The following is a 109,182-nucleotide window of genomic DNA, read 5'->3' as shown; positions in this document are numbered from 1 at the left end:
ATAGCAACTGATCGCAGAGTTCGCGATGGAAGCAAGGGTACGCAAGTGATCGCGCATGAATTCCGGCCCAGTCGCACAGTTTAATCCGATCGAGATTGGCTTCAAATGCTCTAGGGAGATGTAGAATGATTCAATATTTTGACCAGCAAGCGTTGTCCCCATCGGCTCGATCGTCCCCGATATCATGAGCGGAAGCGTGATGCCCGTAGACTCGAATGCCCGTTGAATCGCGATCGAACCCGCCTTAACGTTCAACGTATCCTGTGAAGTCTCCAATAGGAGCGCATGAACGCCTGTTTCAATAAGCGCGACTGCCTGTTCATAATAGCTGTCAATTAGCTCATCAAATGTTACCCCGCCGGTAACCGATAAAGTCTTCGTCGTCGGCCCCATAGCACCGGCAACGAAACGCGGCCATTCTGGTGTGCTGTATTTTGCAGCTGCCTCGACAGCAAGCTTCGCCGCGGCAACGTTCAACTCACGTGCTTGATCAGCAATATCATAATCGGCAAGCACGATACTGGTAGCCCCGAACGTATTCGTCTCTAATATGTCTGCGCCCGCTTCTAAATATTGTTCGTGTATTCTAGAAATGACATCTGGACGTGTCAGGACTAACATCTCATTGCACCCATCCAATTGTTCGCCTCCAAAGTCCAGTGGCGTTAAATCGGCTTGCTGGATCATCGTGCCCATTGCACCGTCTAAAATGAGAATGCGTTCTTGTAGTTGTTCCTGTATCGTTCTTGTTTTCATCGCTCTGCCCACCCTCTGTCTTAAACGTTAAACCCTAGTTTAGCAGATGTGATCCGATTAGAAAAGACTCATGAATGAGTCATCGTAAAATGTTTCTTGCCCAAACATTTCCTCTGTAATATAATTAAATAAATAAATCGCATTGGGAAACGGGGGATTTTGCAAATGGCACAGGTACGTATCCGAAACACGAACGAAATCATAATTGGCGAAGAAAATGTTCGTTCTTTCCTATCAGCGCAAGGAGTGCTGTATGAACACTGGGATCCGAACAAACTTGCCCCATCTTTGCGTGATAAGTACGTACTATCCGATGAAGAGAAGCAAGCCATTTTAGACACGTATGAAGGAGAAATCCGTGATTTGGCTGAAAGACGGGGCTATCGTACGTGGGATTTGATTTCTTTATCAGACGCTACTCCCAATATCGAAGAGCTGCTAAAGAAATTTGAACAGGTTCACACGCACACAGAAGACGAAGTAAGAGCTATTACGGCCGGAAATGGTATTTTCATAATTAAGGGAAGCGACGACATCGGTTATATGGATGTTGAATTGGAGGCTGGGGATGTAATTTCCGTCCCTGAAGAAAAGCCGCACTACTTCACTCTGATGGATAATCGTCAAATTGTTGCAGTTCGACTGTTCATTGAAACAGAAGGATGGATCGCGCATCCGTATTCGGATCCTACTTTCCAACAGGCGTAATTCGGAATCATAATCGATAAAAACCTCCCATTACTGATAATAAGAGGGGCAGCCTAAGAAGATCGTGATTCGGATCTTCTTAGACTGCCCCTTCTTCGCATAAATTCTTGTTATGTATTCAGATTCTTATTTTACAATAAATTGCTTCTTCGGCATCGAGTGCATGTCACGAGCAGTCACATGAGAAATGACCGTGTAGGTACCAGTCTTATCAAACGTTTTCTCAATCTGATACGTGCCATCTTTCGTGAGCTTTCCCTCAATCTTCTCGTGGTCAGCCCCATCCAGCCACAACTCGAACTCTACTTTATCTGCATCATCTACCGCTTTCTCCTCTTGTGTGACCTGTGCAGAGATGGTGATAGCTTCATTGATTTTGACTTCTTCCGGCACTTGCAAGTTTACCTTAATCATTGCTGCCATCTCATTTTTACTGTCCTGTTTATCACTGGAGCCATGACCTGCATGTCCTTCATGACCGCCACCTGCTGACGAGCTATTTCCACAACCGGCTAATAGCATTGCTCCTATTGCCATTGTTAGTACGATTAATTTACTCTTATTGTTGAACATAATCGTCGTTCACTCCTCAACTGTATCCTAGATTTATCGTATCACATTATAGACAGCATTCTCCAATTCCTCATGACTCCATTGGGCTATAATGAGCATCATTGTGTGACGATCCTATGACATTTGTCACATTTACCCTTGTAGTTTCATGTGGAGGGTAATCAAATTAAGGTACTCACACTAATCTTGCCGACACCTCGCGAAGATTACCGTATATCAAAGAGGCCTGTGTTCCCACAGGCCTCTTTGTCATACACGCGGAGTAAGTAATTACATCCCCGCCGATTTATGATTCCTTCGAATTTATCTCATCAATAATTTGCTCAATTTCACGCAAGCTTGCAATCGTATATTCAGGGTGAATATTGCCAGACAATTCAACGCCTTTGCGGTTCAGCCACGCATGATGCATGCCAACATTCTGCGCGCCTAGAATATCCGTCGTTAATTTGTCGCCAATCATGATCCCTTCATGCGGTTCGATGCCGAGCAATGACATCGTGTGCTTGAACAGCTCTGGATCAGGCTTCCCTTGTGGATGATCTCCAGAGATAACGATATGATCGAAATAGGATAGAAGCTCACGCTCTCCATTCAGCTTCTCCTGCTGCAAATCAGGCGATCCGTTCGTTAACAACAATAGTGGATATTGCGCAATCAATTGTCGCAGCACCTCATAAGTCTCATCGTACACATACGAGCGAGAACGACGTTCACTCATAAATCGCTCCGCCAGCTCGGCACCTAATGCATCATTAGGTTGACCAGCGGCTTGAAGACCTTGTGTCCATGCAGATTGTCGATACATCGGCGCAAGCTGTTCCAACAATCGAAATTCAGGATGTTCTCCCTCTGCGAATCTCCCCCACAGCGCTTCAAAGGGATTAATCCCAATATTCTGTGTGAAAGGATAAGTCTCATAAGAGGCAAACAATTCACGAGCAGCTTGGCGAACGAATGCTTCCAATTGTTCTACATTGACCCCAGTCTTATCTTGCGCGTATTTACAAGTTGCAGCAAAAGCTTCCTCAACACAACGCTCATCCCATAACAAAGTATCATCCAGGTCGAACAGTACAGCACGAATAGCCAAGTTTCATCTCTCCCATCACAGCGACAATGATAACGAATCCTCTATATCGGATTTCTCTATTTTTTCGAGTCTTTCTTCGATGTATCTTCGAATTCAATCTTATGTTGATTTGCGAAGGAACGAAGACGTTCCCCCATTGCATTCGTATCATAACGATTCAGCACTCGCGAGAAAATCCAATTCGCACCTTTCCCCGTGTGTTCAATAACAACATAACCAGGTTGGATCGCAATTTTCTTCATATCCTTTGCAGAGAGAGTACGGAGACGATTCCAGCGAATCGTAGATACCTCACCTGCTCCAACACGAAGAAATGGTCTTCTCAGGAATAATATAATCCCCAATCCGACGTAACACACGATTGTGATCCAATATAGAGTTGGATATTGATTGTCCGTAATGATACCGCCCAACAATCCATACATAATGGCGAAGGCGATTAAAGCGATTGGCATAATGAAGCTGCGTCCTTTAAACTCTTCGTGCGCAGGCTTGCCAGCAGCGAACGTCGGCTTGCCTTGCTTCATTCGCTGTTTGTTTAACTTTTCACTATTTTGACGGACTTTACGTTCCCAACTGCGAGACATGAATTCGCAACCCCCTGTATAGTAAACGAATAATGTGAATCCATCGTTATCGATGAAGGTTCATTTAATGAACGATCCCGTTCGATCCAGAGTTATCTGTTCCTTCTTCATCTTCTACATAGCGAATAGTGTCTAATTGATTGCGTACCTGCTTGCGGAATAGAACCAAATATTCCTCGCGCAGTTTCGCGCGTTCTTCCATTTCCTCATCGCTCAGCCCAACTGTCTTATGTTTGCGGGCCAATTCATTAATTCGTGCAATAAGCTTGTCGATATTCATCAGGTACCTCCATGTGTGTAAGCATATGTTCTACTTTGACATGGAGGTAACAGCTTGTCAAGCAAGCAGCAAGAAAGCTTTTATATCGCAAAAAAGAGGCCTCTTCGGGCCTCCAACCTTCTGCTCTTATGTATCGGAATGCAAAGCTTCTCAACCGTAAATTCGACAATGACCCCGACTCATCGGATCGGAACGAGCAATACTTCTCCTGCCGGTAAGATATCACCTTTCAATTGATTCATCTCAACGATTTCATATATAAACTGACGCGTATCCGTATGTTCTGGCTTATAAGAGGATGCAATCCCCCAGAGTGTATCTCCAGGCTGAACAAGTACGCGCTCCACAGCAGCTCCATTTACAATTTCCGTTTGGCTATCATCCATGCCAAGCGCTTGAACAATGCTTCCACAAGTAATGAACAACAATACAATCAGGCTCATGATGAATCGAACACGTAAAGGAAACAAACGCTTCTTCTGAATAGGTTGTGAAGCTGTTGTCGACACCTTATAGATTGAACGATATGTTGTATACATCATAAATGACTCATCTCCCAAACACTTGTTCTGTTATCTTGTATAATGTAATCTAACACGAACACACGTTTGAGTCAATGTTTTTTTAGAACGTTCGTTCCCCTTTTTATATTATCGAAAAATAAGCATTTAGCCTCATTTAACTTTCTCTTGTTTCTCTCTCGTAATTTACGAACTTCTCACAATCTTTTTCTGCAGAATCTTTAGAACTTATGTTTGTACGAACGGAGGTTCTGTGGTATAATTTTGTCAAAAGAGTATTCATTGGAGTTGATACCCTTGTCTAAAATATCAAGTCGTCAACAAGCTATCCTTGATTTTATACGTGATGAAGTTCGAGCTAAAGGTTATCCGCCTTCTGTTCGTGAAATAGGCGAAGCCGTTGGTCTAGCATCCAGTTCCACTGTTCACGGTCATCTTGATCGACTCGAGAAGAAGGGATTCATTCGCCGTGACCCTACGAAGCCTCGTGCTATTGAACTGCTTAGCCATGATCAATCTGAACGTTCAACAGACTTCTCTCGCTCCTTCGCACGCGTGCCGGTCGTTGGGAAAGTAACTGCAGGCGAGCCAATTACCGCAACAGAGAATATTGAAGATTACTTCCCTCTTCCTATGCATATGGTGGGAGATGACGAGAATGTATTCATGTTGTCGGTCATGGGTAACAGCATGATTGAGGCTGGTATACATAATGGCGACTTTGTCATCGTGCGTCAGCAGCAGACAGCGAACAACGGTGATATCGTTGTAGCCATGACTGAAGAAGATGAAGCAACGGTTAAGACATTCTATCGTGAGAAGGATCATATCCGCTTGCAGCCTGAAAATCCAACCTATGAACCGATTCGCTTACAGCATGTAACGATTCTGGGCAAAGTTATTGGTTTGTTCCGTGATTTTCATTAAGACATTACATTGATGCCTCGTTCTCTTCTTTTTAAGAAGGGAGCGAGGCATTTTTGCTTTCTCATTATTTCATATCATTTGCTGAACAGTACCTGAACAATCTCATCTAGAAAAGAAGCAGTACCTTTCATTTGCAGGAGTGGCCTTATGAACAAGACCGGGTATAACGAAAACCCAATACGGAACACTTCTGTTTGCATCCATATTTGGCCTATTAAGTTGGAAGTTAAAATTAACGCTCTTTTCTATTCATAAAATTCGACTTTCTCTCCTTATCTTCACTGAAACAACCTCACCACTGTTCACTCTTATGAACCCTAATCGTTCGAGAGATTTATACCACATCGAATATATACACACATCAACTTTAGCAATAAATATTTATTGTATAACAATAATTTTTTATTGACTAAAAGCATGTATTTGAATAGGATAATACCTAATGATACACCTCGTATAACTGTTCAAAATTCATTTTTCACGAACACAAGGTAGGAGATAACTATGAATAACTTTTTCAAACTAAAATCATTCCTCAATTTTGGCTGGCACCAGGCAATGTCCTGCTTGTTCCCCGCTTATATTTTCGCGATGTTGGCACTCACGAAGGTCATTGACATTCCATTCATGCATCGCTATGATTTCCTATTGCTTGTTTGTATCTTGGCGCAGGTTCTAATGATCCGGTTTGGGATAGAAACAATGGATGAATGTAAAGTAATCTGTATGTTCCATTTCATCGGTCTTGCACTTGAAATATTTAAAATCCATATGGGATCATGGGGCTATCCGGAAGACGGCTGGTCTAAAATACTGGGTGTTCCTCTATATAGCGGATTTATGTACGCAAGTGTGGCAAGTTACTTATGTCAAGCGTGGCGGCGACTGCAGGTCAAGGTAAATCGATACCCTTCTGCTTGGTTAACGATTCCGCTAGGTGCGGTGATTTACTTCAACTTCATGACTCATCACTTCATTTACGATTTGCGTTGGGTTTTGATGATTTTGCTATTCGTCATCTTCTTTAGAACCTACGTGGAATATACCGTATTAGGCGTGACACGAAGAATGCCGATTGTTCTGTCGTTCGTCTTAATCGGATTTTTTATATGGGTGGCTGAAAACATCGGGACTTTCTTGGGCGCATGGTATTATCCACATCAGACGAACGGCTGGAATCTCGTAAAGTGGGGAAAATTCAGCTCATGGTTTTTGCTTGTCATCGTTTCCTTCATGATCGTCGCCCATCTGAAGCATGTAAAAGGAGGACACTTCAAGAGAAATAGTCATACTCGCTTCAATGAATCGACATTTCAGAAGTAAAACACAACCTTTTAAATACAAAAGCAAAAAACCTAGAGCCCTAACAGCTCTAGGTTTTGTTACAGTATTCCTTGAATTGCTACTATAAACTCATATAAGAAATACCCCGCGAACCCAAATAAAATCAGTCCTGCGATAATAGACATCCGCTTAATCATAGTTCGGCTCATTACTCTTCTCGTGACAGCCACAATGGCAAGCAACCCAACATCATGGAGGAGGATACCAGCTAATATTCCTGCACCTACGATTAGAAATTTTGCCGGTTGTGTCGTATCATACGAATCAGATAGCACCGCACCAAAAACGGAAATCCAAAACACAAGATTACCTGGCGATATAGCGACGAGCAGTCCATTTCGGTAGGAACTGAAAAATGATGCATTCGGTTTATCGCCAGCCAATGTAATGCCTTGATCCGAGTTTTTGATGGAATCATAGCCTAAATAAATTAAAAAGCATGCTCCGATAACCCACATAGGGATTTGAATAACAGGGATGGCAAGCACGGAAGCCAAGCCCATATATAAGGCAACGATTAATAAAAAATCAATGGTCATCCCACCTAATCCAACAGCCCAGCCATGCATAAATCCCTTTTTCATCCCTTGCTTCGTCATTTCAACGGTCATGGCACCTACAGGCATTGCAACGGCAAGCCCCGCTAGTAAATACGTGAAGAAAAGATTCAATTTCCAACACTACTTTCTATATGTAATAGTTGCTAGTCAATATACACTATACTATATAAATACATAACATTATATATTTATGCATGACAAACTTGAAAATTTTAGGAAAGTTGACACATACTAAAAATGAACCCCTATTGATATGTATGTAAGAGGACGTAAATACTTCATCATATTTTACTACTCAAAAGCTCTATTTGAACGCATTTCTTCATCCGATAAATTCTGAGATAAATTCGTTACAATCGTTCCTGGGTGATCAGATAATGCACGTACATTAAATTCCTCACCTCGTTTATCCAACTCAACTGCAAATAATGTCATGTATTTATTCGTTCCCATCGGTGAACTTGCGTTCTATTTAAGTACACTATTTCATTCGAGTGATATAACTGAGCAAACAGCCAATTTCCTAACATGTAGGAATTTGGCTGTTTATCTTCTACACAATATCTAAGCGTAGGATTGAATGTATAAAGTAAGTTAATACTCTATTGGGTACAACAAACAATCAGCTTAGAAATAGTTCATACTCATTGCATCACGTATTTCTAACATCGTTTCTTTTGCTACAAGGCATGCTTTTTCTGTACCCGACATAAGAATTTCATCGACCTTTTTGGAATCGTTTTGATACATTCTTCTCCGTTCTCTCATTGGTTCAAGTAAATGGTTGATACTTTGCGATATCTTTCGTTTGCATTCCATACATCCAATCTGCCCCTTTTTACAACTTTCATAAATCTCATCGGAGCCTTCTTTACGAAATGCTTGATGATAAGCGTAGACTGGGCAAATTTCAGGATGTCCGATATCCGTTTTATGGATCCGAGCAGGATCAGTTGTCGCTTTCTTTAGCTTCTCACTAACCTCTTCCTGAGTGGAGTCCAAATTGATCGTGTTACCTAGACTTTTGCTCATTTTATTATTTCCATCTAATCCGACCAGTCGTGGAACATCACCTACAAGTGGTTTTGGTTCCACTAACACAGGTTTATAAAGTTGGTTAAACCGCCGGACAATTTTCCTTGTTTGTTCGATATGAGGAACTTGGTCTTCTCCTACTGGAACCAAAGTCGCCTTACAAAAGGTAATATCAGCCGCCTGGCTTACGGGGTAGCCCAGGAATCCGTAATACATATCATGGAATCCACGTTCTGTGGCTTCCGCCTTTATAGTAGGATTGTGACGTAACGAATTGACCGTAACAAACATGGAAAAATAAGTGGTTAATTCAGCAATCTCTGGGATCAAACTCTGAATAAATATTGTTGCGCTATCAGGGTTAATACCTGCTGATAAATAGTCCAATGCCACATTGCGCAAGTTTTGTTTAATTGATTCAGGTTTTTCAAAATGAGTAGTCAGGGCTTGAACATCTGCAAGTATTAAAAAAGTTTCGTATTTGTTTTGCAACTCCACACGATTTTTTAAACTGCCAACGTAATGGCCAAGGTGCAGTTTTCCTGTAATCCGATCGCCTGTCAAAATCCGTTCTTTCACTTATGTTCCTCCTCATAATGTTATTTCTGAAATGCAATCTTGTGATCCACCAACCATCATCCATGGCCATCACCCCTTTCAAGTAATATAAAAAAACCTCGCCCAATAAAGGACGAGGTTTTCGTGGTACCACCTTTTTAATCGCTATTAGCGATTCACTCTAAAGTACGGCAAGATGGTTTAACCATCAATACGATACTCCTCTCATGATAACGGAGAGAGAATCCCGGCAACGCCTACTCATTTCAGCGGAGCGATTCAGAAGTCCATTCGGCATCAGGTGAGGATCGGTTCACAGCATCCACCGACTCTCTGAACCTCATTATCTGATACGTACTTGCTCTTCATCAACATCGTTGATCCGTTCATATATAATTGAAAGTACTATAACAGATAACAATCAGTAAATCAAATTAAATTGCATCTTTCGCAGCTCGTTGCGAATCATTTGATTGAATCGATCCAAATACTGTTGTATTTACGAAGGACCCCGCTATGGATGAATTTTGGGGATAATGGAAAATTACATCTAGGAAAAAGAAATAAGAGCCGGGGGATGCCCATACGGCTCTTATTTGCTTACCGGTGTGCCGGCACAACACCAGTATTTCAAACAGATTTGCAGTGTACAGATACAGAGCTATGAAATCAATCTACTTAGATGCTAAAAAATAAATGAACGGGAAATGATAACCAACAAAATGAACAAGACCAAGATTACACCAATCGAAGTGAAACCTCCAAATCCACATGAGAAACCTCCAACAACTTCACCCATATGCGTTAACCTCCTCTCGTTTGGCACATTTACATCGTATAAATGTTACCTTCATTCTGACTCGGCTATTTCCTATACTGAATTAATTAGGCGGTGTTGCCCCTTCAAGGGTAGAATTCCACGACTCCGTCCATTGAATCGGCTCTTATTCGAACTGGCCTTTATGCCCCCTCGACAACAGGATATTCAAGTTATCAATACTGAAGATGCGTCATTAGTAAATTTGATCCTCGTGAAATGCCTATGGGGGAATTGTGTGAGCTCAGATCCTTTTATCAAATTAACAAAAGCTGCCACAGAGTACGATGACCAACAAAATAAACAGAACCAATATTATGGCTGTAGAAGTAAAGCGATGATGATGACCAATTTCACTCATTTGAGATGCCCTCCTCTCGCTAGATACAATACATATAGTATTAAGGTAGTTATGTGCGTGTCTCGGCTATACCCTATTCATTGTAAAAAATACTAAGATCCACAGACTTCCGTTCCCGCAGTGCTTTATTAAGCCTGTTTCATATTCCGCTATAAACCATGCTCATTGTTTTTGGATAGACACCGTATTCAACTCCCCATTCCAAGCTATCATCAGATAGCCTGCAGCTTCTATGCACTGACACATAGGTAAAACGGCCTAACAAGTGCGCTTATACAGCTCATTCTCTACTTCAACATCTGCTACCTACTTGCCTCATTTTATGGACTGTAGAAAGTGCCGATTACTTCTTGACCCATTCTCAAAAGGTCGATTAATCCCTCACTATCAAAACCAACGAAGCAACCGTAACATTCATCCAAGCTTGTTCATAATACACAGGCTGCGCATCCATACTAAGAAAAAGGCAAGGAGCTGGCGCCAAAATGAGTATATTCCCGGAAGTTGCCAAAGGAAATCAATTGCAGGAAGGAATCGAAACTCAAAAGGTTGCGGATGTGATTATCAACCAACTGAAATTATGGGGCGTTAAGCGGATTTACGGGGTGATCGGGGATGCCATTTTTGGATTGATGGAGGGTCTCTCACGCCAGAATGATTTGGAATGGATTGGGGTAAAACATGAGTCTGTCGCTGCCATGATGGCGTCTGCCGAAGCCAAATTAACCGGTCGAATCGGAGTATGCGCCGCGCAAATGGGACCTGGTTTGACTAATTTAATGACTGGCCTAGGAGATGCATACTTAGATCGCGTTCCAGTCTTGGCTATATCAGGTCAAGCGCCTACCCCCAAGATCGGAACAGCGTATAAGCAGTATATTGATCAGCAGGGACTAGTTCAGGCGATTACCGGGTTCAGCCGAATTGTCGTTCATCCTAATGCAGTCGTTGACACCTTAACACAGGCCATGTTTACGGCAATGGAACAGGCAATTCCCGTTCATCTTTCCATCCCTTCCGATCTATGGACACTTCCCTGCGGGACACAACCGCGCGAACCTATTCGAATAATAAATCAAATAGCTGGACAGAGCCAACTCCAACAAGCGGCGAATCTTATGCTTAAGGCGAAACGCCCCTTGATCCTTGCTGGCAATCGAGCAAATCATGCCTGTGATGCGATCCGGAAACTGGCTGATCGCTGGGGATGCGGAATTGTCGTGAGTTACGGAGCGAAAGGAATAATTCCGGATTCTCACCCTTACCTGCTCGGCGGTTTGGGCGAAGGCGGGAATCCTTTTGCAAGCGACTTATGCAAACAAGCGGATGTCGTCCTTGCCATCGGTACCTCTTGGTGGCCGGAATATCATGTCCCTAAAAATGCGCAAGTGATCCATATCGAAGAACGGATATCAGCTATCGGCGAGGTCATTCCGTCACAAGTCGGGATCGTCGGTAATATCGCAGAGATAATCCAAGCACTTACAGAAGGCATGACAGACTACCGTTCAAATCCAGCGGCAAACTAAAAAATAAAGTGGCCATCATTACCGGAGGAGACAGCGGCCAAGGACGAGCCATAGCGGTAGCCTTCGCCAAAGAAGGCGCAGATGTCGTCATTGTGTATCTTAACGAACATACGGGTGCTGAAGAAACCAAACAGGTTGTCGAGCAAAAAGGGGGTAAATGTCTGTGTATTGCCGGGGATCTTGGCCAAGAAGATTTTTGCAAACAAATCGTGGAACAAACTGTCACACAATTCGGCAAACTGGATATTCTCGTGAATAACGCGGCTGAGCAGCATGTTCAGAACAATTTAGAAAGTATTACATCCGAACAGATGGAAAGAACGTTTCGAACCAATTTTTTTTCTCAGTATTTTATTTAACGAAGGCTGCCCTTCCCCACATGAAAAAGGGAAGCAGCGTTATCAATGCCGCCTCGCTCACTGCCTATGAGGGGAATGAACAGCTCATCGATTATTCAGCCACCAAGGGCGCCATCGTTGCTTTTACCCGGTCGCTCTCGAAATCGTTGCACAGCAGAGGCATTCGAGTAAACGGCGTTGTCCCTGGAAGCATATGGACGCCTCTTATTCCCGCATCCTTTCCTGCCGCTCAAGTCGCGAAGTGGGGGGAAAAAAATCCGATGGGCCGTGCCGGCCAACCTTGCGAGGTCGCACCCGCGTATGTATTTCTGGCATCGGAAGACGCATCGTATATTTCGGGTCAATTCATTCATGCTACAGGTGGTGTTATTGTTAACAGCTGAGGAGATCCAGCTTCGTGTAGATTCGAAAATCGTGACGGTCATACAACTAGATTTAGGACAGCAAAGTAAACTAAAAGAGCCGCGGGATTCCCTACGGCTCATACTCGTGTTATATCTATTATACAACTCTCTTAAACTTCAGAGTGTAATCTTTACCGTAATCATTAAACCCATGTGAGGATACTCTGATGTATGCCTTATGCCCATTATAAAGCGAATGCCAAATATTTTTCTCAATTGTGTTGTCGTTGTAGTCGGTTACTTTAATAATTCTCCCGTTTGAATCTGTTTCGATAAGCTGAAGATCGTAAATAGCTCCTGGCTGAGGCTTCATACTAATATGGAAACCCATTGCACTCTGATCACCATTTGTATAATCGATCACATAGTAATCATAGTCATTGATATTATCAATTGGTAAAGTGAATTGGTCTTCATATGAGTACCCCCATCTATAAAGCATCACAGCTTCTTGTAGGGTATCACCGAAACCCGTGTATGCAAAAACAGAAGGCGAAGTCACTACCATTACTACTGCCATTAAAAACGCAACAAACATTTTTTTTGCTTTCATAGTCTCACTTCCCTCTCATTGATATAATAGGGGTTTTTGTCCCTATATCAATATATTAACTCAGTAGGGTTAAATTGTAAATATAACAAAGGAATTGTCTATTAAACTAATTATCTACTTTTTATTATTCATCCTTAACCCTTCTATCCCTAGCGGGGACTTTTATGTTAGCTGTCTCAACTACTTCATGTACTGGCGAAATGATCCTCTACTTCAATACTTTTATCTACTGGATCAGTAGTTTGATCTTTGAACTCTCCATGAAAAAAGCCACTGATTGTTCAGTGGCTAATTAGGGCTTTCTTTGCTTAAAGGTAGTATATGCGATATGGGGCATCCCTTCCAAAGTCTCTAACTGTATGACCCTTAATTTCTAAGTAAATAACCTCTCCTGGCTGGAGTTCTACATCGTAAATAATGTCCTTGTTGCCAGCACCTTGATCTTTTGCCGTAAGGATATCGCCATTAGGAAAATACCCTCTGATATCATAGTTAATAAAACTTACTTGCGGCTCAACAACAAAGTTCAGCACAATCGTTCTTCCAGTATTATTTGTGTACTTGTAAAAGTCGCTGTCCTGATAATCCAAGAACGAACCAGCTTGAGATAATCCGTTTAATTCCACCGCAGTTTCCTTAGTGTCAGCATAGCCTTTTGACGCGAAAGCGCTAGTTGATAAAACAAACATTAATGCGAATACCAGAAGCGTTGATACAAACTTTTTCATAGTATCCCACCTTCATATGTAGTAGAGTTATTTTCCAACTCCCTCCTATATAATACCATTATTTAACTTAAGCTGTATCACTTTTTCTATTAATCTTAATAAAAGTACCGCCCCCCTAAGGAGCGGCTATGGAGGTTGACAAAAACATAAAAATTAAAAGAGCATCCATAGAAGGATACTCTTATCTGTTCATTAAAACATACGTAATTCACCGATAGCAGTGTATAACTCTAGGCCATTGTTTTTAGTAATATTGATTCGATAGTAACGATAACTATTTTTGTTCTTTGTTAAAAAGCTTCTTGCTTCACCGAATTCCCATGATTTTTGGTCTACCTGTGTATCCAATTCAGTCCAATTGATTTTATCGTTACTACCCTCGAATGTCCATGTCTTTGGTGCTGATCCGGTTCCATCTATATCTTTAGTTCTTGCAGTAATCTCATATTCTTGCACTAAGGTAGGTTCGCCGAAATCTACTGCTAGCCACCCTACCGTTGTATAATCCTTTGTTGCCCAACTTGTATAAATATCTCCATCAAATGCCTTACATGGTAAGAAGTTTTGACTGTAACTACTTGATGCAAAGGCCAAAATAGCCTTTTCGGGATCATTACAATCTAATGGTTTAACTAAATTCGTATCAGATGGCGGCGTCGTTTCCTCCTTGACTACCAGTTATCGGCAATCCAGAATTAATAATAATTGGTGTATTCCCGTTAGTAGCACTTATCCATCCACTTGCAATTACTTTACTGCTCGAATCTTTCACTTGCAATGTACCGTAATATGGCATTTCTTCACAAGAAAAGTAGTTTTGCCCTAAACTAACTTGGTAGAATACCGTCTTTTTAGGTGCGATATTAGTTGAATCTCCAAGTGTAATATTAGATTTTATTCCGTTGTGAGAGTCACCTTTTATAGAGATCGGAGCTCCTTCTTCGTTATACAACTGTAAAGTAATATCAGCAGCATTGCCACCGATGTTAGTTATGTTCAATGACAATTGAACCTTATGTGATGCATCACAAAACGAATTTGCAGGAATAGAAAAAGCCACTTCGTTTTTTCCCTCTTGCGCAGATATTAAACCTGCAATAAGAGAGAACATCAATACTGCACACAATAGAAACTTTATAATTTTCAAAAATGCCATTCCTTTTTTTCTTATTGACTAAACTTATATCGGCACTCATCTGAAAAATATTTATATCTGCAAAGTCAACAAATTACCTCTCCCGAAGGAGCGGCATTGAGTTTATTTAGTTGTATACTCGTTCACTTCAAACGTTAGGATCTTATCAAAGATAACGTAGTCTTTACGTGCGCTGAATGACCCTTTGTTATTGTTGTGCTTGTTGATTGCATAAGAAGCAGTTCCCGATCCAGCCTGCTTATTTTCGTACCATGTGATGAAGGCGCATTTACTTCTTCCATGCTAAGGTCGAATTCTTTCTCCAAACCTGTTGTCATGGTAACTACTAATAATGCTCTGTTTCCTTTGGTCGGCTCTGGATTTGTTGGTTTTTCTGGATCAGGTACTTCATTTAATTCGTAGCCAAACGTAGTTTCGCCAATGCCCAAAGGTACGACGGTAGTAGATAGTAATAACTTTGATAATCAATTAGCTAAGTATGTGTTTGATGGTGATTTAACCACTCAATGGGGCCCCACATCCGACTTCTTTTCTGGAAGTTTAGAAATCACGTTTCCTCAAACACTACATTTGAGTTTTGTACAAATCGTAGGAGCAGCGGGCCCAACAGATGATGTGAAATATCAGATATTTGCCTATAAAAATGAAACATGGGAAGCAATAAGCAAGAAAGAAGTAAGACGGGTAGATTTAAGTAACGAACCATCTGATCCTATCAGCGTAACCCCAGGCAATTATGAGAAAATAAAAATTACTGTTGACGGTTATAGTTCTTGCTTTTCCTGAAAATTGGTGGGTCAAAAACAAAGGTGTATACCTGGAAGTCCTTGACGTATTCACGCATGTACCTATCTTCTATCGTATCAGGGATCCTCACAAACTTCTTTCTAACCGAACATGATTGCGACAGCAAATTACCTTATCACAACTGTACTGGTTAATCTTCACAAGTTAGTGCCATATAACTTCCTCGCCCCTCCTGTTTATGTTGTCAAGCACCACAAGGTTCAGAGATAATCTCGTTTATCTTTCCAAACTTTTCAATATCTACATTCAGGTTGCCCTTATTCATTCTGTTCATTCCGCTCGTGTAACTATATTCAATTGATTGTGTACTTATTTTTTTCCTTACAGTTCTTTATGATATAGCCATCCCCTAGAAAGTCGTTGCCCCCATACAGTTATTTTAGTTTGCCTATCCGCGCTTCTAACTTTTCTTGAACTCCGAGCACTAGCATATGAATTCAGCACATTTCTGTCGTATCCTTTGAAACTTCGCGCATAATTTTTAGGGAATCGCACATGTTCTACACTCTCCCCTTGGGCTTTGCCCCTATGTAATAAGTTGTTCACTCTATACCCTCCCTAATAAGCCCCAATTGAAATAAATGCAAGCATTAATTTAGAAAATACCAAAGAACTTATCTTTTGTTATGTTACCGCACTTACTGGGGGATCGAGATTGAACGTGTAAACTTTCGAAACTCACAAGCTGTCTTGCTTCATTTATCATTCCTGAATGATTTTTTCTCAACTGGATCCGATCCAGATGCAATGTCATCTATCGTGTGTTGTTTGCTTTATTACGAATCTAAAAAGACATTCACCACATCCCCCTGCCCCCAAAGTAAAAACCCTAGAAGCCTTACGGCTCTAGGGTTTAGATGAATTAGTATAATGTCATGTATTGATCGCGTTCCCATTGGTGAACTTGCGTGCGATACATATCCCACTCAATTTCTTTCAATTCCAAGAAGTGCTGCAATGCATGATCACCCAGTGCATCGCAAATCGTCTCGTCGCGCAGAAGCTCTTCCAATGCTTCCTTCAAGCTCGATGGCAAGCTTGGGATGCCTTCAGCCAGACGTTCTTCTTCTGTCATGACGTAAATGTTACGATCCGTAGGAGCTGGAAGGTCTGACTTCTTCTTGATGCCTTCCAATCCTGCTTTTAAAATTACCGCTAGAGCCAAGTACGGGTTCGCCGCTGGATCCGGGTTGCGGACTTCAACACGCGTGCTCAAACCACGGGACGCTGGGATACGAACCATTGGACTGCGGTTGCTTGCAGACCATGCCACATAACATGGTGCTTCATAGCCAGGAACTAAGCGCTTATAGGAGTTGACCGTTGGGTTCGTGATTGCCGCAAATCCGCGAGCATGCTTCAATACCCCCGCCATAAATTGACGTGCTGCCGGACTCAAGCCAAGCTTATCCCTTTCATCGTAGAACGCATTCTCCTTACCGTTGAACAAGGAGATGTTACAGTGCATACCTGAACCGTTCACACCGAACAGCGGCTTCGCCATGAATGTAGCGTGCAAGCCATGCTGACGAGCAATCGTCTTCACGACGAGCTTGAAGGTTTGAATTTGGTCTGCTGCCTTAATCGCATCTGCATATTTGAAATCGATCTCATGCTGACCAGGAGCCACCTCATGGTGGGAAGCTTCAATTTCGAAGCCCATCTCTTCCAGCTTCAATACGATTTCGCGGCGGCAGTTCTCACCAAGATCCGTCGGTGCCAAGTCGAAGTAACCGCCTTGGTCGTTCAATTCCATCGTAGGATTGCCCTTGTCATCCGTCTTGAACAAGAAGAATTCTGGTTCTGGACCTACGTTCATGGACGTGAAGCCAAGTGCTTCTGCTTCCTTCAGGGCTTTCTTCAAAATTCCACGCGGGCATCCTGCAAACGGCGTTCCATCCGTTGTGTATACGTCGCAGATCAATCTAGCGACACGATCTTCCGTTACCCATGGGAAGACAACCCAAGTATCCAAATCTGGGACAAGATACATATCGGATTCTTCAATACGCACATAACCTTCAATCGAAGAACCGTCAAACATCATTTTGTTATCCAGTGCCTTAGGCAATTGGCTTACCGGAATTTCGACATTCTTAATCGTACCGAGCAAATCCGTAAATTGCAGACGGATAAATCGTACATTTTGTTCCTTGGCAATGCGTTCAATGTCTTCTCTGGTATAACCCACAGGGTAACATCTCCTTCTCCATAAGCGTGATTAGATTCATATCTATTTTGTAAAGAAACGAGACAGTTCGCCTTGGATCAGCGATACTTGCCCCGGTCTATTACCGGCTATAAGCTGCTGCTTCAACATGCGGTGCAATTGGAGATCGGACAATTCCTTGCGTTTGCTCTCCGAAGCTTCACTAAGCACAGTTGCCTCTTCCGATTCCTTCGTTACCGGATTCAGTACCTGCTTAATGCCTGCTATGTTGACTCCCTTTTCAATAAGTGTCTTGATTTCAAGCAATCGCTCTACGTCATTGAAGGAAAAGAGACGCTGGTTTCCAGAAGTACGAGCAGGCATAATTAATTCATGCTGTTCGTAGTAACGAATTTGACGAGCCGTCAAATCCGTCAGCTTCATCACGATGCCGATTGGAAACAACGCCATATTTCTGCGAATTTCATCTCCCACTGCTTATCAACCTTCCTAGTTTGTCATAAAAGAAAGTTTACGTGCTGTGTGCGCTAACTGACATCCTAGTCTAACAACGCCTGTTACGCGCGGTCGCTCATCAGTGAATTTACTCCGATCAGAGTATGTGCTATGCCTTTCTTGTTCTCATTTTATCCCCTGGAAGCAAACGTGTCAATGGATGTCAGGAAATCTAACAAAATAATTTTATAGCTCTAGCAAGCCTCGATCAACCATGGTTTGCAGTGCTGTCAGCGCTCCAAGCTTCGCATGCGCATACGTAAGCCCACCCTGCATGTATGCTGTATATGGCTCACGAATCGGCGCATCGGCAGACAACTCCAAGCTTCCCCCTTGAATGAAGGTACCTGCCGCCATAATGACTGGATGCTCATAACCAGGCATGTCCCATGGTTCAGGCACGACGTGCGCATCAACGGCCGAGGCTTTCTGAATCCCCTGAACAAACGCGATTAGATGATCGGCTGTATGGAATCGCAAGGCTTGAATCAAATCAGTACGAGGCGCCTTCCAATGCGGCGAGGTCTCAAACCCAAGCTCCTCGAACAAGGCTGCTGCAAACACACTGCCTCGCACTGCTTGTCCAACGATGCTTGGCGCTAAGAAGAGACCTTGATACATCGAACGTGTCAACCCTAACATAGCTCCAACTTCTCCACCAATTCCCGGTGCAGTTAAGCGAGAGGCCGCTGCTTCCACATACATGCGCTTACCTACAATGTAACCGCCTGTTTCAGCAATACCGCCTCCTGGGTTCTTAATAAGCGAGCCAGCCATTACATCAACACCTAGCTCCGTCGGCTCCTGCAGTTCTGTAAATTCCCCGTAGCAATTATCCACGAACACAACAACATCCGGCTTAATCGCTTTTACTTGCCGTACCATCTCACCGATCTGTTCAACCGTGAAGGATGCTCTCCATCCATAACCGCGTGAACGTTGAATGCCTATGACTTTCGTACGCTCGGTTATGCTTTCACGCACTTGCTCCCAATCTACATCTCCTGCCTCAGTCAGCGGCACCTCATTATAGGATACTCCCCAATCACGCAGAGAGCCTGTCCCATCATTCTCTTTGCCAATCACCTTATGCAGCGTGTCGTACGGTGTACCCGTAATGTATAACAATTCATCGCCAGGGCGAAGTACGGCGAATAGAGCCGTCCCAATCGTATGTGTGCCTGATACAAAATGAGGTCGCACCAATCCCGCTTCCGCACCGAACACTTCAGCATATACCTCATCAAGCACCTCGCGTCCACGGTCATTGTAGCCATACCCCGTCGATCCCGCAAAGTGAAAATCACTCACATGATGCTTCTGAAACGCCTGTATAACCTTCCATTGATTCCGCTCTGCAATTCGCTCGATTCCACGTACCTGCCCTGCAATCTTCTCTTCGATTTGCTGCTCCAATTGCTCCAGTCTTGCTGTAAATTGCATCTTATCCATTCCCCTTGATCCATTCCCATGAAGGAAAGCTTATTTATTGATGTAATCATTCAACTTATATCCATGCTGCTCAGCGGCTAGCCGATCCAACCGAACCTTAAGCAGCAGATCATTCTCGTCGATCTCCTGCTCCAGAACCTCTCCCAATCGATAGATCAAGGCAATCAAATCCCCACGATCCGCGGATATTCGGTAGGTAACCGTTTGGCCGGACAATTGATCTTGCACTGCCTGCCGAATACGCTCCAGATCCCCTTCATCATAAGCGCTTATAATAAAGTGATCTTTATCATGCGGCAGCATCTGTCGTTGTTCTGGGGTGCATAGATCCTTCTTATTATAGAGAACAATTTGCGGCTTAGCTCCCGCTCCTAATTGCTGCAAAATATCCTCTACGACCCGCATATGATCCTCTCGCATCTGCGAAGATGCGTCCATCACATGCAAAATGAGATCGGCCTCATTCACTTCCTCTAATGTCGCACGAAAAGCCGCTACAAGATCATGAGGCAAATTTTGAATAAAGCCAACCGTATCCGTTAAGACCACTTCCTTGCCGCTAGGAAGCTCCCACTGGCGAGAAGTCGGATCCAGCGTCGCAAACAATTGGTTCTCCACATACACATCCGCCTGAGTCAGTTGTCGCAGCAGCGTTGACTTCCCCGCATTCGTATAGCCGACAAGCGCAACCTGGTACGCTCCTGTCTTCTTGCGGCGCTCTCGATGCAGATTGCGGTTGCGAACGACTTCATGCAGGTGACGCTTCAAGTCAGTTATACGTCCTCGAATATGGCGGCGATCCGTTTCCAATTGGGATTCCCCGGGCCCTCTTGTGCCGATACCACCGCCTTGACGCGACAGGTTCTTCCCGTGTCCGGATAGACGAGGGAGCAGATATGACAATTGTGCCAGCTCCACCTGAATGATACCTTCTCTTGTTTTTGCTCGTTGTGCGAAAATATCGAGAATGAGCTGAGTACGGTCTACAATCTTCACATCCAACGCTTGTTCCAGGTTGCGGACTTGAGCGCCAGACAGCTCTTGATCAAAAATAGCGGTCGTTGCACCCATCTCATCAATGACCGCCTTGAGTTCTTGTACCTTGCCTTTCCCTATGAACCATCTAGGATCACGGAATTCACGCTGCTGTGTCATCGTGGTCAACACCTCAACGCCAGCCGTTTCCGCCAGCTGCACCAGCTCGTCAAGCGAATATTGAGGATCAACCCCGCTCCGCTTGACATCATCTGTTATTAAAGTCACGAGCACCGCTCGATCGGGTATATTTTGATTCGTTTGGTGAGGCTCTTTTCGCATTCGCGTACATTCTCCTTATCGGTTCATCATCCATATTTCCATCGAACTATGATCATTGACCATATACGTTGTACAGTATACCTCATTTTCGCTCCCATTTTAAATCCTCTGGCTTCAATGTCATTAATTCCAGCTTGCCCGGAGATTGCTGCGGATATAGCTGAAGGAGGCGAACCGCTTGATTACGCATCGCCTTTTCCATTACATTTCGAACAAAGCGCGCATTACTGAACAGATTAGGGGCAAGAATTTTCTCATCCAAAATCACCTGTTTTAACTGCGCCTGTGTAGTTGGCATTAGTACATAATCATGATCCTTTGCCATAGATTCTGCGATATGCAGAAGTTCATCTACCGAATAATCAGGGAATTCCACTTGTATTGGGAATCGCGAAGGCAGCCCAGAGTTCGTCTGCATTAACCAATCCATCTCATCCGAATACCCTGCCAATATGAGGATAAATTGATTTTTATGATCCTCCATGGCTTTGGCTAGTGCTTTGGTTTCTATGTTTATTTACAGAAGAAATTGCACCAATTGAGTCTGAAACCTTAAGCACTACGTCTATAGTCATGTTGTCGTTTAGGGTTACGCTATGAATAAGTGCTTTGACCAACTTTCGCTTCATTTCAAAAGGTACGTTTTCTGGATCAATTATCTTTGAATAATGTTCTAGCATCGTTTTCATTTGATCAATTTCATTATTTTTGTTTTCATATAATTTTTTTTCTTCATTTAATATCGAAATTTGAGAGCTCATATCTTTGATCTTTTCTTCAATAGGTTTTGTCTTCTTTTCTAGGTCTTCTTTGCTCTTGATCATGCCACATGCATATAAGTCGATGTAGCGTTCCTTTGCAAACTCCTGTTCCTTCATTGCTTTTTCTAACTTTTTCAATCTTTTGTTTATTACCTCATTATTGCTGATGTTCGTTTTTTTCTTAATAATTGTCTCTATATAAGGAACTGGGTCATATATTAAACTCAGTATATACTCCCACACAAAATTGTCGATATGGTCGACTCGCCAATTACGCCCCCTACATTTCTTCCTTACTCTTCCCGTTCCCACTTCAAACTCTTTCTTACTTTTGTTATTGCATGTGTAATACTTTAGTATTCCTCTTTTAGTAACTGAAGTTATACCACTTGATGCAGCAGCTCCACATCTTCCACATCTGCTTAGCCCCTTAAGCAAATAAGATTGTGTTGGCCTTCCACTTTTTACTTTACTTAGGCTATCAATTTTCTTTTGAATATCGAGATAAGTTTCATTCGTTATGTAAGCAGGAACAGCAACTGGTATCCAATCTTCTTGCTTTCTTTTGACCTGCTTCTTCTTACCTTGAGTTTGAATTACTTCAGTTTTTCCATAATATGATATGCCAGTATACAACTCATTCCTAAGTATTCTTGTTACTGTGGATTGATACCAGTAGTTTCCGCTTGGTGCAGCTACATTATCCTCTGCTAGTTGTCTCGCAATGTCTGAGCAAGAACAATCCTCTTCTAATAGCATTGACACCATTCTCAAGTATATCTCTTTTTCAAATTCATTCACGCTCAGATTACTTGTTTCTTTATCGTATATATAACCGTAAAATCGTTTCCCTCCATTTAACTTTCCCTTCTTGGCTTTTTGCCTTTTACCTCGTTTACTGTTTGCCAATATTTTAGCTTTATTGTACTGAGAGATAGAGCCCTGAATATTGTACATAAGCATTGATTCAGGATTATCTTTATCCAAATCAAACTCAACAAATTGTAGATCGCATCCTGCGTTCCAGATTCTCATCGATACATTAGTTTGCAGATGAAGAAATCTACTTAATCTGTCTGGGTGAAGAACATATACGACTCTCCCCATACCTTCTTCTACAAGATACAATAAATAGTTCAATGCAGGTCTGTCTGGATTATCTCCAGATTCCCCTTCTTCCACGATAACCAAGATTTCATCATCGTCGGCATTGTATTTCTGTTTTTGGTGCTCAGCACACCGTTCTATTTGTGACTCCAATGAATAACCGTGTTTTGCTTGGTCATCAGTTGATACGCGCACATAAATAATAACCTTGACCAAATCGATCAAGGCTAAAAACATTTCTTTATTTAATTTTTCACTTCCTCTTAGAGTAACCACATTAAATCACCTGTTTTTATATATTTTATATATTTTGTATTATAGCATTTCTTACTTTGTATTTATAGCATCATTTTCCTTTAACATTACTATATTTATCATTTCATCTATCCAACCGGTTATTTTATCATTACAAACAGTGTCTGGTACAAAGTCATCATCTTCTTGCGTTAAAAACGACACTTTACCGAGAGTATAATCATTTATTGATACTGCCATAGGATCTCCTTCATATTAAACATGAATTAATAACTCCTCAATTTGCTGATGTGTTCTAGTAAGAAACTCTTCGCTTATATAACCTGCTTTAACATACTTTATTAGGGCTTCATTTATAAACTCATCAACATGATATTTATAGTTTACCTTTTTAAGTGTTGCGCCGATATACAATCCAATCTCTCTGCAACCTTCTCGACTTATACTTGATCTCCCTGATTCAATAGCAAACTTCATAAAGTCATTGATATGTATAAAGTACGTTTCATGTGGATGATGAATTGTCTTCATTTTCTTCTCACGAAAGTTAATAATGAAGCCAGATATTATCCCTTCAGTTTCGATTGCTTTCATAAGCGCCTTAACTTGATGTGGCTTCAACATCAATTGTGATTTATTATTCTCTGGTTTCTCATCTGGCTTATTGGGATTAAAACTCATACTAGTACCAGATGTACTTTTAAGTTCAAGAAGAAACAAGAATGGAGATTTAAATTGTAGTGCATCAAATGGATTGGATGGAGTGAAGGAAGAATCTCCACCCCTAGTCCATTTAACAGCATCTACAAGTCTTAGATAGTAGATTGGTAATTTAGCATAACTTTCTGCCCAATTCTTTTCAAAGACCTTCCCTTCGTTCGTTTTACTTTTGCTCAATTATTTATCTCTCCTGCTGTTTTTCGGATAAGACCGTACTTTCTCATCACAATTTCTAAATCATCTATGATTGCTTCGCCTTCAGGTGTTTCTATGTATGTATTACCTTCATAAATTTCATAGCCAGATTCTGAACACTTAAGCAACACCTTTGCTTCATTGATATCAGGAACACCGAACTCAAATCTATCCAATTAGTTCACCTCTAATTAAGTGTATATGTAAGGGCGCTTTTGATCGCACTAACGCTGCAATCAATTGCTGATTTTTGAGACATTGGACTTTTAAATTGAATCCTTTCTAGTTTCAATAATTTATTTAATTGCTCAAATTCTTCTTTCGCTTTACTGTTACGGAATGAAAGGGTAATTTCATTGTCGTTTGGTTCGAGATAAGTTACAAACATTTTGGTGTCTTTGTTGGGCTTCTTATTTTTTTTTTGTTTTATACATATGATAATCACACCTCTTATATTTTTGTTCTTTCTTGTTTTACTTGAATTGTTCCATCATCACCTACATCGGTAATGAGCATTGTCGTATGTGGGAATTGAAACGTGTCAAAATATCTATATGGTTTAAACTGTGATCCTCTTCTGTATCCGCAGATAAATAACTTATTTCCTCTAGTGAACCAACTCTTCTCAAGTATTTGCTTTTTCCCATTAGGTAATGGCTTTGAGATCTGCTTATTGTAATGAGCAAATGCACCATCATAATACTTTACTGTTATTACTCCATCTGGTGTAAGTAAAGTAACTGTATGCTTGTTCTTGTCTCGATCTAATACCGTTCCAACGATAGCATCAATCTTGAACTTTGGTCTTTCTCGACCCTTCGATACATAAGTGCCTACTATTACAGGTTCTTCACTCATCTTACTAAACTCACTAATCGAATACTTCTCTTTATCAATATCAGAGAGTTCGTGCGAATTGTAATAGAACGATAAAGAATCCATTTCCCATTTGCTGATATTCCCGTATGCAATCTCGTTCCATTCATTTATATATAAACTCTTATTAACCATGTTTAAGGTGGAATGGTCACTTAGCCAATCCCTGATACCATTCATTTTCTTGTCATACTCTTTTTTAAACTCTTTCTCAGAGATTAATGGTCTACCTTTTATGTAATCTACCACTGAGGCATCACTGAAATACTCATCGAAAAACTTGGTTGATATGTCATCAAGCAAATAAAACTTATCTTTCCCCTCAGTTCTATGTACGTTTTTCGTGACATATTTTCTGAACTTAAAAGTTGTTGCGTAATATTTGTATTCTTCAGGAATCAAGTTCATTTCTACTAGCATATTGAAATTTTGCATATTTAATTTTTCTTTTGGTGTAAATAATCTATCTATGTGTTTCTTCATGATACTTTCTCTGTCTTCGAATGAATCAAAGCATCCTGCTTTTATAAGTTGTGTTAGCTGCGATTTAGTTATTTTTGAAGTGTCAAACATTCGTTCAACAAAATCTTCAAATGAATTATATGGTCTATTTGAAATGATCTCTTGTACAGCATCATCTCCGATACCAACCAAACCCTTTATTCCATAGATGATTTGATTATTCTCTAAATCTGGCTTAAAACCAAAGTTTGCTTTATTTATATCTGGTAAGCCAATCTTTACTCCATGTTGTTTCATCATCCCGATTGCAGATGCAACTTTGCCATAGTTCGTTGACTTATTATCTTTCTTTTCCTCACTATCAGAATCATCTGAATCGTCATAACTTGCTGAGTTTACTGTTAACACGGCAGTGTTCCAGTACAATGGGTTGTATCGAAAATAGATATTCAGTTCTTGTAGAGCAATAAGACTATAGGCCAAGGTGTGCAACAACGAGAACGAATATCCAAGCTGCCTCTTTATTTGAACATCCCATATATAATGAAGGATTTTTTGAGATGTTCCTATTGCTTCACCCATTCGAAAGAAAATTTCTTTAACTTCTTTCATAGCTTCTTCCGATTTTTTTGCAATAGCTTTTCTTAATTTATTGGAGAGTTTAACATCAAAAGCAGCCACTCTCTCGTCCATAACCATCTGCATTACAACTTCTTGTGTGTCAGCTACTCCATAGATGTCTTTTAGGTACTTCTCCATCACTTGAACTTCTTCAGGTGATAAATCATACTCATCCATTTCGTCATACCAAAGGGATATATCATTCTTAAACTTTACATATTGATCTACTGGCTGCTCACTTCCACCATCGCTCATCAGACGCATAAGAGAGTTTGCAACAGCAGTTTCAAGTAGATTCTCTGGCTTTACTTTTTTAGCTGTCTCAATGCCTATTTGCGTATTGAATTGGAATAGATCGATTACTTCACCTTGACCAAGTTTCTTCCACATTTCTGGGTTGTTGAATTCAAGTTTATCTGGATGAAAGTACTTGTTATAAGTGCCTCGTAAGCTTCCCTGCCACTCGATTTCTCCGTATTCAATTAATAGATTCATAGTTTCACGTATCTTATCGAGTGCTTCAATTGTGAGCAGGTCATATTTCACATTGCCCATGTATTCACTATCGCCCATTGAGAATTGCGTAATCCATTGACCATTTGGGGCTTTCATCATAGCATTTGACTTCACAAAATCATCATTGAATATGTATATCCCACCAGCATGAATACTTCTCTTATTTTCAATCCCCTCGATTTTAAGCGCGACTTCCTTAAGATCTTCATACTTTTCAATTTCATTAATAAACTCGGTCACAGGTTTTCGTTGTTTTTCTTCATTACCGAACAAGCAATCGCATAATGTCCAGTTACTTCCTCGTTCAAAGGGAATTAATGATGCAATATGTTGTCCAATATCATTATCAATTCCTAAGCCTCGACAAGCTGTTAGAATAGCACTCTTAGATCCCTCAGTACCAAACGTTGCAATATTTAATACTCTTCTCTCACCAAATCGCTCTTTAAATGCTCGTAGAATTGTTTTACGTTTTGAACCTTCCGTATCTATGTCGATATCTGGTAAATCCGGTCTACTAGCATGGATGTGTCTCCAGTGAGGTAAATTATAGTCCATTGGATTGAACTGTGTAATACCTAATAGATAATTAATAATAAATCCAGCAGCAGAACCCCGTGCAACACCAACTAAGCTATTTCCCCCGCAGTCGTCCCAAATGATATTAATCAACTCACGGACGGTTACATAGTAACTACTCATTGCCTGTTGCATCGATTCTGTAATGTTCCATAACTCTCCTAGTTCAATATTGATACGAGCTAGGATCTGATGAAGATACTCTTTTGTTAGAACATTTCTTGGGAACTTCTCATTGAATCCATCTTCAATTAATTTAATTAGATACCTATCTTGGTCTTCTTCAGAATGAGCCATTTTTTCTATGTATTCATACTTGTCATATGCTGGTTTAAATAAATGACGAACACTAAACTCAGGTAGTTCAATCTTAGGAATCGTCGGTGTATGAAACAAATCATACTCCTCAACCATAGAGCCAATTAAAAGTGTGTTAGACATAGCCTCATTAATTTGTTCAAGAGTTAAATTGTCTTCAACACCAAGTCGTTCGATAATCTCATCCTTTGATTGAACGAAACATGAAGCATAAAAACTTTCTGTTTCTCTGTCTCCATCCTTGGAGTTTAGGAACGCCTTATGTATTTTTAAATCTTCAGGTCTTAGGAAGTGAGCATCTGTAGCCACAATTGTTTTCAGGTCATAGAACTTTGCAATTGTTACAGCACGTTTATTGAATTGAATCTGTTCTTGAGAAAGTGCAGGTTGTAACTCGATAAAAAACCTGTCTCTTCCAAAAACGTCAATACACCATTTAATAAACTCATCTATTTTGGTTTTGTAGGATATAATCTGTTCTTTGTTGCCCACTTTCTCAGCTTCAATAAGATTTAGAGTGTTAATTGCGAGTTCAGAGCCAAGACAAGCACTAGTTGCTATCAAGTGTCCCTTGTTCTTATTAATAATCTCAGCAAGTACATGTTTCTCAGTAGGACATCTTTCCATTAGACCAGTTACAAAACTTTGACTCCAAGCAATCGACGATAACTCTCTTAATTGTTCATGACCGATAGTATCACAAGCTAGTAAAATAAAGTGAGGAAACTTAGTTATTCCACTTTTGTAGTTATCACGTACTTCTTCTATGGAATCAACAAGATAAATCTCATTCCCTAGAATCAGCTTGAAATCTTCATTCATTTTACCATTTGATTTTAATTCTTTAATTATTTGAATTGCTTCTACGTGAGCTGATAAACATTCATGGTCAGTAATCGCCATTCCTTTATAACCAAGATCAACTGCTGTTTTGATTAGATCTTTAGTTTTATTGATACTATCTACTAATCTGATGTTACTTCCTCTACTGGTGTGACAATGGCAACCTATGTATTCTTGATTAATTGGTTTCACCTACTTCATATGTTATTCCACATACTCAGCCAAGATAGCTGCAATAATTTGTTCTGTAATCTCCTCTCCTTTACTAAAGTACCTAAAACCATATTCCTGTTTATCATCAACCCAAGTCTCTAATCGACAAGTGTAAAAATCGTAAGACATTTCTTTGGCTACCATAATACTAAAGTCAATGTCACTACTTTGCATAATGAGTTTTTCATCATCACCAGATGAGTAACGATACAATTTATATTCAGTCATATACTCATTCCTTTTATGTATATTTCAATAATTAATACCTATGAAATTGTCCTTTTATTCCCCCTTAAATCCAATCATCGTCTTCTTTACCCAATAAGGAAGCATACTCCTCTTTGGGAACTTCACGAACTACATGACACTTTTTAAATTTAATCGTATCACCATCAACATCAACAAGCTCTTCACTGTCAACAGTAACTTCAAGCAGAGCTTTTTCTTGTTCGCTAGAATAAGTCGACTTATTAATATCTCGTAACTCATTAAAATACAGTGCAGGAGTATGATAGTATCCATTTTCCTTAGCAATGGCTATAACTCCAATAATGTACTCGAAATTTGAATCATAAAAACTAAAGTATTTACCCTCTTTATTCTTTTTGACGAATTTATAATATTTTTTGTTTTTGAAGTATTCAACTGGATCTAATTCTTTTCCGATCTTTGGCTTACTCTCTGAATGGTGTAGCTTACCATTATAAATTCGATATATTTCTTCATCTTCACTATTTTTGTTTATGACAATGTATTCAACTTCTGACTTAATTAAATCGTCTAGAAAATCCTGCATATTTCCAAACTCACGTTTTAAATTAGATGGAGTTTCAAAGTATTTATCTTCCATAGATAATTCAGATATGTATTCAATCACTTCATTCATGTCTAACTCTTTTTCGTTGCCTTCTTCATCTTTAAGTAACTTATCAAAATTATTGCCGTACATACCACCAAGCTGCTCTTTTAACTCAGTTAGCGAGGTGATGTTAAGTTGCATACATGTCAGAATAATTCGAATCATCTCTGCCTTTGATATCTTATATTGTTTCTCTTTATATTTCCATGTTCGCATGAGAGAAATGATTGGGTATGCAGTTTTAGGGTTGAACTTTAGCAGCCGCTGTGAATTATGTTTAAAGAAGTCTTCATGTAGGATAAATTCTTCTGTCTTAAAGTCAAAGCATCCCATACAAACTGTAAAATCAAATGTTTCAAAAATCTCTTCTGGGTTACTAAAATACTTGAAGTAAATTAATTGGGTATCAATTGTTTTTTGATACTTGATTAATAGAGCCTTATCGGTTTGTGAAATAACCCAACCGTCACCCCATACTTCTTCAACAAAGCCGATTAATGATTTTTCATCTCTAAAATAAATATCGATGTCATTAATCTCTCGATTACACATAAGACTTGTAATAGTTCCACCAGCAATGTAGCACTCGTACTTCGTCAATAATTGAACTAAGGATAAACCTAAGTGAGCATAGAGTTTTTTCTTTTCAAACTGATATTGATTTGTATTCTGCTTTTTATTGTACGATTTAATGACTTCTTCAATTCCTTTAACTAATTCTTGTTTCATTTAATATCTCCTTTGTTATATATATTTTAGAATTATACTTCTTAGATAAGCATATTTATATATTTCTCGCTTTGAATACTTAATCCAATCTGATTTTTAATCTGTTTTCAATTGTTAAATCAAAATAATTATTACTGAGTACGCCTCTGTTGATCAACTCTAATACTATTGTTCTATATGTTGGGGCATTATTTAAGAATCTAACACCTTTATAACCTTCTCTTCGTTCACAAACATGAAGTACATTCATTAGATGTCTATTAGACATATCTCTAGGTTCATGAACTACCCCATCACTTGTTGTCCATACAACTTTTTGAGGTTTGCATCTCCTTGGTTCGTTAAATATTAATTTGTCTATATAATATTCGGATATTTCCCCCATAATCACTTATTCTCCCTTATCTGTGATATGATCCTATAAAAATCACATTTCACAATCAATCACGTAGATCAAAGTACGTAACACTGCATGATACAGTATTTTTTGCTAAGAATATGTTCTCATTTTTCCGAGCGAACATTAAATCAGCACAATCACTTTCATTCAGATCAGCAGCATATAAGTACCATTCATCATTTAAACCTAACTCTAATCTACCACGTTGCTCAAGTCTGTCCCACATATTGATACTTATCCTCTCCTTTAGAATGAAATGTAGCTTTTATTGTGGCCTACAAGTCTCCAGTCTCAATAAACACATTTAAAGCACTAACTAATTCTTTCGCCTGTTCTCTATTTAGATGCATTCTTGTTGTTAAAAGTACATCTTCTGGAATTTCGTAGGGAACCCATCCAGTTCCACCTTGAGGTGTCTTACTCGCCAATATCTTCGGATCAACATAGTCAACCCCTAACCAAACCGCATCTTCTGTTGCTAATGATGATTTCTGAAGAGAGCATTTTACATCGTATAAATCGGTAAAATTAATGACAGTGAACCCTCTGTTAGTCCTACCTTTTTCCATTGAATTGATCACATCCCCCTAGTTATTGATCTGCTTGAAATAATCAAGGTTGTTAATAAAGCTTATTTGACCGTCTTCGATCTTTACAAATTCAGCTATTAACTTATCCCAATCTTTTAAAGATTTTTCTTTATACTCTTCCGTCTCCTCATCATATTGTTCAAACCAATACTCAACTCCATCATCCACACTTGTATTTTTAAAGACGAAGTACGGAGATTTTTTCTCATCGATATCTGATATGTTGTCAGCAATTTGATTAAATCTTTCAGCAATATGCTCATATTCTAAACAAGAAACTCCATCGTCGTTTAAATGATACTCTTTATTATTCACGAGGAAATCTTTAATCCCTCGTACAACGATATCCTTGTCTTTAGTAAAGAATATTTGTTGCATCGAAATCTCCCAACAGATTCGATCAGAAATATTATTACAATTATTTATAATTTCATTTAATTGACGCTGTAGCTTATCTCCATCAAGTCCAATTAAGCTTTTCTTATAGCCATAAGGTGTTAGAATCTCATTGTGCAAATATTTATCAAGGAGCACATCCCATATAATAGGACTAAACCACCAAGAATTAGTATATTCTTCACTTACTATCCCATTATAATTTTGATCGATCTCGAACAGACTACTTCTACTCGTAAAATATTTACCCTCTTTCTTATTTTTATATTATAAAATACATCTTTTATAGCATAGCCAAAACAGTAGCCTTACAAATTGCTTCTGGAGCTTCTTCTTTTGTTACTTCGATTGATTTCCCATTAACCACATTTAACAAGACGCATCTATAATTTATAGTTCTCATATCATTAGATTCTTCGTGGTTTAATTTATACAGCATCCAATCGGTTTCTTTCAGTTTGTTAACCAATTCCCAAGCTGAACTAATATCTGTTGACGGAGAAAACGTTCTGACATCCATACTAAATGGTTCATATCTGGCTACGCCAAATTCCATATCATCTACAATATCGAAATCAACCCCACTCTTCCATGACATTACTTTCTCTGCTGCTATAGCATCCAGTTCCCTACCAGTCTTAATAGATAAAATATTTTCTATCAACATTTTCTTACACCCCTCATTTTTCCACTATAAAAGTGTTATTTTAATAATATGTATCATCAATAAATGCTGTAAGTTCATCTGAGTTGCTTATCCATCTTACATGGGATGTATTATAGAGCACTTCTACTTTTTCATTAGAAAACTTGAATGACCATCCATCCTTAGTCAATTGTTCTAACTTCTCCATTGCATCTACAAATCTATACCAACCCATGAATTCACCTCTACTCATAAAAATTAGATAAGGTGAGCTGACTGATAAAACAGAACTATGAAGTTTAGTGTGATATGTATAAGTATGCTAGTGTACAATGTCTCTGTTTTATAGTAGTAAAAACAAAGAACCAGCCCAACAAAGAAATAACCAAAAAACAAACTTAAGCTCATATGTCCTGCCGCAAATAGTATTGAGCTACTAATGGCTGCTATGAAGGAAAACTTTTTCGAACGTTTTTGTATGTATCCAAATATGATATATCTAAATATTACTTCTTCCACTACCGGAGCAAATAATATCGTGTACAAAGGTATTACAGGTAGTGTTGTTAAAACTGATGCTTCAGTTGTAATACCAAGTATGCTAAATGATATCGTATTTAATATACCTTGACCTGCAATTGATAAGAGCATTCCTATATATGCTTTTTCATATATCGCCTTATTGAAGACTAATTTATTGAAGTTTATTACTCGTAACTCATTTTTGAATGCTAATACTGTTATAGTTATCATCAGAGGTGCAGAGACAAGATTCATGTATGGTGATTGTGTAGCAATTGATAGTATGAATAATAAAATAAATACCGTAATTACTATGTATCGTTTATATACTTTATTTATACTTTCCACCTGCTAATCATATATGTATTCTTTATAATTATCATTATTGTAAAAATATTTGAACTCTTTTGATTCTAATTTTTGTTTAGCGTTGTTTAGCTCTTGAATCAATGTGTTTACTTGTATCAGTTCAAATTTTACTTTTCTTCGTTTTCTTGTTAAGTCTTGCAGTTCTTTAACAAATGAAACAGATGATTGTGTGTCATACTCTTCTAGTTCCACTCTATGATATGCTTCAGAAAGCCCTTTATCATATTGAGATATCCATTTTGTTAGCTCTTCCTTTTTCACTTTCAATTCATAAATACTGTCAGTCACATACTGTAATGAATAATACAAGTCCTTCTCCCTCCTCTTTAAAATAAAAATTGGATTATCCTATTTCCTAAGATAACCCAATCATAGCACCACACTCTCATATCGTCAATATACTTTTTTTATTATTTTACACAAATCTCTTCACTGCTTACAGGAAAATGTTCTTTAATGAATTCTAGAACAGCGTTAGCATATTCCTGAATTTCTTTTTGGGCATCATGCTCCAATCGTTGGTTTAGAAAATGGCAAACTGATTGCAATGAAGTAGACCAGTACCAACGTACATACATACCATACGCAGGGAGGAAAAGTCTGGCCTGTTCAGCACATACTCCAGCTTCCAATGCTTGATTATAAAGAATCTCACCTTGTTCAATGTAATTGTTAAGGAAATAGGTGAATTTCTCTCCTTTTGAAGTGGCTATTGGCTCACCACTCCCCTGTTTTGAATTCATAGGTGCTGCTCTCCATTGCTCTGCTGATGGAATATAAAAAGCCGGATCTTCAGTAATATACCGTCTACTGGACTCATTCCAAGCGTCCATTGTGTGGTCAGAACCTACGATATATTTCCACCACTGTCTAGCAACCATAAGTGGTGCATAGATCTCAAATTGTATAAACGCATGACGAAACGGTGACGTGTGGCCTTCACGAGCAAGGAATTTGATTAGTTTTCTGTCTCGATCTGTTAACTCCTTCGACTCTTTGTCATAAGACACTCTAGCAGCATTTACGACAGAAAGATCACTCCCCATTACATCAACAAGACGTACATATCCCTTATCTAAAACATGTTTGATATTTTCCATTTTTATTAGTCTCCTTTACGTATGAAAGAAATAAAGGGAGGATTGATCCCTCCCCTCTGAACCAATTGCTATTGTGCAGCAGCTTTAATTTGACGCTCAATTTCCTGTTCTAGAACCCCATCTGGCGCAACCCAATGTGGGGGCTTAATAACCTTACCGACATCATTGTATTTAGGCTTCCCGTCTTCCCACAGTTTAGCCATATTAGCTTTATGGACGATATCGAATAGAGGATTAGGATCTACACCAGCCTCAACCATCCCCCCGTTAGCGAAATAGAGGATATCGATAAATCCATCGCAAATTCCCATCAGTTTGTTTTTTGAACGAGTTTTTTCTGTTTTCTGACGCATAAATGTATCAAACATTTTATCCATCAAATAATCATAAAAACGTTCAAATTCAGCATCATTGTTTGAGTGCTCAAATAATATTTCTACAATCTCTTCACCGATCCACGATGTTCTATTAAGAACCTGATCTTCACTAAGCAATGTTGGTTGATCTGGCGCAGGGCAATTAAATGCCTTTTGAAACTCTCTAACCTTATCAAATTGGGTCATAATATTCAATATTAATCACTCCATATGCAGTATTTTAGTTATTAAAAATAGAAATCTTCATCTTTAATTGGTTCAATTGTCGCTTTCTGATACGAGTTCCCCTTCATACTAAAGAAATCAAAAGATTTTGTTTTTGTATTTAACCCATTTAGTACAACTGGATTAATTTCTTCTTCCTCAAAGTATGTTTCTAAACCTAAATTCTGAAGAGCCTTATTTGCATTGTATCGCACAAACTTCTTAACATCATGATCTAACCCAACCTGTCCATAAACCTCTGCTGTATAATCAATTTCATTTTCATACAGTCTAACAAGAAGATTATATGTCCACTTTTTAAGTTCTTCTTTTTTCTCTTCATCTTGTTTATTCAATAGTTCTTGCGCTAGGAGACCAATGTAAACACCATGAATGGCTTCATCTCGAATGATTAAATTTATAATTTCTCCACTTTGCATCATTCTTCCCTGACCATAGCACAGTAATGGATAATAAAAACCGCTATAGAAAAGAAAACTCTCAAGAAAGACTGAGCCAACCATTGCTTTATATAGAGAAATATCATCATTAATATTCTTATATAAGTCTACGATTATATTTGCTTTTTTCTGTAGATGTTTATTTTCTTTAACCCATTCAAACAAATCACGAATTTCTTCTTGTGAGGCAAGTGTAATAAAAATGTTTGAGTAAGATTTAGCATGAACTGCGTTCTCCATCATACCCATGAAGCTTAGTACGGCCTTGCGTTGATGACCTTTTACAAAGTTCATTATTTGCGGCATTCCAGTATTCCCTTGTTCAGTATCGAGCAAGGTAAGTCCTGCTAGGGCTTTTTTGTATGTATCTTTCTCATCTTGGGACATTGATTTCCAAGTTAGCAAATCACCATTGAGACTTATTTCTTCCGGTAACCAGAACTGTTTAACGTTCTGATCGTAAAACATCTGTGTGAAATCATCATCGGCTGTTGACCAATTGGCTGCATCGTAAATCACTGTATTCCTCCTAATCTATACTGTACAGGACAAACATTCGTCTTGCTTAGTTCTCTTTGTTCTTGCGTAATAGATTGTTTTAATCCCTTTATGATGTGCATATAGATCAATTTTTGTTAGATCCCGTGTTGTCATCGTATCTTTCAAAAACAATGTAAATGAGATACCCTGATCGACATGCTTTTGAATGCTAGATATCATATCAACAACATCAAACATATTCATGTCATAAGCTTCAGTATAGTAGAACCAGTTACTTTCGTTTAGAAATGGCATTGGATAATATGTTTTTGAGTTTCCATATGTGCGCTCTTCAATGCGTTCCGTGATTGGCATAACTCCAGCAGTGCTTGACTGAACATACGAAATACTTCCTGTTGGTGCAATTGCCAAGCGATATGCATGATATAATCCATGTTTCATAACCTGTTCTTTCAACCAATTCCAATCGTTAATTGTAGGAATATATATACCATCGAATAGTTGTTCTACTTTATCGGTGGTTGGTGAAAAATCTGTTTCTAGATACTGTTCAAAGTATTCACCTGTTGCGTATTTAGATTTATCAAATCCATTGAACGTTTCGCCACGTTCTTTTGCTATTTCCATAGAACGCACAAGTGAATAGTAATTCACCATCATGAAAAATGTATTAGCAAAATCTCGTGCAATTTCACTTTGGTATTGAATTCTGTTTTTTGCTAAGAAACCGTGCAAATTCATTGCTCCAAGACCAACAGAATGCATTAATTCATTTGCCTTCCTTACGGCAGGAGCATTTTTAATATCAGTTGAATCAGACACAAAAGTTAAGGCATCGATAGCCAATTTAACTGCTTTTTCTATCGATTTATTATCCATTACATTAGCTATGTTTATTGAACCTAAGTTACATGAAATATCTTGACCTATGAAATCTTCATGACCGTAGTCAGCATAGGTAGAGACTTCTGACTTTTGAAGAATCTCAGAACAGTTTCCAGTAACTATCCCGTTAAATATCAATGAATGATAATCTTCTTGTGTTGTATCATATACGTCTTCTATACCATAGAAATCAATTGATGTGACTGTAGCTTGATAGTTATGCTTTGGTTGTCGTGAGACTGGTTGCAGTGTAGCTGTAAAGTCAACAAGCTTTTGTTTGTCGTTTGGTTTTAAATCAATAATTTCATTAAACAATTCTCTCGATGTTCTATCTTGTACACTGATTTTATATGTTTGTTTACAGTAATATTCTTTAGTTCCTCCATTTCCATCAGGCATAATACGGTTACCTTCTTTATGGGCAGAATAGATTGTGCTGTAAATTCCCATGTTGAGTAACATCATTTGAATTTCTTGTAGGAATTTTTCATTTGTTTGAACAAGTTCAATTGTTCCTGCTTTATATTTAGCATTACAGTTAACCGTGCCATCCATTTGGTAAATACCACTAAGATATGCTGCTTGTGTTTCTTTATCGCCATAAAAAACGAAATCTGGAATTTTCGTTTTTGTTTCAGAACGTATACCATACTCTTTCATTATTTTCAGCAACAGGCCGCTGTGTAACGTCTTTCTATTCTGTTCAAGATTAACATTAAATGTTGGTGCATAATCAGCATTATGCTTGTATTCAATACTTCTATCTAAAGATTTATCGATTATGTATTTTACTTTATCTTCAACTATTTTTGAAAGACTTCCTTTTTCTCCATATAGATAAATAATAGCTTGATTTTCTGTCAAACATCCATCACCTGCAATTAATCCAGCAACATAAGCGAGCTCAGGATAGTGAATTTTCCCGAAAGAACCTGCCCCAGATTGAACAAGTATTTTATCTCCTTCCTTTACGTCTTTCAAAGGAATCTTGATGATTTCTCCTTCTCTTTGTACATACATCTTGTGCCACTTGGTGGCCTTGAGCTCAAATCCTTCTTTAGTTTCAAGTTTAAACACTTCTGCATTTTTGGCTGTTAATTGCATTGGAATTGCATCTATACTGGTTACACCTTTTTGATTTTTATCATAATTTATTGTTCGATTATCAATTACTACTATTAGTTCATGACCTTCCTTGTACAGTTCTCTAGCTTCAACGTAGCCATCTTCAGTAAGAAGTTTCGTATCACCAGTAACACAAAGATTACTGAATTTCACCTTTTCATCAAGCGCATGAACTTTGTTTACATTATCTTGAAACATAATATATGGGTATCCTGATTCGAACCGTGTTACAGCAATCTGTTCAAGTAATTTACGTGGATTAATCTTAACTTTCCTTACCTTATCATTATTGATTAACGCATCATACATGATAGACATATCCATCTCATCAAGATGTAATCCGTACTCTTTATAAACAGTATGAGGATAGAATGTATACATGTCTTTATCTTCTCGTGCTAGTTCAATCATCTTATCGGGAATGACGACTCCAATAGATAATGTTTTAACTCGAAAATCCTCGTCTGCATTTATTTTTTTCGTATCGAGGAAATCAATAATATCACGATGAAATACGTTTAAGTATACAGCACCAGATCCTTGCCTTTGCCCCATCTGATCTGCATATCTAAAGGCATGATCAAATAACTTCATGACACCGACAACGCCTTTGGTGGCATTCTCAATATCCTTTATTGCCTCTCCCTTAGCTCGAATCTTGGACAGGTTAATTGATACGCCTCCACCAATTTTTGATAGCTGCATCGCAATATCAACCGTCTTAGAAATATCGTTCAGTGAATCGTTACACTCCAGTAAGAAGCAACTAACAAGTTCTCCTCTTCTCTTCTTCCCTGCATTCAACGTTGTTGGCGTTGCTGGTTGATACTCCTGACCAATAAAAATATGTATGAAATCCTTGGCCTTATTAAAGTCACCATCTGCCAAATATAGAGCCATAATAGATAGTCTATCTTCATATCTTTCAAGTATTTTACTTTTATCATTCGTTTTCAATGCATAATCATTATAGAACTTAAACGCACTCATGTAAGATGAAAATCTGAACTTCTTACTGTATGTGATATTAAAAACCTCTTTGATCTGTTCAAACGTATATTTATCAAGGAACTCTTTTTCGTAATAGTCATTTTCCACAAGGTAATCAAGTTTCTCTTTTAGATCATGGAAAAATACCGTATTTTGATTAACATGATCTACAAAGTAGCTCTTTGCTGCTTCTTTGTCTTTTTCAAATTGGAATCTACCTTCTTTTTGAATCATGATTTCATTGTTTAAAGAAATATACTTAGGAATGTTAGACAATCTTTTTAGCCTCCATTAAAAATAATTCAACATCTGATTTAGTTCCACTTAACTCAAACTTTAATACGATTGGTACACTGTACATCTCGGCTATTTTACTAGCAGCCATGCCATAGTAATTTCCCCATGCTTTGTTTCCACTTGATGCAACTCCTTTTAGGTTCATGTAGTTACTCTTTAGAAATTGCAAAGTGGTGCCTGGAACTTCTCCGAATTTAGTGGTGTATGTTACTAGAGCAAACGGTTCATCCACTATTAACTCACTATGTATTCTTATATTGCTTACGCTTAACTTATTAATGAATCTTTCTACATTACCTGTCTTTGAATCCCACACTATTAGCAGTTTAGCGTCCCTCCTGTTGCACACCTCTCATTACGTCATAAATAAGTTCATCTAGTCGCTGAATCACACTCTTGGCCTCATCAAGATTAAATGAAACTATCGCTCCGGATGTATCTTTAATAAAAATAATGTCACTCTCATGGTTTTCTTTGTAGTAATCAATTGAGTTATCCAAGTTTCCATAATTGTGCCCCACCTCAAATTTACACTTATTCAGTAGTATCACCCCCTTATAAAAGAACTGTTTCATTATCATATAAGCCAAGTATCATTTTGACTAAAGGATAATTTCAGATTCAATCTCATATTCATTGGCTGGATTAATATCATGCAATCGTATTAGGTTTTTACGAATTTCTTCTATAATTTTTACACACTCATCACGATATTCATTGTACTTATTTTTGTGATAAAATAGTTCTTCCTGAGCGTCAAAATAATCATCTTGCAATCTGTTCAGTTCACTAACTATCAATTTTTCCATAATCCCAAACAGCTCCTTTTTTATCGGTTAATATAAATATCGTGTTCCCTAATCAGTTCTAATTCGTTCTTGACACCACTATTCTATTACCCTCCTTATTTACTTCTGCTTCACTGCAAAGAAACAAGGCGAGGATTACAACCATCAAAGTGAATCATCTTCACATCAGGGACAAATGTTATTGCCTCAGCCACACTATAACTACCGTCTACATTTTTTTGTTGGGTTGATACTTGCACTAAGCATCCATTCGGCAAATTACATACCTTTGTCGATTTCATCCAGCCCTGAGATTCAGAGCTTGCCTTGCACAACAGTTCAAACGTATCTCCATTACCATACACTTCGATATCAGAAATCTTTGCTTTTGCATCCTCAATGTTATTTGCATTTAGAGTTTTATTGTCCATAACCATTCTCCTTATATTTTTATTAACTAATAAAAGATTAATTTTATTCTGTTATATCATAGTTAGTAATAATTAACTCTTTAAATTCCTGTCTTCCGCTGTTTGTTTTACAAACGCTATAATAAACTTCATGATTAATTATGTTGAATTCTTTGAATAAATCTCTTATGTATTCATCATTGTTTATTGTATAAAGCCACTTTCCCTTGCAGTTTTTACAAATACGATATAAATCTTCATAATCATTGTCTGTAAACTTTCCCACAGCATACTCTTTAGTGTTTCTATATGGGCTATCGATATAAAAGAAAGTGTCGTCGCTGTCGTACTTTTCTATGCATTTTCTAAAATCTAATTGTTCAATTACCACAGTTTTAATTCTTTCATAGGCTTCATCAATATCTCGATGAATTTTATCTAGCTGCAATGGAAATTTATCTTTTTTTGTCCCGAAAACAGGATTCTTCATATCAGCCCCAAAGCCTGCATTTACTAGATAATAGAATACATGTGCTCTTTCAATTGAATCATGAATATTACCAGTTTTCCATTTCTTTTTATAATCATTGAATGTCTCTCGGCTGATTAATGTGTACTTGAAGCTATTTAGAAATTCTTCTTTTGCATTCTTAACTACAAACCAAAAGTTCATTAGACCATTATCTAAATCATTAACAATCTCCCAGTTAGATCTATCCTTGCCGAATAGTAAATATGCTGCTCCTCCAAAAACTTCAACATACCCTTTATGATTAGGAATTAGTGGAATCATCTTTTTAACCATTCTTGACTTTCCACCAACCCATTTAATTGGACTATTCAATCTAATTTCCCTTTCATTAATAAAATAGAAACATGATTTCATTTGAAAAACAGCTCAAGTTCTTTGGACGAGTCATCGATACTTTTAATATACTGCTGAACCTCATTTAACAAATCATATGACTCAGGGACGTGTGATAAGACTTCATCCCAAGAGATTTGCGAAAGTTCTCTAATGCTTCTCCTTAATGAATCAACATTAGCTATCGCTTCAATGTATCCCACATTAATCAACCTCTATTATTTTGTTTACTAATGAGCCATAATACTTCGTCATGTCATACTCATTAATAATCCTCTCGCCATGTTTATTTCGTACAGCCTTAAGCCAAGGAGCTTCAGTTTGAACAAAGTTTTTCAAGAACATTCGATCCTCTTTACCGTATACATCCCATACCTCGTAAAGTAAGCATAATTCATCATCAGTATAAATATCGCTCACACATTCTACATCTGGTATTCCATTCCATCCAAAATGTCTGTACTTTTTATACAGCTCCATATTTAGCACACCACTTTCTGTTGCTTGAAAAGTGCTAGTAAAGAGCTGCTTATTATTAAACACCAAGCTCCAAGCTTGAGCGTAATAGCAAAGGCATTGTAACTTCAGTACATCAATTGGCCTACGAGTAGAATGTGATCTATGTATGAAGAAATTTGCAACATCAAAAACTGTTATCTTATTAACTAAACCTGATCTACAGAAGTAATATACGTTCCTCCACCACCTTGTAGATTTTGTGGATTCCCATGATTGTGATTATTAATGGATACCGAATGAGTATGCCCTTTATCTGCTTTGTTACCGAGCTCATTCTTTAAAAGATTGAATTCTTCTTTTAGTTTTTCAATGTCATCTAACACATTGCAAGAACATTTCATAGAACTATGAGTATTCTGCTTTTTAAAGGAATTCATATGCTGTGAAAGTGATTCTTGAATAGCTTTAACTAGAGAATCACATTCTTTTGAATTTTGTAAAGTTACTGTATGATAAATAACGGTATCCTTTTTCCTTTGTCCATCAAGAATGCTCTTCAGTTTTACAATTTCCTCTACTGTTCCTTCTACTTCAATACCATGAAACTTTGCTTTCATTAGCCAATCCCTCCTTCAAAATACTAGAATATAAAACATATAGCCAAAGTACACAGTCCAAAAAATTGATTTAACTAAGCTCCATAGTGTGCGTTTATTTGCAAGTATTTCAGCCTTATAAACAATTCTCTCGTTCTCGCTCATATCTTCTACCTTTTTAATCTTCTTATTGGCTAATAACCCGATAATGATTAGAAAAATAGCTGTCACAGTTGGATATTTGTACGTATCATAATTAATGGCTTGAATTAAATAATATACTTCAATGATAAGTAAGATAATAGCTAAAGCGAGTGGAACACATCCCTGCTTGACTGACTTTTCATTGAATTCGTCTTCACTCATTCCTTCAGCTTTTTCGATTTTTAGTAAATTCAATTTATTGATTGTTTCAAAGAATATTCCCTTGTTGAAAACAGCAAGTAAACTTATGGTAAAAAATACAATTGTCCAAAATACCATGTTATATACTCCCTTTCGATTTTTTAAATGAAAATATTAATACTCTCTAAATATTTTCCTTGTAATTCAATAATTTCTTTTATATCCTCAACACCTATGTATCCTTTATTACTCTTCATTAACTCTTTCCAGATAAACCGCGCCTCTTCATCAGGGTTTACGTGTACAGGCTGCACATCAAGCGGTTTTGACTCTTTAACGATTTCACGCTCTGCAACGTTTGGTGAAGTGTGCTCTTTGTAGCCGAATGAATACATAACTCCATTAGACTGGAAGATTACCTCATAGTAGATATACCATCCTTCACGGTGTGTATTTTCTTGTACAATATGAGCAAACTCATGCTTTCCATTCACAATATCCCATAGTTCTTCTGTGGTAAATTCAACGATATGCATATTGTCTTTCCTCCTTTGAAATGGTTATTTTATTCTAATGAGTTAACAGCAGCTTCAATCAATTCATCTATCTCAGTTTGGGTATTTAGATCACATGTATTATCACTTATTTCCTGAAGCTTATTGATTAAGGCTGATAAAAACGCATTATCTGCTTTCATTCGTCTTCCTCCTTTTACTTCTTTAGCTCTTCAAGATACTTTTCTTGATATTCGATCTCAGTAATTGGCACAACTAATCCATTAGAACGCTTTTCAAGATCAAAATCACATTCGTAATAAATATCATCATCACTTGTACGGTAACTCTTTAAGTGCTCTCCTGAAAGTCTCATTACACCATAGATAAAGTTAATCGTACCTAGATCTCTAAATTCAGTTAATCCAACTTTTTGAATAATTCTCTTATATTCTTCATGGATCTCTTTTGCTCTCTTTGTGTTCGATTTCAGCTTTCCTTCTCGGTTAAATAGTTTTTTATTCTCTTCATTTTTTATTTCTGAAGTATCTATGTATAAATCATCTGGATGACGTGCGATTCTTGTAATCTGCTCACTTAATAACTCACTCACTAAAGGAAAGACATTAGTCCAAAGTTTTCTGAGTTTGAAGTGCTCTTTTACTGCTTTATCATATTTAGTCCCTTGCTTTATCTTAAAATATAGTTTATCACTCATATACAATTATCTCCCCATAATTTTATACTCGCAGTTTTGGTTAAAATGATTCTGGAACTAAAATGTAGAACGTATCAAAATTATCAACTTTTGCGTAGTCAATAAACCCATCCGGGAAAAGCAGCTTATATCTGGGAACAGTTCTAGATCTAATTGTTGCATCCAAAGTAACAACTCCTGTAATTACTGGACTTCCTCCGTGTTCAGTATGGAATGCTTTTAGCTGCCATAGTGCATTATTGATCTCATAGCCATGCTTTGAAGCTATCTCTTCACCGATTAACGGTTCCTTGGGTACTGCTCTTACTACACCTTCAGCCATTTATAATCTCCTTCCCTCATGAAAATCCTCTTTCAAAAATTATTCATCAAGCATTGCTTCGACCGTCTCTCGTCGAGCCTTCTCGCTCATCTTATGAAACGGTATAGCAGTTGATGATCGAGCATTAATCAGTTTTCTCGTATAGTCACTCAACTCTTCTTTAAGCCTACAGTTTTCTTCTCTAAGTTCAATTAAATCATTGATTACTGATCTTAGTGCACCATCCATCGGTGGTGATCCCCATTTCCTACCATTCCTCCAAATAACGATACAACTTCCTGTGTCTTCAAATGAGTATTTACCGTTTTTAGTTTCATAGATAAACTCTGGAATATTTCTCACCTCTTTCTCCATAAAACTCTTCTTTCATCGTGTCGCCTTATACCTGAGTAATTCATCAATTTTGTTCCTAAGTTCCAACATGTCATCATGACGAAAGTTCATTTGTGTTAGTTTGCATTTCCCATCTATTCCATCTAGTCTTATGGAAATGATAAATCGTCTCTGATCTTGGCAACCTTTTATTTTGTATTCACTCATATACATATTTTGCTTTGAATATTCAAATCGATGATCTCCCCTTGGGTAAACAACTCCACTTCCTACCACTGATGCATGAATACAAGGCATACCATCGTCTCCAACTCTCAGATTAAACTCCATCTTCATCATTCCACTTTCATCTCTTCATACATCTCCATTGCATAGCTGTACCCCTGCCAATTATCAACACCATAAGCCTCTAAGCAGCCTAACTTGTTACTATCATCAAGCAAACTTTCGTATTCAGCCTTTGTGATAGATACCATAATCTTATCCATAGTCAATCTCCTTTGAAGATAGTTTTCATGATCTTCCAATTAAGATTTATTTTTTTTCGATGTTAACATAGATATTCTTCAATGAATTGAGGTCGATACCCCCACCAAGTGTACACTTCAAATCAAAGATATGTTTACGTTTAGTTTTCTTAATTGTATACACATCACTTTTATCGTAGAATGTTGTTCCGTCTATATCCTTATCTGTTTTACCTGCTTCAATTTGCTCATTAATCCATAAATTAATAATTTCTGAATTCGTCAAGATTTAGTTTCATACCTTTCCTCATAAAATTCAAATTTTATTCTCTTATTAATAAATCAAACAATCCTCTGAAGGAGTCCAAATATCCATTCCATTAATACGTATTTTAATATCTTGTTTCATTTGACCTGATAATTTCCAGTTCTTTGTCTCTAAAACAGAACCGATTTTACCATATAGATTGTGACTTTGTGAGTAAATTTCGACCATATCACCAATTTGAAAGAAGTGTCCCATGGATATCTCTCCTATCTTATTTTGTAATCTTCAATAAAAATTTGCATAGTTCTTACTACTTGATAGCGAGGCTTGTATCTTACCCATTCATTCAGATTCAAGCTGCCTACTATATCAACCGCTCTCTTCTCAGGAAAGTCATCAATAAACTCATTGCTTGTTCTGAACTTCATAGCAAGGATGCTTGGCTTTATTCCTTCAATATCCTCATCATTTACGAACCATGTAGATGATTCTGGACATCCTGATACTCTGAGAGTATCTTTATTTTCACCTATTGGTTCCTTCTTGAGTGAGTACAGCCCTTTAATCAGAAACTTTGGTTCTTTGAATTGATTGCCACTTAATCTACTAAACTCTTCTACAGCAGCAATTAGATTCTCATCAATGTTTTCAACATCAAGTTCCAAATCATAATATACGACTTGTTCAAATGTTTCATTTTTAAGACCATTATTTAGTGATTTCTGGAATTTCTCCAAGTCACAGATTTTAATTCCAACACCACCAGCAGCTTGGTGACCCCCACTAAAGAGTACTTCAGGTATATTCTCAACAAAATCTAGGAACTTGAAGAAACCGATTGAACGAAAGCTACCATGATATTCATCATCATTGTCCTTTGCTTTACCTAAAACAACTACAGGACGTTGATATCTATTCGCCAAGTCAGAAGCAACAAGGCCATTCATGTTTTTACCTAATGAACTATCAACTACCACTAAACATTGATTGCTTAAATCTAAAGTCGGTATAATTCTTTCAATTGCTTCTTTTTGTGTAAGCTTTCTTTGACTATTAAGACTATGTAGTTTCTTGGCTAAACTTAGAGCCTCTTTTTCAGTCTCTGCGATTAACATTTCAAATGCTAACTCAATCTTATCAAGTCTTGTTGCTGCGTTTATAAATGGTGTTATGGTAAAGGCAAAATCACTAGCGTTCAGCTTATCAATGTCTTTCTTCGCAATCTTTAAAATAGCTTTAAGGCCATTATTTTTGATGTTATTCAAAGATTCATTTACAAGAGCTCGATTCTCCATTTGAATCATAGACATTTGATCTCCGTGCAGCCCAAGTCCAGCTAAATCTATAAGATCGTTTGAATAATTTACACCTAACATATCATCAATAACCTGACATACTTTCCAAGCTAATAGTGCTCCAGATGTGTCTTTGTTTGGGTACTGGCAATCCCTGTGTTTATCATTAATAAGGATACAGTATGGATTCTCATCGCTGATAATGTGATGGTCAATAATGATAATATCTATTCCACGCTCGCTAATTTCCTTACACGTTTGTACCTCATTTGAGCTACTGTCCACGATGATTAGCAAGCTTGTTCCCTCTGGTATCTTATCTTTCATATGGTATACTCCATGTCCGTCGGATCTCTGAGCATGAAAGTATTTAACTTTATCAGTGAATTTTCTTAAGTGATTATATTTAATTCCACCAGACGTAACACCGTCTGCGTCAATATCAATATGTATAGAGATGTTCTCGCCGTTCTGTATGGCTTGAATGATTCGTTTACTCGCAGGTACAATGTTTCGTAGAAGATATGGACTATGAAAATGATCCCTGCTTGGTTTAATAAATTCCCTTAGGTTACTTATACCATTGATTGCTGCAAGCTTGTTGATGATTGGATCACTATCTAGATAAGATGTCTTAGGTTTCTTTTGTCTCCATTGCAATTTTTACTTGTTCATTCCTTTCTGATTTGATGAGATTATCATAACAGTTTTAATTAACATAAATCAATATTTTTATTTATATTTATTATTTTTTATTTATATGTATTTACTATTCCAGCTCTTTCAATATCAAACATAACCTTACCCCATACTGCTGTTTCTGAAGGCGTAAAAACTAAAGGATTGTCCAGGTCATGTACAGCACTAAAAACCTTAAGTACTCCAGAATGAAGCGCCTTTAGTTGTGACTCAGTAAATTTCATATTGCCAACAGTTATGACTTCAGGTTGTTCTTGTTTTAAAGAAAGTGACATTGTTTTACTCCCCTTTACTTATGTTTTTTAATTGCAAAGTTATATGCAACATTTTGATACTCAAAATCGACACCTCTTAAAATGAATCTTTTATTGCATTCTTTTACGTTTAGAAGCCGAAATAACTTTTATTTCAATCTCTGTTGCATTAATAGGCCTATAATCTGTATTCTCAACCGATGCACAAAAGTATTTTTTGGGATCTAGGTGCTGATTTTCTGAATGGGTATGTCCATGTATGTTTAGCCAGATTCCGATATCTTTTAAATAGTTCAAATTCACTTCGGAAAGTGGTTCATGTGTCAAGATACAATTTCCCCACTGATACATTTTATACGGCATGAAGCCAAGCTTTTTAAATTTCCCATCAGTAATCCCCTTGTCATGGTTACCTCTAATTAATATGTTTCTTGTGCTTTTAAGGCGATTTGAGATGTAATCGATTCTTTTAGCGTTGCAAAAAAACATATCTCCCAACCAGAATACCATATCTCCATCATTAACAGTTTTATTATAGTTTTCAATAATTACATTATCCATATGCTCCACATCTACAAAAGGACGATTTTCATATTTTATGATATTCTTGTGTCCAAAATGTGGGTCTGATATGAACCAAACATTATTCAATACTATTCCCCTCCAATTTTTATTTGCCCATAGCACCAATACTGAGAAGCTTCATTCGCACTTCAGGCCAAATATATGCCATACTTCCTTCACCATTGCTGTCTGCACAAAACCAATTACCAACTGATGGTTTTCCGTTTCTAATATACTTTTCTAAACTTCTAATCCATCCTGACTCTGTTGATGACATTGGAAGATCTCTCTTATCTAAGCTAATATAGCATGGTTCGTCAAACTTTCTGTACAGTCCAAACGGTCTTCCTTCGTATTCTTTTAAGCCTAACCTACTGTTCGGCTTCTTGAAGAACTCAAACTTCCTAGACATCCAATTATTATCATAAAGATATTCAAGTATTAGGTTGATTTCATTAACTCTACCTGCTCGTTTCAAAAGTCTCGCCTTTTTTGCGAATTGTGCAAATTCCTGTTCACTTGGCTGATAACGTGACTTTGGATTGTGGTGTCCTGATCTCTTAATTAATTTATGTATTTTATTCTCTTCAACTGAATCCAGATCAAACAGATAAAAACATGCTATGTTGCTATATTCATTCTTATTAATTACTACCCACCACATGTTATTAATATTGTGATACACAGTACCTCTCTGTAGAACCCCTTTGTAATCCCTAAAATACTTTACATCACCATTATTAATTCTACGCTTATCTTTATCTAAAGCGTTATAGTCTGGTATCTTTTCAGAAGACCAATGTCTATCAGGATCATTTATATGTAGCATAACCTGCTCGTGAGCATTTTTTCTTTTCTCTTTAGATTTGTCTTGGTATCCATTTTCCTTAAGCAAGCATATAATTTTCCGTTTTTCTAATTCGAATTGCTTTTTAATCAAGTATGGCATCTTTTTATACTTATTAGAGTCATATCGTCCACCATTTCTATTTTCATAATTTACTTCTTGGTAGAATTCAATTTCAAATCCTGCTGGATATTTACGAGAATAGAATTTTAAGTCGCCTTTATACCCAATGAAATAATTTCTGCGAATAATCTTACTTACATCAGTATCGTTAGCAATAGTAAAACCTCTGGATTTAAGCAATGCAAAAACCTTTTTAAGTGTTGGATGAGAATATTCTTCATCTTGCCAAACCCTTATTGAAGTGTCATAACAATTAATGCTTGCCTCTTTATTCATTGTTGCCCCCTATGAAACTCATGTTTTATCACCTGATTTTCCACCTTTTAGCCAACTTATTGCAGATGCATATAGCGATTTTTCGTAATTCAAACAGCCCTCATTTGAACTGGCATGATAGTTACAGCTTAGTGCTCCAGTAAAAGAACCATCATTACATTTACATGTTTTACAAACTTTATTTTCAATTTCTTTTCTTTCATTTTGATCTAGAAGATAAAAGTGTCTTTGTTTAATTTTCATGTAGTTATTTAGATAAACAATTCTTTTTCTCAAACCTTCTGAATATGCAATACGTCCTTTGTCATACATTGTTGGTTCCCAACATTCAATTGGTGTCTTGCTCTTTATAATCTCCTGAAGCTCTTCTAAAGATTCTACCCCTTCTATATAAAACACATCACTAATTCTACCAACAATTGTATAATCTCCGTAGCATTCTATAAACATTATTTACTTCACCCTTAATATCTATGTATTGTAGATACAATTATGTACCTACATATTTTATTTATATATCTAACGTAAAATCCAATTTTGCGTCCAAGTCGTCATCTGAGTCTTCAACTTTATTGATCATTATTGATGAACTATCATCATTAACAAGTTTAATATTATTGACTGCATTGTTTTTCAAACCACCACCAAAGAAATACTGTCTCATAGCCTCTCTTATTATGTCTGCTTTATCTACATGATCAGGAAGTTCCATAAAGGCTTTCTTCAAATCATCATCTCTTTTTGGTCTGAGTCGTGCTTGAATCACTTTCACTTCCATGTTCTCATACCTATCTTCTCATTACCTCTTACTTGGGCTAACTGGTCAAATAAATATTTCTCCTCAAAACTAATAAATTCGAAAATTTGATGTGCTGCTCCTCCACCAATTAAACAAACATCAAAACTTACATTCAACCCTTCAACTTCATTTTGAATTTGAATCGCTAAGGCTTTAAATGCTCGCTTAATCAGTGGCCTAATGTCATATCCCTCATATCTTCCAGAGATAACGTATTGATCTAACTCGTATCGTGCTGGAGACTTCCCAACTTTCTCTTGAATATAACGCTGAAGTAATTTATATGCTGTATCCACACCGAGCAGAAGTGTGGTTGAAAGAGGCATAATTTCTAACTTATCTAAGCCCAATATATTTAATGTGTAGAAGCCTAAATCCAAGACAAGGATTCTCTTCTTTGCAAATTCTCTCTTTGCAATCTTACCTTCATTATCTAGAAGGAAGTCCATTGCTATCCCTTGTCCTTGGGGTGTGATTTTAATCTCATGAATATTGGGTGTTACCGAGAAAGAATTTCTTAGTCCACATCTTATATTATATGGTTCGATGTTGTTTAAATCCAATATTTTATTTTCTAGTTCTTCCTTCTGGTTGAAATAAAACTTGATGGGTAATGTACTAATTACATTACAAGGGGCAGAACGTGTTAAGTATCCTATCCCTGTCTGAAGTAAGGTGTCAGTAACATCAATCTCACTTGCTTTGTTATCTTTCATTGAAAAATACTTAATGTCACTTTGTCTAAGTGCTAAGTCGCCCACAAAGTATTGCTCATTGAATACAAAATCATCCTTCTTGTAATCAAACATTGGTTTAGATTCACCTGTTATTGATGGCTGCCTAAACACCCTATTCTTGAATGTTCCCTTTGTCCAACCAAATCCCAGTTCAATTGAACAGATATCAAGCATTATATAATCACTCCTTGTAATAATATGTATTACAATTTATACAAGGAGATTATACCACTTATTTATATGTATTGATAGTGATATTTTATTTATATTATGAAATTATTCTTTTATTACTAGTTTTTTTCTGTTGTGACAGCTTTATTAACTGGATTATCAATTAGCCATTTATAAATTAACTTTAGTGCCTCTTCAACTCCATCTTTTTGAATCCTATGTTTCCATGATATCAATTCAGACACGTCCTTTATCAACATTAAAAGAGAGTCAGCTCGATTTTTCTGTTCTTTATGCATCAACTCAAGTGATTCATAACTTTCCTGTAAATTCTTATACTCCTGCATCCAGTAGGCTAATCGTTCCGTATCGTTTTCAATCTCTATCATTCCATGCATCGTATGCAATTTACGGATAGGACAGTTGAATAAATTCTTGGCGTGTCTGTGTGCTTCAACTTGCTTCCAGTCTTCTTGCCAGTCTCTTGCCGACTGCTGTATCGTTTCAGGCATCATTACTATCTCCTTCCTTTGAAACCCCGCATGCGAAAGTAAATGACCAATAAGATGGGCACTCTACCGTATTCGGAATCATTCGAGTATCAGCTAAATCCTCTGAAACACACTGTTTATCGTCCGGTCGTTTCGTTGGATGGTTCATATTCCAATAACAATCCAGACAGGAGCATTCACCATTCCAACTATCGTCCTGTGTTTCACAAATCTTACGCATGACACGTTCTATATCATTCATCCTTAATATCTCCTTCCCAAAGCTTTGGATTCTCGTATATGTTGCCTATGATGACCGAATTTGCTTCAAAGTCATACGAATGAGCTTCTGATTTCCACGTACCATCCATATTTCTTAGGCAATAGCCTAGGAGTTCATCGCTCCAATCTACGTACGCGGTGAATTTGCGAGTTTCCCCGTTGTACACGTATGAATATTCAATAATATCTCCCTTATATATCTCTTTACTGTTGCCGTCAAGCCGCCCGAAGTATTGCCCTACTGTTTCAGGATCGACTTCGTGACAAGTATTTTCATTTACATATATCCAATATCCAAAGGGGATGTACACTTTATGCGGTCTATCGTATCTACGAATTAAGCTTCCGTACACCAACTCGCCATTATCTAGACGCTTACCACGAAATTTGATTTGTCTACTCATCTTCTACTCCCTCCTCTACAGGCTCGTATGTGGCTTCGAAAATATATGATTTACAAGGGTAATACTCACCTTTTACGCCTCTAATAATGTAATCACCCTCACTTACAGTCATATTTCCTTCTAAAGTCGATATCTCTAAACACCCAGCATACCTGTAGCTATAATTGATAAATTCTGTCTTATTATCCAAAGCGAAATGATACAATACATCTGCGCGAGTCATTTCAAATGGATTCCACTGGATCGCGTCAATCACAACTGGCTTCTTTCTATATTTACTCATCCCCTATGCCTCCTGAGTCAATGACTCTATCGCCGCCTGTGTATTCCCATACCCACTGTAATAGCTCATATTGTCCTTCAAGCCGCGCCTTTTCATAGCGTTGAGCAGATATCATTTTCGTCTTAATATCCCAAGATTTCCGATTCAAGGCTTCACGAAACGCCTTAGCGTTGATATCAAGTTCTCCGTTATACTCAAGTTCCAATTCCGTCAAGCAAACATCACATACATCATCATCTGTTTGCTTGACAAAGTTGCTCCCACATCGTTCACATTTCATTCCCCTGTACCTCCTGACCGGATGATTTCCTTTTTCAAATCGATCATTTGCCGCGTTACAAGGCTCTTTACATCTACTTTTCTATAGCAGCAATCTTCAGTTTCGTCATCACACAATGGCACTCTCAATGCCAGATTCGATTGTTCATACACCTTGTAGTGGGCGGTTTTCTTTCCACATAACATGCAAGGTTTAGATTCGATCGATAAGCTATGCCATACTTTCATTCCCCTGTACCTCCCTGCCCCTGTAGGGTGAGTATGGATGCTATGGTGCGCTGGCGTGGTGTAGCTTGTAGCATTTTGATGACGTTTCTCAGGGCATATTCATGGGCTTTTGCATACCCACTAGGCCACATTAGCCCATCCAACTGCCGTACATACTCTATTGGATTTAGTTCCAATGCTCTCTGACTAATTACTTCTGTCATGTACACCTTTTGAGTTGGTTGAAACAAAGTAGGATCTTCCCATTCTTCCATGTAAACAAAGCATTTGTTATCTATGATCGATCCTATTTCTTTGCCTGATAATTTACCTGCTATAAAATCAATCTTTGCATTATCGAAGCTTTCCAGTTTCTCTCTTGTATGTTTCATGACTCTTCCTCCTCCTTGTCCTCAAAACTTCTAATGACATTACATACACTTGCAATCAACTTGTCATAAAACGCATTTGTAAAGTCATCTAAAACCATAAGTGTTTTCCCGTCCCATTCAAGGCCTATTTCATCTGCTGAATATCCATTAAGAGACTTAATTTCACCTAGAAGGTTTTCGATTATTTCATTTTTCTCATATCCTTCTCCACATTCAAAGAAGTCAATGATTTCTTGTACTCCCTTCATGACTATATCTCCCCCTTAGCCTTCAGTCGACAATGCAATGAATGGCTCACCGTTAAAATACGTTTCTATGATTTCTTGAACAGTAATCAGCTTGGTAGAATCTTCACTCTCATAAACTTTGGAATCAATCGGCACAATCTCAATTTCTTCATCTGGATATAATTCGTCATCCGTCACACCTGTTAATTCTTTGTACCAAGCTTTTGCTTCCTCAACCGTATATGCTGCTACTGCATCACATTCACAAATTTGAAATACCTTTACATCTTTCAATCCATTTTCTTCAGCAATTTCTAATTGTCCGTATTGCATCTACTTCCCCTCCTGTATGCGTTGTATTGTCTCTTTAGATAGTAACTGTGCAACATCCTTACACACATCTGGCAATGTATATGGCATGGTAACGATACGTTCAAGTGTATTTAGTGCGTCTTGGAGCTTGCCTTTCAGTTTATTTTTTTCACTCACAGTCGAGGTGTACATGTCTAAGTAATCCTTATAAAGTATCTTTAGCCGTTCAACTTCACTGGTGAGATGTTTTGTCTCATCGTTCACATTAACTTTTTGAAGAAATTCAGTTAAGAATGAACCACTGAATCCATCCAAGAAGACTAGTTGTTGCTTATAAACACCTTTTCCTGTTGTGAATTCATCAGTCTTACAGTACCATATCTTACCGTAGTATTCTGGATTCATTGCTTCGATACACGTATGCATAACAACCGCATCGCCTTGCTTAAGCGACGGTGTATCTCGATGTCTACTCATTCTGTTCGCTCTCCTTTGGCTTGAAGATCAATTCACCAGCCTGACACTCGTACTCAATTCCAGTGATGTACATGTGCGCACACATCGCACTAATAACTTGTTGAGTTACGTCAACCTTGTGACTGAATGATTTTCCGTTATCTTTGCTGTATCCAGCATATATCTGTCCAGTTAATGGACTAGTTGAAATAATTAAGTTATCGAGATTCATTTTCCAATCATCCTCATATGTATATTTATCTTTATTCAAAATGAAATCACTACTTTATAGGGACTTCATTTCTCTAAGATGAATTCGTAATACTAATCTTTCAATATATACACATGCTCACCTTCAGTATTCACTGTAACTTTAAGTAGATGATCACAATTGGAACATATCCAAAATCCCGTCTTTTCACATTGGCACATGTCGTCCATATGAGCAAACTCTGAACACCCTATACACTTTTTGATGTCTATCACTCAATATTCCCCCCTCTTGCTCTAGTATTAATAAATCCCCTTACGTACATTCGCGAAAATTGATATCACTTTCTTAGTCACAACCCCACTCTTATAGAACTCCATATCGGAATACTGTCTTGGATTTGGATTGTCTGGATCATTACCTTGGCACCCTTCACGATTCAACTGATTTTGAAAACGCGTCTCAGTACACCATTTCAAACCGCCCCATTTGACCCAAGGTTCATCAGAGACCAATACTTCTTCAATGTTATTTGGATACATGCCATTACGGTATAGATCTATGAGGTATTCTTCAAATTGCATTTTCCATGGCTTGTGTGAATTACCGAATAGCATGGTATGAGTATCGAATTTAATTTTTACTATAATATCTTTATTTTTCATTTATATCAGCCCTTGTTATTTACAATTTAAAGTTTCTTAAAATAATCAATAACAGTATTTAATGCATCATAAGCTACAACTTCTTCATCTGAAGCATCTCTTACTTTCTCCTTCATCTCATAGTCTCTATGATAACTATACTTCTCCCATACTTCTCCTTGCTGAATCCAACGATTTGAGCCACCTAACAGATTCGATTGTTCACGAACTAATATTTCAGCAATTTGATTTTTATCGATGGTTACGCGTTGCTCTAAGTTTACAGTTACCTGATACACTCAATCATCTCCTCATGAAATTCGTGTTTCATGCTCCCTTAAATCTCAGTAACACTTATATCCAAGTGCGTTGTCATAATGAAAATCTTCACCTAAAACATTTCCAATCTCATCAACCAACACAATTTCCTCGCACGAATGAAGATCTATGTATATTCCATACTTCTTAGATAATAAATCTAATGCTGATAGAAATGATTTTGTTTTCTTATCTTTCATATATACCCTCACTTTAAAGTTTATTGATGAAACAACCAAGCATCCCACTTATCATAAAGCAGTATGTCTTCAGGACTTGTTAGGCTCAAACTCATATAGCCTGAACCTGTTTTATGATTAAAGAAATATTCTTTTGCTTCATCTTCCATGTCAAAGCTCTTTTCCCTAATGAAGTCAGTCTTCAGATCAAGATAGATTACTTTGAACACTTTGTTTCCTCCTTGTTATTGTTTTGACTTTTGTAATAATCAATGATGTCTTGTGTTGATTTAAACAACATAACCTTCCTCGTAGAGCCTCCTTTTCTATCGTTGTAATGCCTCTGCACCTACTCGACTAATTATAGTGTTCGGAATCATAGAACTCAGTCTCTGAAAATTCTGCATTTATTATTACACCTTCAAATAAAACCTTTTCTCCTAAATCATAAACATAAAAACCGATTATTTCACCATCAGAATTATATGGAGCGAAAGTTTCTATTTCATTGCCGTTCTCATCATAGAAAGTGTATTGTTCAAAAAATCCATACGGTGACTTGCGAAGATAATATGCCTCCCCTGTAATACTTTTTATTAATCTGATATCATCACTGTTACGTAAATTAAACATTTTTGCATCAGTCCTTTGATAATTTTATTTAACTAGTTCCTCTAATGAAACCTCAATTTCATGACGATCATCATCATCATCATCGTCATCATCTGATTCACAGGCTAAAGTTGCATAATTCCCATCAATAAAAATAATCGTGCAGAGCCCATATTCCCCATACTTAATTTCTGATCCAAGGAGATTTGATTCACATTCCGCAATTTCGTTTTCAATCTCTTCTAGTTGAAGATACAACTGAAGCATCCGTTTTAAACTATTCATATACCGTCTCCAATCTTAACAACTAACTTCTTCAATAATATTTTGTAACTCAAGAATTGCTTTTTTAGACAGTGACTGCTTATGTTTTTCTAACCACTTCTCAATTTTCGCTTTTGAAGTCTCAATATCAATCTTTCTTAATACAGGTGGCTCATACTTACTACTTGATTTAATAACATTACAGTAGGATTGTGACACTATCACTGGCCTATACTCAGGAGAAGAGTTTATCTCAACATATTCATCCTGTGTCGTAACTGGAATAGCATTTTCACCATGTTCCTTTTTGAAATCCTCAAATACAATATCGTCAATTACCGTAGAAGATGGACTATAAAAACTAACACTTGAAAAATAAGCGACATCAGCACAGCCTCTTTTAATTAATTCAACAGCTTTTTCCGCTTGCGCTCCTCTCCACATTCTTGATGACAACCACTCAAGCTCGAAATTATCAGCAAGTTTTCTATCTCTATCAAGTCTTAAATATTGAGGTCTAAAATCATATCCTTCTTCATATTTAATGTAATCACAAACAAACAATCCGTTTACAAATACCTTGCCTTTGTATCTACTCTCATGAAGGATGCGACCACATTCACTATGTGTTACTTTACCAACGTCTTGACAGTGTAGATTTGACGCTACGATATCCGAATATTCTTCAGGTGAAATGTTATCAATTTCTATTGTCAAGTTCATATCAGGAACCCTCTGCCAGATGTATTTCTTGTCTATGAAGAAGGTTAGTATTTCACATCCATATCTACGAGAATTAACAAATCTCGGCCTCCACACTTCTCTCGCCCCATAATTGAAGAATGTTACGCATTTATTCAATCGTGTAAGGACTAGAGTAGCTACTTTATACCCCTCACCGAACTTCCCGATTGTATTTGGCTCATTTCTCTTAGTTGACTTCCCAAGGAGTAGTGACTTCACGCTTAATACCGATGATTTATTACCTATGTATAATTTCTTTTCATCCTCTTTATAGCTAAAGAACATTTCATTATCTGGCATTGTAGTTTGTTGATCTAATGCGTTTTGGAACAACTCACGAATTGCATCAACAAGTGTCCAATCAGGAACGTAATCTCTGGATAAACTAAGTTCATACTTACTCATATATATTGCCTCAAACCAAGATCTTTCTATGTATTCTATCATATTGAAATTTGATTTTTTCGTTTATAAATACTTCAGGGATAGATCTACTTCGGTAAATACGCACTACCTTATTGTTTTTTACAACAAAGTTAAGATTGTAATAGCGGTACATCTTTGTTTCTGAAGTCATTTCAATCAGTTGTCCTAGTGCTATTGCTCGTTCAATCTTATACTCGATATCAAACAACGTCTCGCATTTCATAGCACTTAAATGACAAAGTTCTTGGTACTGCTCAATAGCCTTTTGGTCAATTTTCATATTTAATATCATCTCCTATTCTTTTCCTTTACCTTCATCTTTACTGTATCAGAATAGCCAATGATCAGTCAACAGATATTTTATATGTATTTATATATTTTATCTTATTGGATCATTGGCTATGAAAGAGTAGTTTCATTCCCCTTGCTTTAGTGCTCTATATGTTTCTGTTGTAAGCAGTTGGATAAATATATCTCTTCCCTTATCAACTGGAGCATCCTTTTCGTCGAGAAGTTTATTCTTTTGCTCAAAAATCGTATAAACTTTTTCTGGAATAATAAATTTCCTTGCCTCATCCTTTATTTCTTCAGCAGTCACATTCTTGTCGAAGGCGAGGATTACATCTACTCCTAACTTCTCTAGCTTCATAACCTGTGTTTCACTAAGTATATGTCCACCTATACTGACACAATTTTTTATATTGTAAGAGAAGCTTTTTTGAACACTTTTTTCAGCTTCATAAACTAATACTTTGCCTGAATCCTTTATGAACTGATACGATTTATCTAGCCCATAGAGTATTTGTGATTTGGGAGTTGCGTAAGGGAACCAATATTTAGACATTTTCAACTTCTCATAATCAAGTGTGGTTCGCCCTTTAACACCAACCAAACTTCCTAACTCGTCCCTGATAGGAATTGTTATGCAACTATCTCTAACTGAGTAACCAACCTCAAATAATTTTTGTACATCTAATGATATTCCCTCTTGCAAAAAAAGAATGTGAGGATACTGCACATACTCAAATAATATCCTATCATCTAATTTTCTTAATTCAATTTCCTTGTCTAGTGTTTTTGACTCTATAACATCGAGCGCTAATAAACAGGGATCATCAATTTTTTCTTTTTCAAAATCTCCATGATAATAATCGTACCCACATACCTCACAGATCCAATTCATTGCTTTTGTAAAGTAGAAATCTTTTATGTATTCAACTAAGGTAATAATATCTGCACGTTCTTTTGGAAAATCATTTCGAGTGTGATTCATAACACTAAGATTTTCAATATTGATATTTATGGCTGCTCTTGCATCTCCATCTGGATTGGAGCATGTATAATAACTAGTTCCTTTTCTAAAATTAGAGCAGCCCAATGCGTTGACTATATCCTTAACTTTATCATCTTGAATTATTTTATCCTTCAGGTCAGAAGCATTTATTTTAAATCACATCCTATGCCTTACCTAGCTTTTCTTTCAATTCATGAACCTGTTGTTCCTTTTTAAGTTTATTATATTCTTTCTTTGTTTTAATAAAGTCTTTTTCGATATCAGATAAAATTAGATAACCTTCCTCTATCCAGATATTCTTGCCCTTATCAACTCTAAAACAAATTAGATCCTTATCTTTCCCGCCGCGATTTTTATCAATAACTCCCATATAATATGTCTGACTTCGGTCTAACCTTCTTCTCTCCTCCACAAAAGGCTTAGAACTAGGATTGTAAATTACATATTTATCGTAGTCATCTGGAAAAAGCGGTCTAAACATCATCAAACCATCAGCAATATGTTTTATATGCTTACCATTTGCAATCGCGGTTGAGTTCAATATTTCATTGAATAAACTATCATCTGTTAACTGAAAAGTTGCCCAGAAGGAGATTTCTAGTTCTTTTGCTTGCTCCTTAAGCATGTCACCAGTCTTAACAAATGACATCCAATCATGATCAGGTGCTTTCAGGGTATCATATATAATTAACTCACATTTCTTAATTTTATGCTTTTTAAAGTGTCTTTTGAGAGATACTTCATCGTATTTAGACAACTCTAAAAAATGAATCTTGCTGTGCACTTCTATGTATTCTGCTGCCACCATCACAATCTCGTCCTCTTCTTCAGTCAAAGTACCTGTGACGATTTTAGTTTCATCAATGCCCTTATATTGATACCCTTTTTCATTAATGATTTTACCTACTTCATTCAGTTCATTACTATTAGGTTTATAATGAAATTCTGGATTGTTAACAATACAACTAATAACCATTGCATCCCATTCATCTTCATCTTGCTCGTTAGCAGCTACAAGTATATTCACACCTTTAAATATCCCAAGATAACATGCAACTTTGGATGTAAGACGCGATTTTCCACATCCTGAGTGCATTCCTGTTAATGTGAGTTTCTTTTTTCTTAGTCCCCTTAAAAGCATATTAATCAACTCAAAAGGAATCTCTAAACCAAAATCAGGCTTCTTCTTCCATTCTTTCACCCTTTCAGTCATCTTTCTTCCGAGAATTACACTATCTTGTGCTCCACCAATAACTGTACCTATGTTTATAATTTGCATTTCCATACCATGCAAAATATTCTCTGGAGTAACCTTACTAAAATTATTTTTTTCGAATATCTTTTTAGCAGGAAATCCTTTTAGCTCCAATTCTCTAAGTAGTGAATATTTCTTTAAGTTATTATAGTATGTTTGGAATTCATCTAAATCGGCTGCTGCCATAATACGTCTTATGTATTGATAACCCTTTATCTTCTCATATTGCTTCTTCCTCTCAGTGTCTTGGTGCATGAAAATATTTATCTTAGATTCGGTTAGCTCGCCCTTTATTTGAAATTGATACATTTCATAAAGCGAATTGAACAAAAAGTTTGTTGTATCATAAGCAAAATCATACTTAGGAATTATTAATTCTCCAAAATCCAAAAGCAAATCAGGATTCCTATATAGACTTCCCACAACTAAAACTTCAGTATGAGGGTCTTTAATCTCAGAAGTAATTAGTGTATCTATTTCTTTTCATCTCCTTAATCAAAAAGCGTTTCCACATTAATTTCCTCACTTGGAGCAGACTCTTCTATCGTTAAGTTTTTTAGGCGTTCTTTGACTGCGTTAATACTCTCGTGTTCTTCCTGTAGCTTTTTAAACTTGTTTAGTTCTATATTCTTCTTAATATTTTCTTTTAATGAGTTTTCTATGTTATTTTTAACAATGGCTAAACAATACTTTAATTCTGACAGCGTATTTTTAAATTGTTTATTAGCTTTCGCCCAAGCAATTTTCTCTTCACAAAATTGATAAGTATTTGCCAATAATACATATGATATTCCTTCTTTATATCTCTTCTGCATTTTCCCAAATAATACAGAATCATTTCTAAGATCGTTTATGTATGGATAAAATGAACTAGGAATACTTCCTCTAAATTTTAATTTATGTACTTGTACTATGGTATCTGTTAGGTGATCTAACTCGATACGCTCTTTTTGTTTAAAATTTTTCTCACTTAAATATGCTGAGTAACATTCATTGTGATGATAATACTTTCTGTTAGACTCCTGTATCATAAGTTCTTTTGAATCTTTGCGTTCACACCATGCACATTTAACCTGTCTTGGTGAGGCCATTTAAATCACCGCCTCGATATAATCCTCAATGAAGCGTGAAGGATGCATGTCTCTACCCCTGTGACTATCAACATAGCTTAAATACAATTCATCTTCAGCACGAGTTACAGCCACATAGAAGAGTCTGTTTTCTTCTTCCAGAGCTTCATTAATCCCATTATTGATAACATCTGTACAAACCTCAAAAGCTGACTTGTGAGGTAATACACCTTCATTATTCATAATAGTAAAGACTACTGGAAACTCTAATCCTTTACTCTTATGTATTGTCATAATCTTAACTGTATCAGCATTGTTTTTCTTTTTTTGTTCTTTTTGAAGTTTTGCGTTTTTAATTACACGATCAATAAATAGTATGTACTCTTTCACCGTACTGAATTTTTTTGAGCTATTCTCAAGTTCATCAAGCATTTCTTTCACAATTTCCCTATGTAATGTCGTTGATTCAGATTCATCTTCCCCAATCAGATATTTCTCATAATCCTCTCGTAAAGTCTTCAGTACAACTATTGGGCGATGAGAAGTAATACGTTTCATCTGATCAATTTTATCTCGGATCTTTGTTTGCTGGTATGAAGATGATACAAGTTCAGTAACATGCTCAATTGGATTAGCAATTGGATATCTTTGCTGTAATGAACCTATCTGTTTTACTTTATCTTTAGCAATATAGAGCGTAGGTAAAATATCGCCTATTGCACTGAAATCATATGGATCAACCATAACTCGTAAATACCCTAACAGTGGCTTTACTGTAGAGTTAATATAGAATACGTCTTCACTCCCATATGAAGTGAAAGGGATCTCCCTTAAAAGTAATTCATCAAAAATAGATCTTGAATTAGCGTTAGTCCTATAGAGAACTGCGAAGTCCGAATACTTCCTATCTCCTTGCCTAACTTCACTTGTAATGTGATTAACAATATTAGCTGCTTCATCTTCTGTAGAGACATATTTACCGATGCATGGATATATACTTGAAGGTTTAACTGCTTTTGATTCTTTTTCAATACGAAGCTTATTCTTTTTGATTGCATGATTAGCCATGCCAAGGATAGTATTAGTACACCGATAATTTGTATCTAAAGTAATTATTATTGTTTCTGGATATGTATTAGTAAAGTTTAAGATATTTTCAATCTTTGCCCCATTGAATGAAAATATTGACTGATCGCTGTCCCCCACCACTAATATGTTTCTTAGAGGTGATGCAATCAATTCGATAATTTTACTTTGTAAGTAATTAGTGTCCTGATACTCGTCTACCATTATATATTGATAATCTTCTCTTATTGATTTCAATATTTCATTATTGTTAATCAGTAATTGATAAGTTAGCAACAACATATCATCAAAATCAATCAACATTTTTTCTTGTTTGTGTCTTTCATACCTTGACCATATGTTGTAGAACTCTCTATCAAACTCATCGCTGTGATAGTAATCATCAATATCAATAATATTATTTTTATAATGTGATATTTGTGCCAGAATGTCTTCTGGTCTATAGCGCTTATCATCAATACCAAGTGCTCTTATGATCATCTTTATAGTGATTTGCTTACTTTTATCACTAGATAGGATATCTCTATTGTCACCATTATTTCTTAATACCTTTAGAAATACTGAGTGGAATGTTCCAGCAGTCACTTGTTTTAATTTTTCCTTGCTCGTCATTCCAAGGTTGACTGCCTTAGAAATCATCTCATCAGCTGCCTTCTTGGTGAAGGTTATGAGTAGTACCTTTGAGATATCAATACCATGAACTTGATCCAGATAAGACAATCTAGACACAATAGATGAAGACTTTCCTGCACCTGCTACTGCATTAACCAGAGCTGTGCCATTTTTATGTCTAACTAATTCAATCTGGCCTTTGTTGAGCCTAACTCCTCTACTTTCCAACTCTCGAAAGAACCAAGCATCTCGCTCAATGTCTGGTACTAATTCTATTGATGATAATCCGTCTGACATTTGAGCCTTTTCGTAAGGATTTGCATTAGAATGGCAAGAATCCATGATTTTATATTTCACTCCTCCCAAAATTTGTGCTTACCTTCATTTCTCCACTTCTTATTGTATTGTTTTTCCATAAGATATTTTAACCATAATTCTTCAGGTGATTCGTCACTCATATAGTATTTATTTGTATCTATCCATCTCACAAAGTACATTGTCTTTTCATAACAATTGGAACCCTTAAATAACATTTCTTGGATTTGATCTAGTCTAGGCAGCCATAAATGCTCTGAAACTGCTGAAATCTCATAATCAAGTTCCTGAGATGAGTTATGTCCAGATCTATTCATAACATAGCACCCTGTTGAATTTATAAGTGAGCCGTGGCCTCGCCCACATGAATGACCACCATAATACCAATGAGTTCCCCCTATTGATTCATGAAAGTCATATTTGCCAGAGACGACATATACGTTTGACATTTCAAGGCATTCATTACAAGGTGACGCTGGTTCACAAATTCCATTGTAGCAATAACTTGCCTTAGATACTAAATAGTCTCCAACTTGAGGTTCCCATAAATCCTGTATTTCTGTAGCTTTCATGCACATAAGGCGGTATTCTAACGAAGTATTCATATCATTACCCCCTAATGAAATTTAAGTTTTATATCCTCTTAGTATGCTGCTTCTGATATTCAATTAGCGCATTATTTGCTGTTTGTATGAAACTCTTGAAGCGTTCTTCAGTCATGTGTATGTAAATTAGATTTGCTTCTGTGCCAATAACCATACATTCACTATTTCTATTGTTAGTTTCTCGAATAAAATCAACTTCAAAGTCGTCACTTAGTTTAGTTTCAACTATCATATGCACACCTCTATTTTTTATTTCTTCCGCAAATATTAGCGTATTTCGAATCTTTGTATGTAACCCTAATATCTCCTGTTTCTAGAAGTTCATTTAATATCTCTTCTGTAAATGCATGCTCGTTCTTCCTACTCTTTTCAGTGAAACGAGGCTGAATACAAACAGCATCACCATCCATATAACAGGCATTATAATATAATTGAGCTGTAACAGATAATTTCATTTTCTCCTCCGAATTATTTCTCAGGTAATCGCAGTATTAGTCCATATTCGACATTATGTACGAATGTGCAACACTGTCCTATGTATATGAATCAAGTGTAGCACATTCGTTTGATATGTATCAATATTAAATATGTATTTTACATTAATTTATTTATTAACGAATTCTCAAATGTTTTTTCTCAGGTGCGAAATCTGCTCCCTCAACTATTTCCTTATTCTTTAAAGCTATTAGAATTTCGTTGTTTAGAATCTTATCTGGTTGAGGTTGACGATATTTATCAGGAATCAGTTTTTCATCTTTAATGAATACAGAAGGATTATTCTTTTGTAGAGCTACGTTAAATGTCCCTGCTTTTACTTTCTCAATACCGTAATTCTCAAGAGTGCCTCGCATGTATTCCTTAAGGCCGTCGAATTTGTTTTCGAGGTATTTTCTGCGCTTACTGAGTCTCTGTTCCTCTTCCTTAAAAGCCTTAATGTCGCCCTCAATGTTCTTCAGGAATTTTACAGTGTTTTCTACTTTGATTTCAATTGAATCTTGAATGCTATCCAGCGTTTCAATAAACATCTCAAGATCATCTTCAGTCAGTTCCTCACTATCCCATGCTGCTTCTACATACTCATTAAGTTTTCTATACTTACTTGCTAATTCATAAAGTTTACTCATATCTTGAATTACTCCTTATTATTTTATATTATTGATTATGACACTTCATACATGAATGAAAACAATAAAACTTCCCTAAGTTCATACCTGAGTAATATGCAGAACCATCATTCTCGTTGATTTCAGTTCCGCAGAACTCGCATTGATGTTTCTTTTTATTTACCTTTTGAACTCTAATTCGTAAGATACGACAATCTAAACTTGAATATGTATAAGCCTTTCCTAGGTCTTCATCGTTACCTATGTATACTGACACTTATAATTACCTCATTATTTCTTAATTGATTAAATCAGCATTCCAGTTAGGTATGTATGTGCCATTCTCCATCATAATCCAAGATGCCATTGACTTAACATCTTTAGGACTTAGTTCAATATATTTCTGTCCTTTATCAAAACAGATAACAATACTCCCATTCTCATACCCATATGTCCAAAACTCAATCTTTTTTCGTTCCATTTTGAATACTCTACCCTCCTTTTCTATCCTGATAAAACATTGATTCTTACTTCATGTATCTCATAGACGAATTACATAGTTTTCATTAATTCCTGTATTGATACTTTATTTAATAGAGCCAATACATTCGAGTAGTACTTAATTTCTTTGTTAATTTCAGATAGTTTTTTCTCTAGATATTTATACTCTAGTTTCCTTTTACGTAATTCTTTAAGTCGCTTTTCTGTTTCTAATTTCATATTCATCGAATCACCTCCATTGAAATGTCTGTTTTATTACATTTCATTTTTTTGATATCGTGTATCAAATATGTATGCACTCTTATTACTTAAATCAATTCCAACCATACATTCATAAACACCATCCTCCATAACATCTTTGGTGAGCTTAAATGTCAGAGTTTTACCTTGTAAGTTATACAGATCAAATTTATTGATGTTTTTAAACACTTTTTCCATATTTAACTCTCATCCTTTTCTACATCATACAGTTTTTATCAATCTAAAGTCAATATTTTTAATGATTTTTCATATTTTTTATTCCTTTTAATATCTTCCTCAGTCACTTTTTTAAGTCTTGATAGGTCCATATTGTCTTCAATGTCTGCAATTTTAACCTGTCTAGCGATTAGATCTAATTTCGCTCGACGAATAAACTCCATATATGACTCATCTTTTTTTCTTGTTAAGCAGTCAATTGAAGTAAGAATCTCTTTTGAGAACCCAATAATTAAAAGATCTTCGGCAGTTACATATGTATCTTCAACAACATCGTGTAAAACTGCAACTATTTTTGCTTCTTCCCCTTGAACCTTATCCATTACACGAAGGGGATGGAGTATGTATGGATTTCCTCCTTTATCAACTTGGCCTAGATGTGCTTTTGCAGCAATTATAATTGCACCTGTTAAACTTGACATTACTATTCCTCCTTTTCATATCCTAAACTTTCATTTAAAAATAGAGATTTTTAGTGTATTATATTGCTTGATATTCATTAATTAATAATGTATTGTATCATATTTTATATTTATACCTATATTAAAACCGCCACTTTCAGAACTAATCCTATATGGCGGCTTCCTTTGTTTTCCGACCAAAGAAAACAAAGAATGGTTCATAATGCCCTGTTGCGGTATTAAATGCACCACCATCATACCATAACAAGCTAAAATCATATTACTATCCTCCAAACATGTAGTCAATATAAAATTCGCATTTCATAAATCTCTGGTTTGTATTTCTATACAAAAGCCAGTAATCAGCAAACAGAGTATGGATGCATTTACTCTATTTTTTAGCTGGCTCTTGCTTAATTATTTATTTGGTGTCACTTCAATATACATATAATTACTTTCAATAAAAAACTCTTTTGCACAACGCATTATATCATTGGGAGTGATACCTGAAATCTTATCGACAATGGTTTTAACATCCTCTGAATTACCATGGAAGTAGTGTTCAATAGCCTTTGTGTTAATGTTAGAAACCGTCTCTGATTCTCTATATAGATGATACATTACTGAATTCTTAACTTCTTGCAGTTCCCGTTCACTAACCAATTCCTCTTTTAATTTATTCAGTTCCTCAAGAAAGGATATCTTTATTTGTGAAAAATTCTCCGGATCGCTTATTGCAGTAAATATACTCAATCCTCTTTCTTTAAGATCAATATGATCCATTCCTAAGCCGTACAATAATCCAAGTTCTTCTCTCAACTTCCTGTAAAGTCTCGAAGAAAGACCTGTTGATAGTAGGTTAATTATAAGCTCAAAAGTATAATAACATTCACTTTTTTTGGATGGAGCAAACATCGAACAACAAAAATACCCTCGGTCAAATTTACTATTAAATGAATGAGTTACTGAATCTAATTTTCTAAACTCTTCAATCTTTAGATCTTCAATATGAGTGTTTGAAGTTTCAATGTGAAAATCATTAAAGAATGAAATAATTTCATGATGATCAACATCTCCAGAAACAAAAAGAGTTGTTCGGTTTGGTGTGTAAAATTTATGCATGTATTCATCAAGATTCTGCTTATTGATAGCACCAATTGAATCTGTTGTGCCTATTACAGTATACTTATCCGATTTTCCATCTTTTAATAAACCACTAAAGATGTGATCTCTTAAATGAATCATAGCGTCATCATAAAGAAGACCAATTTCTTGTTTGATCACATTTCTTTCTTTATCTATACGATCTTCAGGTAAAGTTGCATTCCAAACAACATCAGAAAGAATTTCCAGTCCTTCTCTCCAGTATTCCTTCATAATTGTACAATCGAAACTTGTGCGATAAAAACTAGTGCCTCCATTAATATATCCACCGAAATATTTAATGTCATTATTAATATCTTCGTTGCTTCTTTTTTTCGTGCCAGATAACATCATATGTTCTAAAAAATGAGAAATACCGATAGGATATTCATCTTCGTAAAATGAGCCTACTTTTACAACATATTCTAGTGCTACAAGTTTAGATGTCGAAACTTTATTTGTGATTATAGTAAATCCATTATTCAGGACAGTCTTTTCCACTTATGACACCTCTATATGAATATATTCTTACATCTTTTGATTCAAGATACTTGAATTCCCCCTTAATCTTAACCAATTCTTGTTCGTCACAGTGATAGATTTTAGTTTTCATTCTAATACCCAACTGATAAAAATAATTACTATACATATAAAACTATATAAAAGTCATATTTTATACTCTTTAATTAATAGGCTTATCCATAATCTTCACATGTTTCTTCTTCATCAACAAATTTATCATGAACTACACAATATAAGATATGTTCACCATTTTCTCCATCAGCACTAAGCGAGTTACCACAAGTTAGACAATCTCTAAATTCACGCATCTCCTTGTTCTCCTTCCGTTTTCTAATAATTCAATCTATCAGTTGAGTATTTTTTTCTAAGTTCCTTGCTTATTTCTTCCATAGTTGATTGAAGATAGACGTAAGCAGCGTCTAATGCAACTATCCGTTCTCTACGCTCATCCTCATCTAGTTCCCTTGAGTCTAAACATAGCATATCAAATAATGCCTGTGGGTATTGTTGTAAAGAATAATTCCATAAATCATAATCGATATTTTGAATAGATTCGATTTGTTCTTTGTCAATTGTAGAAAGCATTTCATTGAATTTTCCCATACTAATTCACGTCCTTATTAGTTATGTACACATTAATTATTCTGTCTCATGACATATAAGATCAGTTGGAATAAACACTGTTAAATCTGTCGTAGTTTCACACAAAGAATAGCCACTATCATATCTATAAAGTACTATCACCTTTGTATACATTGGAATGCCCTCGTATTCTTTCTTTAAAAACCCTTCTTCTTCAACTATACTTGACTCATCTGTGTATTTGCCAAGCTTCAAAAGTTTTGAAGTGTGCTCATCAATCTCTCTTAAAAGTTCTTCAGCTTTATCCATGCCTACTATCTTTTCCAGTTTGAAATAAAGCTCATTAGTAATGTTATTATAGCCATTGATAATATCGAATGTCTTTTTGTCCATGCTACATCCCTCCAGATAAATTTATGATATTACTATTTCAACAATAAACCACATTTGCCCCGATCAAACTCACATGTTATTGTTAATCCACCTTACCGCCAGCAGCTTTAATTTTATCTTTAATTTGGCGATGTGTTTCTCTAACCAGAACAAAATCTGATTCAGACAAATCAATCCGAGTAGCATACCAATCTAGGCCATCGACATGCTGCTTTTCTTCAAGAGCTTCAATCTTGACAATGTTGTTGATATTAATGATTATATCCTTGTGTTTACCAATCAGTGCTACCTCAATGAACATATAATCCACCTCCAATAAAAGATTCGTTTTATTCAATGTTTTGAAATATTATTAATTATTCTTTTACACTCACTTATACGAAATAACTCTTTCTCGCAAACATTACAACTAATCACAAAATCTACTTCGTATACTCCGCTTCCAAGCTTTGCGCCCTCTGTATTGCCTATTATAATCTCTCTATGGTCACAATCCATGTTTTACCTCCACTATATTTTCATTTACCCGATACAATACTTTATCACCAAATTATATATTCAGATACTCCTCCCATTTATTTAGATTTACGAAAACTTTCTTTGGTCTACTTCGTTTGCGTACCATTTCTTATATTCTTTTATTACATTTCTTTCTCTTCGATAATTGACAATTCTTTTTAGAACCCACATTGTTTCATTTTTTGACCTCTCCCAGTCATGCTTCAATAACATACTAATGCAGAATCGTAGTTGTTCCAAGGTATGCTCATTAGAAGTTCCTTTTTCAATTTTATGTATTAGCAAGATTATAGTATGGTCAATTTCTCCTTGTTTACTTAATGGGTTTAGACTCAATATCAACTTAGTTATGACCACTTTTTTACTTTCATTTTCATATTCTCTTGAGTAAATTTTTGATGCACTATCTTTTACAAAATTTCTCCACTTTGCTCTCTCGTCAGTTACATATTTTAACGATTGATTTTTATCATTGGTTATTTTATTGAAAATACTTGCTAAAATCGCTGTTACTATAGAAGCAGGGAATGCGATTGTTAATAGCTTATTTATAAGGTCTATATTCATTCCTAATCTCCTATTCTGTATAAAGGTCTAATTTCATGATCCTAGATAATATAACGTTGCAGCTTTAACAAAAACACCCTTTAAAATTTCGAAAGGAAGATCATAAAGTTTGCTTCCTTTCTCCTTGGCTAATGATTTCGCTTTTTCCAAGACTCCTTCATTTTTCACTGAATCTAAGAACTCATGACCATCCCAAGTTAGACCGCTAATCAGATATGTTGGCACGCACTCAATAATTTTAGATGAAGCAACAATCAATCCATGTTCAACCGCGAGGCCTACATTGTACTGAACCAGTCCATAATCTTTACCTTCAATACTCATAATAAATGGTTCTGTTTTTGATTCAACTACCTTTAAAATTTCAATGATAAGTTCCATGTCTCGCTTCACTTCACATTCCTCCCTCAGTTCAAATAAAATACTCATTTCGTTTTGTTCTTGCCACTTAATTTTCTACCGCACATTGGACAGTAAAAAATCTCAACTGAATTTCCAATATCACTTTCTCCTTTTGCGCTCAATCCCAATCTTACATCACTATCATTAGTATAAATTTGTACCCATGCTGACATATACGCTGCTTTACCTGCAAGCAATGTTTTCGCGTTTTTCGGTTTACAATAACTACATGATTCGAGACCGTCCATTTTTCATAACACCTCCAAATAAATGAATTGTTTTATCTTCATTTAACTAAATGCCATTTTTGATTAATGTAACCATACTTAAATTCTTCCGTTGGGTGCCATGTCTTTCCTTCATCTATAGAATCAATTAGTTGATTATCATCTTTTTTAAACCAATAACCATAGTCATCCTTTACTATGTGACCTGCATTCATCAAATTAAATGCCTCAAAAACATTCACTTTGCTCGTCCCCTTTCGGTTATAAAAGTATTATTTCATCTTTCTTCTATTCAAATCACTTTTAGCGCTCTCTTTTGTCAGTTTTAAACATTCAATAATGGCTCCATGATGATGTTCTATGTCTTCAAACCAGTTACCTTCTTTGTGTCTATAATCTAGCTCTCTCAATAGATTTTTCAATACCTCAGACACTTCATTGGAGATAATGTAATTACCCATAGCCGAATACTTTTTTATTTCAGAAAGAGCCTTAACTTGTATCTCATAGAAACTGTTTATTTTTTCGTCTGAAAATTTAATACTGTTCATCACATAATGTTCAAAATACTCTCCGTAGATATATTCTAAAGTAGATAAATTTTCAATGATTTCAAAATATGCTTTAGCTTTTGTTTCCCACCATTTCTGACTATAAAATTGCTTTAAGGCAACCCTTACAGAATATAAGGGAACTAGTAGAGCAATTAGCAATGTGGGAAGTCCTGTCGTTATCATTTTAATTATATTTTCTGTTGAAAATAATTCCGAAAAGAACTCTGGCATTAATATGATCTCTCCTTTAGAACTATGAGCTTCATCAAATCCCCATTTTATTATCTTTTCCAAATATCTTTTACCATGCCCTTTTCGTCTTGAATAAACTCGTATTCGGTGTCGCAATTTGGACACTGAAGCCATTCTGGATAGTTATCAGGAATTATCTTAGAAAGATTGATATCCTTCTTTTTGATATTTGGATATCTTCCGTTTTTTAATGGTTTAAGCTCAATCTCAAATGCTGGCTGCATTCTTAACATTAGTTCACTACCGCATGTACATGTAGGTATTTTATAGTTCATATGTATTCTCCTATCCTAATCCAGTATCATTCGGATGCGGCTTAATACCTCCGATTGTTATGATCCTTCCTTGCTCATCATAATCCATTTCATATCGGAAATAGCATTCTGGACATCGTAAATACTCATGAGGATCATCGTATGGAACAAGATCTTCTAATGGTTTGTTGCATTTATTTTTCAGTGGTTGTCCATTTAACGATATTCTTCTATCCTCACGATAAATATACTCCAAACTGTGTACCAGCTCTGTACCACAGTGACATTTTGGTTTGCTGTAAGTCATATATATTTCTCCTTATAAAATGCCAATTTTATCATAATACACCTTTATGCAAAAGGAGATACATCTTTTCCCCTTGAAATTCTCCCCAAATATACCTTGTAGGTTCAATTTCAAAATATCCACGTTCACAGTAAATGACGTATTCCTCTCCAACTTCAGGGAATTCAGAACGATCATCAAATATTTCAACCCTCAAATCTTTTCCATGCTCATTTCTGTCTTGTATTGGTGAATTAGATATCCAATTCAACCTTTACCTCTCCCCATAAAAACGATATTTCAATACACTCTCTTAACAAGCATTCCAAAATTCAATCCATCAACATGCATTTCGAAACCTCTTGCTGTTTGAATTACCTTCGCATTTGGATAGTAAGAATAGTGATAATGATAATGGTATTCTTCTTGCCTCCACTTCTCGCCGCTTACAAATTGATATTCCGTGTCTCTATTTTTCCAGCCCCGAAACGAACCTTTTATTTGACCTTTACATATAATTTTCATTGGATTCACCCCTTTAAACTCTGGTCTTGTCTTGAATATCGAGAATATGCATTCCTCGCTGTAAGAAATCGATTAAAGGCGCTTTCTCCATCATCGAGAAGATAATTTCCGTTTTAGTTGTATTTAAGCTCTTTATGTACTTTAAATAATCAAATACCTTTTTCTGAGGTGAATCAAAAACACCTTCTTCCGGCTCAAGCCATTCGTATCCTTCTTTTTCAGTTTCAACTTTGGCCTGAATATATTCTTCAGGATCTTTCTCTTGTCTGCCCACAAGCATTATTGCATCTATAATAACCACGTCATCGTAAGATAGTCGGTTCATATAAGATATGAATTTTTCCTTAGCAATACGGATATCTTCATCCTTTATATATTCATCTAGATGTTCTGCGATGTGACCAGTCACCTTGGGATACCTTCTATTAAAATCCTCTCTAGCTTGCTTTACTTCAGAAGCAACTTCAATAACACCATTTAAAGCTGGAGTAAGAGAAATCATCTTTTTATACAATGGACTTTGGCTCATATAAACATCCTCCTATTTGTGAATATATTATGATGCTAACTACGAATTTCTACAGGATCAAATGTATACTCATCTGAGTTCTTAGCGAAAGTAAGTATCGGGAGTCTTTCCACTACTACCATTACTTGTTTATCACCAACTGTAAACTTATATAACTTATCTCCATTTTTGAGATCTTCATAGCTTATATATTTTGTTTCACCATCAATTTCTCTTTTATCAGCAATGCGTCCTATTAAATGTACGATTTGTTTCTTATTTGGTTCGTTTGTAGAAACAGTTAATACAGGTGGTGCTTCAATATAAATCGATGTAACTATCATATTGTTATACACTCTATCAACCTCCTGTGAAATGGCTTTTTACTCTATTGTAATTATATCTCCAATTCACAGAATTAACCAAACAATTAAAGAAAGATAAATGAAAGATTTATGCTTATACTCCACTCACATATTTCCAACATTTATCTATTCAAAGAATATCATTATCAATATGAAACAGTCAATATTTTATTTATATAAAATAAGAAAGAGCACAATTTAGTGCCCTATGTAGCTGATACTATTTTAGCAAGATCTATCCACTCATATCCCATATTAAAATCAATCCGAATCTTTTTCCCGAATTGATCAAACTTGGCCACTTTGCCCTGAACTTTTCTGTTACCTTGTTTTTGATAAAATTCAACACTGATATCTGCTTGCTGTTCGAAGGCTTCTCTAATCGTTAGCATTATCTCTTCAATTCTTTCCTCACATAGCTCTGGTTTCTTGTATTCACCTTTAACATGGCTATGTTGTTTAATTGCCTCCTTATGTTCAGGCAACATCATTCTACTCGCCTCCCACATAATATTTCCGCTTAACTTTCCTCTCATTTATAATGACCCCCAATCTTAGATGCACGATCCATTGTCTGTCCTGCTGAGGTAAATGTGCTTGCCCATGCTATTGATGTCTCTCCAAACTTATCTCTTACCGCATCCATAACTTGATCAATCTTTCTATTTTTAACCTGATCATCGAAAAGTGTTAATTGATATACTTCATCACTTTCTAATCCAGACATTGATACTCCAATCCGTCTAATTGGTTCACCATCCCAAAATTTATGGAATAAGTCAACCGCTGCTTTATATACTGTTGTAGTTACATTGGTGGCATCCATTAGTTTAATCTGTCGATTGAATCCTGTTGGATGATCCCAATCAGCTCCCATGCAGCTCACATTTAAGACAGAACCTCTTACCTTCTTTTGTCTGCACCTTCTGCAAACTTGATTAACCATATCCATGATTACCACGTTTATTTCCCAAACCTCAGCGTAATCTCTTGGAAGAGTCATACCATTACCAATAACCTTTTGCCCACTATGTGAATCCTTTGTAACGGGAGAATTATCGATTCCATTCGAACACTGCCATAAAACTTGACCGTTAACGCCCCATTTTTTCGTTAACTTAGGGAGTGGGGTTCTGGCTAAATCTCCTATCGTTCTAATTCCCATACGATAAAAGTGCCGTTTCATTCGGGAGCCTACGCCCCACATATCTTCAACTGGCTTTTGCCAGAGATGCTTGTCTAACTCGTCTTTTCTTAAAGTGAAGATTCCTGATTTATTTTTCTTCGCCAGCATGTCACAACACATTTTAGCGATGATCTTGTTTTCTCCGATTCCTGCTCTAGCCCATACTCCTGTCTGATGTAGTATCTGTTGCTGAATGTCAGCAGCCAATTCTTCGGGAGTCATATTAAAGAGATGAATGGAGTTCGTTACATCAATGAACTGTTCATCTATCGAATACGGTTCCACCAAATCAGTGTACGTTTCTAGGATCGTCGTAATTTGCATGGAAACGTCTATATATTGTTGCAGATGAGGTTGAATAACTACAACGTCAGGACACTTATTAAGTGCCTCCCAAAGTCTATCTGCGGTTGAAATTCCGTAGCTCTTTGCTATTGGACATGCAGCAAGAACAATTCCAGATCTTCTAGCTGGATCTCCTGCAACAATTAATGGCATGTCCTTATATTGTGGTTGCATCGCCTTTTCAACACTTGCGTAAAATGATTGCATATCCACAAGCATAATAATCCGCTTCTTCATTTCAACTCCACCTCATACAGAACGTTTGTTTGCATTCTTATTATACACCAAACAAACGTTCTGTAAACTGGAAGACGTTCTCAAGATTTCACTTCTCTCACCTTGAATCCATAATCACGGAGACTATGCCAAACCTCCATAAACATTCTTTTATAATATCCACGAGCATACAGTACTTCACTATCACTACTGTCAGAGAATTTTTCTGACTTCCTTATATCAAGGGGTTTCCATCTGATAAGGCAAGTTTGATACAGTGTACAAAAGTCCGTCCACTTCCTCTTCCACCTACACAGAACACATCTTCATCAGATAATAAACTCATCCTTTGTTGACCAGTAAGAGTAGCATTAAGAGCTTTTTCTATGTGATCAATCTTATGTTCGTTCATATTAATTACACTCACCTTATCAAATTCCTATTTCATTAGATATTTATAAAACATCTTCCCAAACTTTGACCATCTTCTCAACTTGATACACCTCTACACATTCGACTTCATCCTCGTATTCCCATGGAGCCTCATCTTGTGATTCTGTTGCACCTACAGAATAATACGCTCTATAGAATTTCCCATCAGTCCACTTGAAAATTATTTCATGGTGAATTGACCATCTTGAATTGTCTGTAATATCATCTCTAATAAGTTTCACTCCATTGATTCCACAATCAGGTAGCCCATACTTTTCTAGCAGTTCACGTTTGATTTTGATTTCATTCATAATTTTGAATCTCCTTTTTTAAAATTTTATTGAACAAGGTAGAACCGATTTTCTTACTTTAATCTCATATTTTTCTGCATAATTAGCTTAAAGAGGAGAGCCCTCTTAAAATAATTCTTGAAAGGAGTGATATTATGCAATTTAAATACTTTGTGAAAAAAGAATTTGTAGTAGTAATGTTATCTTGGAAGCTTGAAAAAAATCCTGATAGTTACTTTATTATTAGAAACTCGATCTCAGAGCAGTTTGATAAACCTGTTTATTTTTTATGTAGTTCAGGTAATAGTTGTTCAGGCGATCTCGAAGATACAAATAAGTGGATTCTTCGCAATCACTTTGACTTCGAGTGGCAATGGTCATTGCTTATCAATTAAATAGATTTGGTTAAGGCGGTCTTGCTACGGTGAGGCTGTCTTTTTTATAAAATCAAGAATTTATAACCTACTTATTTATGGTCTCGTGTTACAAACCAAGATCCATCCGAATAATGTACTCGAATCTTCAAGTATTCATCATCATAAGGCCATGAATCCAATAATTTTTGAACTAACTCTCCAACTTTGCTCTTATCGTCAGCTCCATATTGCATACTCATTTTATCACCTCATATATTTATTTTATTTAATTTCATATAATTTAACCTAAAGGTTTTCTTAGCACCTTCCAAATTGAAATAATCCCAACAATAATAACAGTGCCAATAACTGGAATTGCCCATAATGGTATATAAAATTGCATTTAATCTCCTTTGAAATAGTTATTTCATACTGCGTTTAATATAGTCATAGCCTTTATCAGACATTAGCCATTCTCTTAGCTTTTTTGTACCATTCAAAGACTTTGTTACTCCTAGCTTTTTCATTTCCTCAAGGTCAAGATTAATACTGATAGTTTGTTCATCATACTTAAAATGAACTTCGAACCATTTTTTCGAGCCAAACTGATTTACAAACACCTTTTCAATATTTATATTATTCACTTTTTTAGAACCCACTTTCTTTAAGAATCTCGATTCTCTTCAACAATTTCTTTTTAATTCTTTTGTTTTTTGTGTTGCTCATAATCTTAGTCAAGCGTTCAATTTCATTTCCATGTTCACAAATATCTTTGTTATTCATTTGATATTCCATACTCTTTGAAAGAGTTCCGAACGCTTCAATAAGTCTGCTTGCAGCATCACTGATATCTTGTTTCGCTTTTTCCATATTGATGCTATCAATAGCACTCTCCATCTCCTTCTTACCAAACCAACCCTTAAATTTATCAATAATCCCCATAACAGATTCCTCCTTATGTATGATAAAAACGTAATTTTATATCTCAAAAACATCTACTTCAATATCATCCTCATCATTGAGAATCTTGATATTTATACCAGATTCAACTTGATAATCAAACGCAGCATAGTGCTTATGCCCATTGATAAGAGGGTATCCATATCCATCAATATAACTGTCATAACTTTTTGACATATGTTTAGAGATGCGTACTGCATGTTCTTCAAGACAGTCGTATTCAAGCCTATTACAGAAATTAAAACGCTCCATCCAGTCCTCATCTAACATTTGATCATCGATTTCAATTTCATACCTATCTTTTTTAACTACTTCACAAATAAATTTTTTCAATTTTTTCCTCCATAAGTATAATATATAGTAGTTATATATATTTTATTTAACTAAAAATCTGTATTTCCCCTCATCTACATCACTCTTAGTTACATAATCTTTGTATCCATCTTCATAGGTTACTTCATAACACAGTCTACCTTCAAGGTGTTCATCTGGTTCAATAAAGTACACTCCTGTAACCAGTGGAATTCCACAATCAGGTCTTCTATAAGCATGAATACTAAGCGGTTCAAGATACACAAGATCAAAGTTCATTTAATATCACCTCATAAAAATTTGATTTGATTTTATTCTAGCTAATAATAACTCCCCTAAATGACCAATCTTTTAAACTCTCTCTACTCTTTATTCTCCACATGTGATTAAGAAGTAAGGAACCCCATAGATGTCTATTATTTCATTGATTTCCTTTTTATAGTATGTTAGACTGCTATTGAACGTATACCAGTAAAAGGAGGTTATTTTCTTGAAAATATCACTTCAAAAAATTCTTCTTTGTACATCACTGGCTTTGAGCACAATTGTTGGAATCACCTTAACACCCGCAACATCTGTTGAAGCAGCAGCAGGAGACACATACGTAGAACTGTATTATGGTGGCGCTTATCCGCTTCCTAGAGATGATCTTCGTTTTGAAGTAGTATCTGGTTTCTCGGTGGTAGAAATAAGACCAACACTTAAAGTTGTGACTAAAGGTTATGGAAATGCTGTTATTTACGGATATAAGAATGGCGTTCATATCTGGACATGGCATATCAAAGTCATCTAATTCAGGGCAGACCGTCCATTGTGACGGTCTATTTTATTTTTACTGTAAGATGTCTAACCAATCATCAACCTTATCCCAAACTCTATTTGCATCTTTCTTCGATTCCAATTATGCTCGAACGTCTTTGTATCATCTTTTACTTTTAAAATTTTTCATCAACATACTCCCCTAGCAATGATTAGCATCATCATGAAGATTAGCTCAAATATTTTAATCACTGCATGAAAGATATGTTTTATTCCGTTGATAGAAGTAGTTTAGATATTTTTGAAGTTATTGTGATACTATTTCCCCTTCGTATAGACAAAAGTTCTCTAATGTATAATCTTCTACATTACCCTTGTTATTCTTAATGAAGATGCAATCACCGAAAGTGCTATCTCCTTGGTTTCTCATGGCTGCATATATCCTACCCTCTGTTAAATCGAACTCGCTTGTATTAGCAATAAGTAATGTGCCTTTTGTAATGAATAACTTTAATTCGTAGCAACTTGGTTTATTAATGTTAATTGTCATTTCCATCTCCTATCCACTATGATCCTATACTATTAATATTGGTAAATTCTCAAGTTCACTTGATTTTTTATATTTTACAGCTTCTTTATGTCTTGCTGCATCGCAATACCTTTCCCTAATCGAAAAGAAAAATAGAGAGTAAGCGAGATGATAAAATTTCGATGTTGACCAAAGATTCTGTCTACCTGAGTTTTCAATTTCTTTTATTACTTCAACACTTCCAAAGAAAGTTACAATGTCATCAATTAATTTTATATCAGACTCTCTTTCGGCAAACCCTATTTGATAATATTTATATTTTTTTGACATTCTTTCATCCTCCTCAATGGAATATTCCATATCTCACTTCCAGTTTATAATTATAATTTGGATTGATTTGATATAGTGTTTTTCCCTTCTTTGTTAGATAAGCTACGCAATTTCCAGTACCACCTCTTGACCCATCATAACAGGCAATCATTACTCTACTCTTATCAACCATGAATTCATTTCTCTTCTGCATTTTTGCTACATGATATTCTTCAACTTTTGTTCCATCAACACTGTATTTGTCGAGAGTGTCAACATAAATAACCTCATCTGCCACCTGAAGCATTTTGTTATACCAGTGAAGAGTCTCCTTATCTGTCCATTTGCACGGTTGATTTTTAAAAGGAACCGCTACAATATTTACAAGTTCAGGATATTGCTTTTTCAATGACTGAACAGTCCAGAATGCAATTTGATCAAATCCAATAGCTCCACCTGAAATGAACTGTCTGATTCCTTCTTCATTAATTAGTTGCTCAAGTATTGGCTTAAGAGTCTCCACAATTCTAAGAGATTCAGGATGCTTTAAACTGTAGCAACCACCTAACTTACTTGGTCTATGTCCAGTAAATCCACATGTTACACGCTCAAGCTGTCCCTCCTCTTTACACCTAAGTCTTGATTGTTTAATTTCTTCAACAGTCGGTAATTTAAGTGCTATTCCATTCACCTCCTATCCCATGAAAGGATGCTTTCATTACATGTTAAAATTCAGGTGCTTTTTCTATGTATTCTGGCAATGTCTGATGTAGTGTTTCTACAATATATGATATTGGATTAGATGTGCCTCTTATATGATCGTTGATCTCATGTAATGCCTTTTGGAGCCTATCTACCTCTCTTTCAGCTGATATTGCTCTGCTAATGGCTTCAGGCCAACCTTCGCGTGCTGCCGCAATGAATATTGCATCTGCTGTATGAGCATCTTCTGCTACCATCGTTAATACACCGTCAATGCTGGTGTACGTATGGCATCTTCCAAGCTGAGTGTTGTGTACAAACCATGGCAAAGGAGTTGCAGCATTGCATATTACAAGATCAATATCAAGATCTCGTTTATTCATTTCATAAATCCCCTTACATGTTTTTATTATTTATTTTTGGTTTCTTTTTCTCATTTCCTTAATCCAACCCTTAATACCTTTAGAGCTGTAAGTGAACTCTCCTCCAAACAAACCAATGTAGACAAGAATAAATCCAAAACCATAAGATAATAGAACAGCAGCCCATGCAAAACCACCAGTTAAAGTAATTGATAGTTCAGGCATGAATATCGAGAAATAAAGAATAACGCCAATTAATGTATAAGCAATAAACTTACAAATAGTTTTACCGATAATTATCACTTCTCCTTTTAGAATAGATTAGGTTTCACTTTTCTTCCCATTCCAACTTCACAGCGCCAAAATAATAACCATGACTTAAAGAATGACCTTCGGAAACATGTGGTAACAACTTACGTAATTGCTCATCTTTATCAAACAGTTTTATGCTTTTATCTATAACCCTAAAATGAACCTCCTTACTCTCCTTTTTATGTTCTGTATGTAAATACTCAACTCTCTCACAGTCTAGAGAATAGAATGCTTGATTACTCAATTGTTTTACAATATCAAGTAAATTACCTGTATAATCCCCAAGCTGTTTCTTAGAACGACCTTCACAATCTCCCTCGGTGCTAATTCTCCACTTTCCTAATGGATTAAAATTATCCTTTTCCAATATATCTAACTCACGCTGTTTCAACTCAATTTCTTCCCTGAGTTTATTCATCTTATTATTGAAATTCATAGTATCACCCTTTAAAATCTATATTTCATCATTTATATGTATAGTTTTAACTTTTTATTTTCTAGATAAAATCATTTCTACACTCTCACCATCATATATCACAACTTTTCTATCTTCACGAAGCAAGATACTTTTTAGCTCACTAATACTGCCGTAACGCTGCTCTGTTACTGTACTAGTAGATAAATTAACTAATCGAATTCCGTCATGATGATATCCATTTACACTTTGGAACTCTTTTAAGTTCCAAGCAATTAGATAGTAACTGCTTCCTATGGAAATAATATCTCCAATTTCAATACTTATTTCATTATCACTAGCATCTCCATGGATTTTCATTTCTCCAAACCCCACCTTTCGTGATTGGCTCATGAAATATTGTTTTTATTGTATTCCTTATATAGCTTCTAATAAACTACAATGCACTTCTTTAGGGAAGAACTCTTCTAATATCATGTCAATCAAATCTTCAATTAGTTCATGATTATTCTCCAAGATTGAGCAAATATCATCATTAAATCCACCAACAAGCATACTCAATTGTTCACTGTTCATATGCTTACCATTAATGTCGGCATTAAGCTTCCAAATCCCATCGTTTTTAAGATATATAAATGGATACTCAGGATGTGGTCGCTTTGTTCCGCCGAATTTAAGAAGGATTTTCTTGAATTCATTTTTTATTTCATCAAACTTTAGAGTTTTTCTATTCTCTTTAAGTAGTTTGCTTAATGAGAACAATAATAATAAAGGTTTATGAGGAGCTTTTCTACCTTCTCTTTTCCAAGCTCCCACATTAAGAAGCCTACTCTTTAGCTCTTCTACTTCTGTAATATTTCCAATTACAAGTATTCTAGCTTCCTTATTGATGAAATCAACTTCAATTTTAGTAGCATCATACATCATTACGGCGATATCAAGTGAATCGTACTGACAATTCACCTCCTGAAGAAATTCTCCATTAGCGCGATAAAGTTTCCAGTCCAATCAGAAGCACCGTCCCTATATAGCACATATTGTACAACCATCTTTATTTTCGCCATCAATATCATGCAGTTTTTTCATGTCCCAACTATCTAGCAGCTTCTTCAGTTCCCCACTTTTAATCAGCTCTATCATTTCATCCTCTTTGAAGGTGAACACATTTTTATTTATTGCTTTTTTATATTGTTTTTTTATGTATCTAATTATTATTTCAACTGAATTTTGTTCAATATACTCAAGAGGTTTATCTTTCACCCATGTATATAATCTCCCGTCAGAATGTTGAGTTTCATATTTTTTAGATTCCTCATACCATTCTGGATGTAGATTATATAAGATAGCCCATTCAACACGACGTTGATAAAAACAAAAATAGCATCCTGATCTTGTTCTCCATTTATAATATTCGGGAAGTCCAATAGAATTTTCAAGAATTTGATAAATATCTTTAAGTACTAATCCATCCTCTTGAAACAAGAATCTAGATTTAATGTTTTTACTCTTGCTTTTTGAGCTGTTATAGCCTTCTCTTTCTTCATCAGCTCTAATCCCAATATAACTTACACAATGGTCTTTACCAATCCACTGTTCTAAAGGGACAATTTTCATTGTTCTGGTACACCATCTTGCATTTGGTGCTGGAAGAAAACCGTTATATTGTTCCAATAGTTCCTCGAAAGGATTCGATTCATCTATCCCACTTACAACTTTAAATTTTTCAGTTGTTTTTGGAGCAGCTTTAATCCGTAGAATGGGCTTTCCTAGATGCTTCTCTAGCCTATCAAGATATGTATAAATTTCAGGTAGTTCGCTTCCCGTATCTGTGAAGAATAGTTCAAGTTTATCAAATATTTCTGGATAGTTTTCCTTAATGTATATAACCATCGCCGTAGAGTCCTTGCCTCCACTTAAACCACAAACATGTCTAGGATATTCTTTTGAGCCTCTTTTCAATAATTCCACACGCTCCTCTTATCATTTATAATTTTCAATCAAGTCAATAGCATACGTAAGCCCTTCAGCAATTCCATCCTCACCATCTAAATCTGCGTTATTCCACTTTTCTTCAAGAGCAGTAATTACCTCATCAAACCTATCTTTTACCACTTCATTTAAGTGATTTTCATAGAATCTAATAACCGTTTTTGAGGCATAAGTTGGCTTAGATAATGTGTCCCCTGTTACTGCACTGTATACTTTAGGAACATGCTCTATCATATAATGTAAATCGGCAAGCTCTCGTTGAATCTGCTCAAGATTTAATGTGCCATCTTCATTAGTACAAATATCTTTCCATAATTCTTCCCACAATTTTTTGCGTGTTGAATTATTTTCTTCACATCTAAGCTTTCCATACCATTCTTCATTGCGTTTAACTACTAGCTTAAATACTTTCTCTGCTTCTGGATTAGTAAACTCAGGACTGTAAACCTCCTCATCAGAATACCATGTGTTCGCATACTCCCAGATATCATACAAATTGGCCTCATAGTAAGTTCTAACATCTTTTTCATTAACCTGCACACAATTGAATGTCTCAAGGATTTTCATCATCTCATCTGTTCCGAAGTCATATTCTTGGACAATATTTGAAAGACGCAGCAACCAGATTTTAATAAGCTTTATCAAGTATTCATCTTTCATAGTAGTTTTAAAATAGATTTTACTCTCTTCTTCCTCACACGAATGAAACAGCTTATACGTTCTTGATCTAGGCATGAACATTCTCCTTTTTATAATTTTCTAAATCGAAGTCAACATTTGATTGACATCGATCATCTCTTTCAACTCTGCATAATATGCTTTAACATCACTTGCGTACCATGCCTTTTTAAGTCGATAATACTCTTTAATGAATTCCTGTCTTTCAATGAATGAAAAGTATTCTGTTCTGCGTTCTACTGTTTTAATTGTATTCAAATTATATTTAATGGCACAAATACACTCATCAGGAAATTTCAAATGAACACCTCTTTATTAATGAAACATTCCTTTTATCGCTTACCTGTCTGACTTCTTTATCATGATATAAATCCTAGATTACTTTAAAGATATCGCCAATCTCCTTCCAGTCATGCACTCTGTAATATCCTGTTTCTTTCTGGTTGTGTGCTGCATCAAATAATAATTTATGTCCACTAATTCCTTCGAAATTAAATGCTCTATCATCAATAAAATAATCAGGATTAATAATTTGCTTATTCTGCGTAAATACAAAATTCCTTGTGTCTAAGAATGGAAAGTTCTTTTCCAGCCATTCAAACTTATGGATTACACTGTATTTGTTCCAAGGAGAAGTTACAATAAATATCTCGAACATTCTACTCAACTCATATACAACTTCCTGACTATCCTTAATTACTGGAAGGTTGGCAAAGAACTTGCCATCCTCCAGATACTGAAATATTTTTATTCCGCATTCGGGCTTAACAGCCTTCATCAGGTTCCAATTTGTGAATGATTCAGGAGTAAGATTATCATTATAATCACTGTTATATCGATATGCTAACTCCTGTAGGAAATCGGCTAGTACCTGATCTTGATCAATTGCGATTTTCTTTCTCATAGTCCTCCAAGTGAATTTTCACAATAGAGTAAATTTCATCATGTATTTCTTCGATTGTTTGCATTCCGTTTACTATGTATTTTTCCTTGGATGTGTGCTCAATAGGTAGATGAATGTAGTTATTTTGAACATTACTTAGGAGTTTATAATCTGATTCGTATTTATCGTTTACGCCATTATTATGTTTTCCTTTGCGCCTCATTGACTCATCTGGTGGAATATCAATAACAAAATCAATGTCGGACTTTCTCATATACTTTTGAAGCTGTAATGACCACTCTAGATCTACACCAGCAGCCTTAGAGTAGGCCAACTGAGAAAGCATATAGCGATCTAAAATTAATACCTCTACACCATCTTGCTCTAACTGTTGATACCAGCTCTGTTGAGCCTGTTTATCAGCGGTCATGATGAGCTCGATAGTTCGTTGATCGACATCGTATTTACGTGTCAACCAATCCATAATCAATTGTCCTGTTGGAGTATCATATCGATGATGTTCTGACTTTACTACTTTATAACCTTCAGCCATCAGTCTTGTATATAGCTTCTCAGCTTGACTCCATTTACCACTCTTATCTAAGCCTTCTAGTGTGAAGATATGTATTGTAACTCACTCCCCAAGTAATGACTTTTTGTTTTTACTCAATCTCTCTATGTATTGTGTTTGCATATGACCGTTTTTTCTTATAAACTCTTTCATTCCAAAATTTCCAAAATTATATGCACCAAACATTGCAATATCAAGATCTTTATCACTGTATGTATCTTTGAAATAATCTCTGCTTTCTAGTAATTCTTCAATAGCAAGAAGAGTATTGTGGTATGGGTTAAAAATATCTACCTTTTCAATCCCATACTTTTTCTTTACGGTCTTAGTTAAACCTGCAACATTTTCAGAATTAACTTGTGCAATTCCTTTATCATTTGTGTTATTTGTATTGTAATTAATGTGGTTTGAATTAAAGCTGCTCTCAGTTTTAATTAGAGCTACGAATGTAACGTAATCAATCTCACTCTTAGTTGTATGATAATAGATGAAATCCAGAAGCTCATTTGATAACGGAACATTATTTAGTTTTAGTCTACTACTCTTAACATTTACTGAAGCTATTTGAACATCTTGATTACCTTTCACAGTCTCCAGTTCCTCAACATTTACTTGAATTGAGCTATTATTCTTATTCACTTCTCCATAATCACAAACACTAAGAATAGATGTAATTGCGATTAATAAAGATAGGATTCCACTTCCCATGATTCCCTCCTAAGATACTAATTAATAGTCCCAGAGACTTGCAACTGTAATGTAATCTCTGGGACTGTGACTCTTATGTATTATTTATCTACTACTTTGACACTGCCTAGATTTTTAACGATAATTGTTACATCATCAGGCGTTAGTTTATTATCTTCAAGACAAGCATAAGCCCCAACCTTAAACTTAGCCGTTTCCTCTGATTTTGAAACTACTTTTTTATCAATCAAAATTTCACTATTTTGCGTTATTACGATTACATGATACAGTGATTCCAAATTACAGCCCCCTAAATTAATTGTTAACAACTTTTCCGCTTGTTCCTTACTTAAAATCATTTCGTTCTTATGAGTAAACATCAAACCATGATTATGATTAGACTTGTCTTCATTAATTTTGAATGTATGTCCGCCTGTTATTGGATAAGATAGCACACTTCTCACCTCCGCTACGAAATATCTCTTTCATAGCCCTAATTTGAAAAAGTTTCTTGTACCCATTTTAATGCATCTTCAAGTAATTTTGAGTCAGTGATCAAAAGGTAGTTCGCTTGATCTGTACCAAAAATCCGCTTAAAATTTACGGCAATTTCAGCTTTCTTCTTCTCATCTCCCATATGTGGAGTAATTGCCTTGCGAATATCTTCATGAATCTCATTGACAGGACGAGGTACAACCTCTTCTGTATCGATATTTCCTGCTTGCTCCTCACGTTCTTTTTCTTGTTCAACACGTAATTCAGCAACACTCTTTTTAGTCCGTTTCAACTGGCCTTCAACTGCCTGTTCAAACACCTTCATGAAGTTTTCAGCACTATATTCTTCTCTATCTGGTAAGTCAGTAAATCGACCACCTGCAATGTTTACATAACTAGAAGGACGGAAGTACATATAAGTTTGTGTTTTATGGAATTTAGAAGCGACTTCCTTACCTTTTTTAGTTTTTTGGTTTTCTTCAAGTTCATTTCCTTCCTTGTCTGTAACAATAACTTCATTAAACAAACAAGTAATCAAGTGTGCTTGAGATTCAAAAATATCTTTTCCTGTCTTGCTCATCATCAATTCAATGGATTGGAACTTTAGACCATCAATAGTAGTTGTCTCTTTTTCTTTCGTCCAAGCAAGCCAGAAGAATCCATAACCAGCTCGTTTTAGTGTGTCAATCTGTTTCCAAATTTCCTTCTTGAGCTCTAAATAAATGTTCTCGTCTTTAATATTTTCATTAAATTCCTGAATTGATGTATATGTTTTACTATATTTCTTGTTCCATGTTTCTACCATCCAGTCAGAAGCCATATCAATTAGACGATCAACTGTATCAATACCAAGTACTTTAGTGATGGCTCCATCTTTAGCCTCTTCAACAAGGTTCTTAACTACAACTTTCTTAAAATAGTTCCAATCCTTATTGTGCATATCTATATAAGAATCTAGCTCCCACGTTGTATAGCCATCCTCAAAAGCAAGGAGCAACCCTGCATCTGGATTATCAGGGTAGTGCAGCTCCATTACTTCTTTCCAAAGACGAGTCTTGCCACTTTTAAATGAACCAGCCACAAGAACGTTGTACGCTTGCAAATCAACCTTGGGAGTATTCTTTTTTACTGCCTGTTGTCTCCAACTCATTATTTGTGTATCATCCTTTTATAATTATTTTAATTGTTTATTTTATAAGTGATTAAAACGGCAAATCATCTGAAGAAATATCAATTGGCTTCCCCTCATCAAAGAAAGGATCAAATGGATCTTTATTGCTCGAATTTTGTGTATTAAACGGATTAGTAGACTTTGCAATTTCCTCTTCAGTCAAAAATCCTCTAGCAATTGTTCCTGCTGTATAACCTGTAATTTCAAATCCTTTTTTATCTCCAGAAACAACTCGCTCTTGTCTTACTACTTTCTCATCAGATGCAACCTCATTAAAAGGATCTTCATCTGATAGGGTTTCTTCAATATCTACATAAGTGAAAGTGGCACGGTTATGATCTTGCCCAATTGCCTCAATAAAGTCCAAATGATTCAATGATGCAAATGCATCTGCTAGAGCAATTGTCCCTTCTTTTGGCTCTTTGTATGATACTATAAGTTCAACATCATATGGTTCTGATCGCACCTTACTACTTTGCAAAAATACTGCATTAACTTTTGTGTCTTTGCCTTCATCTTCTTGATATGTGCTCTTAATTCCGATTTGCATCGTATATGTATTAACTTCAATAAAATCAGGAGATTCGAAATCTGTTACATAAGTAATAGTATTGTTACGCCCAAGATTGATCTCGGCTCCATTTTCAATTATATTAAATTGCTCAATGTTTCGTTTTACAAAAGTTCGTTCTTCACCGTTATCATTTTCGAGAGTACTAAATTCATAAATCCCTCGAACCTCTGCCCAAATATCACCCTCGGCATTTTGAAGAAGTTCACCAACTTCACCAGCTCTATCCCAATCAGTTCCATTAATAATATGATAGGATTCATTAGGATATTTTGTTTTATCAAGTCGATCTTCCCATGTGATTTTAAATGAATTTCGTTCTTTCATGCTATATGGATATGCAAAATCTTGTTCCATACCTGCGACTTCAAATTTCAAATTATTACTCATAGCAGTCTCAAGCTGAAGTTGTGTTACTCGACGCGGTTTACCTGATTTTGTCGGTTTCACTTCAAAGTAAGGAACATCAAACCAGTTATCACCATTTTGCTCTTTCTTCCGTACTGGACTTACCTTACCTACATGGTGGAAACGTGCCTTAAACTCCTTGCTTCCGTTCTTACCTACTTTTACGATTTCTTTTTGTTTTGTCTTTGCCATACTAATTTCATCAATCTCCCTTATAATTTTATTTTTAAATCAACAAACAAAAAGCAATCTATTTAATCACTCTTAATGAGTGTTGATTTCAAACGCCCCTAGATGGATTCGAACCATCGATACAGACTTAGGAGATCTGCGCCTTTTCCACTTGGCCATAGAGACACATGGTGGACTCAGTAAGACTTGAACTTACGACCAATCGGTTATGAGCCGAACGCTCTACCACTGAGCTATGAGTCCATTGATTAACTTACTATGAAATCTATCTTTCATTACTGCTTATGTATTAACTTCTGAGATTAATTTATCAAATCACACTATCTAATGTCAATGGTTTTTTATATTTTATTTTTTTAATGGAGAAAGTTCACCATTAGACAAACCTCCTCCATTTTGATTACGCGATACGAAAAAGTTCTTTGTACCGAATAAGTCCACTAACAGCATCAGAAATATTGTCAATGTCACCATCAAAGAAGTTTGTAAAATCTGAGATGTCATTAACACTATGTATTATTTCACGTAACTGTTGATAAGTTACACTATTCTCATCTATCTCGCATACATTTCTAATCCACAAGAAAAAATGATGGACACTAGTCTCCCAATTGCTCCAAAGCACATCCTGTATTGATGTCATCGGCAATTCCTCCTTTTACTAAATATTGATATTAAAATTATATCAACCTAATAAATATCTTTAAACAACTTTTTTCAAAAAAACAAAATCCTTGACAGAATGCTTCAGGCATGGTATTAAGAATTCTTTACAAACTTAACTAAGTAATCCAATTGGGGATCAGCAGATTTTGTTATATCCTCAATATTTAATTTAGAAACAATATTTTTCATTGCTTTTTTGTTTATAACAGCGAACTTCTCTTCTGTAAAATAAATTTTCAGCATATATGAATCATATTCAATAATATTATCTATATTAACCAACAATCCGTTGTCTAACATTCTAAAGTTATTATGATTAAACTCTAAATATTCACAAAGCTCATTCGATAAAAGTTTGCATTCAATAGATTTTCCATCATTCAAATGAATGATAGCCACCTTATTTTTAGGGCAAACTATGTAGTTTATGGTGTCTACCTCAATGACAGTAAATTTATTTACTCCCACAGGAATTTTAACTACACCATCTAATTTAGATAATTCAGTATCAACTTCAGAAGACACACTTATCAGTTCATTTGCAGACATTCTTTTAATGGTTTCAATTATTTTTCGAAACATAGTATAATCCATCCCCTTATTATTGTTGATGCGATGGTGTATTTAGAGCGTATCAAATAGATACGCTCATTTCACTATGTATAATTCTTATGTAACTCTTTATGTTTGATATTACTTGCTTGTATCACAGAACAAGAAGAACTTGCCAACAACTACAGATGGAAGTGCAAACACAGCCACAAGCAATGCACCTGCTACATTCATTTTCGACTTTTTCATTTTATTCACCTCCTCAAATTAGTTAACTTATATATTATTTAAATTCATACTCATCTTGTTTATTAGACAGGTATAAGAAAATAATAGCTGATAATACAACTACAATAAATAAAAATAAATATGTCAACTCAGTTGTGTCAATAAATGAGAACGCTATGAAAAATATTGATATAGTTACCACTAGTAACAATGCAAGCACAACAAATTTCTTATATTCATTCCCTTTTCTAAAGCTGTAACCAAAGCGACCATGTGTGTGATGTGAAATTAATGATATCGAGAAGTATGCGAATGTATTTATTGACTGTATCACATATGTCTTAATACCAAATGAATGTGATAATTGCTCTATGGATAGAAAATTATTCAAAAGGAACAAACCTGTGGTACTTAGTTGTATACCTGCCGCAATTGCTACACCAGCTCCAGTGATAACAAAACTATAAACAACTTTTTTTCTTATTATAAAATGAATCATCATAGATATTGTAAGTATTGTTATCAAAGGTGCTGGAATGAGGTCGTATATTTTAAAAACTACACATATATACGACAATATTGATATTATTAATGACATTGTTACTAATTTAATAATGTGATAAGAAGGATGTAAGCTAAATAGCGTAAATATCATATAGAATATACCCAGATATTCTAAAGTTGAAAATAGCGAATACCCTAAAAAGTCATTTAGCATTAAAATGCCCTACCCTCTTTTTAGTTTTAGTTGATCAAATGATAAGATAAACAGAGCAGCTAAAAGTAAATCAATTAAGTAATAACCAAAAACACACAATATTATTGAAATAAATTTCTTATGATAATTCTTAGTACTCAACTGTTCTGGAAACAATATGTATAATATAATTGTTATTATTACTATATTTAATTTTAATAAATCATTATTTAAAAACTCACTAATCAAAGGCACAGATACAATAATAGAAGTTGTAACAATAAGACACACATCAGGCGAAAAGTGATGCCCTTTATTTAGAACTCTTAATCCAAAAACTATAACTAGTGAAATAAGATTCTCCATCCATAATCCCGTAAATGCACTTTCAATGATAATAATTGGTATCATAAACATGTATATAAATAATACTTTTAACCTGCTCTCTAGTTCAACTATATCATATCCCTTGTTGGCAAATCTAGTCATATCATTCTCATCAATATTACTAAACAAATATTTCGCTAACTTTTTACTTAATTTACTTATCACTCTTCTATCCCCTCTTCTTTATGAGTATAATTTACCATATTTATCTCCATATAGTCAAGCAAAATAATAAAAATACCCTAGAATTATAATCTAGGGTATTTGATAAACTTCTTTTACAAGTTCTGCATTTAATAAATCTTGCTTCAATCTATAATCGATTGTGTCACCACTACCACCAAATTTCACTTGAATCACTTTTACTGCGTCATCAGTTAACTCACCAGACTGCAAGTAAGCATCCTTAGCCAGTGCGAGCATGCCACTTCTAAAGATTGCAGTAGGCGTAAATGTAGGCATATTTAATTCATCTGCAATTTTTGAGATCCTTCTACTTACAATGAACTTATCTGCCTCTTCAAAGTGAATAGTGCGTGTTGTTGCACTCTTGATCACATATTCATTTTCAACCAACTTCGCAGTTGGAGCTTTGATATCTGGCGAAGCAAAGCCATTCATCTTTTCATATTCTGTCTCATTTAATGCCTTACGCATGAATTCAATACATTTATCACTTACGATTGTAGTCCTTGTGCTTCCATCTTCATCGTGTAATAGCACTTCATTTGTTTTAAAGTTTATATCCTTTTCTCTAAGACTAAGTATTTCACTGTTCCCTTGGCCTTTAATCCCTGAGAAAAGCATCATAACAAGTGCAGCGTCTTGATAATTAGCACGTTTAGTTGGGTCAACAATCTCATCTATCTCTTTGTCAGTCCAGAGCTGCTTCAGATTAGCATTAGCAAACTGCTTCTTCCAAGTTGAATCGACCATGTCGAGAGGGTTTAGCCCTTCCTTATAGCCTTCATCAATTGCCCACTCAATATATTTCTGAATCCAAGTGACATTCGAATTACTCGCAGCTTCAGTCTTAGGTAAAAGATAAAAAAAGAATTTTCTTAATTCCTCACGATTGAAGTCATATATATCCTTTCCCATATCAGACTCCATTACTTGAGAAACCTTAAATAGGCGAACAATAACTTTTTGAGTACCAAATCCATATTGATTGATGAACTCATATTTTAAATCTTCATTGAACAATTTATCTTCATATATCTTATTAGACAAAACAAATACCTCCTTGAGAGGATTATGAGCTACTTATGAAAGCAGCTCGTCTACCTTCGTATCAAAAAACTCTCTAATATTCTTCTTAACTTTATTACTATTTACTTTCCCTTGTGTTGTCAAAATCTGATTCAGTTCAGAATCTTCATTCTTCGAAAAGTCTATTCCATCAATAATTCTTACAATCTCATCAACTGGATAATCTTTTCCGTATTTATCATAAAGTTTCTTAGCAATCACTACAAAACCTACGAACATGTTGTGATGTGTAAACCAACTTGTTTTGATTTCCTCGTTCTTATTTTTGAATTTCTCTTCATATGAGGGGATCATGTAACCGAAGAACTTTTTAAGAACATCGGCATAGTCGAACTGATCCTTAGTATTTTCAGGCTCAAATACAGATTCAATAGCTTCAGACAAGATTGCAAAGTTTGTGTAGTAATTAAGCTTCTTGTCTAAAGTGGTCTTAATAGACACTTTATTTTTGAGTTCAGCTATAGTCATCAAATCTTTTGTAATCTTCGCGCCAATCGATTCAGCCATATAATTTTTGATCAATGTCTTATCAAAACGGTTTACCATATTTGTTATGGCTAAGAGCTGTTGAGCTTTCTCAAGGGTGTAATGTTTTATATCAACATTCATATACCCTTCAAAATCAGGATTCTCTTCAATCACCTTCAAAATAGCTTGTACGCGATGCATGCCATCAATTAAGTTGATAGTACTTTCTTCGGTAACTGTAAGTTCTCCATCTTCGTATTCAATAGAACTTTTACCATCGACAAGTACATTAAATAGTAATGTTGATGGACTATATTTGCCCTCTTGCATCAATCTAACAATGTTTTTCACGCTTCGTAAATTAACATCAGCCTTCTCAACAATTTTATTTTTTGAATTCATTTTTTTCTTGGATAATCTTTGAGATTGGAAATTGTAAGTTAGAATTCCGTAGTTCCAAAGTTTTGCGATGTCTTGGTAACTTAAAACGGTTAAATAATCAATATCTGAAGTCTTCAGTACAGACTCAAAAGTATATGGAAGTGACACTTCTCCACCATTTGTTCTTTTGTACTTATTTGCTTTATTGATCTCCGTTTTTGTGTAAAAATTACTTGGATTCACTCTATTGTCATTAGTTATTTCATTCACAACTTTAACAACGACTGTACGTTCAATGTTATTTAATATTTCGTCGAAACGACCATTATTTATCAAAATTTCAGCAAATGTTCCTCTTGCGATGTTATGTTTTGTTGCAAGTATCTCTTCAATATCTCTTTGCATTTCTTTGTTTTTATTCACTTCAGTAAGCACATCTGGAAGCACTTCGTACAGGTCAACCGTTTGTACATTTCCACTCATTCTATCATCTCCTCTAAGAGCGAAATATCATAATAATATGAAGTGTAACACAAAAAACAAAAAATATACATACTCACATTAAAAAACAAATGTAAGATATGTATAAGAATTTTAAAAAGATAATTTCATTATAATCTATTATAGTAGACTCGTATATATGTCTGTGTGCTCATATATTCATTTATAATGTGTAGTTAAAGGTCGATAATTGTTTTTTAGCACTTCTAGAGTCGAATATTAAACTAGCTTGCCAGACAGTTCGTTCTCACTTAGCCCAAACCCTTTACAATAATGCTCAACCAGTTCTTTTATGATTAGATAATCTGAGAGCATATCGCTTTTAGCTGTATCAGTAATTGAATCATCTTTAATATTTTTCTCAAGAGATTTCATTTTATTATGGTGAAACTTTATTGTCTCAATAACTCTCGACCTTGAAAATGACTGAGCATTACTCAATTCCCATCACTACCTTTCGCGCAGAGTGAAAGTGAACTTTTATTCATAGTAAAAACTAACCATATACTCTTCACCTTCATCATAAATCAATGAGAATGCAAAATTATCAGACAAGTGGTCATCCTCATCATCTTTATTACTTTTATTTGTTTCTTCATCACAGCAAACTATTTTCGTGAACTTATGCCATATTGAAAAAATTTCATCTGTATTGTAACAATTCTTACTTCTTAAATCTGATAGCATTGGTATTTTATCTTCATACCAATCTTCAACAACTAAGGCGACATAATTGTTAATGTCTATCGTATAATCAATTCCTAAGGCAATCTCAATTCTACCAGATTTGCCTTTCAGGTACTTTTCGAAAAGTCCATAAAACTGTTTATCTTCTTCAAGTAATAATTCCATAATACCTTCCTCCACATACATTGAAAGTCAGTTTTCATTTGAACGCTTTTCGGAATGAATCCTGTTTCTCTTTTGGAAGCTTATCTATTTCAAACAATTTTTCCATCTCAATAGCAAACTTAATTTCTCTTTCTCTCTGCTCTCTGATAAATTTCCTCTTCATTCTTAGCGCAGCAATCATAGCTGTGATTGGAATAGCTGCAAGCAGTACGTACAAAGAAATTCCTATTAAATACCCCATATTCATTCCTCCATTATTGATATTTTCACTTATTATTTCGCTTATATGTTTCAAAATACCTTGGAGTTGAGCTCGCCATTCTTAGCATTTTCACTTCATCCTTATCAGTTTCTACATAAATATGAATTGGAGCTAAAAATTCGCTATTGTTCTTCTTAAAATATTCCTTGATATAGTAGTGTACATCTTCATCGGAAGACCGTAGTGCATACTCGTTTACTAATTCATGACTATCCTTAAAGTCATCTGGAGCAAACTTATTTGCCAAGTCAAACGCTTCCTTAACACTTATTGAAATATTATTATTTTGAAAATAAATCTGCAAATCATTGATTGGCTTATCTTTAAAATACTCGGCATATAGTAATCCAGAAAGGAAATATTTATTCTTATCTTTCCCATAGAAGCTTTTAAATGACTCGTAATCATCGCCATATTTAGGGTGACCATCTGAAACTAACTTGTCCATAAGAGACATACTATCTAGCGGCTCATTATTTCCGTCTGAAAGATTAGAATTATTTGAACATCCTGATAGTAAGGCCAGAACAATCAATAGAGGCAATATACACTTTCTCATCGATCTAATCGTCCTCATTAAGTTATAGTAGTTCTCATAAAACATGTTGTAATGAGTTATGAAATTCAGGTTTCATCCTCGTTATGTAATATCTCAAGAATGTTATTATAAATTTTTTTTAATCTTACATGGTTATAACCGTCGAACTTTTCAAAATCAACTTCACTCTTCTGTTGTTTTTGAATGGTGTTATACCAGCTTTTATCACATGTAACAACGACTGTTTCATCAATATCAGAAAATTGATCGGCAGTTAAATCAACAATTAGATTATTATGTTCTAGCCAAGCATGAGATTGCTTCCCCTTCCATCCCCATACGTAATCTACCTCATAGCCTTTAAACATCAGATACTTTGCAAACAAGTGACATGTATCTCCACAGCAGCCACGAGGAAAGTTTTCAAAAAATGATGAATTAGGGAATTTACTAAGTGGTAGTGACATTATTGCTTGACGAAAATCTAATCCCAATCGTTTGATCTCATCTATTTCAAAATCATGCAGCTTCACACACCCCTCTTAATATTACTTCGATTTTTATGCACTCAAACTGTGTAGTAGTTTGGCTCATTTATAATTCTTTAAATTCTCAAGTATCTCAGCGTAACATTCATCAAAGTCTGAAAATCGGTGTATTGTTTGCAATAAGAATGTATCCTTTTTCATAATCAGTCTCTGGATCTCTCCACCAATTCCTATGCGTGTAGGACTCAAATCATCATTTTCTTTTTGTTTAATCATAAGATGAACAAAAGCACTTTCTAGATCCACCTCAGATCCAAAATCAAAGTCAATTTGTGGCTTAATCCCAAAACCATAATCATATTCTTCTTGATTGAAACTATTAGTACTTCTATAAGCATATCCTTTAATCTTTTCATCTATTTGAGAATAACCAAATTGGTATATTGTTGTACTGATATCGGGTGGGTATTTTTTATTCAATTCACTTAATGTTTCAGATGTAATTTCCCGTAAGTATGCAATGTCTGCCGCAGTTAGTTTCCTTTGAACAAAATAGACCCAATCCAAAATAAGATCCATATTACCAGTACCACAAATTACTGTCTTTAAATGAGGGATAGGATATATTTTGCTCACAAACTTAAGTGGTCTTCGATTTAAGTCTAGTGAAAGAGTATCCATATAAATAGTGACCTGATTTTCTTCATAAATAAAATTTATAGCAGTCATTAAACCAACCTTCTTCCTCTTTTGATTTTAGACATAAAAGATCGATTAAATTATGAACAAACTCTTTCATAGTCACTTTATTCAAAACCGTGCAATAATCGCTCTTCTCTATGTTCTTCATAAGCCATGTCTGCATAGATATCAGACATATTACTCTCATATTCATCCAAAGACATTTCAAATCTAGCGTTATTTAGTAGCTTCTCCAATTCAGCAATGTGAGACTTGAAGAAATTAATAGTATATTCATAACACAATTGCAGGTTTACAGTTAACTTTAAAACTTCTGCATCGTCAAATTCAATCCCATAGTGAGTAAGCTGGTTTCGAATTTTGTTTAGATAGTTTATCAGCACCTTATATTTCTCTGGGATACTAAGGTCACATTCATTCTCGGCAAGTTCAACCGCTTCAAACAAAGTAATAGTTCTTAATGTTGGGTTTACTTCAAACACATCTTTTTTCTTTTGTTTTAGTGCAGCCTCTTTAGCCTTTTCATACCTATCTCTATTTGAGAAGATAAGACTCTCGTCTATGTCTTTTAGGATTGATTTGAACAAAATCTCTATTGAATGATGCATAGTCAGAATACAATCTTTTAGACAATGCTCGATTCCTTCTAAGAGATTATGCATTTTTTCAATATTGACATATGTGGCCTTTAAAGAATCTATACCGTTTTCTTGTAAAGTATATTTCAACTTAAATCACCTCTCAAAATTTAATGAAACTAGTATTTTATTCATCTTCGTCTGGTAGGTTGTTTTCAAAAAACTTAATTACATTCTCAGGATCGCAACCTATCTCCGTCCCATCAATTAACTGATCTAGAAAGAAATCGTGACCTACTTTATTGAATGCAGAAGAATCGCAATAATCAGAGCCTAAGACTTGATCTAGATAATCACGCACTATATTATTCGCTTCCCTAGCTGCTGCATAGTGCTTCGCGCTCTTTCGAATTGCACTTTTTATCTCTTTGGGTAATTTCAATTCCAAGCCTCCCATGAAACCAATCTTTTACTTGCACTTAACGAGTAATATTCTGATCTTTACCGCCAGTTTCAATTATCCTAGCAATACGCAATTCTAATGTCTTTTTATTAATATTACTTCCTATACCTAAGCCGTATTGTCGACAGAGACTACGATAATAGGTGATTCTTTCAACAGTAGGTCTATTATTTAAAAAGTTACTGATGTATATTTTAAGATCATTTATAAACTCTTGACTCTGCAATGCATTATAAATTTCTTCATAAGCTTCTTTTTCTAATCGGCGTCGTGTGTAGTTCTCCTTAACTCGCTCTACAACTTTCATTATGTCTTTCTCGCTATGCTCTTGATATTCGAGACTAAATTGTTTTCTTACTAATACATCAACATAGTATGCTAAAGTTTGTCTAGCATTCTTAGAGAGATCTTTGAGTTGCGTCATTTACAACATTCTCCTCTTTATTAATATCAGTCGATATAATCCCTGTCTTTCATATTGTGAGTCTGTGTCTGTGCTTCATCAATCTCCAAATCTTTCTTTCTCTTGTTAAAGACATTGAGAAGCTTTTTATTTCTTTCATGATCATTTTCTATTACAGCAATTGTATTCCTAAGTGCTTCGATAAAGTAGCTAACCTCGTTGTCTGTATCAATGCTACCATCAGCAGTAATAATTCTACTACCTGCATTCTTTGTTTCATCCAGTAACTTTAGAAGTTCTGAAAAGTTCCGATACATTTGATTTGCCTTAAGCGTAATTAGAGTTGCTCCACCATCATTAAGCAGTTGCCTAACTTTTGCGAATTCTGGACGTTCCTGATTTGAACTATATCCTTTATCAATAAATAATTCTTTGATAATCAATTTCTCCTCATGTGCAAACAACTCAAGTCTTTCTCTCATACCATCTAAACTCTGTTCATTGGTTCCAACCCTGCAATAAGCAATAACACTCATTATTCTTGCACCCCCTTAGAATCTATTTCATACTCGTTGATGATAATCCGGATCTTCCTCATTTAAATACTCTTTTAAGATTTCAAATAATTCTTTCTGGCTTTTCTCCCCTAGATTCCTAAAACGTGAAATCTCTTCAAAAGTACAATCTAGAAGCTCTTCCAGTGTTCTTATATCATATCGTCTCAAAACATTGTATATTCTTATTCTATTTGAACCAGCTTCTATAAAAACTAAAGCCTCAATTGGAGTGGCAGGTACGTGCTGTATATCGAAGAAATCTTTAAGTTTCATAGAACTGTTCTTTTGGAGATGATAGAATGTATTTCTCATTTCTATGGGTGGCGAGACTATTTCTTTTTTAACTTTTCTAATACATTCTACACATCCACCACGCTTCACCCTTACCCGAACTGGTTCAAATGCAGTATGACCGTCCTCGCAAATCCAGAAGATCCTTTTACGTGAATGGGAGAATACATCATCAGGTGTACAGCCTTTATTTTTTGACGAATCCCAATGCTCGACGATTTCAGGGTTTGTTATTAATAGAGATTGTTGATCTATTATGTTGTTGTTTCCCATTACTACATCTCCATTTTTTTTTAATTATAATATTAGTGTTATGAAATCCGTGTTTCATCTTATCTTTAATTGATTTGTATGTAGTTTGTAATAATCACTGGTCTACTTAAACCCCATTTATTAGATAGATCTTTTTCCAGTCTCTTTATGTCGGCAGCGGATAATTTTCCGTTTCTCTCCATTACCCAATGATCTCTTCCATTGTTGCCATTACAAGTCCATGAAATAAGATATCTTCTTCTGTATCTCACTGCTCTCCCCCCCACATTAATATCAGTTCATAGTCTCAATTGCTACTTTTTCAAACAAATCAGCAGAAATTAATGGAGCGCACTCTAGAGCTAATAATTTTGAATCATCATTTTTGCCAATTACGCCTCTAGATTGTCTTTCATTCTTCCAGAAATCAGGTGAAGGCTTAGATACATTCTCTATTCCTGCGCGTTTCTTAAGTCGAATCCAGTACTTCTCTAAGCGTATATACGCTGCATCATTAAATGGTAAATCGTATTTATCCAAACGTACCATAAATCGATAAACACGACGAACCATGTCTGCTTCACGTTCATTTACAACGAGTTCACCATCTATGTAATCATAGCCCCACAGATTTCTATTCATTGCTGCTCTCCTCCTATTCACCTATTCATTACTTTTCCATTGACTACTTCATTCCCATTAAAGGTTATTCTCTCGTTATAGATTTCAACAATATCCCCAGAAGTAAGTTTAATTGTGATCCTGTCACCTACTTCGTTCCATAGAAATTCTTTGATAATATAACCCTCTAAAAATTCCAATTTTGTATCTTCAGATGCCCAGTTAACCATATTTCTCTCCTCTTTTTCTGTCATGAAATCAGACTTTTATTCCGATTCATCTTGTGATAACTTAAGTACCCTACTTAACTTTTCCCAAGCATCCTTCGGAATCTTAGAATCATCATTTTCCCACATGCTAATCATCGGCTGGCTTACTTCAAGTAAATCAGCTAATTGTGCCTGTGTATATTTATGCTTAGATCTAATCTCCTTCAGTTTGTTTTTTGTGATATTTCTCTTAACTTCGATATTTGCTAACTCCGAATTACTATCTTCATATCCAACTATTTTCATTACCTTCTCAATTGGAACCCCCAACAACAAACAGAGCCTATCTAAAGTATCAGCAGTTACTGACTTACCCTTTTCAATCTTGGCAAGTGTTGCAGACGAAAACCCGCCCAGTGATTCGAGATCTTTGTACTTAATATTTCTTTCTTCCATCAGGTCAATAAGTGGTTGATAACTAATCATTTTGAACATCCTCACATGCATTTAATTGTCTAATGTTTCCACAGTCTTATTATAATATATTTAGATATCTAAAGTCAATTAGTCCAATAAGATCATTTATAAGAACACATGTTTGCACCTTTTGATAATCGTGCTATAATCAATTTACTTGAAGCTAGGAGTTGAATAAATGAAGCAACTTAGAGAAGTGTCTGGTCATATTATTATTCCTTTCTCATTTTCAGTTATTGCTGATAGTGATGAAGCTGCCCTTAATTATGCTAGAGAAACATTCGATATAGTAAAAATGGAAGCTTCAATGGAATGTAGGAAAGGTAAAGAGCACTTATTAATTGCCGATGAGTTAAAATTCGAATGGAATAAATGAGCCTAATTTTTCAATTAATTAGGCTCTCCTTCTTTCTTCTGTTTGACTAGAATAAAAAGCTCATCAATTTCACTTTCTTTATATAAATGTTCTATTCCTTTTATGGTATTTACTCCTCCTCCTGTTCTCATTAGATAATATTGAATTCCACGTCCATCAATAGGTGGAACAAAAACTATTTCGATTATAGATGAGCGATTTAGATCACTTTTCAACGCGAATTTATCTCCAGAACTATATTTCGCCATTAATATCACTCCTATATTTGTTTTGAATCTTTTCAGACAATAGCAATACTTGTTGAGTCTTTGCCGAGTAATGATTTCACCCTGCTCTTGCGTAATTTCCTTAATATATTTTCTGCGTAAATCTGAGCAGCCTTTGATATATCCTCAAATTCAATAACCTCATCAGTGATATTATCAATGAACACTGTATTTAATCTGAAATTTGTTTCTTTTATTTTTATCGTTACATCTTCCCATGTTCTTTGCTCACTTAAGAGTTCATCAATTTCATTATCCGCAAGAAAATCAGAATTTCCTTTTATTATGGAACGAAAATAGTCCTTCTCAATGAAACGATATGTATAAGTCGTCATGCTGCATCAACCTCCTTAAACGAATTAGAAAGCATTCTAAGAGCTTTTACCTGTGCTTCATAATACTGAGTGTCTTGAGAACAAGGAACTTCTACACGCACCTCTGAGCCTTTGTACTCCACATAAACAGTCATTTGGTTAGCTTTCATATTTTATTCCTCCAATGAAAATCAGATTTCATACTCTTTACATATTCATTAATTTCATCACACCATTTTGTTAGCAACTGATTTTCTAAAATCGTAAGCGAAAGACTCCATCTTTCTTTTGTTGAATTGATATAGCTTATTACTTTCTAATGATGGCCTATTAATAACTATCGTATTTTCTCGAATACAAAGATATCCATTGCTATCAAGTTCCTTATCGTAGTACTCATAATAGTCAGACCCTAAACTACTTGCTTCTTTGGAAATGATAATGTCCCATGACTCATTTGCAGCGGTATCGATATAACTATATAATTCGTCAAAATCTCTAGAATTAAATTTAAATTCAACTTTATACTTAGAGTCCATCTGGCTTGGATTCATTTCTAAAATTACTGCTGATTTTCTATTTTTAACTAATAACTCCAATCCATTTTCACTTTTAAATATTTTAGATTTCATAGTTTCAATCCTCAATTCTGTTTGAATTAATTCAATTAAATATGTTTTTAAAACTTTCTTTCTTAGCTTCAGCATTAATATGTAGTTTATCAATTTCCGAATTTCTCCCCCACGAAGATAACACTGTGGTCATTGCACTTACTTCCTTATCTACTGTATCGTTATACATATTCAGAATCCTTTTATATTGAGCTTCAGTTATCGTCCTCAAATGACAACCTCCCGTGAAAGACTTACTTCATGTTCTTTTTTCTATAATCCGTAACGTCAATGTTTCTATCAAATTCTTCGTTGTATTCTTTGACTAATCGAGACAATGAATCAATAATAAGATTACAACTCTCTTTGCTGGGATGTTGCGATTCATTATGAATAATATTTGCAAGTCGATTCATGATTGTATTAAGATATCTGTCCATATTAGCCCTCCTATAACGGAATTTACTTCATAATACACATATTTTACTTAGTATCCGATTTCTTAATAAGTGAGTCAAGTAGATTACCAGCATACTTAATATTTTCTTGTAACTGTTGATTAGTCCACTCTTCATTGTCAGCGACTTTGTTCATAAGTCTCTTATTTTCCCTTCTTAATCTCACGTTTTCTTCAATGATCTTTACTGTGCTTAATGCCTGATTGTACAACATTTCTTCATCTAAAGTCATTTCATCGTTATCACTATAATAATTTAATCTATTCATATCGATTAGCAACTCCTTTTGTTATAAAATACTTCTTTCATTTTCTTATTCTATTCGTATTGCCACTTTCATCATGCCGCAATAAAACAATGGTAAGCCCATTTCATCACACTCTAATGTATCTCCTATTTTATAATCCTCAAAATTCTCAATAAATTTGATTTTCCAACCCAAATGTATCACCCTTTTCTTTGAACATCTTTTATTACAACTTTAATTAGACTGTATCCTTCGCTTTTTTCACCGCTACATACACATCTAAAGCATATCCCTCTCTCATCTCTTCATAGCCCCAGATATCTTCATCAAGAAGTTCCCTTGCTTGCTCTAAGCACTCTTGTAATGTTTTCTTCAGTATGTCTCTCTTTTCATCATATGTAGTTCTTACGCTCATTTTTACCTCCTGTAATAGATCCATTTTTTAATATAGTTCAAGTTCATACATAAAATTACCATGCCTAAAACTATCTTCATTTACTGAAACAGTCCCAGTTACTACATCAATCAATATCCAATTTTTTTCTCTATACATAATTCGGCCTACAACCATATTACAATTGTTCATGATAGCAACTTCTGCTCTATTATTAAGTTCGTTTAGCTGCTCAAAAGACGTAATCTCTTTTGCATAATATTTTTCCCTGTGTCTCACTACTTTTTCTCTTGTTACCTCTAATTCTTGATAAAGAATTTCTTTCACTCTGTTTTATCGCTGTCATTTTCTTGTTCTGATAAAATCTCTACGCATAACTCTATGCATTCATTACATATTGAAACTTCGTGGTTTGTAATGATTTTCTTTACGGAAGTTTGTGATTTGCCACAAAACGAACATGACACCTCTTTATCCGTACTAGGAAATTTAATTAATTCATCATATTTTTTAGCTTTTTCAACGATTGAATACAATGTCTTCTCCTCAAACATCTAACTCCCCCGTTTTTTCATTTCAAGTAAAAGAATCCTTTCATTTGCTCTATATATCATAGAAGCATTTACTTTTACATTTTATCTTTACCTTCTATGTAAAATATATAATCTTCTTTTATCCATTTAATAATTCTACTAAAGCGTTCTTCTGAATATTTTTGATTGCTTTCGTTATACCATTCTCCAATTTCAAATTCCCATTTTTGACTATTGCAACTTCCACAACTTGGGACGCAGTTACTAAGATCATTAGCTCCGTTGTCATCATAATGTTCTTTATGAAAATCGTATTTTTGTAATTTTCCAGCATAAAGCCTATAATGTTCTTCTAGTTTCATGCCACAATATGCACATTTGTAATTAAAATATCTTTTATTATGTTCCCACTCTTCTGCTGATATTTTATGATTTTTCTTTTTTCTATTACTGTAATACATTTTAAATCTACCAGAATCTTTTTCTCTAATATAATAATTTGATTGATTATCTCGATTTCTATCTGGATTATTGACTCTCCAATCTCTAGCACGCTTATTTCTTATGCCTTGATTTGCATCTTGGTATGGTTTTTGTCTTTTATAAAAACCCTCTCGATCTTTATCGATGTTATTTTTAGTATTTTTCTTAGAACAGTCTTTACACCATGATGTTAGTTTATAGTAATCTGATTTCCTTTGGCATCTTACCAGTTGTTTATAGAAGTACTCTTCATTTTTAGGTAACTCTTCACCACATTTTGTACATTTTTTACTTTTCAATCCTTATCATTTTCTCCCTTCTGTAATCAAAGCAAATATAATAATCTTTTTATTCACTTTTAAAAGCTTTTCTATGCTCTCTAATTGCCATTACCTTTATAATGTCAGCTGCATCGTAAAAGCCTAGTTTATTAGCAACGTAAACTAAATCCTCTAGTTGTTCTACTACTGAGTCTTGACGCTGTGGAAATGTACCCAAACTATCAATAGTTTCTTTCCAGTTTTTCTCATTTTTTCTCTCCCTATTAATATCATTTAACAATAATCCAAATGAGGTATATCAAATAAAAAAATAATAGATGTGCTGCTAAAGTGATTACTTGTGCTATTCTATTTCCCGTTATTAGCTTTTCAATTCTTAATACTTCAGCTTGTAAACCTGTTTTTGTGCAATATTCAACTGCATACTTATTGGCATCCAATTCTTTTCTATTAAACGGGTAATATATTAAATATAAAGCTCGTATTAGTTTTCTTATTATCCATGGCTTGTCTTTACTGCTTCGAAATATATAGTTCTCTTTGTCTTTATTCTTGTACTGCCAACTATGACGCATCTCATGTGCAAGAGTCCCTATCTGATTTATGTCCTTTACAGCCACAAACTCAGACTCTTCTTCCCAAACATGAGCTCCATGAAATATTGAACCATATTTTTTAGTTTTTTCTTTCGCTTCATCACCAAAGAAAACTAAGGGATCAACGTTTAACTCACGTTTTAGGTTCTCTGTGTGCGTGTCGAAAATTATTCTCTCATCCATCTTGTTATCACCTATTCAAAGAATTGTTTTTATTTAAATCGAATCTCATCACTGCTAATTCGCTGTACCTCCTTGTATGATTTTAATTCGATTATATCTTTCTTTGATGCACATTGAACATATCCACTAGGGGTGATAAATGCGTAAGTGTGGATGTTATCACTAATCACTGGCAATTGAAATTCTCCGTAATATTGCGGATAGAATATGTAATCTGTAATTAGTAAATCAATCTTATACTTTTCTATGTAATCAAACTTTTCAATAGATGGAATAAATACGAACCACTTTAATTTATCAATTGATTGAGACTGAATAATTAACTCTTCCCCTTCATTAATCTGATACTGTTCATTGTCCACTTCACCTGTAATCTCCATTGTGCTTACTATACGAAACTTATAATCCACATTACTCACTCCCCATCAAATATTCATTTCATCTAAAATGCTGTGATTAATCTCAGTGTCTTTTCTTTTGTTGGATTTGTTTTTTTGAGATGTATGTTCTATCTAATTCATATTCGTTAATCCAAGATTCCACTATAGCTCCTATATCACTTTTTGAACCATATTCAGCATCACCTATTTGAAAATCATCATCATTCTTTAGTATCGCTGTCCATAGTCTCTGTCTTCTGTCATACCAAACATCGATCCACGAAACTGGCTTTAATTCTTCTGAATCTTCAAAATTAAATTTCATACCAATCACCTCTTGAAAGGATCATTTTATTCAGAAATAATATCCTTGATTCGCTGCATTTGATCTAACGTTAGCTTGTTCTTTATATTATAGGAGCCTGAGAAATACACGCTCAAATGTCGAGCTAATTCTTCTCTTCTTTTTTCATCTAACAATTCTTCTAGGGATTCGTAGAGATAGTAATCTTCTGCGTAATCCGTCTTTTGTCTTAGATTATCTGTGAGATCAAACTGATATTGGGTAATCCCTATTTTAACAGTGACATACTTTCTACCTACTTTTGTTACTTCACCTTCAACATAATCCACACTACTATATCTACTTTTGTTAATTCCTAGTGACAAATATACTTTCTTACCCACTTCAAAATTATTCTTGCTCACATTTCCACCACCTTTTTTAATATTATTTCAAAGGATATTTACTATAAAGCAATCTCTTAAACTCTTCGTTCTCGATTATGTAAAATTCTTTAACAATTTCCCCTAACACACTCCAAATTCTTATTTTCCAATCATGATTTACTTCAACACACAGGCCATCGTATTTTTTTAGAGAGCTAATACAAAACGTCACGCTATTGTATTGAATCCCATCTTCAGTGAAATCATAAGATATGCAATTCAAAATTTCTATTCCAAACAAGTTCAACGCCGATTCCATAATTATCAGTCTCCTTTTGAATGCTTCATGTTAAGATACTTCAGCTCTCGAAATAATTGCATCTACTTCTTCATTAGACTGTGCTGAACCAAAAATACTGAATCCTGCACTTAAATAGTTATTAATTTCTTCTTCATTGCATATTACAATATCAGTTGAATCAGTTAGTACAAATCTAGTTCTATCAATATCAGGTTCTTTATAAGTAGAATATAGAGAAAATTTACTTCTTAATTCTTCACTTTGGGCAACAGTTTTAATAAGTTTGTTCCGCAGTCTCATTTTACACCTCTCTAAATAATCTTTTATCTCCAGTTTCTTCTTCTGTTATCTTCATACCTAGCACAGTATAAATTATATTCTGAATTAATAACAGTATTTTGAAGCCTGTACAACTCATCAAAACTCCAACTGTCTTCATCAGGTGCTTTACTATAATTAGTGAATGCTACTCTTGCGTTTTCTAGTTCCTCTTTAAGTTTTTCAACTTCTGAATTTTTACGATTTATTCTTTTAAAGTTCTCACCTGTCATTTTGCACTCCTCATTTTTCTCCTTATAAAAACATAGTTTCATTAGTTGTTCAGATGCTCATCCTTGAACAATTTTAGATTTATTCTGTTACCCATTTTTGTATGTATGTATAATTTCCCGTCAATAAGTCTACCATTTTTATACACTAATTAACACCTCCGTTTATTGATTACTATTAAATTATTTTACTTTTAATTATCTGGATTATCTTGCCTGTCGGCCTTAATATGATAATACATCTTTACTTATATAAAGTCAATATATAAAACAGATATTTTTAGTATTTTCTTTTATATTAAAATTAAAAAGTCACTCAATCTACATTAATGATCGAGTGACTTATGTAAGACTATCTAAAAACGAGTATTCTATGTTTACCATACTCAAAACGACCTTTCTTCTCAGCCTCCATTACAACCCACGATGCATTTACAATCCCCCATTCAATTAATTTATTTATTAAATCCTCTTTTGTAAAAATCCCTTGTCCAACAACTTTAAACATTTTATACATCCTTTCTCTTTATATATTTTTTATCTATGTAATCTCTCAGTCCTAAGCTTAATATCAATGCTTCGTTTATTTCGTCCATAGTCTCTTCATCTATTGTTGTTAATTTTTCAATCAGACACCATTTATCAATTGTCTTTAATTGTTCAGTACCAACAAAACTGTCTTTAATTAACCCATGCCTGTTGGCTGGCAGACTTACATGTGTTGGCATTCTCTTTTTAGTAGTTGCAGAAGAAATTACAGCACCGATAACTACAGGGCTAAAGCGGTTCCCAATATCATTCGAAATCAATAATACAGGTCTAATTCCACCTTGCTCAGAACCAGCTGATCCACCCAAATCTGCCAACCAAATATCATCTCTCTTATATTGAACAACTCTGTCAGTCATATTTACACATCCAAACTAATATATTTTAGTTATCTGTATAGTTTTATTATAATTCATATTTGATATTTAACAAGGGAACGTTTGTTCCATTATTCATATAGTCAAGAAATTTAAAATAAAAAACAAAATCCTTGACATAATACATGTTCTGTGATCATATAATGTCATTTGAATAAACAAAAAAACACAATAGAGCTGTGAGCCCAATTTGTGTTTATATACAAAATTCAGTATTTAGTTTCCACTTTCATATAATGGCAATAACTAAACATCTTTATTCTTTTCATATCTCAAATGGTAATACTCTTGACAATTTAGGCAATGCTTTGGCTTTCCTCGGTATGTCTCGTTGGGCTCGACCCATTCACCACCACATTGTGGACACCGATTTTGTTTTGAGTATAATGATCTATATCTACGCTGTTTCTCGCGATCGCGACAGCGCGTGGAGCAATATAGCTTCGGCTTTCCATCCAGTCGTGGTAAGAATGTATTATCACAATCAGAAGATGCACATACCCTAATATCTTTTCCGCGATTGTATCGTTCCCTGTAATACACCAGTGTTGTTCTCGAAACACCTGTTTTTTCTATTATTTCCTCTGATTGCTTCCCTTCTTCAAGGGATTTGTATATCATCTGTATTTTCTGCGGTTTGAGAGGGCGTACTTTTGATACCGCATTAATCCCTTCCTTTATGACCTTTAGTATGTTTGGCTCCGAAACGTCATGCAATTTAGAAAGTCGTTTTATATCGTCACTATTAGGCTGTCGATCTAAATTATCAAGATCTCTTTGAATGTCGCGGACTTTTTTCTTACTCAGGCAAGTAAAACTTTTGTAGTTTTTCACCAATCCAAGTTTGCATTTTATCTTAAAAATAGTCGTTCGATGGACACCAGTCAACTCTTCGATTTTGACTATTGTATGACCACCCCTCAACAGGTTAACTATCCTATTTCTAACCTCATCGGTGATTGCGCTTTTGTGATTCATTTAAAACTCACTCCTTGCAAACTTTTCAGCTTCTTCCTTAAGCCAAAGCGGACGACCTTCGCATATAGCGTCCGGCCTCAAGAAATCGCCGCGATAGTTTGGATCAAGCGCTCGTTTTCCAGACTTGCTAACGTTTTGCTGTGACGTGCCGAGCATTTTGGCAAATGCAGCTGCACCAACAAACTCAACAATTTTCATTTGTACACATCTTCCCTTTATGGTAATATAAATACGTGCACAAGGGATCGGTGGCCCTTTTATCGTACCTATGAGGATT

General features: G+C 35.5%; 175 protein-coding genes, 2 tRNA genes, 3 pseudogenes and 1 other annotated feature (1 of these 181 only partly in view). Of the genes and pseudogenes, 9 read left to right on the top strand and 171 right to left on the bottom strand.

Annotated features, from left to right (window positions below):
* A protein-coding gene (metH, locus tag PBN151_RS06985; RefSeq protein ID WP_072728384.1) for a methionine synthase crosses the window boundary here: on the bottom strand, positions 1-756 show its start. The gene continues 2,682 nt to the left of window position 1, outside the view; only the first 756 of its 3,438 coding nucleotides appear in the window; it begins with the start codon at positions 754-756; its stop codon lies beyond the left edge, outside the window.
* A gap of 165 nt (positions 757-921) precedes the next feature.
* Here metH and PBN151_RS06980 point away from each other — a divergent pair, with 165 nt between their 5' ends.
* Positions 922-1,464, top strand: a complete 543-nt coding sequence (locus PBN151_RS06980) for a 1,2-dihydroxy-3-keto-5-methylthiopentene dioxygenase (protein WP_072728383.1) — start codon at positions 922-924, stop codon at positions 1,462-1,464.
* 126 nt (positions 1,465-1,590) lie between these two features.
* On the opposite strand, the gene PBN151_RS06975 is transcribed toward PBN151_RS06980, so the two are convergent.
* From PBN151_RS06975 to PBN151_RS06955, 5 genes are all read right to left on the bottom strand, one after another.
* Entirely contained in the window at positions 1,591-2,037 is a 447-nt protein-coding gene (locus tag PBN151_RS06975) for a FixH family protein (protein WP_072728382.1), read from the bottom strand.
* Positions 2,038-2,323: 286 nt separating this feature from the next.
* On the bottom strand, positions 2,324-3,130 hold the full coding sequence (locus tag PBN151_RS06970) for an HAD family hydrolase (RefSeq protein ID WP_072728381.1): 807 nt from the start codon (positions 3,128-3,130) through the stop codon (positions 2,324-2,326).
* A gap of 56 nt (positions 3,131-3,186) precedes the next feature.
* Positions 3,187-3,717, bottom strand: a complete 531-nt coding sequence (locus PBN151_RS06965; protein WP_021253915.1) for a hypothetical protein — start codon at positions 3,715-3,717, stop codon at positions 3,187-3,189.
* 64 nt (positions 3,718-3,781) lie between these two features.
* Positions 3,782-3,997, bottom strand: a complete 216-nt coding sequence (locus PBN151_RS06960) for a DUF896 domain-containing protein (RefSeq protein ID WP_021253916.1) — start codon at positions 3,995-3,997, stop codon at positions 3,782-3,784.
* A gap of 179 nt (positions 3,998-4,176) precedes the next feature.
* Positions 4,177-4,539, bottom strand: coding sequence for a LysM peptidoglycan-binding domain-containing protein (locus PBN151_RS06955; RefSeq protein WP_021253917.1), 363 nt, complete (start codon positions 4,537-4,539; stop codon positions 4,177-4,179).
* A gap of 276 nt (positions 4,540-4,815) precedes the next feature.
* Between PBN151_RS06955 and lexA the strand changes: the two genes are divergently transcribed.
* Positions 4,816-5,445, top strand: coding sequence for a transcriptional repressor LexA (gene lexA, locus PBN151_RS06950; RefSeq protein WP_021253918.1), 630 nt, complete (start codon positions 4,816-4,818; stop codon positions 5,443-5,445).
* A 504-nt stretch (positions 5,446-5,949) separates the two neighbouring features.
* The gene (locus PBN151_RS06945) at positions 5,950-6,768 is read left to right on the top strand and encodes a DUF817 domain-containing protein (protein ID WP_072728380.1); all 819 of its coding nucleotides are present in this window, start codon (positions 5,950-5,952) and stop codon (positions 6,766-6,768) included.
* 59 nt (positions 6,769-6,827) lie between these two features.
* On the opposite strand, the gene PBN151_RS06940 is transcribed toward PBN151_RS06945, so the two are convergent.
* The 4 genes from PBN151_RS06940 to PBN151_RS31790 form a co-directional block, all read right to left on the bottom strand.
* On the bottom strand, positions 6,828-7,460 hold the full coding sequence (locus PBN151_RS06940) for a LysE family translocator (RefSeq protein ID WP_072728379.1): 633 nt from the start codon (positions 7,458-7,460) through the stop codon (positions 6,828-6,830).
* A 180-nt stretch (positions 7,461-7,640) separates the two neighbouring features.
* On the bottom strand, positions 7,641-7,802 hold the full coding sequence (locus PBN151_RS30625) for a hypothetical protein (protein ID WP_227774448.1): 162 nt from the start codon (positions 7,800-7,802) through the stop codon (positions 7,641-7,643).
* 174 nt (positions 7,803-7,976) lie between these two features.
* On the bottom strand, positions 7,977-8,963 hold the full coding sequence (gene trpS, locus PBN151_RS06935) for a tryptophan--tRNA ligase (protein WP_072728378.1): 987 nt from the start codon (positions 8,961-8,963) through the stop codon (positions 7,977-7,979).
* A 105-nt stretch (positions 8,964-9,068) separates the two neighbouring features.
* Positions 9,069-9,323 (bottom strand) — a binding site (T-box leader).
* 304 nt (positions 9,324-9,627) lie between these two features.
* Entirely contained in the window at positions 9,628-9,741 is a 114-nt protein-coding gene (locus tag PBN151_RS31790; RefSeq protein WP_028533055.1) for a hypothetical protein, read from the bottom strand.
* A gap of 864 nt (positions 9,742-10,605) precedes the next feature.
* Here PBN151_RS31790 and PBN151_RS06925 point away from each other — a divergent pair.
* Positions 10,606-11,649 (top strand): thiamine pyrophosphate-binding protein, encoded by a 1,044-nt coding sequence (locus tag PBN151_RS06925; protein WP_227774447.1) that lies wholly within the window; start codon positions 10,606-10,608, stop codon positions 11,647-11,649.
* Positions 11,628-12,391 (top strand): annotated as a pseudogene (locus tag PBN151_RS06920) (SDR family oxidoreductase); the annotation flags it as partial. The gene PBN151_RS06925 and the pseudogene PBN151_RS06920, both read left to right, overlap by 22 nt.
* Before the next feature lie 118 nt (positions 12,392-12,509).
* Here the strand turns inward: PBN151_RS06920 and PBN151_RS06915 are convergent.
* The 5 genes and pseudogenes from PBN151_RS06915 to PBN151_RS31785 all read right to left on the bottom strand — a co-directional run.
* Positions 12,510-12,965 (bottom strand): hypothetical protein, encoded by a 456-nt coding sequence (locus PBN151_RS06915; protein WP_072728377.1) that lies wholly within the window; start codon positions 12,963-12,965, stop codon positions 12,510-12,512.
* A 308-nt stretch (positions 12,966-13,273) separates the two neighbouring features.
* A complete protein-coding gene (locus PBN151_RS06910) occupies positions 13,274-13,693 on the bottom strand; it encodes a hypothetical protein (RefSeq protein WP_072728376.1) in 420 nt (139 codons plus the stop codon).
* Positions 13,694-13,885: 192 nt separating this feature from the next.
* A complete protein-coding gene (locus PBN151_RS06905; protein ID WP_072728375.1) occupies positions 13,886-14,287 on the bottom strand; it encodes a discoidin domain-containing protein in 402 nt (133 codons plus the stop codon).
* A 49-nt stretch (positions 14,288-14,336) separates the two neighbouring features.
* Entirely contained in the window at positions 14,337-14,840 is a 504-nt protein-coding gene (locus PBN151_RS06900; RefSeq protein ID WP_139295292.1) for a hypothetical protein, read from the bottom strand.
* 111 nt (positions 14,841-14,951) lie between these two features.
* Positions 14,952-15,214 (bottom strand): annotated as a pseudogene (locus tag PBN151_RS31785) (ran-binding protein 10); the annotation flags it as partial.
* A gap of 55 nt (positions 15,215-15,269) precedes the next feature.
* On the opposite strand from PBN151_RS31785, the gene PBN151_RS06890 reads away from it, so the two are divergent.
* Positions 15,270-15,635, top strand: a complete 366-nt coding sequence (locus PBN151_RS06890; RefSeq protein ID WP_072728373.1) for a hypothetical protein — start codon at positions 15,270-15,272, stop codon at positions 15,633-15,635.
* An 883-nt stretch (positions 15,636-16,518) separates the two neighbouring features.
* On the opposite strand, the gene glnA is transcribed toward PBN151_RS06890, so the two are convergent.
* The 95 genes and pseudogenes from glnA to PBN151_RS06425 all read right to left on the bottom strand — a co-directional run bounded on the left by glnA (position 16,519) and on the right by PBN151_RS06425 (position 75,876).
* Positions 16,519-17,847 carry a type I glutamate--ammonia ligase gene (glnA, locus tag PBN151_RS06885; RefSeq protein ID WP_072728372.1) on the bottom strand — a complete coding sequence of 443 codons (1,329 nt, stop codon included), beginning with the start codon at positions 17,845-17,847 and terminating at the stop codon, positions 16,519-16,521.
* Positions 17,848-17,889: 42 nt separating this feature from the next.
* Complete coding sequence (locus tag PBN151_RS06880) at positions 17,890-18,300, bottom strand: MerR family transcriptional regulator (RefSeq protein ID WP_065293010.1); 411 nt, start codon at positions 18,298-18,300, stop codon at positions 17,890-17,892.
* 207 nt (positions 18,301-18,507) lie between these two features.
* On the bottom strand, positions 18,508-19,764 hold the full coding sequence (locus PBN151_RS06875; RefSeq protein WP_227774445.1) for a methionine gamma-lyase family protein: 1,257 nt from the start codon (positions 19,762-19,764) through the stop codon (positions 18,508-18,510).
* Positions 19,765-19,803: 39 nt separating this feature from the next.
* Positions 19,804-21,090 carry a GTPase HflX gene (hflX, locus tag PBN151_RS06870; RefSeq protein ID WP_072728370.1) on the bottom strand — a complete coding sequence of 429 codons (1,287 nt, stop codon included), beginning with the start codon at positions 21,088-21,090 and terminating at the stop codon, positions 19,804-19,806.
* 82 nt (positions 21,091-21,172) lie between these two features.
* Positions 21,173-21,586 (bottom strand): annotated as a pseudogene (locus PBN151_RS06865) (AAA family ATPase); the annotation flags it as partial.
* Positions 21,561-23,195 (bottom strand): recombinase family protein, encoded by a 1,635-nt coding sequence (locus tag PBN151_RS06860; RefSeq protein ID WP_227774486.1) that lies wholly within the window; start codon positions 23,193-23,195, stop codon positions 21,561-21,563. The gene PBN151_RS06860 and the pseudogene PBN151_RS06865, both read right to left, overlap by 26 nt.
* A 90-nt stretch (positions 23,196-23,285) precedes the next feature.
* Positions 23,286-23,453 (bottom strand): hypothetical protein, encoded by a 168-nt coding sequence (locus PBN151_RS31090; protein ID WP_175560636.1) that lies wholly within the window; start codon positions 23,451-23,453, stop codon positions 23,286-23,288.
* Positions 23,454-23,468: 15 nt separating this feature from the next.
* Positions 23,469-24,110 carry a hypothetical protein gene (locus PBN151_RS06855; RefSeq protein ID WP_072728368.1) on the bottom strand — a complete coding sequence of 214 codons (642 nt, stop codon included), beginning with the start codon at positions 24,108-24,110 and terminating at the stop codon, positions 23,469-23,471.
* Positions 24,107-24,304, bottom strand: a complete 198-nt coding sequence (locus PBN151_RS06850) for a hypothetical protein (protein WP_072728367.1) — start codon at positions 24,302-24,304, stop codon at positions 24,107-24,109. The genes PBN151_RS06855 and PBN151_RS06850 overlap by 4 nt, the downstream gene beginning before the upstream one ends.
* A gap of 274 nt (positions 24,305-24,578) precedes the next feature.
* Positions 24,579-28,535 (bottom strand): PHP domain-containing protein, encoded by a 3,957-nt coding sequence (locus tag PBN151_RS06840; protein ID WP_227774443.1) that lies wholly within the window; start codon positions 28,533-28,535, stop codon positions 24,579-24,581.
* Between the two features lie 12 nt (positions 28,536-28,547).
* On the bottom strand, positions 28,548-28,784 hold the full coding sequence (locus PBN151_RS06835; RefSeq protein ID WP_072728365.1) for a hypothetical protein: 237 nt from the start codon (positions 28,782-28,784) through the stop codon (positions 28,548-28,550).
* Between the two features lie 64 nt (positions 28,785-28,848).
* The gene (locus PBN151_RS06830) at positions 28,849-30,144 is read right to left on the bottom strand and encodes a Gabija anti-defense Gad2 family protein (protein ID WP_175560635.1); all 1,296 of its coding nucleotides are present in this window, start codon (positions 30,142-30,144) and stop codon (positions 28,849-28,851) included.
* A 79-nt stretch (positions 30,145-30,223) separates the two neighbouring features.
* On the bottom strand, positions 30,224-30,529 hold the full coding sequence (locus tag PBN151_RS06825; RefSeq protein WP_072728364.1) for a hypothetical protein: 306 nt from the start codon (positions 30,527-30,529) through the stop codon (positions 30,224-30,226).
* A 290-nt stretch (positions 30,530-30,819) separates the two neighbouring features.
* Positions 30,820-31,113 carry a hypothetical protein gene (locus PBN151_RS06815; RefSeq protein ID WP_072728362.1) on the bottom strand — a complete coding sequence of 98 codons (294 nt, stop codon included), beginning with the start codon at positions 31,111-31,113 and terminating at the stop codon, positions 30,820-30,822.
* 18 nt (positions 31,114-31,131) lie between these two features.
* Entirely contained in the window at positions 31,132-31,650 is a 519-nt protein-coding gene (locus tag PBN151_RS06810; RefSeq protein WP_175560634.1) for a hypothetical protein, read from the bottom strand.
* 163 nt (positions 31,651-31,813) lie between these two features.
* Entirely contained in the window at positions 31,814-32,197 is a 384-nt protein-coding gene (locus PBN151_RS06805) for a BC1872 family protein (RefSeq protein ID WP_072728360.1), read from the bottom strand.
* Positions 32,198-32,237: 40 nt separating this feature from the next.
* Complete coding sequence (locus tag PBN151_RS31085; RefSeq protein WP_175560633.1) at positions 32,238-32,411, bottom strand: hypothetical protein; 174 nt, start codon at positions 32,409-32,411, stop codon at positions 32,238-32,240.
* A gap of 23 nt (positions 32,412-32,434) precedes the next feature.
* Positions 32,435-32,827, bottom strand: coding sequence for a CPBP family intramembrane glutamic endopeptidase (locus PBN151_RS32485; RefSeq protein ID WP_227774484.1), 393 nt, complete (start codon positions 32,825-32,827; stop codon positions 32,435-32,437).
* Between the two features lie 222 nt (positions 32,828-33,049).
* Entirely contained in the window at positions 33,050-33,376 is a 327-nt protein-coding gene (locus PBN151_RS06795; RefSeq protein ID WP_072728358.1) for a hypothetical protein, read from the bottom strand.
* Between the two features lie 101 nt (positions 33,377-33,477).
* The gene (thyX, locus tag PBN151_RS06790) at positions 33,478-34,167 is read right to left on the bottom strand and encodes an FAD-dependent thymidylate synthase (RefSeq protein ID WP_072728357.1); all 690 of its coding nucleotides are present in this window, start codon (positions 34,165-34,167) and stop codon (positions 33,478-33,480) included.
* A 68-nt stretch (positions 34,168-34,235) separates the two neighbouring features.
* Positions 34,236-34,730, bottom strand: coding sequence for a pyrophosphohydrolase domain-containing protein (locus PBN151_RS06785; RefSeq protein ID WP_072728521.1), 495 nt, complete (start codon positions 34,728-34,730; stop codon positions 34,236-34,238).
* 41 nt (positions 34,731-34,771) lie between these two features.
* On the bottom strand, positions 34,772-35,743 hold the full coding sequence (gene nrdF / locus PBN151_RS06780; protein WP_072728356.1) for a class 1b ribonucleoside-diphosphate reductase subunit beta: 972 nt from the start codon (positions 35,741-35,743) through the stop codon (positions 34,772-34,774).
* Positions 35,744-38,944 carry a ribonucleotide reductase N-terminal alpha domain-containing protein gene (locus tag PBN151_RS06775; protein ID WP_072728520.1) on the bottom strand — a complete coding sequence of 1,067 codons (3,201 nt, stop codon included), beginning with the start codon at positions 38,942-38,944 and terminating at the stop codon, positions 35,744-35,746.
* Positions 38,945-38,978: 34 nt separating this feature from the next.
* Positions 38,979-39,323 (bottom strand): class Ib ribonucleoside-diphosphate reductase assembly flavoprotein NrdI, encoded by a 345-nt coding sequence (nrdI, locus tag PBN151_RS06770; protein WP_370510405.1) that lies wholly within the window; start codon positions 39,321-39,323, stop codon positions 38,979-38,981.
* A gap of 286 nt (positions 39,324-39,609) precedes the next feature.
* Positions 39,610-39,816: a hypothetical protein gene (locus PBN151_RS06760; RefSeq protein WP_072728354.1), complete on the bottom strand. Its 207-nt coding sequence runs from the start codon at positions 39,814-39,816 to the stop codon at positions 39,610-39,612.
* 110 nt (positions 39,817-39,926) lie between these two features.
* Positions 39,927-40,226: a hypothetical protein gene (locus PBN151_RS06755; protein ID WP_227774440.1), complete on the bottom strand. Its 300-nt coding sequence runs from the start codon at positions 40,224-40,226 to the stop codon at positions 39,927-39,929.
* Between the two features lie 43 nt (positions 40,227-40,269).
* Positions 40,270-41,049, bottom strand: coding sequence for a DNA adenine methylase (locus PBN151_RS06750; protein ID WP_072728518.1), 780 nt, complete (start codon positions 41,047-41,049; stop codon positions 40,270-40,272).
* 225 nt (positions 41,050-41,274) lie between these two features.
* The gene (locus PBN151_RS06740; protein WP_083544992.1) at positions 41,275-41,613 is read right to left on the bottom strand and encodes a hypothetical protein; all 339 of its coding nucleotides are present in this window, start codon (positions 41,611-41,613) and stop codon (positions 41,275-41,277) included.
* 122 nt (positions 41,614-41,735) lie between these two features.
* Positions 41,736-42,146, bottom strand: coding sequence for a hypothetical protein (locus PBN151_RS06735; RefSeq protein ID WP_072728350.1), 411 nt, complete (start codon positions 42,144-42,146; stop codon positions 41,736-41,738).
* 15 nt (positions 42,147-42,161) lie between these two features.
* Positions 42,162-42,608, bottom strand: coding sequence for a hypothetical protein (locus PBN151_RS06730; protein WP_072728349.1), 447 nt, complete (start codon positions 42,606-42,608; stop codon positions 42,162-42,164).
* 23 nt (positions 42,609-42,631) lie between these two features.
* Positions 42,632-43,006 carry a hypothetical protein gene (locus PBN151_RS06725; RefSeq protein ID WP_072728348.1) on the bottom strand — a complete coding sequence of 125 codons (375 nt, stop codon included), beginning with the start codon at positions 43,004-43,006 and terminating at the stop codon, positions 42,632-42,634.
* Positions 43,007-43,035: 29 nt separating this feature from the next.
* The gene (locus tag PBN151_RS32255; protein ID WP_265332078.1) at positions 43,036-43,167 is read right to left on the bottom strand and encodes a hypothetical protein; all 132 of its coding nucleotides are present in this window, start codon (positions 43,165-43,167) and stop codon (positions 43,036-43,038) included.
* A 14-nt stretch (positions 43,168-43,181) separates the two neighbouring features.
* The gene (locus PBN151_RS06720) at positions 43,182-43,682 is read right to left on the bottom strand and encodes a hypothetical protein (RefSeq protein WP_072728347.1); all 501 of its coding nucleotides are present in this window, start codon (positions 43,680-43,682) and stop codon (positions 43,182-43,184) included.
* A gap of 40 nt (positions 43,683-43,722) precedes the next feature.
* A complete protein-coding gene (locus tag PBN151_RS06715; protein ID WP_072728346.1) occupies positions 43,723-44,004 on the bottom strand; it encodes a hypothetical protein in 282 nt (93 codons plus the stop codon).
* Between the two features lie 39 nt (positions 44,005-44,043).
* Positions 44,044-44,358 (bottom strand): hypothetical protein, encoded by a 315-nt coding sequence (locus PBN151_RS06710; protein ID WP_072728345.1) that lies wholly within the window; start codon positions 44,356-44,358, stop codon positions 44,044-44,046.
* A 12-nt stretch (positions 44,359-44,370) separates the two neighbouring features.
* Positions 44,371-44,676: a hypothetical protein gene (locus PBN151_RS31075; RefSeq protein ID WP_072728344.1), complete on the bottom strand. Its 306-nt coding sequence runs from the start codon at positions 44,674-44,676 to the stop codon at positions 44,371-44,373.
* Positions 44,673-44,825, bottom strand: coding sequence for a hypothetical protein (locus PBN151_RS31070; protein ID WP_175560631.1), 153 nt, complete (start codon positions 44,823-44,825; stop codon positions 44,673-44,675). Before PBN151_RS31070 ends, PBN151_RS31075 begins: the two co-directional genes overlap by 4 nt.
* A gap of 46 nt (positions 44,826-44,871) precedes the next feature.
* The gene (locus PBN151_RS31065) at positions 44,872-45,090 is read right to left on the bottom strand and encodes a hypothetical protein (protein WP_072728343.1); all 219 of its coding nucleotides are present in this window, start codon (positions 45,088-45,090) and stop codon (positions 44,872-44,874) included.
* A gap of 48 nt (positions 45,091-45,138) precedes the next feature.
* Positions 45,139-45,327 carry a hypothetical protein gene (locus PBN151_RS06695; RefSeq protein WP_072728342.1) on the bottom strand — a complete coding sequence of 63 codons (189 nt, stop codon included), beginning with the start codon at positions 45,325-45,327 and terminating at the stop codon, positions 45,139-45,141.
* An 11-nt stretch (positions 45,328-45,338) separates the two neighbouring features.
* Positions 45,339-47,027: a DHH family phosphoesterase gene (locus tag PBN151_RS06690; protein ID WP_072728341.1), complete on the bottom strand. Its 1,689-nt coding sequence runs from the start codon at positions 47,025-47,027 to the stop codon at positions 45,339-45,341.
* Between the two features lie 92 nt (positions 47,028-47,119).
* Entirely contained in the window at positions 47,120-47,341 is a 222-nt protein-coding gene (locus tag PBN151_RS06685; RefSeq protein WP_072728340.1) for a hypothetical protein, read from the bottom strand.
* Positions 47,342-47,431: 90 nt separating this feature from the next.
* On the bottom strand, positions 47,432-47,971 hold the full coding sequence (locus tag PBN151_RS06680; RefSeq protein ID WP_072728339.1) for a metallophosphoesterase: 540 nt from the start codon (positions 47,969-47,971) through the stop codon (positions 47,432-47,434).
* Positions 47,972-47,990: 19 nt separating this feature from the next.
* Positions 47,991-49,130, bottom strand: coding sequence for a hypothetical protein (locus PBN151_RS06675; RefSeq protein WP_072728338.1), 1,140 nt, complete (start codon positions 49,128-49,130; stop codon positions 47,991-47,993).
* 18 nt (positions 49,131-49,148) lie between these two features.
* Positions 49,149-49,580 carry a hypothetical protein gene (locus tag PBN151_RS06670; RefSeq protein WP_072728337.1) on the bottom strand — a complete coding sequence of 144 codons (432 nt, stop codon included), beginning with the start codon at positions 49,578-49,580 and terminating at the stop codon, positions 49,149-49,151.
* Between the two features lie 61 nt (positions 49,581-49,641).
* Complete coding sequence (locus PBN151_RS06665) at positions 49,642-49,908, bottom strand: hypothetical protein (protein ID WP_072728336.1); 267 nt, start codon at positions 49,906-49,908, stop codon at positions 49,642-49,644.
* Positions 49,899-50,840, bottom strand: coding sequence for a ParM/StbA family protein (locus tag PBN151_RS06660; protein ID WP_072728335.1), 942 nt, complete (start codon positions 50,838-50,840; stop codon positions 49,899-49,901). Before PBN151_RS06660 ends, PBN151_RS06665 begins: the two co-directional genes overlap by 10 nt.
* Before the next feature lie 116 nt (positions 50,841-50,956).
* Positions 50,957-51,352 carry a hypothetical protein gene (locus tag PBN151_RS06655; RefSeq protein WP_139295289.1) on the bottom strand — a complete coding sequence of 132 codons (396 nt, stop codon included), beginning with the start codon at positions 51,350-51,352 and terminating at the stop codon, positions 50,957-50,959.
* Between the two features lie 230 nt (positions 51,353-51,582).
* On the bottom strand, positions 51,583-52,014 hold the full coding sequence (locus PBN151_RS06645) for a YopX family protein (protein ID WP_072728332.1): 432 nt from the start codon (positions 52,012-52,014) through the stop codon (positions 51,583-51,585).
* Positions 52,007-52,297 carry a hypothetical protein gene (locus PBN151_RS06640; protein ID WP_072728331.1) on the bottom strand — a complete coding sequence of 97 codons (291 nt, stop codon included), beginning with the start codon at positions 52,295-52,297 and terminating at the stop codon, positions 52,007-52,009. The genes PBN151_RS06645 and PBN151_RS06640 overlap by 8 nt, the downstream gene beginning before the upstream one ends.
* The gene (locus tag PBN151_RS06635; protein ID WP_072728330.1) at positions 52,290-52,577 is read right to left on the bottom strand and encodes a hypothetical protein; all 288 of its coding nucleotides are present in this window, start codon (positions 52,575-52,577) and stop codon (positions 52,290-52,292) included. The genes PBN151_RS06640 and PBN151_RS06635 overlap by 8 nt, the downstream gene beginning before the upstream one ends.
* Positions 52,574-52,804 carry a hypothetical protein gene (locus tag PBN151_RS06630; RefSeq protein WP_072728329.1) on the bottom strand — a complete coding sequence of 77 codons (231 nt, stop codon included), beginning with the start codon at positions 52,802-52,804 and terminating at the stop codon, positions 52,574-52,576. The genes PBN151_RS06635 and PBN151_RS06630 overlap by 4 nt, the downstream gene beginning before the upstream one ends.
* Positions 52,801-53,175, bottom strand: a complete 375-nt coding sequence (locus PBN151_RS06625; protein ID WP_072728328.1) for a hypothetical protein — start codon at positions 53,173-53,175, stop codon at positions 52,801-52,803. The genes PBN151_RS06630 and PBN151_RS06625 overlap by 4 nt, the downstream gene beginning before the upstream one ends.
* On the bottom strand, positions 53,172-53,423 hold the full coding sequence (locus tag PBN151_RS06620; protein ID WP_072728327.1) for a hypothetical protein: 252 nt from the start codon (positions 53,421-53,423) through the stop codon (positions 53,172-53,174). Before PBN151_RS06620 ends, PBN151_RS06625 begins: the two co-directional genes overlap by 4 nt.
* 15 nt (positions 53,424-53,438) lie before the next feature.
* Entirely contained in the window at positions 53,439-53,735 is a 297-nt protein-coding gene (locus PBN151_RS06615; RefSeq protein WP_072728326.1) for a hypothetical protein, read from the bottom strand.
* Complete coding sequence (locus tag PBN151_RS31775) at positions 53,736-54,191, bottom strand: hypothetical protein (RefSeq protein WP_072728325.1); 456 nt, start codon at positions 54,189-54,191, stop codon at positions 53,736-53,738.
* A complete protein-coding gene (locus PBN151_RS06605) occupies positions 54,184-54,402 on the bottom strand; it encodes a DUF7446 family protein (protein ID WP_072728324.1) in 219 nt (72 codons plus the stop codon). Before PBN151_RS06605 ends, PBN151_RS31775 begins: the two co-directional genes overlap by 8 nt.
* A 281-nt stretch (positions 54,403-54,683) precedes the next feature.
* The gene (locus PBN151_RS06600) at positions 54,684-55,046 is read right to left on the bottom strand and encodes a spore protein H (RefSeq protein ID WP_072728323.1); all 363 of its coding nucleotides are present in this window, start codon (positions 55,044-55,046) and stop codon (positions 54,684-54,686) included.
* Positions 55,047-55,072: 26 nt separating this feature from the next.
* Positions 55,073-55,324 (bottom strand): hypothetical protein, encoded by a 252-nt coding sequence (locus PBN151_RS06595; RefSeq protein ID WP_072728322.1) that lies wholly within the window; start codon positions 55,322-55,324, stop codon positions 55,073-55,075.
* Positions 55,325-55,369: 45 nt separating this feature from the next.
* The gene (locus PBN151_RS31060) at positions 55,370-55,543 is read right to left on the bottom strand and encodes a hypothetical protein (protein ID WP_175560630.1); all 174 of its coding nucleotides are present in this window, start codon (positions 55,541-55,543) and stop codon (positions 55,370-55,372) included.
* Positions 55,544-55,563: 20 nt separating this feature from the next.
* On the bottom strand, positions 55,564-55,752 hold the full coding sequence (locus PBN151_RS06590; protein ID WP_072728321.1) for a hypothetical protein: 189 nt from the start codon (positions 55,750-55,752) through the stop codon (positions 55,564-55,566).
* A 127-nt stretch (positions 55,753-55,879) separates the two neighbouring features.
* Positions 55,880-56,155 carry a hypothetical protein gene (locus PBN151_RS06585; protein ID WP_072728320.1) on the bottom strand — a complete coding sequence of 92 codons (276 nt, stop codon included), beginning with the start codon at positions 56,153-56,155 and terminating at the stop codon, positions 55,880-55,882.
* A 24-nt stretch (positions 56,156-56,179) separates the two neighbouring features.
* Entirely contained in the window at positions 56,180-56,419 is a 240-nt protein-coding gene (locus tag PBN151_RS06580; RefSeq protein ID WP_072728319.1) for a hypothetical protein, read from the bottom strand.
* A gap of 15 nt (positions 56,420-56,434) precedes the next feature.
* Complete coding sequence (locus tag PBN151_RS06575) at positions 56,435-57,547, bottom strand: hypothetical protein (RefSeq protein WP_072728318.1); 1,113 nt, start codon at positions 57,545-57,547, stop codon at positions 56,435-56,437.
* 10 nt (positions 57,548-57,557) lie between these two features.
* Positions 57,558-57,848, bottom strand: a complete 291-nt coding sequence (locus PBN151_RS06570; protein WP_072728317.1) for a hypothetical protein — start codon at positions 57,846-57,848, stop codon at positions 57,558-57,560.
* A 135-nt stretch (positions 57,849-57,983) separates the two neighbouring features.
* Positions 57,984-58,946, bottom strand: a complete 963-nt coding sequence (locus PBN151_RS06565) for a hypothetical protein (RefSeq protein ID WP_072728316.1) — start codon at positions 58,944-58,946, stop codon at positions 57,984-57,986.
* 79 nt (positions 58,947-59,025) lie between these two features.
* Positions 59,026-60,507, bottom strand: a complete 1,482-nt coding sequence (locus PBN151_RS06560; RefSeq protein ID WP_139295288.1) for a replicative DNA helicase — start codon at positions 60,505-60,507, stop codon at positions 59,026-59,028.
* A gap of 101 nt (positions 60,508-60,608) precedes the next feature.
* Positions 60,609-61,208, bottom strand: coding sequence for a hypothetical protein (locus PBN151_RS06555; RefSeq protein ID WP_072728314.1), 600 nt, complete (start codon positions 61,206-61,208; stop codon positions 60,609-60,611).
* Positions 61,209-63,242, bottom strand: a complete 2,034-nt coding sequence (locus PBN151_RS06550) for an ATP-dependent helicase (protein WP_139295287.1) — start codon at positions 63,240-63,242, stop codon at positions 61,209-61,211. It lies immediately after the preceding gene.
* Complete coding sequence (locus PBN151_RS06545) at positions 63,239-63,805, bottom strand: hypothetical protein (protein WP_072728312.1); 567 nt, start codon at positions 63,803-63,805, stop codon at positions 63,239-63,241. The genes PBN151_RS06550 and PBN151_RS06545 overlap by 4 nt, the downstream gene beginning before the upstream one ends.
* 242 nt (positions 63,806-64,047) lie before the next feature.
* The gene (locus tag PBN151_RS06535; RefSeq protein WP_072728310.1) at positions 64,048-64,260 is read right to left on the bottom strand and encodes a hypothetical protein; all 213 of its coding nucleotides are present in this window, start codon (positions 64,258-64,260) and stop codon (positions 64,048-64,050) included.
* A gap of 156 nt (positions 64,261-64,416) precedes the next feature.
* A complete protein-coding gene (locus tag PBN151_RS06530) occupies positions 64,417-64,929 on the bottom strand; it encodes a siphovirus Gp157 family protein (RefSeq protein WP_072728309.1) in 513 nt (170 codons plus the stop codon).
* Between the two features lie 277 nt (positions 64,930-65,206).
* Positions 65,207-65,389, bottom strand: coding sequence for a hypothetical protein (locus PBN151_RS06525; protein WP_072728308.1), 183 nt, complete (start codon positions 65,387-65,389; stop codon positions 65,207-65,209).
* A 71-nt stretch (positions 65,390-65,460) separates the two neighbouring features.
* On the bottom strand, positions 65,461-65,634 hold the full coding sequence (locus tag PBN151_RS31055) for a hypothetical protein (RefSeq protein WP_175560629.1): 174 nt from the start codon (positions 65,632-65,634) through the stop codon (positions 65,461-65,463).
* Positions 65,635-65,664: 30 nt separating this feature from the next.
* Positions 65,665-65,847: a hypothetical protein gene (locus PBN151_RS06520; RefSeq protein ID WP_072728307.1), complete on the bottom strand. Its 183-nt coding sequence runs from the start codon at positions 65,845-65,847 to the stop codon at positions 65,665-65,667.
* 38 nt (positions 65,848-65,885) lie between these two features.
* Positions 65,886-66,308 (bottom strand): GTP pyrophosphokinase, encoded by a 423-nt coding sequence (locus tag PBN151_RS06515; protein WP_072728306.1) that lies wholly within the window; start codon positions 66,306-66,308, stop codon positions 65,886-65,888.
* Between the two features lie 396 nt (positions 66,309-66,704).
* Positions 66,705-67,931: a M16 family metallopeptidase gene (locus tag PBN151_RS06510; protein WP_072728305.1), complete on the bottom strand. Its 1,227-nt coding sequence runs from the start codon at positions 67,929-67,931 to the stop codon at positions 66,705-66,707.
* A 194-nt stretch (positions 67,932-68,125) separates the two neighbouring features.
* A complete protein-coding gene (locus tag PBN151_RS32250; RefSeq protein ID WP_265332077.1) occupies positions 68,126-68,260 on the bottom strand; it encodes a hypothetical protein in 135 nt (44 codons plus the stop codon).
* Positions 68,261-68,282: 22 nt separating this feature from the next.
* A complete protein-coding gene (locus tag PBN151_RS06505) occupies positions 68,283-68,555 on the bottom strand; it encodes a hypothetical protein (protein ID WP_072728304.1) in 273 nt (90 codons plus the stop codon).
* A 36-nt stretch (positions 68,556-68,591) separates the two neighbouring features.
* A complete protein-coding gene (locus tag PBN151_RS06500) occupies positions 68,592-68,927 on the bottom strand; it encodes a hypothetical protein (protein ID WP_072728303.1) in 336 nt (111 codons plus the stop codon).
* Positions 68,928-69,009: 82 nt separating this feature from the next.
* Complete coding sequence (locus PBN151_RS06495; RefSeq protein WP_072728302.1) at positions 69,010-69,228, bottom strand: hypothetical protein; 219 nt, start codon at positions 69,226-69,228, stop codon at positions 69,010-69,012.
* Between the two features lie 284 nt (positions 69,229-69,512).
* Positions 69,513-70,013, bottom strand: a complete 501-nt coding sequence (locus PBN151_RS06490) for a hypothetical protein (protein ID WP_072728301.1) — start codon at positions 70,011-70,013, stop codon at positions 69,513-69,515.
* Between the two features lie 33 nt (positions 70,014-70,046).
* Positions 70,047-70,406 (bottom strand): DUF2513 domain-containing protein, encoded by a 360-nt coding sequence (locus PBN151_RS06485; protein ID WP_072728300.1) that lies wholly within the window; start codon positions 70,404-70,406, stop codon positions 70,047-70,049.
* 32 nt (positions 70,407-70,438) lie between these two features.
* Positions 70,439-70,663, bottom strand: a complete 225-nt coding sequence (locus PBN151_RS06480) for a hypothetical protein (RefSeq protein ID WP_072728299.1) — start codon at positions 70,661-70,663, stop codon at positions 70,439-70,441.
* Between the two features lie 38 nt (positions 70,664-70,701).
* Positions 70,702-70,884: a hypothetical protein gene (locus PBN151_RS06475; RefSeq protein WP_072728298.1), complete on the bottom strand. Its 183-nt coding sequence runs from the start codon at positions 70,882-70,884 to the stop codon at positions 70,702-70,704.
* Between the two features lie 30 nt (positions 70,885-70,914).
* Positions 70,915-71,490, bottom strand: a complete 576-nt coding sequence (locus PBN151_RS06470; RefSeq protein WP_139295286.1) for a hypothetical protein — start codon at positions 71,488-71,490, stop codon at positions 70,915-70,917.
* Entirely contained in the window at positions 71,478-71,723 is a 246-nt protein-coding gene (locus PBN151_RS06465; protein ID WP_072728296.1) for a hypothetical protein, read from the bottom strand. The genes PBN151_RS06470 and PBN151_RS06465 overlap by 13 nt, the downstream gene beginning before the upstream one ends.
* A 10-nt stretch (positions 71,724-71,733) precedes the next feature.
* Complete coding sequence (locus PBN151_RS06460; RefSeq protein ID WP_072728295.1) at positions 71,734-72,009, bottom strand: hypothetical protein; 276 nt, start codon at positions 72,007-72,009, stop codon at positions 71,734-71,736.
* A gap of 31 nt (positions 72,010-72,040) precedes the next feature.
* Positions 72,041-72,259, bottom strand: coding sequence for a hypothetical protein (locus PBN151_RS06455; protein ID WP_072728294.1), 219 nt, complete (start codon positions 72,257-72,259; stop codon positions 72,041-72,043).
* A 29-nt stretch (positions 72,260-72,288) separates the two neighbouring features.
* Positions 72,289-72,513: a hypothetical protein gene (locus tag PBN151_RS06450; RefSeq protein WP_072728293.1), complete on the bottom strand. Its 225-nt coding sequence runs from the start codon at positions 72,511-72,513 to the stop codon at positions 72,289-72,291.
* A gap of 13 nt (positions 72,514-72,526) precedes the next feature.
* Entirely contained in the window at positions 72,527-73,042 is a 516-nt protein-coding gene (locus tag PBN151_RS06445; RefSeq protein WP_072728292.1) for a hypothetical protein, read from the bottom strand.
* Between the two features lie 35 nt (positions 73,043-73,077).
* Positions 73,078-73,377: a hypothetical protein gene (locus PBN151_RS06440; protein WP_072728291.1), complete on the bottom strand. Its 300-nt coding sequence runs from the start codon at positions 73,375-73,377 to the stop codon at positions 73,078-73,080.
* 215 nt (positions 73,378-73,592) lie between these two features.
* Positions 73,593-73,877: a YolD-like family protein gene (locus PBN151_RS06435; protein WP_175560628.1), complete on the bottom strand. Its 285-nt coding sequence runs from the start codon at positions 73,875-73,877 to the stop codon at positions 73,593-73,595.
* A 41-nt stretch (positions 73,878-73,918) separates the two neighbouring features.
* Entirely contained in the window at positions 73,919-75,154 is a 1,236-nt protein-coding gene (locus tag PBN151_RS06430; protein ID WP_072728289.1) for a DNA polymerase IV, read from the bottom strand.
* Between the two features lie 214 nt (positions 75,155-75,368).
* The gene (locus tag PBN151_RS31050) at positions 75,369-75,545 is read right to left on the bottom strand and encodes a hypothetical protein (RefSeq protein ID WP_175560627.1); all 177 of its coding nucleotides are present in this window, start codon (positions 75,543-75,545) and stop codon (positions 75,369-75,371) included.
* Between the two features lie 43 nt (positions 75,546-75,588).
* The gene (locus tag PBN151_RS06425; RefSeq protein ID WP_072728288.1) at positions 75,589-75,876 is read right to left on the bottom strand and encodes a hypothetical protein; all 288 of its coding nucleotides are present in this window, start codon (positions 75,874-75,876) and stop codon (positions 75,589-75,591) included.
* 134 nt (positions 75,877-76,010) lie between these two features.
* Between PBN151_RS06425 and PBN151_RS06420 the strand changes: the two genes are divergently transcribed.
* The gene (locus PBN151_RS06420; RefSeq protein ID WP_072728287.1) at positions 76,011-76,250 is read left to right on the top strand and encodes a hypothetical protein; all 240 of its coding nucleotides are present in this window, start codon (positions 76,011-76,013) and stop codon (positions 76,248-76,250) included.
* Positions 76,251-76,633: 383 nt separating this feature from the next.
* Here PBN151_RS06420 and PBN151_RS06415 read toward each other — a convergent pair whose 3' ends face one another.
* The 4 genes from PBN151_RS06415 to PBN151_RS06400 are packed head-to-tail and all read right to left on the bottom strand — an operon-like array spanning position 76,634 to position 77,762.
* Complete coding sequence (locus PBN151_RS06415) at positions 76,634-76,870, bottom strand: hypothetical protein (RefSeq protein ID WP_072728286.1); 237 nt, start codon at positions 76,868-76,870, stop codon at positions 76,634-76,636.
* Positions 76,860-77,153, bottom strand: a complete 294-nt coding sequence (locus PBN151_RS06410) for a hypothetical protein (RefSeq protein ID WP_072728285.1) — start codon at positions 77,151-77,153, stop codon at positions 76,860-76,862. The genes PBN151_RS06415 and PBN151_RS06410 overlap by 11 nt, the downstream gene beginning before the upstream one ends.
* Before the next feature lie 36 nt (positions 77,154-77,189).
* A complete protein-coding gene (locus tag PBN151_RS06405; protein WP_072728284.1) occupies positions 77,190-77,504 on the bottom strand; it encodes a hypothetical protein in 315 nt (104 codons plus the stop codon).
* A gap of 42 nt (positions 77,505-77,546) precedes the next feature.
* Entirely contained in the window at positions 77,547-77,762 is a 216-nt protein-coding gene (locus tag PBN151_RS06400) for a hypothetical protein (RefSeq protein ID WP_072728283.1), read from the bottom strand.
* A gap of 211 nt (positions 77,763-77,973) precedes the next feature.
* Here PBN151_RS06400 and PBN151_RS06395 point away from each other — a divergent pair, with 211 nt between their 5' ends.
* Complete coding sequence (locus PBN151_RS06395; RefSeq protein ID WP_072728282.1) at positions 77,974-78,276, top strand: BLB8/JUQZ-1 family protein; 303 nt, start codon at positions 77,974-77,976, stop codon at positions 78,274-78,276.
* A 540-nt stretch (positions 78,277-78,816) separates the two neighbouring features.
* Here PBN151_RS06395 and PBN151_RS06385 read toward each other — a convergent pair.
* From PBN151_RS06385 to PBN151_RS06200, 36 genes are all read right to left on the bottom strand, one after another.
* Complete coding sequence (locus PBN151_RS06385) at positions 78,817-79,101, bottom strand: hypothetical protein (RefSeq protein WP_072728280.1); 285 nt, start codon at positions 79,099-79,101, stop codon at positions 78,817-78,819.
* 13 nt (positions 79,102-79,114) lie between these two features.
* The gene (locus PBN151_RS06380) at positions 79,115-79,771 is read right to left on the bottom strand and encodes an SLOG family protein (RefSeq protein WP_083544987.1); all 657 of its coding nucleotides are present in this window, start codon (positions 79,769-79,771) and stop codon (positions 79,115-79,117) included.
* Positions 79,772-79,805: 34 nt separating this feature from the next.
* A complete protein-coding gene (locus PBN151_RS06375) occupies positions 79,806-80,165 on the bottom strand; it encodes a hypothetical protein (protein WP_072728279.1) in 360 nt (119 codons plus the stop codon).
* Positions 80,166-80,195: 30 nt separating this feature from the next.
* Positions 80,196-80,447: a hypothetical protein gene (locus tag PBN151_RS06370; protein WP_072728278.1), complete on the bottom strand. Its 252-nt coding sequence runs from the start codon at positions 80,445-80,447 to the stop codon at positions 80,196-80,198.
* A 25-nt stretch (positions 80,448-80,472) separates the two neighbouring features.
* Positions 80,473-80,892: a hypothetical protein gene (locus PBN151_RS06365; protein ID WP_072728277.1), complete on the bottom strand. Its 420-nt coding sequence runs from the start codon at positions 80,890-80,892 to the stop codon at positions 80,473-80,475.
* 54 nt (positions 80,893-80,946) lie between these two features.
* On the bottom strand, positions 80,947-81,264 hold the full coding sequence (locus tag PBN151_RS06360; protein WP_175560626.1) for a hypothetical protein: 318 nt from the start codon (positions 81,262-81,264) through the stop codon (positions 80,947-80,949).
* A 24-nt stretch (positions 81,265-81,288) separates the two neighbouring features.
* On the bottom strand, positions 81,289-81,879 hold the full coding sequence (locus PBN151_RS06355; protein WP_072728275.1) for a phosphorothioated DNA-binding restriction endonuclease family protein: 591 nt from the start codon (positions 81,877-81,879) through the stop codon (positions 81,289-81,291).
* A gap of 15 nt (positions 81,880-81,894) precedes the next feature.
* Positions 81,895-82,839, bottom strand: coding sequence for a phosphoadenosine phosphosulfate reductase family protein (locus PBN151_RS06350; RefSeq protein ID WP_227774437.1), 945 nt, complete (start codon positions 82,837-82,839; stop codon positions 81,895-81,897).
* 12 nt (positions 82,840-82,851) lie between these two features.
* The gene (locus PBN151_RS06345) at positions 82,852-83,595 is read right to left on the bottom strand and encodes a hypothetical protein (protein WP_072728274.1); all 744 of its coding nucleotides are present in this window, start codon (positions 83,593-83,595) and stop codon (positions 82,852-82,854) included.
* Positions 83,596-83,619: 24 nt separating this feature from the next.
* A complete protein-coding gene (locus PBN151_RS06340; protein WP_072728273.1) occupies positions 83,620-83,838 on the bottom strand; it encodes a hypothetical protein in 219 nt (72 codons plus the stop codon).
* Positions 83,839-83,911: 73 nt separating this feature from the next.
* Complete coding sequence (locus tag PBN151_RS06335; protein ID WP_072728272.1) at positions 83,912-84,442, bottom strand: 5' nucleotidase, NT5C type; 531 nt, start codon at positions 84,440-84,442, stop codon at positions 83,912-83,914.
* Entirely contained in the window at positions 84,420-85,043 is a 624-nt protein-coding gene (gene tmk, locus PBN151_RS06330) for a dTMP kinase (RefSeq protein ID WP_227774480.1), read from the bottom strand. The genes PBN151_RS06335 and tmk overlap by 23 nt, the downstream gene beginning before the upstream one ends.
* A gap of 12 nt (positions 85,044-85,055) precedes the next feature.
* On the bottom strand, positions 85,056-85,700 hold the full coding sequence (locus tag PBN151_RS06325; protein ID WP_072728268.1) for a transglycosylase SLT domain-containing protein: 645 nt from the start codon (positions 85,698-85,700) through the stop codon (positions 85,056-85,058).
* Between the two features lie 80 nt (positions 85,701-85,780).
* A complete protein-coding gene (locus PBN151_RS06320) occupies positions 85,781-86,134 on the bottom strand; it encodes a hypothetical protein (protein WP_072728266.1) in 354 nt (117 codons plus the stop codon).
* A gap of 38 nt (positions 86,135-86,172) precedes the next feature.
* Positions 86,173-87,324, bottom strand: coding sequence for an AAA family ATPase (locus tag PBN151_RS06315; protein WP_072728265.1), 1,152 nt, complete (start codon positions 87,322-87,324; stop codon positions 86,173-86,175).
* Between the two features lie 52 nt (positions 87,325-87,376).
* The gene (locus PBN151_RS06310) at positions 87,377-88,516 is read right to left on the bottom strand and encodes a single stranded DNA-binding domain-containing protein (RefSeq protein ID WP_072728263.1); all 1,140 of its coding nucleotides are present in this window, start codon (positions 88,514-88,516) and stop codon (positions 87,377-87,379) included.
* 93 nt (positions 88,517-88,609) lie between these two features.
* A tRNA-Arg gene (locus PBN151_RS06305) sits at positions 88,610-88,681 on the bottom strand.
* A 3-nt stretch (positions 88,682-88,684) separates the two neighbouring features.
* Positions 88,685-88,759, bottom strand: a tRNA-Ile gene (locus PBN151_RS06300).
* A 157-nt stretch (positions 88,760-88,916) separates the two neighbouring features.
* Positions 88,917-89,159, bottom strand: coding sequence for a hypothetical protein (locus PBN151_RS06295; RefSeq protein ID WP_072728261.1), 243 nt, complete (start codon positions 89,157-89,159; stop codon positions 88,917-88,919).
* 116 nt (positions 89,160-89,275) lie between these two features.
* A complete protein-coding gene (locus tag PBN151_RS06290) occupies positions 89,276-89,776 on the bottom strand; it encodes a hypothetical protein (RefSeq protein WP_227774435.1) in 501 nt (166 codons plus the stop codon).
* A 913-nt stretch (positions 89,777-90,689) separates the two neighbouring features.
* Positions 90,690-91,211, bottom strand: a complete 522-nt coding sequence (locus PBN151_RS06280) for an accessory gene regulator B family protein (RefSeq protein ID WP_072728255.1) — start codon at positions 91,209-91,211, stop codon at positions 90,690-90,692.
* 90 nt (positions 91,212-91,301) lie between these two features.
* Entirely contained in the window at positions 91,302-92,279 is a 978-nt protein-coding gene (locus PBN151_RS06275) for a phage lytic cycle repressor MrpR family protein (protein ID WP_072728253.1), read from the bottom strand.
* A gap of 33 nt (positions 92,280-92,312) precedes the next feature.
* Positions 92,313-93,650, bottom strand: a complete 1,338-nt coding sequence (locus PBN151_RS06270) for a DNA sulfur modification protein DndB (RefSeq protein WP_072728251.1) — start codon at positions 93,648-93,650, stop codon at positions 92,313-92,315.
* 498 nt (positions 93,651-94,148) lie between these two features.
* Complete coding sequence (locus PBN151_RS06260; RefSeq protein WP_072728247.1) at positions 94,149-94,520, bottom strand: hypothetical protein; 372 nt, start codon at positions 94,518-94,520, stop codon at positions 94,149-94,151.
* 34 nt (positions 94,521-94,554) lie between these two features.
* On the bottom strand, positions 94,555-94,761 hold the full coding sequence (locus PBN151_RS06255; protein ID WP_072728245.1) for a hypothetical protein: 207 nt from the start codon (positions 94,759-94,761) through the stop codon (positions 94,555-94,557).
* 25 nt (positions 94,762-94,786) lie between these two features.
* On the bottom strand, positions 94,787-95,341 hold the full coding sequence (locus PBN151_RS06250; RefSeq protein WP_072728243.1) for a hypothetical protein: 555 nt from the start codon (positions 95,339-95,341) through the stop codon (positions 94,787-94,789).
* Between the two features lie 65 nt (positions 95,342-95,406).
* A complete protein-coding gene (locus PBN151_RS06245; RefSeq protein WP_072728241.1) occupies positions 95,407-95,853 on the bottom strand; it encodes a hypothetical protein in 447 nt (148 codons plus the stop codon).
* 57 nt (positions 95,854-95,910) lie between these two features.
* Positions 95,911-96,537, bottom strand: a complete 627-nt coding sequence (locus tag PBN151_RS06240; RefSeq protein WP_072728239.1) for a hypothetical protein — start codon at positions 96,535-96,537, stop codon at positions 95,911-95,913.
* 77 nt (positions 96,538-96,614) lie between these two features.
* Positions 96,615-97,238, bottom strand: a complete 624-nt coding sequence (locus PBN151_RS06235) for a hypothetical protein (protein ID WP_072728237.1) — start codon at positions 97,236-97,238, stop codon at positions 96,615-96,617.
* Positions 97,239-97,275: 37 nt separating this feature from the next.
* A complete protein-coding gene (locus PBN151_RS06230; RefSeq protein WP_072728236.1) occupies positions 97,276-97,530 on the bottom strand; it encodes a hypothetical protein in 255 nt (84 codons plus the stop codon).
* A 37-nt stretch (positions 97,531-97,567) separates the two neighbouring features.
* Positions 97,568-97,975 carry a hypothetical protein gene (locus tag PBN151_RS06225; RefSeq protein ID WP_072728234.1) on the bottom strand — a complete coding sequence of 136 codons (408 nt, stop codon included), beginning with the start codon at positions 97,973-97,975 and terminating at the stop codon, positions 97,568-97,570.
* Between the two features lie 26 nt (positions 97,976-98,001).
* Positions 98,002-98,490: a recombinase family protein gene (locus tag PBN151_RS06220; protein WP_072728231.1), complete on the bottom strand. Its 489-nt coding sequence runs from the start codon at positions 98,488-98,490 to the stop codon at positions 98,002-98,004.
* A gap of 27 nt (positions 98,491-98,517) precedes the next feature.
* Positions 98,518-99,075 (bottom strand): zinc-ribbon domain-containing protein, encoded by a 558-nt coding sequence (locus PBN151_RS06215; RefSeq protein ID WP_072728229.1) that lies wholly within the window; start codon positions 99,073-99,075, stop codon positions 98,518-98,520.
* A 273-nt stretch (positions 99,076-99,348) separates the two neighbouring features.
* A complete protein-coding gene (locus PBN151_RS06210; RefSeq protein ID WP_072728227.1) occupies positions 99,349-99,696 on the bottom strand; it encodes a hypothetical protein in 348 nt (115 codons plus the stop codon).
* Between the two features lie 17 nt (positions 99,697-99,713).
* On the bottom strand, positions 99,714-99,929 hold the full coding sequence (locus tag PBN151_RS06205; protein ID WP_139295283.1) for a hypothetical protein: 216 nt from the start codon (positions 99,927-99,929) through the stop codon (positions 99,714-99,716).
* Between the two features lie 12 nt (positions 99,930-99,941).
* Positions 99,942-100,370: a helix-turn-helix transcriptional regulator gene (locus tag PBN151_RS06200; RefSeq protein WP_072728223.1), complete on the bottom strand. Its 429-nt coding sequence runs from the start codon at positions 100,368-100,370 to the stop codon at positions 99,942-99,944.
* 169 nt (positions 100,371-100,539) lie between these two features.
* Here PBN151_RS06200 and PBN151_RS06195 point away from each other — a divergent pair, with 169 nt between their 5' ends.
* Positions 100,540-100,737: a hypothetical protein gene (locus PBN151_RS06195; RefSeq protein WP_072728221.1), complete on the top strand. Its 198-nt coding sequence runs from the start codon at positions 100,540-100,542 to the stop codon at positions 100,735-100,737.
* A gap of 14 nt (positions 100,738-100,751) precedes the next feature.
* Here PBN151_RS06195 and PBN151_RS06190 read toward each other — a convergent pair whose 3' ends face one another.
* From PBN151_RS06190 to PBN151_RS06095, 21 genes are all read right to left on the bottom strand, one after another.
* Entirely contained in the window at positions 100,752-100,985 is a 234-nt protein-coding gene (locus PBN151_RS06190; protein WP_072728219.1) for a hypothetical protein, read from the bottom strand.
* A gap of 32 nt (positions 100,986-101,017) precedes the next feature.
* On the bottom strand, positions 101,018-101,338 hold the full coding sequence (locus PBN151_RS06185) for a hypothetical protein (RefSeq protein ID WP_072728217.1): 321 nt from the start codon (positions 101,336-101,338) through the stop codon (positions 101,018-101,020).
* Positions 101,335-101,487, bottom strand: coding sequence for a hypothetical protein (locus PBN151_RS31040; protein WP_175560624.1), 153 nt, complete (start codon positions 101,485-101,487; stop codon positions 101,335-101,337). The genes PBN151_RS06185 and PBN151_RS31040 overlap by 4 nt, the downstream gene beginning before the upstream one ends.
* A gap of 57 nt (positions 101,488-101,544) precedes the next feature.
* Positions 101,545-102,024, bottom strand: a complete 480-nt coding sequence (locus PBN151_RS06180) for a hypothetical protein (RefSeq protein ID WP_227774433.1) — start codon at positions 102,022-102,024, stop codon at positions 101,545-101,547.
* A 387-nt stretch (positions 102,025-102,411) separates the two neighbouring features.
* Positions 102,412-102,654, bottom strand: coding sequence for a hypothetical protein (locus tag PBN151_RS06165; RefSeq protein WP_072728210.1), 243 nt, complete (start codon positions 102,652-102,654; stop codon positions 102,412-102,414).
* A gap of 217 nt (positions 102,655-102,871) precedes the next feature.
* Positions 102,872-103,048, bottom strand: coding sequence for a hypothetical protein (locus PBN151_RS31035; RefSeq protein WP_175560623.1), 177 nt, complete (start codon positions 103,046-103,048; stop codon positions 102,872-102,874).
* A 27-nt stretch (positions 103,049-103,075) separates the two neighbouring features.
* The gene (locus tag PBN151_RS06160) at positions 103,076-103,354 is read right to left on the bottom strand and encodes a hypothetical protein (protein ID WP_139295282.1); all 279 of its coding nucleotides are present in this window, start codon (positions 103,352-103,354) and stop codon (positions 103,076-103,078) included.
* On the bottom strand, positions 103,351-103,581 hold the full coding sequence (locus PBN151_RS06155) for a ClpX C4-type zinc finger protein (RefSeq protein ID WP_072728206.1): 231 nt from the start codon (positions 103,579-103,581) through the stop codon (positions 103,351-103,353). The genes PBN151_RS06160 and PBN151_RS06155 overlap by 4 nt, the downstream gene beginning before the upstream one ends.
* Positions 103,582-103,655: 74 nt before the next feature.
* Positions 103,656-104,342: an HNH endonuclease gene (locus PBN151_RS06150; protein ID WP_072728203.1), complete on the bottom strand. Its 687-nt coding sequence runs from the start codon at positions 104,340-104,342 to the stop codon at positions 103,656-103,658.
* 49 nt (positions 104,343-104,391) lie between these two features.
* Positions 104,392-104,604 carry a hypothetical protein gene (locus PBN151_RS06145; RefSeq protein ID WP_072728201.1) on the bottom strand — a complete coding sequence of 71 codons (213 nt, stop codon included), beginning with the start codon at positions 104,602-104,604 and terminating at the stop codon, positions 104,392-104,394.
* Positions 104,594-105,103, bottom strand: coding sequence for a hypothetical protein (locus tag PBN151_RS06140; RefSeq protein ID WP_072728199.1), 510 nt, complete (start codon positions 105,101-105,103; stop codon positions 104,594-104,596). The genes PBN151_RS06145 and PBN151_RS06140 overlap by 11 nt, the downstream gene beginning before the upstream one ends.
* A gap of 29 nt (positions 105,104-105,132) precedes the next feature.
* On the bottom strand, positions 105,133-105,513 hold the full coding sequence (locus PBN151_RS06135; RefSeq protein ID WP_072728196.1) for a hypothetical protein: 381 nt from the start codon (positions 105,511-105,513) through the stop codon (positions 105,133-105,135).
* A 52-nt stretch (positions 105,514-105,565) separates the two neighbouring features.
* Positions 105,566-105,808, bottom strand: coding sequence for a hypothetical protein (locus tag PBN151_RS06130; RefSeq protein ID WP_072728194.1), 243 nt, complete (start codon positions 105,806-105,808; stop codon positions 105,566-105,568).
* Between the two features lie 26 nt (positions 105,809-105,834).
* On the bottom strand, positions 105,835-106,191 hold the full coding sequence (locus PBN151_RS06125) for a beta barrel domain-containing protein (RefSeq protein ID WP_072728193.1): 357 nt from the start codon (positions 106,189-106,191) through the stop codon (positions 105,835-105,837).
* Between the two features lie 22 nt (positions 106,192-106,213).
* Positions 106,214-106,471 carry a hypothetical protein gene (locus PBN151_RS06120; protein ID WP_072728191.1) on the bottom strand — a complete coding sequence of 86 codons (258 nt, stop codon included), beginning with the start codon at positions 106,469-106,471 and terminating at the stop codon, positions 106,214-106,216.
* Between the two features lie 30 nt (positions 106,472-106,501).
* Positions 106,502-106,753 carry a hypothetical protein gene (locus tag PBN151_RS06115; protein ID WP_072728189.1) on the bottom strand — a complete coding sequence of 84 codons (252 nt, stop codon included), beginning with the start codon at positions 106,751-106,753 and terminating at the stop codon, positions 106,502-106,504.
* A gap of 23 nt (positions 106,754-106,776) precedes the next feature.
* The gene (locus PBN151_RS06110; RefSeq protein WP_139295281.1) at positions 106,777-107,004 is read right to left on the bottom strand and encodes a hypothetical protein; all 228 of its coding nucleotides are present in this window, start codon (positions 107,002-107,004) and stop codon (positions 106,777-106,779) included.
* 349 nt (positions 107,005-107,353) lie between these two features.
* Positions 107,354-107,509, bottom strand: a complete 156-nt coding sequence (locus tag PBN151_RS31030; protein ID WP_175560621.1) for a hypothetical protein — start codon at positions 107,507-107,509, stop codon at positions 107,354-107,356.
* A 1-nt stretch (position 107,510) separates the two neighbouring features.
* Positions 107,511-107,909, bottom strand: coding sequence for a type II toxin-antitoxin system PemK/MazF family toxin (locus PBN151_RS06105; RefSeq protein WP_072728185.1), 399 nt, complete (start codon positions 107,907-107,909; stop codon positions 107,511-107,513).
* Positions 107,910-108,173: 264 nt separating this feature from the next.
* A complete protein-coding gene (locus PBN151_RS06100; protein ID WP_072728183.1) occupies positions 108,174-108,905 on the bottom strand; it encodes a CGNR zinc finger domain-containing protein in 732 nt (243 codons plus the stop codon).
* Complete coding sequence (locus tag PBN151_RS06095) at positions 108,906-109,103, bottom strand: hypothetical protein (protein WP_072728181.1); 198 nt, start codon at positions 109,101-109,103, stop codon at positions 108,906-108,908.
* Positions 109,104-109,182 lie beyond the last annotated feature (79 nt).

It is taken from the genome of Paenibacillus sp. NAIST15-1, from assembly GCF_001894745.1.
GTDB classification, from domain to species: Bacteria; Bacillota; Bacilli; order Paenibacillales; family Paenibacillaceae; genus Paenibacillus_B; species Paenibacillus_B suaedae.
The sequence above is the reverse complement of the archived record's forward strand: the minus strand, read 5'-3'. Positions and strand labels throughout refer to the sequence as shown.

Excerpts from the sequence above, each read along its gene's own strand:
- PBN151_RS06535 (WP_072728310.1), bottom strand. The coding sequence starts at position 64,260 with ATGAAATTATCTGTTACAGCTCAATTATATTATAATGCCTGTTATATG.
- PBN151_RS06975 (WP_072728382.1), bottom strand. The coding sequence starts at position 2,037 with ATGTTCAACAATAAGAGTAAATTAATCGTACTAACAATGGCAATAGGA.
- PBN151_RS06490 (WP_072728301.1), bottom strand. The coding sequence starts at position 70,013 with ATGAATATAGACCTTATAAATAAGCTATTAACAATCGCATTCCCTGCT.
- PBN151_RS06925 (WP_227774447.1), top strand. The coding sequence starts at position 10,606 with ATGAGTATATTCCCGGAAGTTGCCAAAGGAAATCAATTGCAGGAAGGA.
- PBN151_RS06335 (WP_072728272.1), bottom strand. The coding sequence starts at position 84,442 with ATGAGAAAGAAAATCGCAATTGATCAAGATCAGGTACTAGCCGATTTC.
- thyX (WP_072728357.1), bottom strand. The coding sequence starts at position 34,167 with ATGGAAAATATCAAACATGTTTTAGATAAGGGATATGTACGTCTTGTT.
- PBN151_RS06600 (WP_072728323.1), bottom strand. The coding sequence starts at position 55,046 with ATGAAAAATAAAGATATTATAGTAAAAATTAAATTCGATACTCATACC.
- PBN151_RS06915 (WP_072728377.1), bottom strand. The coding sequence starts at position 12,965 with ATGAAAGCAAAAAAAATGTTTGTTGCGTTTTTAATGGCAGTAGTAATG.
- PBN151_RS31030 (WP_175560621.1), bottom strand. The coding sequence starts at position 107,509 with ATGTTTAAAGTTGTTGGACAAGGGATTTTTACAAAAGAGGATTTAATA.
- PBN151_RS06120 (WP_072728191.1), bottom strand. The coding sequence starts at position 106,471 with ATGGAATCGGCGTTGAACTTGTTTGGAATAGAAATTTTGAATTGCATA.
- PBN151_RS06095 (WP_072728181.1), bottom strand. The coding sequence starts at position 109,103 with ATGAAAATTGTTGAGTTTGTTGGTGCAGCTGCATTTGCCAAAATGCTC.
- PBN151_RS06775 (WP_072728520.1), bottom strand. The coding sequence starts at position 38,944 with ATGATTCAAAAAGAAGGTAGATTCCAATTTGAAAAAGACAAAGAAGCA.
- PBN151_RS06345 (WP_072728274.1), bottom strand. The coding sequence starts at position 83,595 with ATGCCTAGATCAAGAACGTATAAGCTGTTTCATTCGTGTGAGGAAGAA.
- PBN151_RS06130 (WP_072728194.1), bottom strand. The coding sequence starts at position 105,808 with ATGAAATTTAATTTTGAAGATTCAGAAGAATTAAAGCCAGTTTCGTGG.
- PBN151_RS06155 (WP_072728206.1), bottom strand. The coding sequence starts at position 103,581 with ATGTTTGAGGAGAAGACATTGTATTCAATCGTTGAAAAAGCTAAAAAA.
- PBN151_RS30625 (WP_227774448.1), bottom strand. The coding sequence starts at position 7,802 with ATGGGAACGAATAAATACATGACATTATTTGCAGTTGAGTTGGATAAA.
- PBN151_RS06295 (WP_072728261.1), bottom strand. The coding sequence starts at position 89,159 with ATGACATCAATACAGGATGTGCTTTGGAGCAATTGGGAGACTAGTGTC.
- PBN151_RS06190 (WP_072728219.1), bottom strand. The coding sequence starts at position 100,985 with ATGGCGAAATATAGTTCTGGAGATAAATTCGCGTTGAAAAGTGATCTA.
- PBN151_RS06725 (WP_072728348.1), bottom strand. The coding sequence starts at position 43,006 with ATGCATATCGTTGAATTTACCACAGAAGAACTATGGGATATTGTGAAT.
- PBN151_RS06620 (WP_072728327.1), bottom strand. The coding sequence starts at position 53,423 with ATGAAGGGAGTACAAGAAATCATTGACTTCTTTGAATGTGGAGAAGGA.
- PBN151_RS06240 (WP_072728239.1), bottom strand. The coding sequence starts at position 96,537 with ATGACTGCTATAAATTTTATTTATGAAGAAAATCAGGTCACTATTTAT.
- PBN151_RS06185 (WP_072728217.1), bottom strand. The coding sequence starts at position 101,338 with ATGACGACTTATACATATCGTTTCATTGAGAAGGACTATTTTCGTTCC.
- PBN151_RS06450 (WP_072728293.1), bottom strand. The coding sequence starts at position 72,513 with ATGAAAATTATATGTAAAGGTCAAATAAAAGGTTCGTTTCGGGGCTGG.
- PBN151_RS06890 (WP_072728373.1), top strand. The coding sequence starts at position 15,270 with ATGCCCAAAGGTACGACGGTAGTAGATAGTAATAACTTTGATAATCAA.
- PBN151_RS31075 (WP_072728344.1), bottom strand. The coding sequence starts at position 44,676 with ATGATGAAGATGGAGTTTAATCTGAGAGTTGGAGACGATGGTATGCCT.
- PBN151_RS06105 (WP_072728185.1), bottom strand. The coding sequence starts at position 107,909 with ATGACTGACAGAGTTGTTCAATATAAGAGAGATGATATTTGGTTGGCA.
- PBN151_RS06520 (WP_072728307.1), bottom strand. The coding sequence starts at position 65,847 with ATGGAAAAAGTGTTTAAAAACATCAATAAATTTGATCTGTATAACTTA.
- PBN151_RS06195 (WP_072728221.1), top strand. The coding sequence starts at position 100,540 with ATGAAGCAACTTAGAGAAGTGTCTGGTCATATTATTATTCCTTTCTCA.
- PBN151_RS06580 (WP_072728319.1), bottom strand. The coding sequence starts at position 56,419 with ATGAATAGTTTAAAACGGATGCTTCAGTTGTATCTTCAACTAGAAGAG.
- PBN151_RS31040 (WP_175560624.1), bottom strand. The coding sequence starts at position 101,487 with ATGAAAGCTAACCAAATGACTGTTTATGTGGAGTACAAAGGCTCAGAG.
- PBN151_RS06215 (WP_072728229.1), bottom strand. The coding sequence starts at position 99,075 with ATGGGAAACAACAACATAATAGATCAACAATCTCTATTAATAACAAAC.
- PBN151_RS31055 (WP_175560629.1), bottom strand. The coding sequence starts at position 65,634 with ATGAATATGAAATTAGAAACAGAAAAGCGACTTAAAGAATTACGTAAA.
- PBN151_RS31035 (WP_175560623.1), bottom strand. The coding sequence starts at position 103,048 with ATGAGCGTAAGAACTACATATGATGAAAAGAGAGACATACTGAAGAAA.
- PBN151_RS06805 (WP_072728360.1), bottom strand. The coding sequence starts at position 32,197 with ATGTTGATAGAAAATATTTTATCTATTAAGACTGGTAGGGAACTGGAT.
- PBN151_RS06755 (WP_227774440.1), bottom strand. The coding sequence starts at position 40,226 with ATGGACAATAAAACTCTAAATGCAAATAACATTGAGGATGCAAAAGCA.
- PBN151_RS06875 (WP_227774445.1), bottom strand. The coding sequence starts at position 19,764 with ATGCAATTTACAGCAAGACTGGAGCAATTGGAGCAGCAAATCGAAGAG.
- PBN151_RS31060 (WP_175560630.1), bottom strand. The coding sequence starts at position 55,543 with ATGAAAGATAAGAAAACAAAATCATTTCTATCAGCATTAGATTTATTA.
- PBN151_RS06315 (WP_072728265.1), bottom strand. The coding sequence starts at position 87,324 with ATGAGTTGGAGACAACAGGCAGTAAAAAAGAATACTCCCAAGGTTGAT.
- PBN151_RS06220 (WP_072728231.1), bottom strand. The coding sequence starts at position 98,490 with ATGAGTGTTATTGCTTATTGCAGGGTTGGAACCAATGAACAGAGTTTA.
- PBN151_RS06110 (WP_139295281.1), bottom strand. The coding sequence starts at position 107,004 with ATGACAGGTGAGAACTTTAAAAGAATAAATCGTAAAAATTCAGAAGTT.
- PBN151_RS06685 (WP_072728340.1), bottom strand. The coding sequence starts at position 47,341 with ATGTCACTTTCTTTAAAACAAGAACAACCTGAAGTCATAACTGTTGGC.
- PBN151_RS31050 (WP_175560627.1), bottom strand. The coding sequence starts at position 75,545 with ATGAACGAACATAAGATTGATCACATAGAAAAAGCTCTTAATGCTACT.
- PBN151_RS06615 (WP_072728326.1), bottom strand. The coding sequence starts at position 53,735 with ATGCAATACGGACAATTAGAAATTGCTGAAGAAAATGGATTGAAAGAT.
- PBN151_RS31090 (WP_175560636.1), bottom strand. The coding sequence starts at position 23,453 with ATGGCAGTATCAATAAATGATTATACTCTCGGTAAAGTGTCGTTTTTA.
- PBN151_RS06505 (WP_072728304.1), bottom strand. The coding sequence starts at position 68,555 with ATGGGAAAATTCAATGAAATGCTTTCTACAATTGACAAAGAACAAATC.
- PBN151_RS06575 (WP_072728318.1), bottom strand. The coding sequence starts at position 57,547 with ATGAGTAAGTATGAACTTAGTTTATCCAGAGATTACGTTCCTGATTGG.
- PBN151_RS06495 (WP_072728302.1), bottom strand. The coding sequence starts at position 69,228 with ATGTTCATTGAGGTAGCACTGATTGGTAAACACAAGGATATAATCATT.
- PBN151_RS06205 (WP_139295283.1), bottom strand. The coding sequence starts at position 99,929 with ATGACAGAAAAAGAGGAGAGAAATATGGTTAACTGGGCATCTGAAGAT.
- PBN151_RS06200 (WP_072728223.1), bottom strand. The coding sequence starts at position 100,370 with ATGATTAGTTATCAACCACTTATTGACCTGATGGAAGAAAGAAATATT.
- PBN151_RS06955 (WP_021253917.1), bottom strand. The coding sequence starts at position 4,539 with ATGATGTATACAACATATCGTTCAATCTATAAGGTGTCGACAACAGCT.
- PBN151_RS06980 (WP_072728383.1), top strand. The coding sequence starts at position 922 with ATGGCACAGGTACGTATCCGAAACACGAACGAAATCATAATTGGCGAA.
- PBN151_RS06250 (WP_072728243.1), bottom strand. The coding sequence starts at position 95,341 with ATGAGAAAGTGTATATTGCCTCTATTGATTGTTCTGGCCTTACTATCA.
- PBN151_RS06365 (WP_072728277.1), bottom strand. The coding sequence starts at position 80,892 with ATGAATTTCAATAATAAGATGAATAAACTCAGGGAAGAAATTGAGTTG.
- PBN151_RS06830 (WP_175560635.1), bottom strand. The coding sequence starts at position 30,144 with ATGAAACAAGAATTAGTTAAAGGAATTGAAGAAGTCATTAAATCGTAC.
- PBN151_RS06720 (WP_072728347.1), bottom strand. The coding sequence starts at position 43,682 with ATGAGTGATAAACTATATTTTAAGATAAAGCAAGGGACTAAATATGAT.
- PBN151_RS06710 (WP_072728345.1), bottom strand. The coding sequence starts at position 44,358 with ATGGAGAAAGAGGTGAGAAATATTCCAGAGTTTATCTATGAAACTAAA.
- PBN151_RS32485 (WP_227774484.1), bottom strand. The coding sequence starts at position 32,827 with ATGCTCTTATCAATTGCAGGTCAAGGTATATTAAATACGATATCATTT.
- PBN151_RS06545 (WP_072728312.1), bottom strand. The coding sequence starts at position 63,805 with ATGAATACTTCGTTAGAATACCGCCTTATGTGCATGAAAGCTACAGAA.
- PBN151_RS06825 (WP_072728364.1), bottom strand. The coding sequence starts at position 30,529 with ATGGGGGAAATATCCGAATATTATATAGACAAATTAATATTTAACGAA.
- PBN151_RS06180 (WP_227774433.1), bottom strand. The coding sequence starts at position 102,024 with ATGCTGAAGCTAAGAAAGAAAGTTTTAAAAACATATTTAATTGAATTA.
- PBN151_RS06655 (WP_139295289.1), bottom strand. The coding sequence starts at position 51,352 with ATGATGCCTGAAACGATACAGCAGTCGGCAAGAGACTGGCAAGAAGAC.
- PBN151_RS06445 (WP_072728292.1), bottom strand. The coding sequence starts at position 73,042 with ATGAGCCAAAGTCCATTGTATAAAAAGATGATTTCTCTTACTCCAGCT.
- PBN151_RS06515 (WP_072728306.1), bottom strand. The coding sequence starts at position 66,308 with ATGTCAAGTTTAACAGGTGCAATTATAATTGCTGCAAAAGCACATCTA.
- PBN151_RS06480 (WP_072728299.1), bottom strand. The coding sequence starts at position 70,663 with ATGGACGGTCTCGAATCATGTAGTTATTGTAAACCGAAAAACGCGAAA.
- PBN151_RS06430 (WP_072728289.1), bottom strand. The coding sequence starts at position 75,154 with ATGAAGAAGCGGATTATTATGCTTGTGGATATGCAATCATTTTACGCA.
- PBN151_RS06660 (WP_072728335.1), bottom strand. The coding sequence starts at position 50,840 with ATGCTTGATATCTGTTCAATTGAACTGGGATTTGGTTGGACAAAGGGA.
- PBN151_RS06640 (WP_072728331.1), bottom strand. The coding sequence starts at position 52,297 with ATGAGTAAATATAGAAAGAAGCCAGTTGTGATTGACGCGATCCAGTGG.
- PBN151_RS06425 (WP_072728288.1), bottom strand. The coding sequence starts at position 75,876 with ATGAATGAAATCAAAATCAAACGTGAACTGCTAGAAAAGTATGGGCTA.
- PBN151_RS06960 (WP_021253916.1), bottom strand. The coding sequence starts at position 3,997 with ATGAATATCGACAAGCTTATTGCACGAATTAATGAATTGGCCCGCAAA.
- PBN151_RS06605 (WP_072728324.1), bottom strand. The coding sequence starts at position 54,402 with ATGAATCTCGATAACTTAATTATTTCAACTAGTCCATTAACTGGACAG.
- PBN151_RS06140 (WP_072728199.1), bottom strand. The coding sequence starts at position 105,103 with ATGGATGAGAGAATAATTTTCGACACGCACACAGAGAACCTAAAACGT.
- PBN151_RS06785 (WP_072728521.1), bottom strand. The coding sequence starts at position 34,730 with ATGACCCAATTTGATAAGGTTAGAGAGTTTCAAAAGGCATTTAATTGC.
- PBN151_RS31790 (WP_028533055.1), bottom strand. The coding sequence starts at position 9,741 with ATGGGTGAAGTTGTTGGAGGTTTCTCATGTGGATTTGGAGGTTTCACT.
- PBN151_RS06730 (WP_072728349.1), bottom strand. The coding sequence starts at position 42,608 with ATGGTATTTTGGACAATTGTATTTTTTACCATAAGTTTACTTGCTGTT.
- PBN151_RS06255 (WP_072728245.1), bottom strand. The coding sequence starts at position 94,761 with ATGGGGTATTTAATAGGAATTTCTTTGTACGTACTGCTTGCAGCTATT.
- PBN151_RS31070 (WP_175560631.1), bottom strand. The coding sequence starts at position 44,825 with ATGGATAAGATTATGGTATCTATCACAAAGGCTGAATACGAAAGTTTG.
- PBN151_RS06835 (WP_072728365.1), bottom strand. The coding sequence starts at position 28,784 with ATGACTGAATATAAATTGTATCGTTACTCATCTGGTGATGATGAAAAA.
- PBN151_RS06630 (WP_072728329.1), bottom strand. The coding sequence starts at position 52,804 with ATGAAAGTATGGCATAGCTTATCGATCGAATCTAAACCTTGCATGTTA.
- PBN151_RS06525 (WP_072728308.1), bottom strand. The coding sequence starts at position 65,389 with ATGGAACGAAAAAAGATTGAGTTTTGGACATATGGGTATGAGAATGGG.
- PBN151_RS06410 (WP_072728285.1), bottom strand. The coding sequence starts at position 77,153 with ATGGGGATTATTGATAAATTTAAGGGTTGGTTTGGTAAGAAGGAGATG.
- PBN151_RS06585 (WP_072728320.1), bottom strand. The coding sequence starts at position 56,155 with ATGTTTAATTTACGTAACAGTGATGATATCAGATTAATAAAAAGTATT.
- PBN151_RS06225 (WP_072728234.1), bottom strand. The coding sequence starts at position 97,975 with ATGACGCAACTCAAAGATCTCTCTAAGAATGCTAGACAAACTTTAGCA.
- PBN151_RS06945 (WP_072728380.1), top strand. The coding sequence starts at position 5,950 with ATGAATAACTTTTTCAAACTAAAATCATTCCTCAATTTTGGCTGGCAC.
- PBN151_RS06570 (WP_072728317.1), bottom strand. The coding sequence starts at position 57,848 with ATGAAAATTGACCAAAAGGCTATTGAGCAGTACCAAGAACTTTGTCAT.
- PBN151_RS06360 (WP_175560626.1), bottom strand. The coding sequence starts at position 81,264 with ATGAGCCAATCACGAAAGGTGGGGTTTGGAGAAATGAAAATCCATGGA.
- PBN151_RS06260 (WP_072728247.1), bottom strand. The coding sequence starts at position 94,520 with ATGGAATTATTACTTGAAGAAGATAAACAGTTTTATGGACTTTTCGAA.
- PBN151_RS06460 (WP_072728295.1), bottom strand. The coding sequence starts at position 72,009 with ATGACTTACAGCAAACCAAAATGTCACTGTGGTACAGAGCTGGTACAC.
- PBN151_RS06815 (WP_072728362.1), bottom strand. The coding sequence starts at position 31,113 with ATGGAAAAAGGTAGGACTAACAGAGGGTTCACTGTCATTAATTTTACC.
- PBN151_RS06310 (WP_072728263.1), bottom strand. The coding sequence starts at position 88,516 with ATGGCAAAGACAAAACAAAAAGAAATCGTAAAAGTAGGTAAGAACGGA.
- PBN151_RS06115 (WP_072728189.1), bottom strand. The coding sequence starts at position 106,753 with ATGAGACTGCGGAACAAACTTATTAAAACTGTTGCCCAAAGTGAAGAA.
- PBN151_RS32255 (WP_265332078.1), bottom strand. The coding sequence starts at position 43,167 with ATGAAAGCAGATAATGCGTTTTTATCAGCCTTAATCAATAAGCTTCAG.
- PBN151_RS32250 (WP_265332077.1), bottom strand. The coding sequence starts at position 68,260 with ATGCGTGAATTTAGAGATTGTCTAACTTGTGGTAACTCGCTTAGTGCT.
- PBN151_RS06670 (WP_072728337.1), bottom strand. The coding sequence starts at position 49,580 with ATGTTTATAGAATGCTACGGAGATTATACAATTGTTGGTAGAATTAGT.
- PBN151_RS06500 (WP_072728303.1), bottom strand. The coding sequence starts at position 68,927 with ATGGACAAAAAGACATTCGATATTATCAATGGCTATAATAACATTACT.
- PBN151_RS06385 (WP_072728280.1), bottom strand. The coding sequence starts at position 79,101 with ATGTCAAAAAAATATAAATATTATCAAATAGGGTTTGCCGAAAGAGAG.
- PBN151_RS06420 (WP_072728287.1), top strand. The coding sequence starts at position 76,011 with ATGCAATTTAAATACTTTGTGAAAAAAGAATTTGTAGTAGTAATGTTA.
- hflX (WP_072728370.1), bottom strand. The coding sequence starts at position 21,090 with ATGCGAAAAGAGCCTCACCAAACGAATCAAAATATACCCGATCGAGCG.
- PBN151_RS06555 (WP_072728314.1), bottom strand. The coding sequence starts at position 61,208 with ATGGCCTCACCAAGACAGGTTAAATGTGCATGGTGTGAACGCAAAGAT.
- PBN151_RS06435 (WP_175560628.1), bottom strand. The coding sequence starts at position 73,877 with ATGATGTTGCCTGAACATAAGGAGGCAATTAAACAACATAGCCATGTT.
- PBN151_RS06860 (WP_227774486.1), bottom strand. The coding sequence starts at position 23,195 with ATGTTTTTAGCCTTGATCGATTTGGTCAAGGTTATTATTTATGTGCGC.
- PBN151_RS06210 (WP_072728227.1), bottom strand. The coding sequence starts at position 99,696 with ATGAATAGAAATCTGTGGGGCTATGATTACATAGATGGTGAACTCGTT.
- PBN151_RS06625 (WP_072728328.1), bottom strand. The coding sequence starts at position 53,175 with ATGAAACATACAAGAGAGAAACTGGAAAGCTTCGATAATGCAAAGATT.
- PBN151_RS06375 (WP_072728279.1), bottom strand. The coding sequence starts at position 80,165 with ATGAATAAACGAGATCTTGATATTGATCTTGTAATATGCAATGCTGCA.
- PBN151_RS31775 (WP_072728325.1), bottom strand. The coding sequence starts at position 54,191 with ATGAGTAGACATCGAGATACACCGTCGCTTAAGCAAGGCGATGCGGTT.
- PBN151_RS31085 (WP_175560633.1), bottom strand. The coding sequence starts at position 32,411 with ATGGGTTGGTATAGATTTGTAGATGCAATGGAGAAGTTAGAACAATTG.
- PBN151_RS06665 (WP_072728336.1), bottom strand. The coding sequence starts at position 49,908 with ATGGAAGTGAAAGTGATTCAAGCACGACTCAGACCAAAAAGAGATGAT.
- PBN151_RS06165 (WP_072728210.1), bottom strand. The coding sequence starts at position 102,654 with ATGAATAGATTAAATTATTATAGTGATAACGATGAAATGACTTTAGAT.
- PBN151_RS06910 (WP_072728376.1), bottom strand. The coding sequence starts at position 13,693 with ATGAAAAAGTTTGTATCAACGCTTCTGGTATTCGCATTAATGTTTGTT.
- PBN151_RS06965 (WP_021253915.1), bottom strand. The coding sequence starts at position 3,717 with ATGTCTCGCAGTTGGGAACGTAAAGTCCGTCAAAATAGTGAAAAGTTA.
- PBN151_RS06530 (WP_072728309.1), bottom strand. The coding sequence starts at position 64,929 with ATGAGTAAACTTTATGAATTAGCAAGTAAGTATAGAAAACTTAATGAG.
- PBN151_RS06695 (WP_072728342.1), bottom strand. The coding sequence starts at position 45,327 with ATGGGACACTTCTTTCAAATTGGTGATATGGTCGAAATTTACTCACAA.
- PBN151_RS06100 (WP_072728183.1), bottom strand. The coding sequence starts at position 108,905 with ATGAATCACAAAAGCGCAATCACCGATGAGGTTAGAAATAGGATAGTT.
- PBN151_RS06465 (WP_072728296.1), bottom strand. The coding sequence starts at position 71,723 with ATGAACTATAAAATACCTACATGTACATGCGGTAGTGAACTAATGTTA.
- PBN151_RS06715 (WP_072728346.1), bottom strand. The coding sequence starts at position 44,004 with ATGGCTGAAGGTGTAGTAAGAGCAGTACCCAAGGAACCGTTAATCGGT.
- PBN151_RS06735 (WP_072728350.1), bottom strand. The coding sequence starts at position 42,146 with ATGAAAGCAAAGTTTCATGGTATTGAAGTAGAAGGAACAGTAGAGGAA.
- PBN151_RS06325 (WP_072728268.1), bottom strand. The coding sequence starts at position 85,700 with ATGGGAAGTGGAATCCTATCTTTATTAATCGCAATTACATCTATTCTT.
- PBN151_RS06290 (WP_227774435.1), bottom strand. The coding sequence starts at position 89,776 with ATGGATTATACTATGTTTCGAAAAATAATTGAAACCATTAAAAGAATG.
- PBN151_RS06635 (WP_072728330.1), bottom strand. The coding sequence starts at position 52,577 with ATGAAATGTGAACGATGTGGGAGCAACTTTGTCAAGCAAACAGATGAT.
- PBN151_RS06675 (WP_072728338.1), bottom strand. The coding sequence starts at position 49,130 with ATGAATAAAGAGGCAAGCATTAATTGTTATGACACTTCAATAAGGGTT.
- PBN151_RS06270 (WP_072728251.1), bottom strand. The coding sequence starts at position 93,650 with ATGAGTGGAAATGTACAAACGGTTGACCTGTACGAAGTGCTTCCAGAT.
- PBN151_RS06760 (WP_072728354.1), bottom strand. The coding sequence starts at position 39,816 with ATGGAAAAATTGATAGTTAGTGAACTGAACAGATTGCAAGATGATTAT.
- PBN151_RS06400 (WP_072728283.1), bottom strand. The coding sequence starts at position 77,762 with ATGAACTTTGATCTTGTGTATCTTGAACCGCTTAGTATTCATGCTTAT.
- PBN151_RS06645 (WP_072728332.1), bottom strand. The coding sequence starts at position 52,014 with ATGAGTAGACAAATCAAATTTCGTGGTAAGCGTCTAGATAATGGCGAG.